This is a genomic window from Arthrobacter sp. LAPM80, assembly GCF_046736435.1.
GTDB lineage: Bacteria > Actinomycetota > Actinomycetes > Actinomycetales > Micrococcaceae > Specibacter.
On record NZ_JBCHVD010000009.1, the window covers coordinates 1 to 111,051 of the forward strand.

116 protein-coding genes, 2 pseudogenes and 1 riboswitch (1 of these 119 only partly in view) are annotated in these 111,051 nt (G+C 63.2%); of the genes and pseudogenes, 54 read left to right on the forward strand and 64 right to left on the reverse strand.

The window, feature by feature from the left end; translation table 11 throughout:
* The first annotated feature begins 1 nt into the window (after position 1).
* On the forward strand, positions 2-625 hold the full coding sequence (locus AAGW05_RS10645; RefSeq protein ID WP_411804496.1) for a methyltransferase domain-containing protein: 624 nt from the start codon (positions 2-4) through the stop codon (positions 623-625).
* 107 nt (positions 626-732) lie between these two features.
* Here the strand turns inward: AAGW05_RS10645 and AAGW05_RS10650 are convergent, their stop codons facing one another.
* The 9 genes from AAGW05_RS10650 to hemE form a co-directional block, all read right to left on the reverse strand.
* Entirely contained in the window at positions 733-942 is a 210-nt protein-coding gene (locus AAGW05_RS10650; RefSeq protein ID WP_411804497.1) for a glycosyltransferase family 2 protein, read from the reverse strand.
* A 373-nt stretch (positions 943-1,315) separates the two neighbouring features.
* Positions 1,316-2,623, reverse strand: coding sequence for a glutamate-1-semialdehyde 2,1-aminomutase (hemL, locus tag AAGW05_RS10655; protein ID WP_411804498.1), 1,308 nt, complete (start codon positions 2,621-2,623; stop codon positions 1,316-1,318).
* A gap of 44 nt (positions 2,624-2,667) precedes the next feature.
* Complete coding sequence (hemB, locus tag AAGW05_RS10660; protein WP_411804499.1) at positions 2,668-3,648, reverse strand: porphobilinogen synthase; 981 nt, start codon at positions 3,646-3,648, stop codon at positions 2,668-2,670.
* 13 nt (positions 3,649-3,661) lie between these two features.
* Positions 3,662-4,525, reverse strand: coding sequence for a uroporphyrinogen-III synthase (locus AAGW05_RS10665; RefSeq protein ID WP_411804500.1), 864 nt, complete (start codon positions 4,523-4,525; stop codon positions 3,662-3,664).
* Positions 4,522-5,508 carry a hydroxymethylbilane synthase gene (gene hemC, locus AAGW05_RS10670; RefSeq protein ID WP_411804501.1) on the reverse strand — a complete coding sequence of 329 codons (987 nt, stop codon included), beginning with the start codon at positions 5,506-5,508 and terminating at the stop codon, positions 4,522-4,524. The genes AAGW05_RS10665 and hemC overlap by 4 nt, the downstream gene beginning before the upstream one ends.
* A gap of 5 nt (positions 5,509-5,513) precedes the next feature.
* Positions 5,514-6,680, reverse strand: coding sequence for a ferrochelatase (locus tag AAGW05_RS10675; protein WP_411804502.1), 1,167 nt, complete (start codon positions 6,678-6,680; stop codon positions 5,514-5,516).
* Positions 6,677-7,375 (reverse strand): hydrogen peroxide-dependent heme synthase, encoded by a 699-nt coding sequence (gene hemQ / locus AAGW05_RS10680; protein WP_411804503.1) that lies wholly within the window; start codon positions 7,373-7,375, stop codon positions 6,677-6,679. The genes AAGW05_RS10675 and hemQ overlap by 4 nt, the downstream gene beginning before the upstream one ends.
* A gap of 74 nt (positions 7,376-7,449) precedes the next feature.
* On the reverse strand, positions 7,450-8,991 hold the full coding sequence (locus AAGW05_RS10685; protein WP_411804504.1) for a protoporphyrinogen/coproporphyrinogen oxidase: 1,542 nt from the start codon (positions 8,989-8,991) through the stop codon (positions 7,450-7,452).
* Positions 8,992-9,035: 44 nt separating this feature from the next.
* Positions 9,036-10,091: a uroporphyrinogen decarboxylase gene (gene hemE, locus AAGW05_RS10690; RefSeq protein WP_411804505.1), complete on the reverse strand. Its 1,056-nt coding sequence runs from the start codon at positions 10,089-10,091 to the stop codon at positions 9,036-9,038.
* Between the two features lie 164 nt (positions 10,092-10,255).
* On the opposite strand from hemE, the gene AAGW05_RS10695 reads away from it, so the two are divergent.
* The gene (locus AAGW05_RS10695; RefSeq protein ID WP_411804669.1) at positions 10,256-11,623 is read left to right on the forward strand and encodes a glutamyl-tRNA reductase; all 1,368 of its coding nucleotides are present in this window, start codon (positions 10,256-10,258) and stop codon (positions 11,621-11,623) included.
* A 74-nt stretch (positions 11,624-11,697) separates the two neighbouring features.
* Here the strand turns inward: AAGW05_RS10695 and AAGW05_RS10700 are convergent, their stop codons facing one another.
* Positions 11,698-12,684 (reverse strand): SDR family NAD(P)-dependent oxidoreductase, encoded by a 987-nt coding sequence (locus tag AAGW05_RS10700; protein WP_411804506.1) that lies wholly within the window; start codon positions 12,682-12,684, stop codon positions 11,698-11,700.
* Between the two features lie 220 nt (positions 12,685-12,904).
* Positions 12,905-14,092 (reverse strand): molybdopterin-synthase adenylyltransferase MoeB, encoded by a 1,188-nt coding sequence (gene moeB, locus AAGW05_RS10705; protein WP_411804507.1) that lies wholly within the window; start codon positions 14,090-14,092, stop codon positions 12,905-12,907.
* Positions 14,093-14,261: 169 nt separating this feature from the next.
* Here moeB and AAGW05_RS10710 point away from each other — a divergent pair, with 169 nt between their 5' ends.
* The 4 genes from AAGW05_RS10710 to AAGW05_RS10725 all read left to right on the forward strand — a co-directional run bounded on the left by AAGW05_RS10710 (position 14,262) and on the right by AAGW05_RS10725 (position 15,947).
* The gene (locus AAGW05_RS10710) at positions 14,262-14,438 is read left to right on the forward strand and encodes an ATP-binding cassette domain-containing protein (RefSeq protein ID WP_411804670.1); all 177 of its coding nucleotides are present in this window, start codon (positions 14,262-14,264) and stop codon (positions 14,436-14,438) included.
* Between the two features lie 243 nt (positions 14,439-14,681).
* On the forward strand, positions 14,682-15,308 hold the full coding sequence (locus AAGW05_RS10715; protein WP_411804508.1) for a TetR/AcrR family transcriptional regulator: 627 nt from the start codon (positions 14,682-14,684) through the stop codon (positions 15,306-15,308).
* A 62-nt stretch (positions 15,309-15,370) separates the two neighbouring features.
* Positions 15,371-15,595 carry a DUF3107 domain-containing protein gene (locus AAGW05_RS10720; RefSeq protein WP_411804509.1) on the forward strand — a complete coding sequence of 75 codons (225 nt, stop codon included), beginning with the start codon at positions 15,371-15,373 and terminating at the stop codon, positions 15,593-15,595.
* Positions 15,596-15,641: 46 nt separating this feature from the next.
* Entirely contained in the window at positions 15,642-15,947 is a 306-nt protein-coding gene (locus tag AAGW05_RS10725; protein ID WP_411804510.1) for a hypothetical protein, read from the forward strand.
* A gap of 206 nt (positions 15,948-16,153) precedes the next feature.
* Here AAGW05_RS10725 and AAGW05_RS10730 read toward each other — a convergent pair whose 3' ends face one another.
* The 4 genes from AAGW05_RS10730 to thiO form a co-directional block, all read right to left on the reverse strand.
* Positions 16,154-16,801, reverse strand: a complete 648-nt coding sequence (locus AAGW05_RS10730; protein ID WP_411804511.1) for a 4a-hydroxytetrahydrobiopterin dehydratase — start codon at positions 16,799-16,801, stop codon at positions 16,154-16,156.
* Positions 16,802-16,821: 20 nt separating this feature from the next.
* Entirely contained in the window at positions 16,822-17,646 is an 825-nt protein-coding gene (locus tag AAGW05_RS10735) for a thiazole synthase (protein ID WP_411804512.1), read from the reverse strand.
* A 59-nt stretch (positions 17,647-17,705) separates the two neighbouring features.
* Entirely contained in the window at positions 17,706-17,945 is a 240-nt protein-coding gene (thiS, locus tag AAGW05_RS10740) for a sulfur carrier protein ThiS (protein WP_411804513.1), read from the reverse strand.
* The gene (gene thiO / locus AAGW05_RS10745; protein WP_411804514.1) at positions 17,942-19,192 is read right to left on the reverse strand and encodes a glycine oxidase ThiO; all 1,251 of its coding nucleotides are present in this window, start codon (positions 19,190-19,192) and stop codon (positions 17,942-17,944) included. The genes thiS and thiO overlap by 4 nt, the downstream gene beginning before the upstream one ends.
* A riboswitch (TPP riboswitch) is annotated at positions 19,187-19,312 on the reverse strand. Its footprint overlaps the gene before it by 6 nt.
* A gap of 14 nt (positions 19,313-19,326) precedes the next feature.
* Here thiO and thiE point away from each other — a divergent pair.
* Positions 19,327-20,004: a thiamine phosphate synthase gene (gene thiE, locus AAGW05_RS10750; RefSeq protein WP_411804515.1), complete on the forward strand. Its 678-nt coding sequence runs from the start codon at positions 19,327-19,329 to the stop codon at positions 20,002-20,004.
* A gap of 595 nt (positions 20,005-20,599) precedes the next feature.
* On the opposite strand, the gene AAGW05_RS10755 is transcribed toward thiE, so the two are convergent.
* The gene (locus AAGW05_RS10755) at positions 20,600-21,106 is read right to left on the reverse strand and encodes a MarR family winged helix-turn-helix transcriptional regulator (RefSeq protein WP_411804516.1); all 507 of its coding nucleotides are present in this window, start codon (positions 21,104-21,106) and stop codon (positions 20,600-20,602) included.
* Between the two features lie 91 nt (positions 21,107-21,197).
* Here AAGW05_RS10755 and AAGW05_RS10760 point away from each other — a divergent pair, with 91 nt between their 5' ends.
* Entirely contained in the window at positions 21,198-22,664 is a 1,467-nt protein-coding gene (locus tag AAGW05_RS10760; RefSeq protein WP_411804517.1) for an FUSC family protein, read from the forward strand.
* Between the two features lie 35 nt (positions 22,665-22,699).
* On the opposite strand, the gene AAGW05_RS10765 is transcribed toward AAGW05_RS10760, so the two are convergent.
* From AAGW05_RS10765 to AAGW05_RS10780, 4 genes are all read right to left on the reverse strand, one after another.
* The gene (locus AAGW05_RS10765) at positions 22,700-23,689 is read right to left on the reverse strand and encodes an LLM class flavin-dependent oxidoreductase (RefSeq protein ID WP_411804518.1); all 990 of its coding nucleotides are present in this window, start codon (positions 23,687-23,689) and stop codon (positions 22,700-22,702) included.
* Between the two features lie 145 nt (positions 23,690-23,834).
* Positions 23,835-24,938: an FAD-dependent oxidoreductase gene (locus AAGW05_RS10770; protein WP_411804519.1), complete on the reverse strand. Its 1,104-nt coding sequence runs from the start codon at positions 24,936-24,938 to the stop codon at positions 23,835-23,837.
* Positions 24,939-24,978: 40 nt separating this feature from the next.
* Positions 24,979-25,452, reverse strand: coding sequence for a DUF2809 domain-containing protein (locus AAGW05_RS10775; RefSeq protein WP_411804520.1), 474 nt, complete (start codon positions 25,450-25,452; stop codon positions 24,979-24,981).
* 9 nt (positions 25,453-25,461) lie between these two features.
* Positions 25,462-26,010 carry a MarR family winged helix-turn-helix transcriptional regulator gene (locus AAGW05_RS10780; protein WP_411804521.1) on the reverse strand — a complete coding sequence of 183 codons (549 nt, stop codon included), beginning with the start codon at positions 26,008-26,010 and terminating at the stop codon, positions 25,462-25,464.
* A gap of 118 nt (positions 26,011-26,128) precedes the next feature.
* On the opposite strand from AAGW05_RS10780, the gene AAGW05_RS10785 reads away from it, so the two are divergent.
* Positions 26,129-28,306 (forward strand): MMPL family transporter, encoded by a 2,178-nt coding sequence (locus tag AAGW05_RS10785; RefSeq protein ID WP_411804522.1) that lies wholly within the window; start codon positions 26,129-26,131, stop codon positions 28,304-28,306.
* The gene (locus AAGW05_RS10790; protein WP_411804523.1) at positions 28,303-29,913 is read left to right on the forward strand and encodes an MFS transporter; all 1,611 of its coding nucleotides are present in this window, start codon (positions 28,303-28,305) and stop codon (positions 29,911-29,913) included. Before AAGW05_RS10785 ends, AAGW05_RS10790 begins: the two co-directional genes overlap by 4 nt.
* Positions 29,914-29,973: 60 nt before the next feature.
* On the opposite strand, the gene AAGW05_RS10795 is transcribed toward AAGW05_RS10790, so the two are convergent.
* Complete coding sequence (locus tag AAGW05_RS10795) at positions 29,974-31,014, reverse strand: DUF4113 domain-containing protein (protein WP_411804524.1); 1,041 nt, start codon at positions 31,012-31,014, stop codon at positions 29,974-29,976.
* 21 nt (positions 31,015-31,035) lie between these two features.
* On the opposite strand from AAGW05_RS10795, the gene AAGW05_RS10800 reads away from it, so the two are divergent.
* Complete coding sequence (locus tag AAGW05_RS10800) at positions 31,036-31,221, forward strand: hypothetical protein (protein WP_411804525.1); 186 nt, start codon at positions 31,036-31,038, stop codon at positions 31,219-31,221.
* Positions 31,222-31,254: 33 nt separating this feature from the next.
* Here the strand turns inward: AAGW05_RS10800 and AAGW05_RS10805 are convergent, their stop codons facing one another.
* Both AAGW05_RS10805 and AAGW05_RS10810 read right to left on the reverse strand, forming a co-directional pair.
* A complete protein-coding gene (locus AAGW05_RS10805) occupies positions 31,255-31,527 on the reverse strand; it encodes a LexA family protein (protein ID WP_411804526.1) in 273 nt (90 codons plus the stop codon).
* A gap of 171 nt (positions 31,528-31,698) precedes the next feature.
* Entirely contained in the window at positions 31,699-32,640 is a 942-nt protein-coding gene (locus AAGW05_RS10810) for a DMT family transporter (RefSeq protein WP_411804527.1), read from the reverse strand.
* Here AAGW05_RS10810 and AAGW05_RS10815 point away from each other — a divergent pair.
* Together AAGW05_RS10815 and AAGW05_RS10820 are read left to right on the forward strand one after the other, a co-directional pair.
* Positions 32,639-34,051, forward strand: a complete 1,413-nt coding sequence (locus tag AAGW05_RS10815) for a PLP-dependent aminotransferase family protein (protein ID WP_411804528.1) — start codon at positions 32,639-32,641, stop codon at positions 34,049-34,051. The genes AAGW05_RS10810 and AAGW05_RS10815 overlap by 2 nt on opposite strands.
* A gap of 102 nt (positions 34,052-34,153) precedes the next feature.
* On the forward strand, positions 34,154-34,582 hold the full coding sequence (locus AAGW05_RS10820; protein WP_411804529.1) for a GNAT family N-acetyltransferase: 429 nt from the start codon (positions 34,154-34,156) through the stop codon (positions 34,580-34,582).
* 72 nt (positions 34,583-34,654) lie between these two features.
* Here the strand turns inward: AAGW05_RS10820 and AAGW05_RS10825 are convergent, their stop codons facing one another.
* Positions 34,655-35,089 carry a GNAT family N-acetyltransferase gene (locus tag AAGW05_RS10825; RefSeq protein ID WP_411804530.1) on the reverse strand — a complete coding sequence of 145 codons (435 nt, stop codon included), beginning with the start codon at positions 35,087-35,089 and terminating at the stop codon, positions 34,655-34,657.
* Between the two features lie 303 nt (positions 35,090-35,392).
* On the opposite strand from AAGW05_RS10825, the gene AAGW05_RS10830 reads away from it, so the two are divergent.
* The 5 genes from AAGW05_RS10830 (at position 35,393) to AAGW05_RS10850 (ending at position 41,304) form a co-directional block, all read left to right on the forward strand.
* Positions 35,393-35,893 carry a site-specific integrase gene (locus AAGW05_RS10830; protein ID WP_411804531.1) on the forward strand — a complete coding sequence of 167 codons (501 nt, stop codon included), beginning with the start codon at positions 35,393-35,395 and terminating at the stop codon, positions 35,891-35,893.
* A gap of 63 nt (positions 35,894-35,956) precedes the next feature.
* Positions 35,957-36,883, forward strand: a complete 927-nt coding sequence (locus AAGW05_RS10835; protein ID WP_411804532.1) for a hypothetical protein — start codon at positions 35,957-35,959, stop codon at positions 36,881-36,883.
* Positions 36,880-38,613, forward strand: a complete 1,734-nt coding sequence (locus AAGW05_RS10840; protein ID WP_411804533.1) for a hypothetical protein — start codon at positions 36,880-36,882, stop codon at positions 38,611-38,613. The genes AAGW05_RS10835 and AAGW05_RS10840 overlap by 4 nt, the downstream gene beginning before the upstream one ends.
* Before the next feature lie 152 nt (positions 38,614-38,765).
* Complete coding sequence (locus AAGW05_RS10845) at positions 38,766-40,796, forward strand: hypothetical protein (RefSeq protein ID WP_411804534.1); 2,031 nt, start codon at positions 38,766-38,768, stop codon at positions 40,794-40,796.
* Entirely contained in the window at positions 40,789-41,304 is a 516-nt protein-coding gene (locus tag AAGW05_RS10850) for a hypothetical protein (protein WP_411804535.1), read from the forward strand. The genes AAGW05_RS10845 and AAGW05_RS10850 overlap by 8 nt, the downstream gene beginning before the upstream one ends.
* 5 nt (positions 41,305-41,309) lie before the next feature.
* On the opposite strand, the gene AAGW05_RS10855 is transcribed toward AAGW05_RS10850, so the two are convergent.
* The gene (locus AAGW05_RS10855; RefSeq protein ID WP_411804536.1) at positions 41,310-41,432 is read right to left on the reverse strand and encodes a hypothetical protein; all 123 of its coding nucleotides are present in this window, start codon (positions 41,430-41,432) and stop codon (positions 41,310-41,312) included.
* Between the two features lie 194 nt (positions 41,433-41,626).
* Between AAGW05_RS10855 and AAGW05_RS10860 the strand changes: the two genes are divergently transcribed.
* Positions 41,627-42,856: an MFS transporter gene (locus AAGW05_RS10860; protein WP_411804537.1), complete on the forward strand. Its 1,230-nt coding sequence runs from the start codon at positions 41,627-41,629 to the stop codon at positions 42,854-42,856.
* A 124-nt stretch (positions 42,857-42,980) separates the two neighbouring features.
* Here AAGW05_RS10860 and AAGW05_RS10865 read toward each other — a convergent pair whose 3' ends face one another.
* The gene (locus AAGW05_RS10865) at positions 42,981-43,145 is read right to left on the reverse strand and encodes a hypothetical protein (protein WP_411804538.1); all 165 of its coding nucleotides are present in this window, start codon (positions 43,143-43,145) and stop codon (positions 42,981-42,983) included.
* Positions 43,146-43,263: 118 nt separating this feature from the next.
* Here AAGW05_RS10865 and AAGW05_RS10870 point away from each other — a divergent pair, with 118 nt between their 5' ends.
* Both AAGW05_RS10870 and AAGW05_RS10875 read left to right on the forward strand, forming a co-directional pair.
* Complete coding sequence (locus AAGW05_RS10870; RefSeq protein ID WP_411804539.1) at positions 43,264-45,279, forward strand: ABC1 kinase family protein; 2,016 nt, start codon at positions 43,264-43,266, stop codon at positions 45,277-45,279.
* Between the two features lie 47 nt (positions 45,280-45,326).
* Positions 45,327-45,821 carry an AAA family ATPase gene (locus tag AAGW05_RS10875; protein WP_411804540.1) on the forward strand — a complete coding sequence of 165 codons (495 nt, stop codon included), beginning with the start codon at positions 45,327-45,329 and terminating at the stop codon, positions 45,819-45,821.
* Position 45,822: 1 nt separating this feature from the next.
* Here the strand turns inward: AAGW05_RS10875 and AAGW05_RS10880 are convergent, their stop codons facing one another.
* A complete protein-coding gene (locus AAGW05_RS10880) occupies positions 45,823-46,452 on the reverse strand; it encodes a maleylpyruvate isomerase family mycothiol-dependent enzyme (RefSeq protein ID WP_411804541.1) in 630 nt (209 codons plus the stop codon).
* Between the two features lie 29 nt (positions 46,453-46,481).
* Positions 46,482-47,186, reverse strand: coding sequence for a ferritin-like fold-containing protein (locus tag AAGW05_RS10885; RefSeq protein WP_411804542.1), 705 nt, complete (start codon positions 47,184-47,186; stop codon positions 46,482-46,484).
* 65 nt (positions 47,187-47,251) lie between these two features.
* Here AAGW05_RS10885 and AAGW05_RS10890 point away from each other — a divergent pair, with 65 nt between their 5' ends.
* Positions 47,252-48,715: an RNB domain-containing ribonuclease gene (locus tag AAGW05_RS10890; RefSeq protein WP_411804543.1), complete on the forward strand. Its 1,464-nt coding sequence runs from the start codon at positions 47,252-47,254 to the stop codon at positions 48,713-48,715.
* Positions 48,716-49,071: 356 nt separating this feature from the next.
* Positions 49,072-50,766, forward strand: coding sequence for a DEAD/DEAH box helicase (locus AAGW05_RS10895; RefSeq protein ID WP_411804671.1), 1,695 nt, complete (start codon positions 49,072-49,074; stop codon positions 50,764-50,766).
* A gap of 85 nt (positions 50,767-50,851) precedes the next feature.
* Here the strand turns inward: AAGW05_RS10895 and AAGW05_RS10900 are convergent, their stop codons facing one another.
* Positions 50,852-51,703 (reverse strand): PHP domain-containing protein, encoded by an 852-nt coding sequence (locus AAGW05_RS10900; RefSeq protein WP_411804544.1) that lies wholly within the window; start codon positions 51,701-51,703, stop codon positions 50,852-50,854.
* 126 nt (positions 51,704-51,829) lie between these two features.
* Between AAGW05_RS10900 and AAGW05_RS10905 the strand changes: the two genes are divergently transcribed.
* Entirely contained in the window at positions 51,830-53,404 is a 1,575-nt protein-coding gene (locus tag AAGW05_RS10905) for an aminopeptidase P family protein (protein WP_411804545.1), read from the forward strand.
* Positions 53,405-53,520: 116 nt separating this feature from the next.
* Here the strand turns inward: AAGW05_RS10905 and AAGW05_RS10910 are convergent, their stop codons facing one another.
* The 3 genes from AAGW05_RS10910 to AAGW05_RS10920 all read right to left on the reverse strand — a co-directional run bounded on the left by AAGW05_RS10910 (position 53,521) and on the right by AAGW05_RS10920 (position 55,275).
* Positions 53,521-53,820: a transcriptional regulator gene (locus tag AAGW05_RS10910; RefSeq protein ID WP_411804546.1), complete on the reverse strand. Its 300-nt coding sequence runs from the start codon at positions 53,818-53,820 to the stop codon at positions 53,521-53,523.
* Positions 53,817-54,272: a hypothetical protein gene (locus AAGW05_RS10915; protein ID WP_411804547.1), complete on the reverse strand. Its 456-nt coding sequence runs from the start codon at positions 54,270-54,272 to the stop codon at positions 53,817-53,819. The genes AAGW05_RS10910 and AAGW05_RS10915 overlap by 4 nt, the downstream gene beginning before the upstream one ends.
* Positions 54,273-54,465: 193 nt before the next feature.
* Positions 54,466-55,275 carry a general stress protein gene (locus tag AAGW05_RS10920; protein ID WP_411804548.1) on the reverse strand — a complete coding sequence of 270 codons (810 nt, stop codon included), beginning with the start codon at positions 55,273-55,275 and terminating at the stop codon, positions 54,466-54,468.
* A gap of 135 nt (positions 55,276-55,410) precedes the next feature.
* Between AAGW05_RS10920 and AAGW05_RS10925 the strand changes: the two genes are divergently transcribed.
* The 3 genes from AAGW05_RS10925 to AAGW05_RS10935 are packed head-to-tail and all read left to right on the forward strand — an operon-like array spanning position 55,411 to position 58,428.
* The gene (locus tag AAGW05_RS10925; protein WP_411804549.1) at positions 55,411-56,694 is read left to right on the forward strand and encodes a magnesium transporter MgtE N-terminal domain-containing protein; all 1,284 of its coding nucleotides are present in this window, start codon (positions 55,411-55,413) and stop codon (positions 56,692-56,694) included.
* 37 nt (positions 56,695-56,731) lie between these two features.
* Complete coding sequence (locus tag AAGW05_RS10930; RefSeq protein ID WP_411804672.1) at positions 56,732-57,289, forward strand: DUF1003 domain-containing protein; 558 nt, start codon at positions 56,732-56,734, stop codon at positions 57,287-57,289.
* An 11-nt stretch (positions 57,290-57,300) separates the two neighbouring features.
* Entirely contained in the window at positions 57,301-58,428 is a 1,128-nt protein-coding gene (locus tag AAGW05_RS10935; protein WP_411804550.1) for an Mrp/NBP35 family ATP-binding protein, read from the forward strand.
* A 22-nt stretch (positions 58,429-58,450) separates the two neighbouring features.
* Here the strand turns inward: AAGW05_RS10935 and AAGW05_RS10940 are convergent, their stop codons facing one another.
* Both AAGW05_RS10940 and sigE read right to left on the reverse strand, forming a co-directional pair.
* Positions 58,451-58,873 (reverse strand): twin-arginine translocase TatA/TatE family subunit, encoded by a 423-nt coding sequence (locus tag AAGW05_RS10940; protein WP_411804551.1) that lies wholly within the window; start codon positions 58,871-58,873, stop codon positions 58,451-58,453.
* 110 nt (positions 58,874-58,983) lie between these two features.
* Positions 58,984-59,631 (reverse strand): RNA polymerase sigma factor SigE, encoded by a 648-nt coding sequence (gene sigE / locus AAGW05_RS10945; RefSeq protein WP_411804552.1) that lies wholly within the window; start codon positions 59,629-59,631, stop codon positions 58,984-58,986.
* Between the two features lie 198 nt (positions 59,632-59,829).
* On the opposite strand from sigE, the gene AAGW05_RS10950 reads away from it, so the two are divergent.
* Entirely contained in the window at positions 59,830-60,462 is a 633-nt protein-coding gene (locus AAGW05_RS10950; RefSeq protein ID WP_411804553.1) for an O-methyltransferase, read from the forward strand.
* Between the two features lie 92 nt (positions 60,463-60,554).
* On the opposite strand, the gene AAGW05_RS10955 is transcribed toward AAGW05_RS10950, so the two are convergent.
* The 5 genes from AAGW05_RS10955 to AAGW05_RS10975 all read right to left on the reverse strand — a co-directional run bounded on the left by AAGW05_RS10955 (position 60,555) and on the right by AAGW05_RS10975 (position 64,030).
* On the reverse strand, positions 60,555-60,722 hold the full coding sequence (locus AAGW05_RS10955; protein ID WP_411804554.1) for a DUF3117 domain-containing protein: 168 nt from the start codon (positions 60,720-60,722) through the stop codon (positions 60,555-60,557).
* A 192-nt stretch (positions 60,723-60,914) separates the two neighbouring features.
* On the reverse strand, positions 60,915-62,231 hold the full coding sequence (locus AAGW05_RS10960) for a hypothetical protein (RefSeq protein ID WP_411804555.1): 1,317 nt from the start codon (positions 62,229-62,231) through the stop codon (positions 60,915-60,917).
* Positions 62,224-62,805, reverse strand: a complete 582-nt coding sequence (locus tag AAGW05_RS10965; protein WP_411804557.1) for a DNA-3-methyladenine glycosylase I — start codon at positions 62,803-62,805, stop codon at positions 62,224-62,226. Before AAGW05_RS10965 ends, AAGW05_RS10960 begins: the two co-directional genes overlap by 8 nt.
* Entirely contained in the window at positions 62,795-63,211 is a 417-nt protein-coding gene (locus AAGW05_RS10970; protein WP_411804558.1) for a DivIVA domain-containing protein, read from the reverse strand. The genes AAGW05_RS10965 and AAGW05_RS10970 overlap by 11 nt, the downstream gene beginning before the upstream one ends.
* A 42-nt stretch (positions 63,212-63,253) precedes the next feature.
* Positions 63,254-64,030 carry a TIGR00730 family Rossman fold protein gene (locus AAGW05_RS10975; RefSeq protein ID WP_411804559.1) on the reverse strand — a complete coding sequence of 259 codons (777 nt, stop codon included), beginning with the start codon at positions 64,028-64,030 and terminating at the stop codon, positions 63,254-63,256.
* A gap of 122 nt (positions 64,031-64,152) precedes the next feature.
* Here AAGW05_RS10975 and AAGW05_RS10980 point away from each other — a divergent pair, with 122 nt between their 5' ends.
* The 4 genes from AAGW05_RS10980 (at position 64,153) to AAGW05_RS10995 (ending at position 67,472) form a co-directional block, all read left to right on the forward strand.
* Entirely contained in the window at positions 64,153-64,911 is a 759-nt protein-coding gene (locus tag AAGW05_RS10980) for an amino acid ABC transporter ATP-binding protein (protein WP_411804560.1), read from the forward strand.
* Between the two features lie 140 nt (positions 64,912-65,051).
* Positions 65,052-65,891, forward strand: coding sequence for a glutamate ABC transporter substrate-binding protein (locus AAGW05_RS10985; RefSeq protein ID WP_411804673.1), 840 nt, complete (start codon positions 65,052-65,054; stop codon positions 65,889-65,891).
* A gap of 91 nt (positions 65,892-65,982) precedes the next feature.
* A complete protein-coding gene (locus AAGW05_RS10990; RefSeq protein WP_411804562.1) occupies positions 65,983-66,633 on the forward strand; it encodes an amino acid ABC transporter permease in 651 nt (216 codons plus the stop codon).
* Positions 66,630-67,472, forward strand: coding sequence for an amino acid ABC transporter permease (locus AAGW05_RS10995; protein ID WP_411804564.1), 843 nt, complete (start codon positions 66,630-66,632; stop codon positions 67,470-67,472). The genes AAGW05_RS10990 and AAGW05_RS10995 overlap by 4 nt, the downstream gene beginning before the upstream one ends.
* A 110-nt stretch (positions 67,473-67,582) precedes the next feature.
* Here the strand turns inward: AAGW05_RS10995 and dapE are convergent, their stop codons facing one another.
* The gene (gene dapE / locus AAGW05_RS11000; RefSeq protein ID WP_411804565.1) at positions 67,583-68,779 is read right to left on the reverse strand and encodes a succinyl-diaminopimelate desuccinylase; all 1,197 of its coding nucleotides are present in this window, start codon (positions 68,777-68,779) and stop codon (positions 67,583-67,585) included.
* Between the two features lie 244 nt (positions 68,780-69,023).
* Here dapE and AAGW05_RS11005 point away from each other — a divergent pair, with 244 nt between their 5' ends.
* The 6 genes from AAGW05_RS11005 to AAGW05_RS11030 all read left to right on the forward strand — a co-directional run bounded on the left by AAGW05_RS11005 (position 69,024) and on the right by AAGW05_RS11030 (position 74,860).
* Complete coding sequence (locus AAGW05_RS11005) at positions 69,024-69,626, forward strand: fasciclin domain-containing protein (protein ID WP_411804674.1); 603 nt, start codon at positions 69,024-69,026, stop codon at positions 69,624-69,626.
* Positions 69,627-69,703: 77 nt separating this feature from the next.
* Positions 69,704-70,285: an ECF RNA polymerase sigma factor SigK gene (sigK, locus tag AAGW05_RS11010; protein WP_411804566.1), complete on the forward strand. Its 582-nt coding sequence runs from the start codon at positions 69,704-69,706 to the stop codon at positions 70,283-70,285.
* Complete coding sequence (locus AAGW05_RS11015) at positions 70,285-71,109, forward strand: anti-sigma factor domain-containing protein (protein WP_411804567.1); 825 nt, start codon at positions 70,285-70,287, stop codon at positions 71,107-71,109. The genes sigK and AAGW05_RS11015 overlap by 1 nt, the downstream gene beginning before the upstream one ends.
* A 121-nt stretch (positions 71,110-71,230) precedes the next feature.
* Positions 71,231-72,883, forward strand: a complete 1,653-nt coding sequence (locus AAGW05_RS11020; protein WP_411804568.1) for a molybdopterin-dependent oxidoreductase — start codon at positions 71,231-71,233, stop codon at positions 72,881-72,883.
* Positions 72,884-72,949: 66 nt separating this feature from the next.
* A complete protein-coding gene (gene dapD, locus AAGW05_RS11025; RefSeq protein WP_411804569.1) occupies positions 72,950-73,939 on the forward strand; it encodes a 2,3,4,5-tetrahydropyridine-2,6-dicarboxylate N-succinyltransferase in 990 nt (329 codons plus the stop codon).
* A 42-nt stretch (positions 73,940-73,981) separates the two neighbouring features.
* Positions 73,982-74,860 (forward strand): hypothetical protein, encoded by an 879-nt coding sequence (locus tag AAGW05_RS11030; RefSeq protein ID WP_411804570.1) that lies wholly within the window; start codon positions 73,982-73,984, stop codon positions 74,858-74,860.
* On the opposite strand, the gene AAGW05_RS11035 is transcribed toward AAGW05_RS11030, so the two are convergent.
* Positions 74,857-75,468 carry a hypothetical protein gene (locus AAGW05_RS11035; RefSeq protein ID WP_411804571.1) on the reverse strand — a complete coding sequence of 204 codons (612 nt, stop codon included), beginning with the start codon at positions 75,466-75,468 and terminating at the stop codon, positions 74,857-74,859. The genes AAGW05_RS11030 and AAGW05_RS11035 overlap by 4 nt on opposite strands.
* 448 nt (positions 75,469-75,916) lie before the next feature.
* Here AAGW05_RS11035 and AAGW05_RS11040 point away from each other — a divergent pair, with 448 nt between their 5' ends.
* Together AAGW05_RS11040 and AAGW05_RS11045 are read left to right on the forward strand one after the other, a co-directional pair.
* A complete protein-coding gene (locus tag AAGW05_RS11040) occupies positions 75,917-76,051 on the forward strand; it encodes a hypothetical protein (RefSeq protein WP_411804572.1) in 135 nt (44 codons plus the stop codon).
* 24 nt (positions 76,052-76,075) lie between these two features.
* Positions 76,076-77,239, forward strand: coding sequence for a hypothetical protein (locus AAGW05_RS11045; RefSeq protein ID WP_411804573.1), 1,164 nt, complete (start codon positions 76,076-76,078; stop codon positions 77,237-77,239).
* Between the two features lie 890 nt (positions 77,240-78,129).
* Here the strand turns inward: AAGW05_RS11045 and AAGW05_RS11050 are convergent.
* The 5 genes from AAGW05_RS11050 to fdxA form a co-directional block, all read right to left on the reverse strand.
* On the reverse strand, positions 78,130-78,753 hold the full coding sequence (locus AAGW05_RS11050) for a TetR/AcrR family transcriptional regulator (protein WP_411804574.1): 624 nt from the start codon (positions 78,751-78,753) through the stop codon (positions 78,130-78,132).
* An 84-nt stretch (positions 78,754-78,837) separates the two neighbouring features.
* Positions 78,838-79,020, reverse strand: a complete 183-nt coding sequence (locus AAGW05_RS11055) for a hypothetical protein (protein ID WP_411804575.1) — start codon at positions 79,018-79,020, stop codon at positions 78,838-78,840.
* Between the two features lie 92 nt (positions 79,021-79,112).
* Positions 79,113-80,396 (reverse strand): citrate synthase, encoded by a 1,284-nt coding sequence (locus tag AAGW05_RS11060; protein WP_411804576.1) that lies wholly within the window; start codon positions 80,394-80,396, stop codon positions 79,113-79,115.
* A gap of 211 nt (positions 80,397-80,607) precedes the next feature.
* Positions 80,608-81,771 carry a succinyldiaminopimelate transaminase gene (dapC, locus tag AAGW05_RS11065; protein ID WP_411804577.1) on the reverse strand — a complete coding sequence of 388 codons (1,164 nt, stop codon included), beginning with the start codon at positions 81,769-81,771 and terminating at the stop codon, positions 80,608-80,610.
* An 8-nt stretch (positions 81,772-81,779) separates the two neighbouring features.
* Positions 81,780-82,103 carry a ferredoxin gene (gene fdxA, locus AAGW05_RS11070; RefSeq protein WP_054012064.1) on the reverse strand — a complete coding sequence of 108 codons (324 nt, stop codon included), beginning with the start codon at positions 82,101-82,103 and terminating at the stop codon, positions 81,780-81,782.
* Positions 82,104-82,213: 110 nt separating this feature from the next.
* On the opposite strand from fdxA, the gene AAGW05_RS11075 reads away from it, so the two are divergent.
* Complete coding sequence (locus tag AAGW05_RS11075) at positions 82,214-82,447, forward strand: hypothetical protein (RefSeq protein ID WP_411804578.1); 234 nt, start codon at positions 82,214-82,216, stop codon at positions 82,445-82,447.
* A 121-nt stretch (positions 82,448-82,568) separates the two neighbouring features.
* Here AAGW05_RS11075 and AAGW05_RS11080 read toward each other — a convergent pair whose 3' ends face one another.
* From AAGW05_RS11080 to AAGW05_RS11130, 11 genes are all read right to left on the reverse strand, one after another.
* Positions 82,569-82,970 carry a hypothetical protein gene (locus tag AAGW05_RS11080; RefSeq protein ID WP_411804579.1) on the reverse strand — a complete coding sequence of 134 codons (402 nt, stop codon included), beginning with the start codon at positions 82,968-82,970 and terminating at the stop codon, positions 82,569-82,571.
* Positions 82,967-83,890 (reverse strand): PIG-L family deacetylase, encoded by a 924-nt coding sequence (locus tag AAGW05_RS11085; RefSeq protein ID WP_411804580.1) that lies wholly within the window; start codon positions 83,888-83,890, stop codon positions 82,967-82,969. Before AAGW05_RS11085 ends, AAGW05_RS11080 begins: the two co-directional genes overlap by 4 nt.
* 119 nt (positions 83,891-84,009) lie before the next feature.
* Positions 84,010-85,779, reverse strand: a complete 1,770-nt coding sequence (locus AAGW05_RS11090; protein ID WP_411804581.1) for an ABC transporter ATP-binding protein — start codon at positions 85,777-85,779, stop codon at positions 84,010-84,012.
* A 5-nt stretch (positions 85,780-85,784) separates the two neighbouring features.
* Positions 85,785-86,789, reverse strand: a complete 1,005-nt coding sequence (locus tag AAGW05_RS11095; protein ID WP_411804582.1) for an ABC transporter permease — start codon at positions 86,787-86,789, stop codon at positions 85,785-85,787.
* Entirely contained in the window at positions 86,782-87,708 is a 927-nt protein-coding gene (locus AAGW05_RS11100; protein ID WP_411804583.1) for an ABC transporter permease, read from the reverse strand. The genes AAGW05_RS11095 and AAGW05_RS11100 overlap by 8 nt, the downstream gene beginning before the upstream one ends.
* Positions 87,709-87,909: 201 nt before the next feature.
* Positions 87,910-89,547 (reverse strand): ABC transporter substrate-binding protein, encoded by a 1,638-nt coding sequence (locus AAGW05_RS11105; protein ID WP_411804584.1) that lies wholly within the window; start codon positions 89,545-89,547, stop codon positions 87,910-87,912.
* A 393-nt stretch (positions 89,548-89,940) separates the two neighbouring features.
* On the reverse strand, positions 89,941-91,857 hold the full coding sequence (gene typA / locus AAGW05_RS11110) for a translational GTPase TypA (protein ID WP_411804585.1): 1,917 nt from the start codon (positions 91,855-91,857) through the stop codon (positions 89,941-89,943).
* Positions 91,858-92,387: 530 nt separating this feature from the next.
* The gene (locus tag AAGW05_RS11115) at positions 92,388-92,645 is read right to left on the reverse strand and encodes a hypothetical protein (protein ID WP_411804586.1); all 258 of its coding nucleotides are present in this window, start codon (positions 92,643-92,645) and stop codon (positions 92,388-92,390) included.
* 42 nt (positions 92,646-92,687) lie between these two features.
* Positions 92,688-93,017, reverse strand: coding sequence for a hypothetical protein (locus AAGW05_RS11120; RefSeq protein ID WP_411804587.1), 330 nt, complete (start codon positions 93,015-93,017; stop codon positions 92,688-92,690).
* Between the two features lie 456 nt (positions 93,018-93,473).
* On the reverse strand, positions 93,474-95,279 hold the full coding sequence (locus AAGW05_RS11125) for an ABC transporter substrate-binding protein (RefSeq protein WP_411804588.1): 1,806 nt from the start codon (positions 95,277-95,279) through the stop codon (positions 93,474-93,476).
* 154 nt (positions 95,280-95,433) lie between these two features.
* Positions 95,434-95,916 (reverse strand): methyltransferase family protein, encoded by a 483-nt coding sequence (locus AAGW05_RS11130; RefSeq protein WP_411804589.1) that lies wholly within the window; start codon positions 95,914-95,916, stop codon positions 95,434-95,436.
* 486 nt (positions 95,917-96,402) lie between these two features.
* Between AAGW05_RS11130 and AAGW05_RS11135 the strand changes: the two genes are divergently transcribed.
* Positions 96,403-97,158 (forward strand): YqjF family protein, encoded by a 756-nt coding sequence (locus tag AAGW05_RS11135; RefSeq protein ID WP_411804590.1) that lies wholly within the window; start codon positions 96,403-96,405, stop codon positions 97,156-97,158.
* Positions 97,159-97,205: 47 nt separating this feature from the next.
* Here AAGW05_RS11135 and AAGW05_RS11140 read toward each other — a convergent pair whose 3' ends face one another.
* The gene (locus AAGW05_RS11140) at positions 97,206-97,520 is read right to left on the reverse strand and encodes a hypothetical protein (RefSeq protein WP_411804591.1); all 315 of its coding nucleotides are present in this window, start codon (positions 97,518-97,520) and stop codon (positions 97,206-97,208) included.
* Between the two features lie 32 nt (positions 97,521-97,552).
* On the opposite strand from AAGW05_RS11140, the gene AAGW05_RS11145 reads away from it, so the two are divergent.
* From AAGW05_RS11145 to AAGW05_RS11155, 3 genes are read left to right on the forward strand one after another with little or no spacing between them, the layout of a single operon-like run.
* A complete protein-coding gene (locus AAGW05_RS11145) occupies positions 97,553-98,245 on the forward strand; it encodes an MSMEG_4193 family putative phosphomutase (protein WP_411804592.1) in 693 nt (230 codons plus the stop codon).
* A 24-nt stretch (positions 98,246-98,269) separates the two neighbouring features.
* Positions 98,270-98,818 carry a DUF3090 domain-containing protein gene (locus tag AAGW05_RS11150; RefSeq protein WP_411804593.1) on the forward strand — a complete coding sequence of 183 codons (549 nt, stop codon included), beginning with the start codon at positions 98,270-98,272 and terminating at the stop codon, positions 98,816-98,818.
* On the forward strand, positions 98,818-99,585 hold the full coding sequence (locus tag AAGW05_RS11155) for an SCO1664 family protein (RefSeq protein ID WP_411804595.1): 768 nt from the start codon (positions 98,818-98,820) through the stop codon (positions 99,583-99,585). The genes AAGW05_RS11150 and AAGW05_RS11155 overlap by 1 nt, the downstream gene beginning before the upstream one ends.
* On the opposite strand, the gene AAGW05_RS11160 is transcribed toward AAGW05_RS11155, so the two are convergent.
* The gene (locus AAGW05_RS11160; RefSeq protein ID WP_411804596.1) at positions 99,582-100,022 is read right to left on the reverse strand and encodes a YtoQ family protein; all 441 of its coding nucleotides are present in this window, start codon (positions 100,020-100,022) and stop codon (positions 99,582-99,584) included. The two genes, AAGW05_RS11155 and AAGW05_RS11160, sit on opposite strands and share 4 nt — an antisense overlap.
* Before the next feature lie 325 nt (positions 100,023-100,347).
* On the opposite strand from AAGW05_RS11160, the gene AAGW05_RS11165 reads away from it, so the two are divergent.
* Together AAGW05_RS11165 and AAGW05_RS11170 are read left to right on the forward strand one after the other, a co-directional pair.
* Positions 100,348-100,758, forward strand: coding sequence for a TA system antitoxin ParD family protein (locus AAGW05_RS11165; protein ID WP_411804597.1), 411 nt, complete (start codon positions 100,348-100,350; stop codon positions 100,756-100,758).
* 18 nt (positions 100,759-100,776) lie between these two features.
* The gene (locus AAGW05_RS11170) at positions 100,777-101,328 is read left to right on the forward strand and encodes an AAA family ATPase (RefSeq protein WP_411804598.1); all 552 of its coding nucleotides are present in this window, start codon (positions 100,777-100,779) and stop codon (positions 101,326-101,328) included.
* A 1,088-nt stretch (positions 101,329-102,416) separates the two neighbouring features.
* Here the strand turns inward: AAGW05_RS11170 and AAGW05_RS11175 are convergent.
* A complete protein-coding gene (locus AAGW05_RS11175; RefSeq protein WP_411804599.1) occupies positions 102,417-103,520 on the reverse strand; it encodes a sodium:calcium antiporter in 1,104 nt (367 codons plus the stop codon).
* Between the two features lie 532 nt (positions 103,521-104,052).
* Here AAGW05_RS11175 and AAGW05_RS11180 point away from each other — a divergent pair.
* The 4 genes and pseudogenes from AAGW05_RS11180 to AAGW05_RS11195 all read left to right on the forward strand — a co-directional run bounded on the left by AAGW05_RS11180 (position 104,053) and on the right by AAGW05_RS11195 (position 105,987).
* Positions 104,053-104,373: a thiamine pyrophosphate-binding protein gene (locus AAGW05_RS11180; RefSeq protein WP_411804600.1), complete on the forward strand. Its 321-nt coding sequence runs from the start codon at positions 104,053-104,055 to the stop codon at positions 104,371-104,373.
* Between the two features lie 62 nt (positions 104,374-104,435).
* The gene (locus AAGW05_RS11185) at positions 104,436-104,651 is read left to right on the forward strand and encodes a hypothetical protein (protein WP_411804601.1); all 216 of its coding nucleotides are present in this window, start codon (positions 104,436-104,438) and stop codon (positions 104,649-104,651) included.
* A pseudogene (locus AAGW05_RS11190) lies at positions 104,648-104,977 on the forward strand (thiamine pyrophosphate-requiring protein); the annotation flags it as partial. The gene AAGW05_RS11185 and the pseudogene AAGW05_RS11190, both read left to right, overlap by 4 nt.
* 209 nt (positions 104,978-105,186) lie before the next feature.
* The gene (locus tag AAGW05_RS11195) at positions 105,187-105,987 is read left to right on the forward strand and encodes a thiamine pyrophosphate-dependent enzyme (RefSeq protein ID WP_411804602.1); all 801 of its coding nucleotides are present in this window, start codon (positions 105,187-105,189) and stop codon (positions 105,985-105,987) included.
* A 411-nt stretch (positions 105,988-106,398) separates the two neighbouring features.
* Here AAGW05_RS11195 and AAGW05_RS11200 read toward each other — a convergent pair whose 3' ends face one another.
* Positions 106,399-107,715, reverse strand: a complete 1,317-nt coding sequence (locus AAGW05_RS11200; protein ID WP_411804603.1) for a molybdopterin-dependent oxidoreductase — start codon at positions 107,713-107,715, stop codon at positions 106,399-106,401.
* Positions 107,716-107,841: 126 nt separating this feature from the next.
* Here AAGW05_RS11200 and AAGW05_RS11205 point away from each other — a divergent pair, with 126 nt between their 5' ends.
* Together AAGW05_RS11205 and AAGW05_RS11210 are read left to right on the forward strand one after the other, a co-directional pair.
* Positions 107,842-108,036 (forward strand): hypothetical protein, encoded by a 195-nt coding sequence (locus tag AAGW05_RS11205; RefSeq protein ID WP_411804604.1) that lies wholly within the window; start codon positions 107,842-107,844, stop codon positions 108,034-108,036.
* Between the two features lie 144 nt (positions 108,037-108,180).
* Entirely contained in the window at positions 108,181-109,098 is a 918-nt protein-coding gene (locus AAGW05_RS11210) for an aldose 1-epimerase family protein (protein WP_411804605.1), read from the forward strand.
* Between the two features lie 89 nt (positions 109,099-109,187).
* Here the strand turns inward: AAGW05_RS11210 and AAGW05_RS11215 are convergent, their stop codons facing one another.
* The 3 genes and pseudogenes from AAGW05_RS11215 to AAGW05_RS11225 form a co-directional block, all read right to left on the reverse strand.
* Complete coding sequence (locus tag AAGW05_RS11215) at positions 109,188-109,478, reverse strand: YrhK family protein (RefSeq protein ID WP_411804606.1); 291 nt, start codon at positions 109,476-109,478, stop codon at positions 109,188-109,190.
* Positions 109,479-109,585: 107 nt separating this feature from the next.
* Positions 109,586-110,301, reverse strand: a pseudogene (locus AAGW05_RS11220) (MFS transporter).
* Entirely contained in the window at positions 110,253-110,429 is a 177-nt protein-coding gene (locus AAGW05_RS11225; protein WP_411804675.1) for an MFS transporter, read from the reverse strand. The pseudogene AAGW05_RS11220 and the gene AAGW05_RS11225 overlap by 49 nt, the downstream one beginning before the upstream one ends.
* 279 nt (positions 110,430-110,708) lie before the next feature.
* Here AAGW05_RS11225 and AAGW05_RS11230 point away from each other — a divergent pair, with 279 nt between their 5' ends.
* Positions 110,709-111,051, forward strand: the beginning of a protein-coding gene (locus AAGW05_RS11230; protein WP_411804607.1) for a glycoside hydrolase family 15 protein. 1,409 nt of this gene lie beyond the right edge of the window; the window shows 343 of its 1,752 coding nt (coding positions 1-343); the start codon lies at positions 110,709-110,711; its stop codon lies beyond the right edge, outside the window.

The following is a 111,051-nucleotide window of genomic DNA, read 5'->3' on the forward strand; positions in this document are numbered from 1 at the left end:
CTTGGGCGATCAGAGCGTCGACGCCATTATTTGCCTCCAAGCCTGGCACTGGGTCGATCCCGAACAGGCAACAAATGAATGCGATCGTGTACTCAAGCACAACGGCATGATGGGTATGGCGTGGAATACCTGGGACCGAACCAGCAATTGGGTGCAGGCACTGGCCGCAATCGTCGAACCGGACGGAACCCCTGCCGATCAAACGCTCAGCGCGCCCGACGAGTTGGCCGGGCGAGGCGCCTTTGAGCGCAACGAATGCCCCCTCAATTACGAGCTGACAGTGGACCACCTGGTTCAACTTGCCAGCTCCTGGGCTTTAGTTGCGCAGAGACCGGACCGAAACGTCGTCTTGGCGAAAATCCGTGGCCTGGGCGAATTTCCGGGCAGATCTTGCCCAGACCCCGCAGCTAGGAAGTCTCCAGATCGTCATGGATTTCGGGGTTGTCACGGGTCATGGACCCACCCACCCGCGCCCAGACGTCGGCCGTCATCGCATTGTTGGAGCCGAAGACGGGCGTGTGGCCGAGCAGGAAGCCCGCTACTTGGAAGTAGCCGCCGAGACACAGGACCCTTCCCGGCCAGCGCACCAGGGGCGTGCCACCGTAAAAATTCCCGGGGCCCGTGACGAGACCAAATTCACCGCTCGCCAGATCCGCCTCAATCCGTTCAAGCCAGTCGGGACAGGACCGCGAATCCGCATCTACCCCCGCCAGAATATCGGCGCCGGCAGCGTCAAGGCCGCGGGCCGACGCGCCCGCGACACTGGGAGAGGCCCTCCGGTTCCGGCACACCCCTGGCTGCGGCGCATACCGGTGCGGTGCCGTCCGTGCTGGCATTGTCGAGAACGAGGATCCTGTCCGCCTGCCGGGTTGGGGCGGCCAGGCAAATGGCCAGCAGTTCCGCATCATTGTGTGAAGCAATGACGACGGCGATGGTCGCCACGCCCAAACGCGCTCCAGGGCAACGTGGGGTTCCACCGGGAGGAGAACTTCAATGCAATCGCCTGCATGCATGGTTCCGCCACGGTGGACTGTGCCCATAATGCCTGCCCGCCTGATAATTTCCCCTGCGTCGTTGTAGCCAACCAGCTCCTTCAACAGGCCCTTGAAGACGTTCTCGATCTGCGCGCAGGGGTTGCGCAGGCCTGTCACCTCCACCACGGCATCCGTGCCGATGTGCAGGTTGGGAGCCGTGGGATCGGTCCTGACCCTGGAAAGGTGCTGGACGGTGGGAACTGTCATGGTGCACGGCGAAAAACGCCTCGAATTCGCGATTTTTCGCCGTTTAGTGCGGGCTGGTTTGAAGAAGAACGAGGCTACGCCGTGGCGCCAGCTGCCGCCTTGGCCGCCGCCGGCAATGCCTCGAAGATGCGGTTCATGGCGACGTCGTCGTGGGCTGCGGAAAGGAACCAGGCCTCGAAGACGCTCGGGGGCAGGTACACACCGGAGTCAAGCATCGAGTGGAAGAACGGAGCGTAGCGGAATGCTTCCTGGGCCTGCGCGTCGGCGTAGTTGTGCACCCCTGAAACCGATGTTCCGAAGGCAACGGAGAACAGGTTCCCTGCGCGCTGGATGGAGTGGTCCACGCCCTCGGCTGACAGGGCGGCGGACAACGCTGTGGACAGTTCAAGCGAGCGGGCGTCCACCGTGGCATACACCGAGGATGTCGCTGCCGTCAGCGTAGCGACACCGGCCGCCATGGCCACCGGGTTGCCCGACAGCGTGCCTGCCTGGTAGACCGGGCCCAAGGGCGCCAGGTGGTTCATGACGTCCGCGCGGCCGCCGAGGGCCGCCGTCGGCAGTCCCCCGCCGATGACCTTGCCGAAGGTGAACAGGTCAGGAGTCCAGCCCTCGGACGCGCCAGTCAGGCCCCAGTAACCGGCGGCACCGACCCGGAATCCCGTCAGGACCTCGTCCAAAATGAGCAACGCGCCGTTGGCCGTGGTGATGCGTGAAAGCCCAGCGTTGAAGCCATCTCCCGGGGCGACAACGCCCATGTTGGCGGGCGCCGCCTCGGTGATGACTGCGGCGATCCGGTCCCCGTAGGAGGCGAAGGCGGCCTCAACGGCGGCAAGGTCGTTGTACGGCAGCACCAAAGTCTCGGCTGCGGTCGCGGCAGTAACGCCGGCGGATCCGGGCAGCGCAAGGGTTGCCAGTCCCGATCCGGCCGCGGCCAGCAGGGAGTCGAGGTGGCCGTGGTAGCAGCCGGCAAACTTGATGATCAGGTCCCGGCCTGTGAAGCCGCGGGCCAGGCGTACGGCGGTCATGGTCGCCTCGGTGCCTGTGGAGACCATGCGCAGGCGTTCGACGCCGGACACGCGCCCCTGCACGAGGGCGGCAAGTTCGCTTTCCGCCGGGGTTGAGGCGCCGAAGCTCAGGCCGTGGTCCACGGCGGCGTGGACGGCGGCGAGCACGTCCGGGTGGGCGTGGCCAAGAAGGGCCGGTCCCCAGGAGCAGACCAGGTCCACGTAGTCCCTGCCCTCGGAATCCGTCAGGTAGGCGCCCTTGGCGTTGACCATGAAGCGGGGGGTGCCGCCCACGGAGCCGAAGGCGCGCACAGGCGAGTTCACGCCGCCGGGCATGAGGGTCTTGGCGCGGTCGAAAAGTTCCTGCGAGCTGGTCATGAAGAAATCCTTGGCTTGGGTAGCGATGTGAAAGAAGAGTGGTTTTAGTTTTCGTGCAGCCAGCCGGCCAGTTCGGCCGCCCAGTACGTCAAGATCATGGTGGCGCCGGCACGCTTGATGCTCAGCACTGATTCCTCGATGGCGCCGCGGCGGTTGATCCAGCCGTTGGCGGCAGCGGCCTCGATCATGGCGTACTCCCCCGAAATTTGGTACGCGGCCACCGGCACGGGGCTCATCGCGGCAACGTCGGCCAGGATGTCGAGGTAGCTCATCGCGGGCTTGACCATGACGATGTCGGCGCCCTCGGCCAGGTCCAGTTCTACCTCGTGGAGGGCCTCGCGGCGGTTGCCCGGGTCCATTTGGTAGGTGCGGCGGTCGCCCTGCAGCTGGGAATCGACGGCCTCCCGGAACGGGCCGTAGAAGGCCGAGGCGTACTTGGCCGCGTATGCCAGCACGGACACGGAGGAATGTCCGGCCGCGTCAAGTGCCTCGCGGATCACTGCAACCTGGCCGTCCATCATGCCCGACGGCGCCACCACGTGTGCGCCCGCAGCGGCCTGCGCCACGGCCATTTGTGCGTAAATCTCCAAGGTGGCGTCGTTGTCCACCTGCCCTGCGGCATCGAGCACCCCGCAGTGACCGTGGTCGGTGAATTCGTCCAGGCAGAGGTCGCTCATGACCACGAGGGCATCGCCCACCGCTGCGCGGACATCCCTGATCGCCTTGTTCAGCACACCGAACGGGTCAATCCCGGCCGACCCAACCGCGTCCCGTTGCGCCGGAATCCCGAACAGCATGATGCCGCCGAGCCCCAGGGCCACGGCCTCGCGCGCCGCCTTCACGAGCGACGCCGTCGTATGCTGCACCACCCCTGGCATGGAGGTGATCGGCTTGGGCTCACTGAGGTCCTCCCGGATGAACACGGGCAGGATCAAATCCGACGGCGCCAGGGAGTATTCGCTGACAAGGCGGCGCATGGCGGTGGTGGTGCGCAGTCGGCGCGGACGGTGCTGGGGGAAACTCATGGTGGCTCCTGAACTACTGGTTGTCTAAAAGTGTGCGGGCCCGTGCCAGCGCGGCGACGATGCCCTCCGGCGTCGGATGTTCGGCAGTTGCGGCAACGCTCATGCCCAGCCGTTCGGCCGCGTCCCGCGTGGGCTGCCCGATCGCAACCACCAGGCACCCCGAAGGCAGCGGCGCCATGGTTGCGGCAACTCTTGCTGCAGCGCTTCCCGAGGCAAGCACGACGGCGTCGATCGCCCCCGCGCGCATCTCCCCTGCCGCCTCGTCCGGGGTCAGCATCTGGAATCTAGATTCCTTCGCGGCGGTCAGCCTGAATGCGGGATCGGCCGGGTAATCCACGGTCTTGTATGCGGTGATGCTTTCCACATCCCAGCCCTTGGCCCGGATGCCGTCAGTGAGCGTGGCCTCGGCTAGGTTCGACTGCGGCAGCAAGACCTTGTTGTTGCCGCCATCAAAACCTGGCCACAGGCCCACGAGCCCTGCAGCGGACTGCACGTCAACCGGCGCCACGTTCGCGTGGATGCCTTCGGCCGCCAGGACGGCGACGGAGGTTGGCCCGATCGTGGCGACTTTCGTCCCGGCCGGAATGAGATCGATCAGCGACGTCCCGGCCGCCTCACACCATTGCTTCAGCGCGCGCACAGTGGTGATAGAGCTGATAACCAGCCACGCATACTCCGCCTCGGCCAGGCGGTGGAGGGCGGCTCCGAGGACGTCATGATCTCCAACCTCAAAGTCGATGACGGGAACCAGCACCGTTTCGGCGCCCGCAGCGGTCAGTGCAAAAAGCAGCCCGCCGGCCCTGTCCAAGCTGCGGGTCACGGCGACGCGAAGCCCGGTAAGCGGACCTGCACCCGGTGCCGGTTCCCTCAATGTCATGAACGCAAATCCGCCAGGTCCGCCGCGCCGCCAGCCAGCAGTTCCTCGGCCAGTTCGATGCCCAGCAGGGTGGCCCCTACTGCGGTGAGCCCGTCGGTGGCCTTCTTCAGGCGCATCGAGCGGGTTCCGTCGAGGGAGAGTACGACTGTTTCGAGGTAGAGCATGGAGCCCTTGCGGTGTGCGTGTGCGCCGACGGGTGCGCTGCAGCCGGCCTCGAGGCGGGCCAGCAAAGCGCGTTCGGCCGTGACGGCCAGGCGGGTGTCGGTGTCATCGACGGCTGCCAGCGACTGGCCCAGCACTCCGGCGAGGTCGGTGTCGGCGGAGCGGCATTCAAGCGCCAGGGCGCCCTGTCCGGGGGCCGGCAACATCACGTCGGTGTCGAGGAACTCGGTGACGGCTTCGAGCCTGCCGATCCGGCTCAGCCCCGCGGCGGCAAGCACCACGGCGTCGAGGTCCCCTGTCTTTCCGGCGACAACCTCAGCCTCGGGGTTTCCGGGCAGGCCAGCAACCCGCGCCAGGCGGGTGTCGACGTTGCCGCGGATGTCGACAATGTCCAGGTCGCTGCGGGCAGCCAAGAGCTGGGCCGCCCGGCGGGGCGATCCGGTTCCAACACGGGCGCCCTGCGGCAATTCCGCAAGTGTCAGCCCGTCGCGGGAACACAAGGCGTCGCGGGCGTCGGCACGGGCCGGCACGGCCGCCAGGGCCAGGCCGGGAACTGCCGCAGTGGGCAGGTCCTTCAGCGAGTGCACTGCCACGTCAACGCGGGAGTCGAGTACGGCTGCGCGCAGTTCAGCGGCAAACACCCCGGTGCCGCCCATTTGGGACAGCGGACCGGTGAGGATGTCACCGTCGGTCTTGATGACATTAATGTGGGCATCAAAACCGCCAACAGCGCTGAGCTGGTCTGTAATTTGCTGGGTCTGGCTTAGGGCCAGCTTGCTTCCTCGGGTGCCAATTTTCACACCTGCCATTATTTCAGCCATGGAGATTAGGAACCGCCTTGCGAGGCGGCCACGAGGCCCACGGTGCTGCCCACCTCGGAGATGGCCGGCTTCTCGCCACGGAAGTTCGCACAGCACCCGGGGTTGCACACGTCATACCAGGGGCCCAGCTTGGTCATGGCCGGACGTTCGGTGATGTGGTTTTGGATGGTTCGCTCACAGATCAGGTCCACGAGGCCCTCGACGAATTTTTGGTGCGTGCTCGGGGTGGGGGAACGGTCGAAGGCCAGCCCCAGCTCGGCGCAGGTCTCTTTCGCCTCGGTGTCCAGGTCCCAGAGGACTTCCATGTGGTCGCTGATGAAGCCCAGCGGGACCACCACTACACCGGCTACGCCGGCTGCCGCCTGCTCCGCCAGTGCGTCGTTGATGTCCGGTTCCAGCCACGGCACGTGAGGTGCACCGGAACGAGACTGGTACACCAGCGACCAGTCCTGGTCAGGATCGACCCGGGCCATGATGGCCTCTGCGTTGGCCAGGTGCTGGGCTACATAGGCCGAATCCTGCTCAAAAACCAACGGCTGCAGTTCCGAACGGCCAGCCGCTTCGGCGTCCCGGGTCGGAATGGAGTGGGTGGCAAACATGACGTGGACGGGCGCGCCGGCCTTTCCGGCTTCGGCGAGTTCCTGGCGGACCTTAGCCAATGACGCAGCCGTCCCTTCAATGAAGGGCTCAACAAAGCCTGGGTGGTCAAAGTACTGGCGGATCTTATCCACGGCCAATTTGCCGTCCAGCCCCGTCTCCGTCAGTGCAATGCCAATATCCTCGCGGTACTGGCGGCAGCTGGAGTAACAGGAGTAGACGCTAGTGGTGAGCATTAGCAGGCGGCGGTGGCCGGCGTCGTAGGCGTCCTGGAGCACGGCGGGGATGTAGGGATCCCAGTTGCGGTTGCCCCACAGGACAGGCAGCTCGATGTTCCGGGCTGCCAGCTCTGCTTCCAGAGCGGCCTTGAGGGCACGGTTCTGCTCGTTGATGGGGCTGATGCCGCCGTTGGCGCGGTAGTGGTGACTGACTTCCTCTAGGCGCTCATCCGGGATGCCGCGGCCGCGGGTGACGTTGCGCAAGAAGGGCAGGACGTCGTCCTGGCCCTCGGGCCCGCCGAAGGAGGCCAGCAGGATCGCGTCGTACTGCGCGGGGGCGGCAGCTCGGTTGTTCACTTGAGAACCTCGGCAATCTCGGCGCCAGCAATGCGGCGGCCCGTGTAGAAGGGAATTTCATCACGCACGTGCAGGCGGGCGTCGGTCCCGCGCAGGGTACGCATCATGTCCACCAAATCGGTCAATTCATCGGCTTCCAGACCCAGGAGCCATTCCCAGTCCCCCAGGGCGAAAGCGGAGACGGTGTTGGCCAGAACCTGCGGGTAGTCCCGGCCGAGCATGCCGTGGTCGCGCAGCATGCGGCTGCGGTCCTCGGCGGGCAGGATGTACCAGTCGTAGGAGCGCACGAACGGGTAGACGCACACCCAATTCTTTGGTTCGTTCGGGCCCATGTAGCTGGGGCCATGGTTCTTGGCGAACTCTGCCTCGCGGTGCACGCCCATGGCCGACCACGAGATTTCAGCGGCCGCAAACAGCTCCAGGCGCCGGATGCTGCGTACTGCCCGCTGCAAGCCTTCGGCGTCGGCGCCGACCAGCCACACCATGATGTCGGCATCGTTGCGCATCGCGGAGACGTCGTAGGCGCCACGCAGCGTGATGCTTTCGGCGGCGAGCTCAGCCACCAACGCCTCAAAACCGGCCACTGCGGCTTCCCCACCGGTGAAGGAGCCGGTCCTTTTGAAAACGGTCCACAGCGTGAACGGCGTCTCCGCAGGAGTTTTAGTGACAGATTGTGTGTAAGTGTCTCTCGTCATGGTTTCAAGTGTGCACCCTCGAGCCGGAGAATCAGAAACCGACATTCTCTACGTGACGTAGAAAGAGGCGAAGCTCACACCCGCAGTGTGGCGTCAACGGCCGCCCGGATTTGTCTCCTGGTGCCGCTGACAACCGCTGCAAGGCCGTTGCCGCTCATCCAGCCACCCGTGAGCACCAGGCCGGGGACCTCATTGGCCAGGGCGTGGATTTGCGCCATTTTTGCCTGGTGGCCGACAGCGGCGAACGGCAAGGCGCCCCGCCAGCGGACAACGTCCGAACCAAGCAGGTCAGCCTCGGTCACCTCGATGCCGAGCAGCGCCGTTGCATCCGCCAGCGCCTGGGGAACCAGGTCTTCCTCCTTCGGCGTCCCGGGGGTCAGCCGCACAGCATCTGCCGCCTTGGCGCCGGCACGGCCGTAGGAGAGCCGCAGGACATGGGTGCCAGGTCCCGTGGAATCGGCCAGCCATTCCCATTTTGCCGTCGCGTGGGTCAGTGCCTTGGCCTTGATGCCGGCGACGCCCGGGGCAACGAGCACTCCAGTGCCGCGCGGTGCCGAATCCAGTTCGGGCACATCCAGCACCAATGTGACAAGTCTGATGTCAGGCCCCGGGGCTGGGGCAAAAGGCAGCAGCTGGGGCAGTTCGACACCTAGCAGCTTCACGGCCGTGGGGCCGTCGGTGGCGACCACCAGCAAATCCGCGGCCTCGAATCCGCGGTCAGTGCCATGCTCCCAGTCAACAATCCAGCGGGAGGGGCCTGCGCCGTCGGGCCCTTCCGTGGGGGCGGGGCCGTCCTGGGGCAGGTCGGTGTCGCCGCGGTAGACGGCCTTGATCCGGTGTCCGGAATGCATGGCGACGCCCGCCTCGCGCAGCTGGGCCACGAGCGCAGTGACGAGCGTGTGCATGCCGCCGGCCAGCCCGCCAATGGCGGATCCGGGCTTGCTGCCGCCTGCCCGCTGCGCGGCAACGGCGGCGGCAAGGGAGCCGTGTTCGCGGATGCCGGCGCGGAGCCCCGGTGCCACCATGTCGACGTCGAGCAATTCCGGATCAGCCGAGTGGACGCCGGCCACCACGGGCGCCACAAGGCGCTCAAGCACCCGCTTGCCCATGCGCGCCCTGACCAGCTCCGCCACGCTTGAAACTGCTTCGGTGGTGCCAATGCTCGAGGGCATCGTGGCATCGAGTGCGGCCCGCAGCACGCCCTTGGCGCCCAGGGCGGCGCGGACCTCGGGAGCCGTGAGGTCCGAGGGGATGCCCAGAATGCCTGTGCGCGGCAGCGGGACGGGCCCGCTTGGCAGCCACACCCAGGCACCTGCCGGGTTGGGTGTTGTGAGCTTGTCCCCGAGCCCCAGCTCCGTCGCAAGATCGGCCACCGCGGTGTTGCGGGTTGCGAAGGATTCCGCCCCGGCATCGAGCACCTCACCGGCCACCTCATGGGCGGCAACACACCCGCCCCAGGAGGCCGCGGCGTCGTAAATGCTGACCTGGAAACCGGCGGCCTGCAGGTCCTTTGCGGCCAGCAGGCCTGAAATTCCACCACCAACAACCACCGCCTGGTTGGGCGCCGGGTGGCTCTGCGGCTTGTGGGCCTTGGCTGCGCGTCTGCGGTTTTCCATGGATTCCCCTCGAGGGTGGTGCGTGGCTCTTCGTTGGTGCGGCCCTAGATTGAATGAACGAGTTCAACCAGACGGGTCAGGACTGCCGGGTCGGTTTCCGGCGGCACCCCATGTCCCAAGTTCACCACATGCGAGGGGGCCGATGCGCCAGCGGCCACGACGGCGCGCACGTGTGCCTCAAGCACCTCCCACGGCGCGCTGAGCAGGGCCGGGTCGATGTTGCCCTGCAGTGGCACGTTTCCACCCAGGCGGCGGTTGGCCTCATCCAGCGGAAGGCGGTAGTCCACGCCCATGACGTCAACTCCGACGCCGTGCATGGCGCCTAGAAGTTCGCTTGTGCCGGTGCCAAAGTGGATGAGCGGGACGCCCAGGTCGCGCACGTGGTCCAAGGCCCTGGACGACGCCGGGGCCACATGCTCGGTGTAGTCGGCAAGTCCCAGCGACCCCGCCCATGAGTCGAAGAGCTGGCCTGCGCTGGCGCCCGCCTCGATCTGGGCACGCAGGAATTTTCCGGAGGCGTCGGCGGCCCAGTTCATCAGTTCCGCCCACAGTTCCGGCTCGGCGTGCATCATGGTGCGCGGACCGAGGTGGTCGCGGGACGGGCGACCCTCAACCATGTAGGCGGCCACGGTGAAGGGGGCGCCGGCAAAGCCGATCAACGGGGTGTTGCCAAGTTCGGCCACCGTCAGTGCAACGGCTTCCCGGATGGGGTCCAGAGCCGCGTCTGTCAGTTCGGGCAGTGCTGCGATGTCAGCGGCCGTGCGGATGGGCTTCTCGAGGACGGGTCCCACTCCGGGAACAATGTCAACGCCCACGCCTGCCAGCTTGAGCGGAATGACAATGTCGGAGAAGAAGATCGCGGCGTCAACGTCGTGGCGGCGGACCGGCTGGAGCGTGATCTCGGCAGCCATAGAGGGCTTGAGACAGGATTCCAGCATGGTGGTGCCGGCCCGCAGTTCCCGGTATTCAGGCAGCGAGCGTCCGGCCTGGCGCATGAACCAGACGGGCCTGCGGCTGGGCGTGCCACCCCGGTAGGCTGTGATCAAAGGGGAATTCGCGGTGCGTCCATCCATAAGCGGATGACTTGGGCTCAGTGTCATGGCACCACCCTACAGAGCGAATCCGTGCGATTTTTGTGCACAAACTGTCACCGTAGAGGGGCACGGCGTCACCCCGCAAGGTAATCAGTGTCACAGATTCTTGGTGACGTTTTTCTTCCCAATGTGCATAAACCATCAGCTTGGGGGTCTACCATATTGAAATTGTGGTTCTCTTTTCGCTCGTTGCCTCGCACTCATCCATTGATCTGGAAACCGTTGCCCGCTTAAGTGCCGGGGCAGCGGCAGTTGGTGCTGAGGTGCTGGGGCACGAGGATAGTGCCGGTCACGGCGCCCACGTCGCCGGGCTGGTCACGCTGGCAACCTGCAACCGCTTTGAGCTTTATGTCCACGCCCGCAGCGCCGAAGACGTTGAGGCCGCCCGCAGTTCACTCGTGGAATCCATCAGCCGGCATTCAGGTCTGGCCGAGCCCCTTGTCTCCCAAGCCTTCTCCACCTTGGAACGTGATGCGGTCCCCCGGCATCTTTTCGCCGTCAGCACCGGCTTGGAATCCGCCGTCGTGGGCGAACGCGAGATTGCCGGCCAGGTGCGACGGGCCCTGAGCACGGCCCAGGACCAGGGCACCACAACCCCCGCCCTTGTCAGGCTTTTTCAGGCCGCAGCCAAAACCGCCAAGGATGTGGGCGCCCAGACCGCGCTTGGCCGCCGCGGCATGTCCATCGTTTCGGTGGCGCTAGATCTTGCCGCCGAACTTCGGGCCGGGACTGACGGCCCGACCGGCAGGTCCCTCGCCGGCGCATCGGCCGTGCTCTTTGGCACCGGGGCGTATGCGGGGGCCGCAATGGCACAGCTTGCCCAGCGGGGATGCACAGATATTTCCGTGTACTCCTCCACCGGACGGGCCGAAACGTTTACGGCCTCCCGTGGCGGTACTGCACTGGATGAGCTTTCCTTGGCGCAGGCCGTGGCCCGAGCGTCGCTGCTCGTTGGCTGCAGCGGCTCGGACCACCAGCTGTCGTCCAGGGATTTGGCGCGCATGCGCCACGACGGATCAGGGCAGCTGACGGCCATCGACCTCGCCCTCACGCACGACTTCGCCCCTGACATTGCAGAGCTTCCCGGCGTTGACCTGCTGACACTTGAAACGGTGCGCCAGGCGGCCCCGGCCGAACAGGAATCAACCCTGGTGGAAGCCTCCTCAATGGTTGCCGATGCCACCCGCAGCTTTGAACAGTCACAAAACTCCCGCGCCCTTGACCACGCCATCGTGGCCCTGCGCCGGCACACCATGGCAGTCCTTGACGATGAGTTGGCCAAAGTCCGCAAACAGCACGGTTGTGGCGCAGCCACCGCCGAGGTTGAGTTGGCCATGCGCCGCATGGTCAAGCAGCTGCTGCACGTGCCCACCGTCAGGGCTAAGGAACTCGCCTCTGCCGGCGACGCGGGGAGCTATCTGGCGGCCCTGGACGCACTGTACGGAATCAAGATTGAACCGGGCGCCATCGGAGCGGCCGCCGAGCAATCGCTCAGCACGCGCCGGCGCGGGCCGGGCACGGAAGCAGCCTCAGCCTGACTCCGTGGGCCATGCGCCGCGCCGGAAGCACCAGCTGCGCATGACCGTTCAACACCCCCTGTGGTGCCGGTGGCCTAACCGAACGCGTTGACCCCTGTCAGATTCGCCGATAATTCCCACAGCCGTATGGCGCTTTCATGATCGATGGCGTGCGCGTCAACGCCCGCGAACCGGGCGAGCTCGGAGTCGGGGTCCGTTGGCTTGGCAATGTCGCAGTCTTCGCAGTACACGCCGCCCTTGCCGTCGAGCAGGGGCGATGTGGCCGACCACACCGACGTTGCGGCCCCCTGCTCGGGGGTCTTGAACCCATCCTTGAGCTTGCCGGTGCTGTCCATCCACCCTGCGGCGACCATTTCTTCCTGGCTGAGATGGCGCTGTAGCCCCGTCATGATGCCGCCGGGGTTGACGGCAAAGGCCCGCACCCCATGCCCGGCGCCCAGGGCGTCAAGGCCGACGGCAAACAGGCTGTTGGCTGTTTTTGCCTGCCCGTAGGCCTCCCACTTGTCGTAGCCGCGGGTGAATTGGGGATCATCGAAGCGGATTCCCGAGCGTTTGTGTCCCGTGGACGACAGCGCAACCACGCGCGCCCCGCCGTCGGACAACACAGGCCACAACAGGTTTACGAACGTGAAATGCCCCAGGTGGTTGGTGGCAAACTGTGCCTCCCAGCCGGGGCCGACGCGGGTTTCCGGGCAGGCCATGATGGCGGCGTTATTGATCACGATGTCCAGCCGCCGCCCGGAATCCAGGTACTCGGCGGCGAATTTTTTCACACTTGCCTGGTCGCCCAAATCCATCTCGAAGACATCCACGCCGCCGAGGTCGGCCGCGGCGAGCACCCCTCGGGCGTGGTCGGGGCGGCGGGCAGGCACGCTGACGCGAACGCCCACCCCGACCAGCGCCCGCACGGTCTCCAGGCCAAGGCCCGAGTAGCCGCCGGTGACAATGGCCTCGCATCCAGCAAGGTCCATGCCCTCAACCACCGAGGCGGCCGTGCTGTCATGCCCAAACCCGGAACCAAGGGGTTGCTGCGGCGTCGGCTGAAGGTTCAATCGGTTCATGATGTGCCTCTTCCGTCAATGCAGGCCCTCCCACTGTGAGGAACCCTTTGTGCGCAATGTACTCCCCCGCGGCTAGTTTGTCGCGGGCGACTTGGGCGCCTCCATCTGCGTGATCCGGCTTGTTCTCCGCAGCGGAACACCGAAATGCCGGGCCTTTCATGTCACTTCCTCCCCCGTGAAACGAGGCCCGATGTGACGCTGGCAACGGAGACCGCCATCCTCAGTGTCCCGCCTTCGCCCAGGCGTCGATTCCGCCATCAAGATGCACGACGTCGTCATAGCCTGCCGCGCCAAGGCTCGCCAGTGCCTGGGCCGAGCGGGTGCCGGCCTTGCAGTGCAGTATCAACGGCACGCCGTGCGGCACCTGGCCAAGGGCCGATCCGTCCCTGATGCCGGCCAGCGGGATCAGCACCGAGCCGGGGATCCTCGCGATCTCAAATTCCACCGGCTCCCGCACGTCAACCAGCACAAACGTTTCCTCGCCCCGCTCCCGCCGGGCCAGTCGGTCGGCAAGTTGATCGGGGGAGATGAGATCGCCGTCGTTCTTCAGGGCGGCGGCAGTGCCAAGGCCACAGAAGATCTCGTAGTCCACCAACCCGGTGATGGGGTCGGCTCCGGGGTCCTTGGCGATGCGGATTTCACGCCACCGGGCGGAGAGGGCGTCGAAAATCAGGAGGCGACCCAGCAGGGATTGGCCGATGCCTGTGATGAGTTTGACGGCTTCGGTGACCATCATGGCGCCGATCGAGGCGCACAGCATGCCGAAGACGCCGCCTTCGGCGCACGACGGAACGGAGCCGGGCGCGGGCGGTTCGGGGTAGAGGTCGCGGTAGTTGGGCCCGAATTTGTCCCAAAAGACGCTGACCTGTCCGTCGAAGCGGAGGATGGAACCCCACACGTATGGCTTGCCGAGCAGCGCGGCGGCGTCGTTGACGAGGTAGCGGGTGGCGAAGTTGTCGGCCCCGTCGAGGATGACGTCGTAGCCGGCGAAGAGGTCCAGTGCGTTGGTGGAATCCAGCCTGACGGGGTGCAGGACCACGTTGACCCCGGGGTTGAGCTCGAGGATGGAATCGCGGGCTGACTCCAGCTTGGTGCGGCCGATGTCGCCCACGCCGTGGATGACCTGGCGTTGGAGGTTGCTCAGTTCAACGGTGTCGTCGTCGACGATGCCAAGCGTACCCACGCCGGCCGCGGCAAGGTAGAGAAGCGCCGGGGAACCCAGGCCGCCGGCACCGATGACAAGGACCCGCGCGTTGCATAACCTTCGCTGTCCCTCCAGACCAATTTCCGGGATAAGCGCATGGCGCGAATAGCGCTCAAGTTCCTCCCCGGACAACGGCGGGCCGGGCTCAACCAGCGGTGGCAGGGCAGGCGCGGCGGCGGTCAGTGGCTGGATCAAGGAAACCATACTCATAAATCTAGGGCGTGCCCGATCAAGTGACCAGCCCGGCGGCAACTGCACGAGGTGGCGCGTGCTTTCCTCGCATCCTGCGGCGAGTGCGGGTCCGCCCCACACGGGGCCCTCGCTGACTGAAACCACTCACGGCATGTGAGCAACATCTCATCGCCGTACGGTCATCGCAGGCGTCCTACGCCAAAGCGGTGCCGGCAAGAGCACCCTGATCGGGACCATCCATTCCTCGGAACGGCCAGACAGCGGCACGGTCACTGTCGGCGGAGAGGACATGAGTGGCTTCAGGGTGCGGGACGCCGCTCCGACGGCTGGCCTGAACTCGGATAGCAGCTCTTGGTAGAGGGGAAAGACAGCCGCTCTTCAAGCTGCTCAGCCAGGCGGACCTGAAGGACCTCGTCGAGACCGAGTTCAAGGGTCTTCTCAGACCCGCATCCCAGCTTTCCACATGTGGCCGCTTGGGTGTCTTGGGGAGATGCTCTCACCGTCCGGCCCTGCCTGCGCACGCTGGCGCAATACCGACCGGTAGACTGACAAAAACCAGCCCATCGCTTAGTACGGGGCACCGGAGAGAAAGGCTGAGATCATGACTTTGGATCCCTCCGCGAAGGAGCGCACGGCTCCGGCCAGGCTGCCCCGCGACGAACGCCGTGCTCAGCTGTTGGCCTCGGCCCTTGAGGTGTTCGTCAACCACGGATATCACGGTGCCGCGATGGATGAGATTGCCGAGACCGCCAAGGTCAGCAAGCCCGTGCTGTACCAACACTTCCCCAGCAAACGCGAACTGTACCTTGCACTGCTGGACAGCCATCTTGAAGCACTGACCAAAATGCTTGTCGGTGCACTGAGTTCAACCACTGACAACAAGCTCCGTGTCCAGGCAACCATGAAGGCCTATTTTCACTTCATGGCCAACGATGACCAGGCACACCGCCTTGTCTTTGAATCAGACCTGGTCAACGACGTCGAGGTGGCTGCGCGGCTGGAGAAATTCAACGCCCACTACGCCGATGCCATTGGTGAGGTCATTGCCGAGGACACGAAGCTGGCCCCCGTTGAGGCGGCGCTTCTTGGCCGTGCGCTGGCCGGAATGGCGCAGGTCAGCGCCCGCTACTGGCTTGAGGCAAACGGTGACCTGGACCTCGATGTGGCCAGTGACCTTGTCTACCGTTTAGCTTGGCGCGGAATTAGCCGCTTCCCCAAGGAATCCTGACCGCCTGCCCCTAGAGTGGTTTATACATACACCTATTTGTAGTCTGCACCGAGGAGACATCTGTGGAAATCAAGATCGGCATCCAAAACGTCAGCCGTGAAATTGTCCTTGAATCCGATCAAACCGCCGACGACGTCGCCGCGTTGGTCTCTGACGCCCTGTCCAAGGGCACTGAGTTGCGTCTTAAAGACGAGAAGGGGCGCCTCGTGATTGTTCCCGGCCATGCCCTGGGATACGTTGAATTGGGTGGGGAAAAGGCTCGCGGCGTAGGATTTGCCGCGCTGTAAAGCCCCCAAAGACTACTGCTTCAGCAAAGAGAGACGGAATTACTTCATGGTTGCATTGGTCATTATTGCTCTTAGTGCCGGTGCCCTGGGCGCCATTGCCTGGGCAGTGGACAAGTACCGGGACACCTTCGGGGCTGTGCTTCCTGCAGGCGCGGCTGTGGCATCCTCGCTGCTTGTTTGGATCATCACCATGGCGGTAGGCCTGAACCACGATCCCGCCACCGCATGGATTCCGTGGATCCTGTCCATCGTCGTGGGCGGCGCCGCCGCGTGGGCCACTGCAGGTTTTGTTGGACGCACCCGCCACCACCAGCTGGTGGAAAGAACAAACGCGATTCTGGCAATGCACTAAGCACAGCACTCTTTGCTTTTTCTTATGCGCAGGACCCGATACGGGGCCTGCGCATAAGTGTTTAAGGGCAGTGAAGGGCGCCCCCCTGTCCTTGTCAGTGACTTGCCCTGCGCAAACTTGCGGACGTTCTGCGCAGGGCCCGTAGTCGGGTCCTGCGCATAACGGTTTATGCGCACAGCCCGAGGCCGAAGGCTGCGCACAACTTCTCAGGCCTCAGCCTCGGTGCAAATGCACATCCGGTTTCCCTGCGCATCCGTGGCCACAACCCAGCGCGGCGCGTAGTCGTCGTCAAGGGAACCGCCCGAGTCCGCCAGCGCCGCAAGATACGTTTCCCTCTCGCTGAAGGGAACGTTCACATCCACATGGAACCGGTTCGGATTGGGAGTCCCGGTTTCCTGGAACCAAATGCCCGGTCCCCGGCCGTGGGGATCACTCAGGTCCCCGTTGGCGTCAGCCACGTACCCGAAGCCACCCTTCCACGTTGTAGAAATGGCGGCCTTGTCCGCGGTGTCGATGACGATGTCAAAGGTCCGGATCAAATCGGGCCTTGCCACGGCCCCCGCCGCCGAAGCGGCCGTGGAAATAGCCCTTGCCAGGCTGATGTCCCGGGCGGTGATTTGGCCTCCTGCGTCATGGGAGCTCGTGGCCACAAACAAGGTGTCATAGCGCCAGTCAAGATCGGGGTGGTGGTCTGCCTTCTGGGCCACCTGCCCGATCGTGGAGAACAGGTCCAGGGCGATGGCCGACGTCGGACACTTCAGTACGGTGCGCAGCTCACCCGTAAGGCGCCACTGCGGCAAAGTCTGAAGCTCTTCGTCAATCTGGGCCCGGGTCAACACATCTTCGGCTGCCATGGCAGGCTCCTTAGTTAGCTCTACAGGTCGGGGCGGCCGTCCATTGCCGACGAAGCCAAGGCATGCGCCCGCTTGGGAATGCGGCCGCCCTGTGCTGCCAGTCTTCCACCGATCACCGCGTGTTTGAAGGCCTCAGCCATAACCACTGGATTCTGCGCCCGGGTGACAGCAGTGGCCAGCAGCACCGCGTCGCAGCCGAGCTCCATGGCAAGGGCGGCGTCCGATGCCGTGCCGATTCCGGCATCGAGCACCACGGGAATGCCGGCACGCGAGACGATCAATTCGATGTTGTGCGGGTTCAGGATGCCCAGCCCGGTGCCGATGGGGGCGCCCAACGGCATGACGGCCGCCGCGCCGAGCCGCTCGAGGCGCAGCGCGAGGACCGGGTCATCGTTCGTGTAGGCGAAGACCTTGAAGCCGCGGTTGACGAGCTGTTCGGTGGCCTCGACAAGTTCGAGCGCGTCGGGCAGCAGGGTGTGCTCGTCCGCGATGACTTCCAGTTTCACCCAGTCGGTTTCAAGGGCTTCGCGGGCCAGCTCGGCCGTCATCACAGCCTCCCGTGCGGTGAAGCAGCCTGCCGTGTTGGGCAGCACGCGGATGTTGTTTTCAAGCAGCAGCCTGAACAGGTTGGTGCCCGATTCGCCCTCACTATCAACCGAATACCGGCGCATGGCCACTGTTGTCAGCTCAGTGCCTGAGGCGATCAGGGCCGCGCCCAAACCCGACAGGCTGGGCGCTCCGCCGGTGCCCATGATGAGCCGCGATCCGAGCGCCACCCCGTCAATGACAAGGGCGTCTTCCTCGATGGCAATCCGTGCGCCGTTGCCGGCAAGTGTTTCAGTCATGGTCGTTCGCTTTCGGTCCGGAGATGTTGGATGTTGGTGTGTTTGGTGCCGTTCATGCCCTAGCCGCCCTGCACGGCCGTGACGATTTCAAGCTCGTCATTGTCCTGCACCTGCGTCGCCGCCCACTGGCTGCGCGGCACAATGTCTGCGTTGCGGGCGACGGCGACACCCAGCCGTCCGCCGTCGGCCGCCTGTCCGCTGGCCAACAGAGCCTTGCCCGTCATGGCCGATACGAGGTCGGCAACGGTGGTTCCTGAGGCGTACGGCTGGGCCGCGCCGTTGATGTTGATGGTGCTCATGAGGGCTCCTGGGTGGTTGGGCCGGCGTTGCGGACCGGCTGGCGTGCGTGCGAAAAGCGGTCGGGCCTGAAGCGTTCCCACGCCAGGTCGGTGATGTTTGTGAGCAATTGCCGCGTGATGCGGGCGGCGATCGGGGTCAGGAGCACGCCGTGCCTGAAGAAGCCGGTGGCGATGATCAGGCCGGTGACGTCCCTGCCGCCAGGTCCGGCAACCCTGCCAAGCAGGGGTGCGTTGTCGGGGGTGCCGGGGCGCGCGCGGGCCGTCGTTTCGATGAGTTCGAGCTCGGCAACGGCCGGCATCAGGACCTGGGCGTCGCGCAGAAGCTGATGCACTCCCCCGGCGCTGACGCCTGCCGATCCGTCCTCGCGGCTGCTGGCACCGATCACCACCGTGCCGTCATCGCGCGGCACGATGTACACCGGCAGTCCGCGCACCATGCCGCGGATGGTTGCGGTGGTCAGCGGGCGCAGGTGCCCGGGAACCCGCAGGCGCAGGATGTCACCGTACACGGGGCGGACGGGCAGTGTGAGGCCTTCGGGCAGGCCGTGGAGTTTCGGCGCGCCCAGGCCGTTGGCCACGATGACCTCCCGGGCGAGGACCCGCCGGCCGTCAGCCAATTGCACACCCGTCACGGCTGATCGGTTGTCCTCGGGGTCCTCGTGCAGCAGTCCCACGGCTTCCTCGGCCACAAACGGATGCCCCTCATGGGGACGGCCGGATGCGGGGGCCGCAGCCACCAGCGCCTCCTGCAATGCCACAGCCATGGCCCGCGGATCAACCTGGTGGTCGGACCCAACCAGGTAGGCGCAGGAAATGTGCGGGCCCACCATGGGCTCCAGGGCACGGGCCTCCCTGATGGAAAGTTGGGCAACCTCCAGGCCATGCAGGGTTTGAACGTCCCGCAGGTCCGACAACGCCTTTCGGTCTGCCGGATCCCCTCCGAGAATCAGGGTCGGGGAGGTGTTGAATCCCGTGTGCAAACCGGCCGGCAGGGACGCCACAAAGTCAGGCCACAGGGCCGCCGAAGCCAGGGTCAGCTCCAGGAGTTCTTCCTCCTGGTAGTGGAGTTCGCTGACGGGTGCCAGCATTCCGGCGGCCGCAAACGTTGCCCCGGCGGCCGGTGTGGGGTCGATGACTGTGACGGTGTGACCCGCCCGCCGGGCTTCCCAGGCGATGCCGAGGCCCACAATTCCGCCGCCAATAACGGCAACCTCGGTGGTCAAAATGTCAGACACAATGGATGCCACAATGCTCTCCTTCCCTACGCCGGCATGATCCGGATCAGGTTCCACGCCCACGTGGGGCGTATTTCGGTCGGCGCAGTCGGCGCCCTCTCAGCCAGCTTCACTGGCTCCCGCGGTACTGCATTAGTCTATGAGACATGAGCTCAAATTCGGCCATCCATGACGCCGCCACCAAACATTCCATTCCCTCAGTCGATACTGCCCGGCTGTATTTGTGCACCGATGCCCGTGCCCGGCAGGGTGATTTCGCCGATTTCCTGCGGGCCGCCTACGCCGGCGGCGTTGACATCATCCAGCTGCGCGACAAGTCGCTTGAGGCGGCCCGGGAACTTGAACTACTGGCCGTCTTGCGGTCTGTGGCGCAGGAATGCGGAAAGCTGTGGGCCGTGAATGACAGGGCCGACATTGCCATGCTTAGCGGCGCCCCTGTCTTCCATGTAGGTCAAAAGGACCTGCCCCTTCCGGCGGCGCGTTCCCTGGTGAAGACTGTTTCGATAGGGCTTTCCACCCATGACCGCGCACAGGTTTCGGCCGCTGCCGCCGATCCAAATGCCGATTATTTCTGCGTGGGGCCTCTGTGGGCCACCCCCACGAAGCCGGGCCGGGCCGCCGTCGGGCTTTCCCTGCTCGAGCACGCCGCGTCCCTGGATACTGCCAAGCCGTGGTTCGCCATTGGTGGGGTTGACCTGGGCAATGTGGACCAGGTGGTTGCCGCCGGTGCGTCCCGCATTGTGGTTGTCAGGGCCATCACCGACGCTGAAGATCCGACGTCGGCCGCACAGGAATTGTTGTCACGGTTGCCCTCGCTGGGCTGATTTTCGCGACGTCGGCACGATGCTCCAATCAAGCACTGTGCCCCACCCGAGGATGCAAACCATGACGCAGCGTGAAATTACCGGCCTCCTTGCTGGTGCGGCAGGTGTCGGATCGCCCCGGATCATCGGGATTCCGGGCTGGGTGGTACGGGATTAGTCTAGGCCGAGAAGCGCGAGGTGGCGGGCGCAGTCCTGAGCCATGTGCCGGCCAGACGGCTCCGGGAAACCGAATCGAGCGGTTCCGTTAACCCCTGTGAATTACGCTCCAGCAGGAGGCCTCGGCACAAGGCCGGGAGCATCCGCGGGGCAAGCCGTCCCGGAGACTGCGGGGCAAGATACTGCCAAGGCCGTGGAGCGCCTGTTGCCGGCGATTGACGCCGAATATGCGGCCCGGGTTGCCCGTGAAAGCCCCGTCCGCCGGGCCGCGCGTGAGCTTGTGCGTGCATTGCATACCGCCGGGTTGAAGCTGGGGGTTGTGACAGGGGCCAGCCTGTTGCAGGTGCTGGAACAGCACGCAGCCACCATAGTCCCGGCACTCACCACCGACCGCCTCGAACTATCGCTGCCCGATGTGGGCGCTGTGCCCGCACCCCGCTTAATCCACAGTCTCGGCCCTGAGCGCGACCTTGCGCAGGAGCGATGCAAGCTGCACCTGTTCCTTGGCACTGAGGCCCTCGAGCACCTGGCTGTCACGCTCCAGGAAGTGGGGGAATTCCCGGTTCACCAGGTCCCGTCCCTGTTCGGTCAATTGCAATAGGACAACCCTTCCATCAAGCTCCCAGGGCAGCCTTTCAACCAGGCAGCGCTGGACAAGCCGCTCGGCATTCTTTGTGGTGGATGCCCCGCTGAGCATGGTGGCGGCCGTGACGTCACTGGCCCGCAGCGGCGAATCGGCCCGGGCCAGCGTGCACAGCACGTCAAACTCGGCGCGGGTGACGGCCACGGGCGCCAGGTCCCGCTCAACGCGCTGGTTGGTCAGGGCGGCAATCCGCGTGATCCGCCCCATGACCTCAACCGTTGCGACATCAAGGTCGGGCCAGTTCCTGGCCCAGCCGTGGCGGACCCTGTCGACGAAGTCTCCCCTTGCCGGTTTTGCATCCATCATGTCAGTCTAGGCGTCCGCCGCATCAAGGAGAGAACTCTCATATCCCTTACATATATTTTACTAGTAAAATACTTGATATCATTGAAGCATGCCCCAGCTCACCCGAATCCACCACACACGCACAGCACTGACCCATCCCGCCGCCCGTGCCACTTGGCGGAACTCCTTTGCCCTACGCCCGGCCGACGCCATTTTCGCACCGGCCATCAAGGTGGGCATCGCGGCGACCCTGGTCCTGGTGGCGGGTGGTCTGTTGGGACAGGAGCAGCTTTCCGGCATCGCTGCCCTCGGCGCCTTGACGAGCGCCTTCGGCCGCTACCAGCCCTATAAGCGGCTTGGGGTGATGCTGGTGATCGTCGCCGCCGCCATGCTTGTGGCGACGGGTGTCGGCGCCCTCATGGGTGCATCGGGTGTGCCCACGGGCCTGGAAATCCTGGCACTCGCACTCATCGCAGGCCTTGCCGCACCCGTGTTTTCCGCCTTCAGGATCATGGGACCTGGCGTGGTGATCCTCGTCTTCGCAGCCTCCGCCGGCGCCGGCTACGCACACACCTTCGACGCCATTCCCCGCGTCCTCGCCGCCCTGGGACTGGGCGTCGTGGTCGGCTGGATGGTGGCCATGGCTCCGGCCCTTATTGCCCCGATGGGCCCGGCCCGCCTCGCCGTGGCCCGTGCCATTGCCGCTGTCACCGGGCTTGGCACAACTAAAGACATGGACGACGCCGGCACCCGCCAGGGCGCGGCCCTCGCCGCAGTGCGCACAGCCAGGGACTCATTGGCGTTGAGTGCGACTCACCCGCAGCGCCGCAGCGCGCGCTCCGTGCAGCTCCGTGCGCAGGCGGCCCAGCTTGGCCTCCTGCTTGATGAGGCCGACGCCGTGCTGGAGCTTCTCAAGGCAGGGAATCATGCCGGCGCCACCTCTGCCTTGGATGGTCTGGCAGTACACGAGGCACAACTGCGCACGGTGTTTGACGCCCGGTCCGTTGCCGCACCGGACGGTGTGTCCGAGGCAGCAGCACAGACCGGTGCTGCAAAGCCGCAGGGAATGTTGTCAGCGGCACGCACGGCACTGCTCTCGCCCTCAAGCGCACATCAGGGCATGCGCATGGCCGCAGCATCGGCACTTGCCGGCTGGGCCGCGGTCGGACTCGGTCTTGACCACCCGTTGTGGGCTTCAATGGGCGCAGTGGCCGCCCTCCAGGGACTGAACTATGGCATGGCCGTCCAGCGTGGCATCCAGCGCGTGGTGGGCAATGTGGCCGGCGCGGTGGTGGCGGTGGTCCTGCTGTCCCTGCCGCTGGGCTTTTGGCCCTCGGTCGCCATGGTCATCGTTTTTCAGGTCCTGGCGGAAATAGTTGTGCTGAAAAACTACATACTGACCACAATCGCCGTGACACCCATGGCGCTGATCATGACAGGCTTGGGCGGGCATCTGGGCCCCGACGCGGCGTTCAGCCGCGTTGCCGACACACTGGTGGGAGTGGTTGTTGGTGTCCTGGTGGCGGCTCTGACCATTTCACTGGCCGACCGCCACCACCTGGGCAGCAACTCCTAGGAAAACCCATCGGGCAAAGTGGCCCGGTGTGAAAGCTACGCCGACGGAGCCAGCTCCATGGCCTGGGCCAGCAGCTCAAAGCTGCGGATCCGTCCGGCGCGTTCGGTGACCTGTGTGGCCACGATGAGCTCATCGGCGCCGGCCTTCACGGCAAATTCATCCAGGTAGGCCCGCACCACAGAAGGAGTGCCGACTGCCGAGTAGCGCATCATGTTCAGGACCTGCTGGCCTGCCGGTGACTCGAGCAGCATGTCGGCCTCGGCGTCGGTGAACGTGCGGCCGCCGCCAACCATCGCGGCCACGCGGCGGCGCTTGGCCGTCAACAGCAGCGCGTCAGCCTCTTCCTGGGTGTCGGCCACAATGGCATTGACGCCTGCGATCACATAGGGCGCGGCAAGTGCCGCGGACGGCTTGAATTCGCGGCGGTAGATGCGCACGGCATCCTCCAGGGCCTGCGGGGCGAAATGCGATGCGAAGGAGTACGGCAGGCCCAGCGCCGCGGCGAGTCGGGCACCAAAGAGCGAGGAGCCCAGGATGTACAGCGGAACGTGTGTGTCCTTGCCCGGGTAGGCATTCACGCCGGAGATCCGGCTCTGGCCCTCAAAGTAGGCCTGCAGTTCCTGGACATCCTGCGGGAAGGTGTCCGCTGCCATGGGGTCCCGGCGCAGCGCACGCATGGTGTTTTGGTCGCTGCCGGGGGCACGGCCCAGTCCCAGGTCAATGCGTCCCGGGTGCAGGGTTTCCAGGGTGCCGAACTGTTCGGCGATCTGCAGCGGCGAGTGGTTGGGCAGCATGATTCCGCCGGCGCCAAGGCGGATCGTCTTGGTGTGTGCGGCAACGTGCGCGATCAACACACTCGTGGCCGATGAGGCGATCGAGGGCATGTTGTGGTGTTCGGCAAACCAAATGCGCTTGTACCCCCATCTTTCGGCCTTTTGCGCCAATTCCACGGAATCGCGGAAACTTGCGGCAATGCCGTCGTCGCCGATATGGGCAAGGTCAAGGATGGAGATGGGAAGCGTCATGGGTGCTGCCTTTCGAAGGGGGTCTCCTTAGCGCCAACCTCCGGATGCCTGTGGATATTTCCAACCGTGGGCGCTGTCACCCCCGCCCCCGCCGACGCCCCTCACGTGCGGGGCTCTGAGCCCGGGGTACCACAGTGGGGCCGGGTCAGGCGTCGACCGAAACGTTGAGCCGCTGCAGTGCCGCCAATGCTGCGGCCCGGCCCGCCCGGCGGGCCCCCAGTGTCGAGGCAGAGGCGCCATAGCCAACCATCAGCAGCCGCGGCTCGCGCGCCACCTTCACGCCGTCCATGACAATGCCGCCGCCTGGTTCGCGCAGTTTCAGTGGCGCCAGGTGGTCCATGGAGGGGCGGAATCCCGTGGCCCACAGGATCGAATCGGCTGCGAAGGCGGTGCCATCGGCAAAGACCACCCCTTCCTTCGTGATTCGCCGCAGCGGTCCGCGCGATACAAGGGTTCCCGCGGAAATCCCATGTTGGTATTGCTGCGTTAACGGCAGTCCCGTCACGCCCACGACGCTCAGCGGCGGCAGCCCCGCGGCCGTGCGTTCGTTGACGCGGCGTTCGACGTCGCGTCCCCAGTCGGGGTCGAACTCGCGGGTGGTGAACTCGGGTTCGCGCCGCGTGGCCCATGCCGTTTCAACGCCGGCGTCGGCGAGCTGGAGCAGAAACTGGACGGCCGATGTGCCGCCGCCCACCACCAACACCCGCTGCCCGGCGAACTCCGCCACTGACGTGAAATCGTGGGTGTGGAGCTGCCGTCCGGCGAAGGTTTCCACGCCGGGATAGTGCGGCCAGTGCGGTTTGTCCCAGGTGCCCGTGGCGTTGATGACAAGGTGGGTTTTGTAATTGCCCTGATCCGTTTTCACCACCAGGGGTGCACCTGACGTGTCGGCGGGGACTTCGCCGTCATCCGCTGTGAAAGACGGGGACGATGGGTGCACGGCAAGCACCTTCACGGGCCTGTGCACGGGCAGGCCAAACGTGGTTTCGTAGGTCCCGTAGTAGCGCCCCACCACGGCAGAGGCCGGCTCGGTGGGATCGGCGGCGGGAAGCTTCATGCCGGGGAGGTCGTGGACTGCGTGCGCGGCGCCCAGGGTCAGCGAGGACCAGCGGTGCAGCCACGCACCGCCGGGGGCCCGGTTCGCGTCAAGGACCACAAAGTCAGTCTCGGGCCGAAGCCCCTGCCGGGCAAGGTAATACGCGGCCGAAAGTCCGGCCTGACCTGCACCAATAACCACCACTTCGAGCATTGTTGCCTCCTACTGTGCTCAAACCTGCGGGAACGGGCGGCTATTCCGGCTGTGTCGCACGCCACCGGGCGCCGCGCCCGGATGCCCGCGCGGACAGGAACCTGTCGGCGAGGTACACGGCGACGGCGCCTACCGCGTAGGCCACCAGGTCGGGGGCGGAGAAGGTGGTGCCCAAGACAAGGCTCGACGGCGGGAAGCTCACCGCGAGCTGCCCGGGGATGCCCGTCAGCTGGGCAAGCTCAATAAGTGCGCTGAGGGCAAAGGCCGACAGCGCCAGCCAGTGCCTGCCCGTCCTGGGCGCAATGATGGCCAGGAGCAGGTAAAGCAGCACCGTGTAGAGGGCGTCGGCCGCTAGGGATGCCAGATCGCCGGAGACAAGGAAGTGCACCGCCAGCCCCAGCATCACAGTTCCGGCTCCAACGGCAGCAAGCAGCATGCGTCTGCGGGCAGTTCCGCCTGCGCACGGACCCGGGTGTGCGGCTTTTTTGAGAGGGAATCCAGGGGGCTCGTCCATACCCCGAGCCTACGGGGTGGAGGTGGTGTCGCTGAGGTCGTTGAGGAAACGAATGACGACTTCCCGCTCCTCCGGCGCCAACCGTGCAGCCACGTCGAATCGGCGGGCATGGCTGCGGCCCACAGTGTTGCGTACCTGCTCGTGCGTTTCAGAGGTAATCGTGACCACCACGGCCCGTCTATCTGTGGGGTGTGGTGAGCGCACTATGTGACCGGCGGCCGCCAGGCGGTCCAAGAGCTTGGTAGTGGCTGCGGTGGAGATCTCCAGGTGCTCCGCCAACAGGCCAGGGGTGGCGATCAAGCCCTGATTTTTGGACATGACCAGAAAACGCAGCGCCTTCATATCAGTCTCATTCAACTTCATGTGGTTGCGTGATTCCACGCTCAGGGCAGCTTCTGCCTCACGCCAGCGCCTGACGCCCACCAGCACACGCACGATCTGGGCAAGATCATCCTCACCCAGGGACGAATGCTCAACCAGCTCATTGTTCGGGTCGATGATCCTGGGGTCAAGCATCGAATCAAGGGTGCTCGGAGGGGTGTTGCGTGACTCGGACATGAGTGTATTATATAGCCAAATACAATGCTTACCTAGCTACTTATTAGATTATCTACCTATCTAGCATTTATTCAGAAACCCCAGGCAACACCGCATCCCGAGAAGGCATGGATCGACAATGACGAATGAATCCCGCCGCGACTGGCGTCCCGCGCGATGGCTGCGCATCCTCCTGCCGGCAGTCCTGCTGATTGTTTGGCTGGGTGCTGCAAGCGTTGGAGGACCCACATTTGGCAAGCTCTCCTCCGTTTCCAGCAATGACCAGGCTGCTTTCCTGCCCGCCAGCGCCGAGTCCACCGAGGTGAACACTTGGCAGCAGAAGTTCACGGATTCAAAGGCCATCCCGGCGATTGTGGTCATTGCCTCCGAGACGGCGTTGACCCCGGAACAGTTGGCGAGCTTCGCTGCATTGACGCCACGGTTCGCAGCAGTTCAGGGCGTGGAGGCCGCGGTTTCCCCGGCCACAAGTTCAATCGCCGGCCCCATCCCCTCAAAGGACGGCAAAGCGATTCAGTTCATCGTGCCCATCAGCGACACGAACAACGTGAACACCGTTGTTGCCGATCTTCGTGCGGTGGCCGGCACGGCGGACTCCTCCTCCGTCACCGCATACGTCACCGGCCCTGCGGGACTCACCGCTGATTTGGTCAACGCTTTCGGCGGTATTGACGGCATCCTGCTCCTGGTGGCCGGTGGGGCGGTCTTCCTGATCCTGCTGCTGGTCTACCGCTCCATTGTGCTTCCCTTCCTGGTGCTGCTCACCTCGATCTTTGCCCTCTCTGCCGCGATCCTGCTTGTATATGCCTTTGCCAGCTGGGGTTGGATCAAGCTCAGCGGACAGAGCCAAGGCATCCTCTCCATTCTTGTCATTGGCGCCGCCACCGACTACTCACTGCTTTTAGTGGCCAGATTCCGGGAGTCCCTGCGACACGTCGAATCAAAATGGGCTGCCATGGGCCGGGCCTGGCGTGCAGCCCTGGAACCCATAGCCGCCTCTGGGGCCACAGTGATCATTGCCCTGTTGTGCCTGCTGTTCTCGGACTTGAACTCAAACAGGAGCCTGGGACCCATCGCGGCCATCGGCATTGTTTTTGCGCTGCTCGCCTCACTGACCTTTCTACCGGCGCTGCTCGTCCTGTTCGGCCGCGCCGCGTTCTGGCCCTTCCGCCCCCGACTTGAGCACGCCCGTGAGCACGCCCACAGTGCAGCCACCCCTGCTGTCCACGGGCTGGAGGGCATCTCCGGGCTGTGGAAGAGGGTGGGGACGGTGGTTTCGCGAAGGCCCAGGCTAACCTGGGTGGTCTCCTTGGTTGTCCTGGTGGCCTGCGGCCTAGGCGTCCTGCAGCTGCAGGCCAACGGTGTCCCGCAGAGCGAAATCATTCTCACCCAGTCTCAGGCCGCGGCCGGGCAGAAAGTCTCCGCTGCACATTTCCCCAGCGGGGCCGGGAGCCCCGTGGTGATCGTGTCCGAGAAGGGAAGGGCCGACGCCGTACTGAAGGCCGTCGAAGCCACCGCAGGAATCAACTCAGCGTCGATTTATGCCGGGAATGTCCGCCCCGGCTCCGAAGCGGCTCCTGTGGTGCGCGAGGGCAACGTGATCATCAATGCCGTGCTCACTTCGGAGCCTGATTCATCGGCGGCAGAACAAGTGGTACGCACCTTGCGCACCACTCTCCCCGCAGCTGATCAGGGAGTGCTGGTGGGCGGCGTGACAGCAATTGCCCTGGACACCAACACGACGGCGCAGAGCGACCTGGTCAAGATCATTCCGATCGTGTTGCTGGTCATCTTGCTAATCCTCATGCTGTTGCTGCGCTCCGTTGTAGCGCCGGTACTGCTGGTGGCCAGCGTTGTCATCTCTTATGTGGCAGCCCTGGGCGTCTCTGCGGTTGTTTTCAACCATGTGTTCCATTTCCCCGGTGCCGATGCAGCGGTTCCGCTGTTTGGCTTCGTGTTCCTGGTGGCTCTGGGTGTTGACTACAACATCTTCCTCATGACCCGGGTGCGGGAAGAGTCGCTGCGGATCGGCACCCGGCCGGGAATCCTGCGGGGGCTGGGTATGACCGGCAGCGTCATCACCTCAGCCGGTGTGGTGCTGGCTGCCACTTTTGCCGCCCTGGCCGTGATTCCGATCCTCTTCCTGGCCCAGATTGCCTTCATCGTCGCTTTCGGCGTGTTGCTGGACACTGTCGTCGTGCGTTCGCTGCTGGTGCCGGCCCTCTCCTATGACATTGGCCGGGCAATTTGGTGGCCTTCCAAGCTCTCGCACCAACCACTGAACGGGGAAAACCGATGACAAGCTTGCGCCGCCGCTGGGCGGGACTGGTCTTCATCAGCATCGCTGTGGCGTTGATCATTGTCGATTCGACGATCGTCAATGTGGCGATTCCCTCCATTGTTCGCGACCTGGACATCTCCTCCACCCAGGTGCAGTGGGTGCAGGAGAGCTACACGCTCGTCTTCGCCGCCTTGCTGCTGGTCTTTGGAACCCTGGCCGACCGCTACGGACGACGGCGAATGCTGGTAACCGGTGTGGTCATCTTCGCCGCAGCTTCGATCTTCGCGGCGCTGGCCCTGTCCGGTGACCTGCTCATTCTCGCCCGAATCATTCAAGGTGTTGGCGGCGCCATGGTGCTGCCCACCACCTTGTCGCTGATCAATGCCACCTTCCAGGGGAGGGAACGTGGCATTGCCTTCGCTGTGTGGGGTTCCACGATCGGTGGCATGGTTGCGGTGGGCCCACTGCTGGGCGGCTGGCTCACCACCTCCTATTCATGGCGTTGGGCGTTCGGGATCAATGTGCCACTGGCCGTGGTCATCATCATCGGCGTATTGCTGTGCGTGGCCGAGTCACAGGATTCTGCAGATCCCCGCCGCATCGACATAGTCGGCGCCGTGCTCTCCGTCATCGCCAGCGCATCCTTGGTTTTTGGCCTGATTGAGGGCCGCAGCTATGGCTGGTGGCTGGTCAATGCCGGGAAAGCTCCCACGTTTGGCACGTGGACGTGGCCCTTTGCCCTCTCCCCCATACCGCTGGCCTTCGCCGTCACCGTGGCCTCCGGCATCGCTTTTGCCTGGTGGGGACGCCATCGCCAGCGAGCCGGCAAGACAACACTGCTGGCCTTCGCCCTGTTCAGCATCCCGTCCTTCCGCAACGGAAACATCGCAGCAATGATCGTTTCTCTGGGCGAATTCGGCATCATCCTCTCACTGCCGTTGTGGCTGCAGAACGTCATCGGCTACAACGCACTGCAGACCGGACTGGTGCTGTTGGCCTTGGCCATAGGATCGTTTGCAGCCAGCGCACTCTCCAGCGTGGTGTTGGATAAAATCTCCCCCGTGGCTATTGTGCGCATCGGCATTGCCGCTGAAATTCTCGGTGTGGCTGGATTAGGCCTTGTTATCTCAGCCAACTCCACATGGCTGACCATCACCCCGTTCCTGTTTATCTACGGCTTCGGCGTGGGCCTGGCCACCGCACAGCTAACCGGCGTGGTGCTCAAGGACGTCCCCGTGGACAAGAGTGGCCAAGGTTCCGGAACTGCCAGCACGGCCCGGCAAATCGGTTCTGCGCTGGGAATTGCCATTCTCGGGACAATTCTTTTCACCTCAGTCGGCACGTCCCTGAACGCCAGGCTGGCCGAAGAAACGCCTTTACTGCCAGAGTCCGCCCGCACTGCGATCGTTGACACGGTGGTGGTCAGTGCCGGTGGCGCAATTCCCGGACTGGCGGCCAAGGATCCGAAGGTGGGCGAGGCGTCACGTGCGGCGTTCAGCGACGGCACGAGGTACTCGGCCTTCGCGGCCTCGGGATTCTTGGTGCTGGGGCTGCTCGCGACCTTCCGCCTGTCCGGACAGGCCCGCACCGAGGAGTTCGAGATGGAAAAGCTGCGGAACGGTTAGTGTAAACCAGGCCCCGGGAAAACTGACTGAAGCCGAAGGCAGCGCGCCTGCCAACTCAGCTCAGGCACGAACCACCGGCAGTTCCGACCATTCGGTGGTGTACCGGGGCGAGGAATGTTCGCGTTTCATGGACCACTGGGGTGCCTCGGCCAACCCTCCGATGCCGATGCCGATGGCCGTGCTGCCAAACTTGCTGCGCACCTCCCCCAGTACACCTCCCACATCGGGCTGGCTGTTTTCGGTGCCAAAAACATCGAGCATGCCTGATGCGGCAGCCGGTTCCAGCCCGTTGAACATGACCCCGGCGCGCAGGTAGGCGGCCCCGGGAACGGTGCTTTGCCGGATGGCGGCCACGGCTGCCCGCACCATCGCTATGGGGTCCTGGGTCGGCGTCGTAAATCGGATCGTGGCAGCGGGGAAGCTGCCCTCGCCTGCGGCAAAGCGGCTGGTGCCGGCCGTGACAGTCATGGACGTGGCCATCAGCCCTTCCTCAGCAAGCCTGGCTGCACCGCGTTGGGCATAGATGGCCATGACTTGTTCCATGCCCTCAACCGTGGTGACCGGCGTGGAGAAGCTGCGCGAGAACATGATCTGTTGCTTGTCGACGCGTTCCTCGGTGTGGGGAATGCACTCTGTGCCGTTCAATTCCAGCACTGTCCGCTGGAGCACCACGGAGAACTTCTTGCGGATCAAGGCGGGGTCGGCGGCCTTGAGATCGGCAATTGATTCAATGCCCATCATCTTCAGCTTGCTTGCCGTCTTGCCGCCAACGCCCCACAGCCCGGAGGCGGGAACGCGCTGTTGGACGCCCTCGATGTGCCCCGCAGGCATGGATGCAAGTGCGCAGACACCGCCCAGCGCAGGGTTCTGCTTGGCGATCCGGTTGGCAAACTTGGCCAGCGTCTTCGTGCCGGCCACGCCAACGCAGACGGGAACTCCGACGTGGCGCATCACGGCCGCACGGATGTCGCGCCCGGCGGCCTGCAACTGGGCGGGGTCACCCACGAGGCCCGCGAACGATTCATCGATCGAGTAGACCTCCTGCCACGTGCCAAAACGGCCAACGACCTCCATGACCCGTGCGCTCAGATCCCCATACAATTAATTCGTAGTTGCTCGAGCGTGCCACCAGCCCCCTTCGCCTGCGACTGGATTTTGAACCAGGGCGCACCTGTCGCGATGCCCAGCTCCTTCGCCTCGGCCGAGCGCGCCACGACGCAGCCGTCGTTGTTGGACAACGACGGGGCGGCCCTCCAGCGACGGGTCAAAGACCCGCTCACAACTGACATAGAAGTTCACGTCAACTAAGGCGATGGCCTGCAAGCGTTCCATGGCTCCTGGCTACATGACGTGGTGCAGACAGCGGGTGACAACACCCCAGACAGACATGTCTGCGTCCAAGGACGTCACCTCGGCAGCCACGGACGGGGCGTTGGGTGGGTGGGCAACAAGGGAGGTCACGCCGTCGTGCATTGAAAGCCGGCGAATTAACAGTTCACCTTCGACGACGGCAACCACCACTGAGCCGTCGCGCGGGGTGAGGGCCCTGTCAACAATGATTTCATCTCCATGAGCGATGCCGGCGCCGACCATGGAGTCCCCGGCCACGCGCATGATGAACGTGCTGGTCCGGTCCCTAATGATTCTCTGTAGAAAGTGCCTGTTCTAGCCGATTTGTTGTTAGATCGCGGAACCGTTCCTCTACTTCGAAAGCCCTTGGGAAGGACGCCAAACGGCAGGGTTGGCAGTGCACCCGTTCCGCGAGGGAAACGTTGAGCGGTACGATCAGGAATTCCTCGGCTGCCGGGACGGGCTGAGCCTGACGCGGACGGCAAAACCGGCACAGACGATGACGGCGAGTCCTCCCGAGATGGTGACCCACGTCAGGGCCTCGCCCAACAGGAGCCATGCCCAGCAAATACTGAGGACGGGTTGGATGAGTTGGATCTGGCTGACGTGGGCCATGGGCCCGATGGCGAGTCCGTGGTACCAGGCGAAGAAGCCCAGAAACATGCTGATGACGCCCAGGTAAGCGAATGCGGCCCATTGAACAGGTGCTGCCGACGGGGGCTGCTGGACCATGGCGAATCCATTCAAGGTGACCATGAGCGGGGAGGCGAGCACCAGGGCCCAAGACACGGTTTGCCAGGCACCGAGTTCACGAGCAAGCAGGCCTCCTTCGGCGTATCCTATGGCCGCAGCTATCACAGCGCCGAATAGCAGGAGGTCACTCCAGCCGATGGCCCCGAGGCTCCCGGACTGGAGGAAGGCGAATCCGATGGCCGCCAGCGCCCCGATGATAGTGGCCGCCCAGAAGGCTTTCGAGGAGTGTTCGCGTCCGCGGAGGACCGCAACAGTTGCGGTTGCGGCGGGAAGCAGCGCGATGACGACGGCGCCATGGCTGGCCGGAGCCGAGGTGAGGGCGAAGGAGGTGAGTAGCGGGAAGCCCACCACGATGCCGCCGGCAATCATGGCCAACCGAAGCCACTGTTTTCCGCGAGGAAGGTGCTGACGGGTGAGGGCCAGAGCCAGTGCGGCAAGAACCGCTGCGACGACCGCGCGGCCTGAACCGACAAATAACGGGGACAGCCCGCCAACGGCCACCCGCGTAAGTGGGACGGTGAACGAGAAAGCCGCTACACCCAGCAGGCCCCACCAGAGGCCGTTAGATGCACGATGCGGTATCGGTGGGCTCAAAGTAAGAGTAGCGCTACCATTGGTATCCATGAACAACGATAGCAGCTCGCGAATTGTGGCGCGACTCAAGGAACGGATCTCTACGTCGTCGCCGGGATCCCGTTTGCCGTCGACCAGGGCGCTGGTTGCTGAGTTTCAGGCTAGCCCCGTCACGGTTCAGAAAGCCTTGCAGACCCTGACCATGGAAGGGTTGATAGAGAGCCAACCGGGTGTGGGGACATTCGTTCGGGCCGTGCGAACGGCACGCCCCTCGGACTACGGGTGGCAGAGCGCTGCCTTGGGATCGCCCCAGGTGATTCTGCCGTCGACTTCGTCCGCGATGCGCAGCGTCTCCAACGAAGCCATTTCCTTCCACTCGGGCTATCCGGACCGGGCGCTGTTGCCCGAGCGCCTCGTACAGTCAGCCCTGACCCGGGCCGCCCGGGGAGATGCGGCCCTGTCCCGCCCGCCCGTGGCCGGTCTACCGGAACTGCAATCATGGTTCGCCCGCGAACTTGGCGCATCCACGCCCGCCGGGATCAACCCGCCGACCCCAAGTGATGTCATCGTGCTGCCGGGAAGCCAGAGCGGACTTAGCTCGATCTTCAGTGCGCTGGTGGGCGTTGGACAGCCTTTGCTCATTGAGTCACCGACCTACTGGGGGGCCATCCTGGCCGCGCGGAACGCCGGCGTCCGGCTCATCCCCGTGCCCAGCGGCCCCGAGGGGCCCGATCCGACCGAACTGTCCAGGGCCTTCGAGGAAAGCGGAGCGCGTATGTTCTACGCGCAACCCAACTATGCCAACCCCACCGGGGCGCAATGGTCCCCGGGGCTGGCAAACAAAATATTGGACGTCGTTCGCGAGCACGGTGCGTTCCTTCTCGAAGACGACTGGGCCCACGACTTCGGCATCAACACCAGCCCCGCACCCGTGGCTGCGCGTGATGATTCCGGCCACGTCATCTACCTTCGATCCCTGACTAAGAGCGTCTCCCCGGCCATTCGCATTGCTGCCGTCATTGCACGTGGCCCGGCCCGCGACCGCATCCTGGCAGACAGAGGCGCCGAAACGATGTATGTCAGCGGGATTCTTCAGGCAGCTGCGCTGGATGTCGTCACGCAGCCCGGTTGGCAAACACACCTGCGCAATCTCCGCCACCAGCTTCAAGCACGTCGCGACCTATTGGTTAGGGGCGTGCACGAGCATGCCCCACAGGCCCATATAGAAAACATCCCCAAGGGCGGGCTGAACCTCTGGTTGCGCCTGCCCGATGAAACCAACCTCGAACAGCTGACCAAGGATTGCGAGAGTGCCGGTGTCATCATCGCCGCCGGCAACGAATGGTTCCCCGCCGAACCCACCGGACCGTTTATCCGCCTAAACTACTCGGGGCCGAACCCGGGCGCCTACCCGAAAGGCATGCGGGTCCTCGGCCAAGCACTCAAACACAACAAACACTAGATACCCGGTCATTTTCATTACCCGCCTGCGCAACAACTCCCAGTCCGTAATGGGAAGGCTGAGCGGGATGGGTGCGCGGGGTAGGGATGTAAGACTGGCGGCATGAACATTTTCGAGAACTTTGAGCTGATTGCAGATCACCCCGAGTTGGAAGATTATCTCGCTCTGCGAATGAAGGCGGGCCTATCGCAGAAGTCACCCGAGCAGGGTGCCGCCGCTTTGACCGGAAGCTGGTTCTTTTGCCATGTTCGGGACAGGGATACCCATCACGCCGTGGCCATGGGCCGCGTGATAGGCGACGGCGGCTGGTGCTTTCACATCGCGGATATGGCGACGCTGCCAAAATTCCAAGGCAGAGGACTGGGGAGGCTGATCCTCGACACGTTAATTGCTCAAATTCGCGAGCAGGCCCCTGAGAACCCGTACATCACCTTGATCGCCGATCCTCCAGGCAGGCGACTGTACGAGCAGACAGGTTTCTCAGAAATATCCCCGTCAAGCGGCATGGAACTGCCTTGGGTACGCTCATGATGGAGAACGGAACCCTGACCGGTCGTTTTTTGACAGCTGTCGTTGCCCAAGCCACATGGGTCTATCAGGATGCTAGGAGAGTCGTTTCTCGAAGCGCATCACGGGATGCCATTTCGACCCTGAACCGAAATCCATGATGCCGCGTTCTTCGAATCCGCGCGCCCGGTAGAACGAGCGAAGTACGACATTCGTGGCCACACAGTCCAATCGGGCAAGGTGCAGACCTCGATCGACAATCTCCTTCTCAGCCCAGCCTAGGGTCTGGGAACCAAGCCCACGGCCCGCAGCCTCGCGGGCAACCATGAGGCCATGAATATAGCCGGCTCTGTCGTCGCTGCGCGGCCAAACCAGGTCATCGGCCTCTGACAAGCGTATGGCCGCCCGTATCGCACCGAAATCCGAATCGACCCACCACTCATCCCGACCCACCTGTTCGAGAACGTCGTTGACTTCAACTTCCCCTGGCGTCCACTGCTGGATACATCGCTCCACTTGCCACCTTGCCAAAGCGTCGCGCAGGTCAACGATCGACTGAGCCGAAGAGCTTGTCGCTCACCGCATCGATAATTTACATTCCATGCGAGGAAGTATCGCACGGCAAACCTGCCTGAGCGTCACAGGCATTGCTTGCCGCGTTCGGGAGAGTCCGGGGCCAAACTAGGACTATTCTCCGACAGAGCTGGCGCATTCAGGCGCAAATTCCGGAATTCACGTGCATGACGGATCAGCACAGATCGACCTATCGATAGGTCACGGGCGTCCGCGCGCGCCGCCGATCGATCTCACCTTTGGGTGTCTAGGATGTGGCTTATGGACGCGGCGGACAGCGTGATGGTCTCATGGGTGATTGCGATTTCTGGCGGGCCCTCACAGGTTCCTCGCGGATTTCATCCGCTGGCCGAAGAGTGGCACAACGTCGCGGACCGTGAAGCTGCGGTGGGCATCGTTCCCGGCCAGCCCATCCTCATGTCGCCTGTGCTCGTGGACTACAGGCTCGGCGACTACTTCAGGGAGGCCTACCCCTCCGACCGTACATCAACGGCGCTGACCTACGCCAAGGAGCTGAAGACGTGGTTCACCTTCCTTGGCACCCAAGATGTCGAATGGTTTGAAGCAAAGCATTCGCACGTTCGTGCTTTCCAGATTTGGCGCGTCTACGATGCCCATAATCCGAAACTGGTCAGCCCGGCAACGTGGAACAAAGGTTGGGCCGCACTGCGGCACTTTTATGAGTGGGCGACAAAAGAAGGCTGGACGGAACACAATCCGGCAGGAACCGCTGACCGGCTCCTGGACCCAGGCGCCGTGTGAGGGCATCGCGAGAAGAACTCGCGGACATCCCGTGACCGGTGGATCACTCCTGGGGAGTATGCGATGTGGAGGGACGTTGGCCTGCGAGGTTACGACGCCCAGCGAGACGGTACAGGGCGGCCTGTGGCGGGCCTGCCAAATGTGGCAGCGAGATCCCGCAACACCGCACGCAATGTTGCCTTTGCTGACTACCTGGTGACGACCGGGCTCAGGCTGGATGAAGCAGCGAAGCTGCTGTTATTTGAGACCACTACGAGCGTTCAGGAGGAGGTCCCGGTCGTCGGCAAGGGTCGCGTGCGACGGCACTACAGGGTGATGAACGACCTTGGCCTGGCCAGCCTGCACCAATACAAGGTCGGGGAACGCGCCGATGCCATCCGGCGAGCACAAACCGCGGGCCGCTACGAAAACGTCAAAGGTAGGCTCGACGTCGTTGAGATACTCCAAAGCCGCTCCGGCCAGCGCGTCCGGTTGACCGATGGCCGTGTCTTACCCGTGGAAACGATACCGGCGCGGGTCCGGGCGAGCCTGTATCTCGCCAAGGACCAGGGCATTGAGCCGGTCTGGCTGTGGCTGAAGGAGGACGGAAGTCCCTTGCAGATAGCCTCGTGGGACAAGGTCTTTGATACGGCCAACGATCGCGTGACGGCGGCCCGCACGATGCTGGGATCTGTTTCGCCAACGGTGAAGGTGACCCCGCACTCCCTAAGGTTCACTTTTGCCCTGTTTGTGCTCCTGGCCGGCATCCGGGCCATTGATGAACATCTCGGATTTGACGACGCGTCACCATTCACGGTCATGAATTACGTCCAAGCTTTCGACGAGGTACGGGACCTGCTTGGCCACTCATCTGTTGAGACAACCAAACGGGTGTATCTGGAACCTGTTAAGGGGTTGCGGCGATCAAGCTTGCTGCGGGGCGCCAGCGTTGAACAGATGTGGGACAGCGTGTCAGCGACGAATCCGCTGATCGGTTTCCACACCTCATGAGCGGACAACGGGCGGCGCAGCCGCCCCCAGGGCTGCAGGCTTCCGGCCCTTCCGGTTCTTCCGTCGATGCAGGCTCAGGCCTGGCCATCACACTGCACCTTGAAGACGCCCCGAACTATCGCATGGACCTGTCAAAAATGGCGGGGGCTGAGACTCTGCGCGGGAATTTCGCACAAGCAGTTCTTGCCTGGAGTGCCAGCGAAAAGGGCGGGCGGAGAACATCCAGTGTTTTGGCGATCAAGCGGGCACTGTCGTCCTTCCTCAGGTACGTGGAGGAGCTCAGCGCCGATCGGCCGGTTTCCCGGTTGGAATTCATCGCCGAGATCACCCCTTTCCATTTACGCGGCTACCACGCCGAACTGCTCCGGTTGCAATCGCGCACCACTGTGGACGATTACTTCAACAGGATGCGCACGCTGTTGCGCTTTGCAGGGACTACGTCCGATGCAACACGCCGGGAGATCAACAAGAGGCAAGGATGGTCGAAGCCAGAAACACAGATTGAAAGGTATTCCAAGCGTGACTTTGTGAGGATCCGCAATGCGGCCCGGAAAGTGGTGGAAGAGGCACATGCCCGCATTCATGCAGCGCATTTGGAAGCGCTTGAACATGATGCAGGCAATGCGCCAGACATTGCCAAGAGCCTTGCCCTACACGAGTTGATGACCCTGGGAATGCCCCAAAGCAAGGCCGGATTCCGGTCGTTGGCCGCCTTGGGCCCGCATGACTACCGTCAACGATTCGCGGTCCGTCGACACCTTTTCCTAGACGGTGACGAGGCCCTGGCCGCCGCGGTCCTGATGGCCTGCCACCGGGGGTTGAACCTCTCTCCCATCGTCATGTCGGGAACGCCCGTCGAGATTGATGCCGACACTGTACAGCTTGGCCTCGACAAACCACGCCGGGGACCCGGGCTACGGTTTTGGCCCGAGATCCTCACGGACAATATCGATCAAAACGACCAGGCAGCCACGGACGTCCGCATGATCGCCGAAGCGACAGAGCCGGCACGTGTGTGGCTGGCCCACAATCACCAGCCCTCCCAGCGGCTGCTCATCCGGTGGCCTTTCACCGCGAACAAGCCCCACTTCGGTATCCCCGCAGCAACACATCAAAAGGGTGTGGGAGCCCGAAGCGGCAACGGAGCATCCTGGATTCCTGAAGGAATACGCATTGATTTCCAACGCCTGCGCCGCAGCGTCCCCGACCAAGGCGTTGCCAAGGAGTCCACCGATCACAATCCGGCCACCTACCTCCACTACGTCCGGACCGACGCTCTCGCCCTGGCAGAACAACAGCTCGAAGCCACCCGCGGCATCCAGGCGGCCATGGATCGGGCACGCCTTGAAGTGCAGAACCGGATGTGTGAAGGGCAGGACTCCGGCGAGTCGAAGGACGCGCTCATTGCCAATTGTCGAGACCCGGAAATCAAACCAACGACAGGGATGCCCTGCACGACTGGCTACTTTTCCTTTCTCGATTGCCTCGACTGCGACAACGCAGCCACAGTCTCGCGCCTGTTGCCCCGCCAGCTGGCTGCCCTGGATGTGTTGGAAGAACTCAGGGACGCCCTGGGCGATGCGTGGGAGAGGAAGTTTGCTCGTCGCTATTACATGCTCCGGGCGATAGTCGAACGCCATTCCCCGGCGGAACGACTGGCGGCCGCTGATCAGATCAAAGCTCATCGGCCAACAATTATTGCAGCCTTGCGGCAGGAAGGACCTCGATGACCCAGTAGCATGGCCAGGCGGAGAGTCTAGTTGGCACCGCATTCCACGACGCACCCCTGCTCGATTATCCGTCCGTCGCCACTCCATGCATTTCCAGGAATCGCATCCACCACGACGCGGTAATTGCACCGTTCGGTGCGGATATGTGGCCGATGAATGCGCTGGCCAGCGATCCCTCACGTCCCTTGCCCCGGCTCCGGTTCGATGGCTGGCCGGTGGCGTTCCGTGACTCTGCGAAACACATCGCCTATGCCCTGATCAACCACGGGAATCCTGAGATCCTTAGGGACGAGGCCCACGGCAACTATGTCAAATGGCCGCAAGTCGGGACGATCGAAAACCTTCTCTTCCAACTGAAAGGCCACGTGAATTGGCTGCTTGGCGAATGGTCCGAACAGCATCCGGCCACGCCAGTCCTCACTCCCGGCGACCTGGATGCGGAGCACCTCAACGACTGCCGGCGCAGGATGGATGCTTCCGACTCGTCCGTGGACACGAAGCGCAAAAGCCTTGAAAGCCTGATTCGTGTCTGGCACCTCAACCCATGGCTGCCCGAAGCTCTGCAATGGCCCGAACCCACCTGGCATCGTGAAGCGTGGAAGCCTCGGACCAGTGTTCGGGAAAATGCGACGAAGCGTTTATCGCAGGCCACCATGGGACCGCTCCTGGAATGGTCAATCGCCTTCGTGACGGAATTCTCCGCCGACATTATTGATGCCCATCAGCACCTGCACGCCCGGCTTGACAACTTGCCGTCCGGTGAGGGCCAGTACCACGCAGCCCGTACTCTCCTGCAGGAATATGTGCGCACCAAGACACCACTGCCCGCCGCGCCGACTTGGTCGGGCACCAAGCGAGCCGAGGAGGTTGGGTGGGGTGTTATTTCCTATCGCCATCGGATCGACACACTTTACTTGAGCAGGGCCCTGGCAAAAATGCATATCCGTCCGGATATATCGAAGGCTGACTCCCTTACCGCCCTTGATTTCAAGGTAGAGGGCATGTTTCACGGCCGGCCGTGGATCCCGTCCATCGGTGTTTACGATGTCAAACCCCGCTCGATCAGCCGCAACACCTTGCCGGGCCCATTGCTGGGCCATTTACGCACAGCGGCCATTATCGTCGCCGGCTACCTGACCGGCGCCCGCCCGGAAGAAATCTGCACGTGGCAACACGGCGCGGCACCAACACCCCTCGAACGCCCCGGTGGATCACGACTGCACCTGATACATGGCCGTGTATGGAAGGGTAGACGGGCCGATGATTCCGGTGCCCTGGGAAGCGGTCAGGAGGCGGCGTGGGCAACAATTTCTGTAGCAGCGAAAGCCATCCACGTGGCGGAACAGCTTGACCAGCTCTTCGGCAGGAACGATGGTCTGCTCTTCTCCGATTCGGGCCGGCAGAGAGCGCCATCGACTGTGACACTCTGGATCAAGGACTTCGTTTCCTTCATCAACGAGCGCCTCGTCCCCCACTGCGTGAACCCTCAGGCTCTTCAGATTCCCGAGGATCCTGACGGAGCGATCACGTTGAGACGATTTCGACGTACCCTTGCGTGGTTTATTCACAATCGTCCCAACGGGGAAACGACCACAGCCATCCAATACCAGCACCTCGGCACTGTCATCGGAGGAGGCTACGCGGGGACCAAGAAGTCCGGGATGAACGATCTCCTGCTCGAAGAAGACTGGTCCCACCGCCGGAGAACCGTGGACCACCTGCGAAGCCTGCTCGATAGCGGAGAAGGTCTCAGCGGGCCCGCCGCCGATCGAGCCTTCGCGGCCACCGAAAAGCTACCCCGAGACCTGACACCCGCTGACGAGCGTCGCCTGCGCAAAGACCGGACACTGCTGATCTATGACAACCCGGCCGCGGTGGCGCTCTGTGTGTACGACGAAAGGCGGGCCTTGTGCCACAAGATCAAGCTCGCGGGAAAGGACGACCAGCCCAGTCTCCTTGAGTGTGTGGACGGCTGCCTGAACTGTGCGCGCACGGACGGCCAACTCCAAGAATTCGAATCCGAAGCCGTGTCCTTGCAGGCCAATGCGGCGCTGTCCCCCTTGCCACTTGCCCAAGCCTTCCTGGCGCGTTCGGAACGCAATCTGCTCATTGTCAGCCAGCACCGATCCACTCGAATCTGCCGCGGCAACATGGCAGCACCGAAAAGCATTAGCGATGAATAAGCCGGCCGCCATCCCCGACAATGTGGAAATTGAGAATGAGGACGAATCGTCCCGTCGGGCAATCCTCGCCGCGATGCAGCGAATCCTCCTCGGCCAGCCCCAGCGGGTGGCCGTAGGCGCTACCAGCATCAGCGACCTTGCCAGGGAAGCCCAAGTCGGCCGCCACGTGCTCTACCGCTCCCCCGACCTCAAGGATCGCTTTGCCTACCTGCGCGACAAGGCACATCAGCCAACAGCAGCTGAAGTGAACCTCCACGAGCAAATTGCAAAGCTCAAGTCGGAGGCAACCAGCCTGCGGGAACTCCAATCGCGCACACATGAACGCGCCGAAAGTTGGAAGGCCCTCTGCACAACACTGGAGCGGGCAATCAACGAACTCCAAGAAGAACTCAGGCAAGAACAAATCAAGACTGGGAGGCTCACCCGCAGGTTAAACGGACTTAAAGCAGAAACTGGACCTGCTCCCATAATTCCATTGCGCCCTCGCCCAAGTCCACAACACCCCTGAACCCTCTAAAGAATGATCAGGTGTCGATTAAGGTCGATACCGCCGTGGAAGTAGTCGCGGGCGGGCGAGGCAAAGCCCGTCGGATCCATGGTGGGCACCTTGGGCGCCGTCGGGTCCATGCCAAACACAACACCACCGCCTAGTACAAAGATTCGAGCACTAAGCGTACCACCGAGCATGCCGGGGAGGGAGGGCCCGGGCTGGCCCGGGGCCGAACCAAGGCCCGGGCTGGCGCATTGGACGCATCCTGACGGGCACCATAGGGTTGACCGTGTGAATGAAGTGAACTCTGCATGAGGTGTCCCGCACAGACACTTCCCCTGTGAGTGTGGCATCGCCATGGGCCGGCCACCGGCACGGCAGCACCGGGTATCGCAGGGTCCTGGCAGCGTTGGCCTGTGCAGGCGTGGCAACATTTGCCCAGCTGTATTCCCTTCAGGGGCTGCTGCCCCTGATCTCGGGCGAACTGAACGTGACTGCAGCCCAGGCATCACTGACAGTCTCAGTGGCCACGATCGCGCTGGCCATCACTGTGCTGCCATGGTCTTTTGCCTCCGACCGGTGGGGGCGGGTGCGCACCATGGGCTTGGCCGTCGTTCTGGCAACAATCTTTGGACTCCTGGTCCCGGCCGCCCCGAACTTTGAAATTTTGCTTGTTCTGCGGGCGCTGGAGGGCGCCGCACTCGGTGGCATCCCCGCGTTGGCCATCGCCTACCTCACGGAGGAAGTCAGCCCTGCGAGCGCCAGTGCCGCGGCGGCTGCCTACGTTGGCGGAACCACCTTGGGTGGGCTCTTCGGCCGGTTGCTGGCAGGGCCTGTGGCAGACCTCGCCGGATGGCGCATGGGCACGCTTACGGTTTCCCTCTCAGCCGCGGCCGCAACTGCCGGATTCCTCCTGCTGGCTCCCAAGCAGCGAGGCTTCATTCCATCGCATGTGCAGGGATTCGGGGCGGCGTTGGGCAAGCTCCTCCCCCAACTGCGCAGCAGGCCGTTGCTGGCCTTGTATGCACAGGCCTTCCTGCTGATGGGCTCGTTTGTCAGTGTCTACAACTACCTGGGCTTCCGGCTGGAGGCACCGCCGTATCTCTTCCCTGCCTCTGCAGTCGCCCTGCTCTTTCTGGCATATCTGGCGGGCACGGCCTCCTCCCGCATGGTGGCCGGGCTCGCGGGCCGCTGGTGCCGGCGCACGGTTCTCCTGGTGTCCTGCGCCGTCATGATTTTGGGCCTGGCCCTGACCCTTGCTAGCCCTGTTGCCATGATCCTTGTGGGCCTGGTGCTGTTCACGGCAGGTTTCTTTGGCGCCCACAGCATCGCTGCCGGCTGGACCGGGGCGATGGCCAGCACGGGACGGGCGCAGGCCTCCTCGCTTTACAACCTCAGCTACTACGCCGGATCCAGCGTTGTGGGCTGGAGCGCCGGGCTGGTGTTCCAACAGTTTGGTTGGAGCGCCATGGCGGGGGTGCTTGCGGTGCTGACAGGGCTTGCCGCAGTGGTGGCCCGGGCACTGCTGCCGGGGCGTGGGACGTCCGGCCGGCAGAAGCAGGGCAGGTAGGTCCCTGCGGCGGCACCTTCCGTACCCTGATGCTAGGCACAACCTTCGCTGCGGTGATGAAGGCGATGATGCCCATCGGGACGTTGATCAAAAAGATCCAGTGCCAGCAGGCCGACAGGAACCATCATGGCTCCGCCCAGGCCCTGCAGGATCCGCGCCCCCACAGAAAGGCAAGGTTGGGGCTGAGCGCACACAGCAGCGAGGCGATCGTGAACACGGCAATGGCAGCCGTAAATATGCGCCGTGCGCCGTAGCGTTCGGCCAGCCATCCGCTGATGGGGATGCCCACGGCCCAAGCGTAGCGCCCGTACCTCGGCCCGGCGCCGCTAGAGTGAAGTCACGAACTGTCGCGCCCTGGGAGCCAAAGTGAACGTTGTCGAAATGAATGCCGGCCGGTGTAAGTCCTGATGCCCATCCTGGATGTTGTGCTGCTTGTCCTGATTGGCCTTGCCGGGCTGCTGTTTTTGGCCCTGCAGTCTTGGCTTGCCGCCACTGTGGTGCGGCGTGTGGTGGGCGTGCCGATCGGCTGGCCGCGGTCCATCGTTGTCGGATTCGTCATGAGCGCCGCCATGGGCCTGACCGTGCAGTACCTGTACCGCGCCGGCACGAACCAGAATCCCGGCGGCCTGGACGTGGCGCCCGGTGTGGCGCTGCTGTTCCTGATCCTGGCCGTCGGCTGGATTTTTGCGCTCGGCGTCGGCGCGCTGGTCTTCATCGAGGCAGCATTCCCCACGGGGACGCTGCCAAGCTTCAGCCAGGTCTTCACCGGGGGGAAGGCTCGACGGCGGCGTACCCGACGCTATGCCGAAGTCATCTCCATCGCCGTGCGCCACGGTCTGGGTTCCCGGCTGCGCGGCTTTGGCCGCAACGACGGTTTAAACCACGATGTAAAAACGGCCAGGGCCCTGCGCGATGCACTCAACGAAGCAGGTGTCGCCTTCATCAAGCTGGGGCAGATGCTCTCCACCAGGCGCGACCTGCTGCCGGAACCCTACATCCGCGAGTTGGAGACACTGCAGACCAAGGCTGCACCAGAAACATGGGAATCCATCGAGACTGCCATCGAGGAACGGCTGGGCCGTCCGCTGGGGGAAGTCTTCAGCCACGTCAACCCGGTGCCGCTGGCCGCAGCCTCCGTGGCGCAGGTCCATGAGGCCACCCTGCTTGATGGAACGGATGTGGTCCTGAAGGTCCAGCGGCCCGGCGCCCTTGACCAGGTCGGCCTCGATACCGACATTATCCTGCGGCTGGCCCGCTGGCTGAACAAGACAACCCCGTGGGGCAAGTCCCTAGGCGCGTACACCCTGGCCCGCGGCTTCGCCGATTCCCTCGAGGAGGAGCTGGACTACAGGATCGAGCTGGACAACATGCGCAGCATCGAGCATTCGCTGGCACAATCGGGCAAGTTCACCGTCGCGGTCCCCCACGCCTATCCAGAACTCTCCGGCGAGCGCCTTCTTGTCATGGACAGGCTGCCGGGACGGCCCGTCAGTTCCGCCGGCTCCATCCTAGAGCGGCTCAGCGCCGAGGAACGCAGTGCCCTGGCCGCCACCTTGCTGGGGGCCACACTTGAACAGATCATCTCCGACGGCGTCTTCCACGCCGACCTGCACGCCGGGAACATTTTCATCACCCCCGAGGGGAAACTGGGGCTCCTGGACTTTGGCGCCGTCGGCCGGCTTGACCCCGCAACACAAACCGCCCTGGGCATGATGCTGTACTCCATCGACAAACATGACAGCGCGGGGGCCACCGACGCACTCATCGAACTGCTCGACCGTCCCGAAGACCTGGACGAGCGGGCCCTTGAGCGTTCACTTGGACAACTGCTCACTCGGTTCCGGACAGGCTTTGGCCCCGGCGGCAGCCAGAAGATGTTCGCTGACCTCTTCTCGCTGGTGATCGCCCACCAGTTCGCCGTCCCGCCGCAGATCGGCGCGGCATTTCGTGCCCTGGCCGCCGTCGAAGGCACCTTGCTTGTCATCGACCCCGCCCTTGACCTTGTGGCCGCCGCCCGCGCCGAAGGGGCCCGGCTCATGAACGGCAAGGTGAAGGTCGGCAACATCAAGGACGAGCTCGAACAACGCGCCCTGCAGCTGCTGCCCCTGCTCAACCGGCTCCCGCGCCGCATCAACAGGATCACCGACGACCTGGAACACGGCCGCTTCTCCATGAACGTGCGGGTGCTGGCCCACGCCTCCGACCGCAACTTCCTGACAGGGCTGTTCCAACAGCTCATCGTTGCCGTCTTGGCCGGGGCGGCCGTCGTGGGGGCCATCATGCTCATCACCAGCGACGCCGGCCCGGAACTGGCCGGCGCGATCAGGCTGTACAGCTTCCTTGGTTTCGTCCTGCTCTTTGGCGGTTTCGTGTTGGGCATGCGGGCCCTGATGCTTGTCTTCAAGCGCAGCGTGGAGGATTAGTCGCCGCAGACCGGGCCGGCCGCCGTCGTCCGTGCTTGGATGGAAGCATGTCCATCCTCATCGTGCTGCGCGGTAATTCAGGTTCCGGCAAGAGCGCCGTGGCCCGTGTCCTGCAAAGGGAACTGGCCGGGGTGTGGATTGAACAGGACAACTTCCGCCGGACCATTCTTGGCGAAACCGGTAACTACTCCCCGCTCACCATCGAACTGATCGAGCAGACGGCGGCCCTGGCGCTGCGGCATGGGCGCACCGTCATCGCTGAGGGAATGTTCAATGCCAAGACCCACAGCGGTTGTTTCAACTCCCTGCGGGCCGGGCATCAGGGGCGCAGCGTGTTTTACGCCTGGGACCTCTCCCTGGACGAGACGCTGCGACGGCACGCCACCCGGCCGCACAAGCAGGCGGACTTTGGTGAGCATGCCATGCGCGGCTGGTACCGCGGATGGGATCCACTGCAAGGCATCGACGAGCAGCGCATCACGGCGAAGGAGTCCCTGGAAGAAACAGTCGAACGAATCCTGCGGGACGTTCGGGAGCCATGAGTCAGGGCGCAGGGCACCGTTCGCGAAGGGTTTCGACGCCGTCGCCGGAAAGTTCATCGCAGTACGCCTCACGCCCCGTCATCGCCATGATCAGTGCCAACGTGCTTCCTGTGACAACAAGGCCGGTGCCTGCGGTGAAGGGCCCGTCGTCGGCCACAAGTTCAAGCCCGCCGATGCGCCCCTTGGCCAGGACCACCTGGTCAGTGCCGCTGTAGTAGCCGGCCACGCGGGTCAGCACATCGATGGGGTGCGCACGCACGAGGCCCAACGGTCGTCTGATGTCTTCGGGGTGGACAACTGATTCGCCCAGCATCGCCAGGACTGGCAGCGGGGCCATGGTGGTGCTGGTTTCAATGCCGCGGAACCGTTCCAGGGTTTCGGCCCCGGTGGCGCCCATTTGCTCGGCCAGCCGCATGGCCACCATTTTGTTGAAGTCGAACCGGCAGCGGATGACCCCCGCCATCCAGCGCACCGGGCCCAGGCTTGCCCCGGCTGTGAGGTGGGCGAGGACTTCCCTGACGTTCAGTCCGGAGCACAGGGACGGCGTCGCCCATTGCTCCTCTCCCAGAAGTGCCAGGTCTGCGGCAAGTGCCGCGCGTTCGGCGTGAACCGCGTCCCACGTTTCGTTCATGTTTGTTCCCAAGGTCTGCCAGCGACGTTCTAGGCTGTGAGGCCCAGCTTGCTCATGCGCCGCGAGTGGTTGCGGGTCAGGGCGCTGAGAATGGCTGAGACCTCGGCGGCCGCCTGTTCCTGCGTTGCGTCGGGGCGCAGGCCAACAAGGAAACTGTGCTTAGCGCCAATGCGCTGCACCTGGGCCAGGGCCTCCCCCACCATCCGCCGCCCCCACAACGCCAGTCGCGAGGACAGCCGGGGGTCCTCGGCCAGCATCTTCTGCAACAGTGCTGTCAGCTCGGCAACCTGCTCGTCGCTGGTGCGCACCTCGGCAATTGCCTCACGGGTGGGCTGGTCCAGGTGCTCGGCGATGGCGGTGTAGAACTCCTCGGTGATCGCCTCGACCACATAGGCCTTCATCAACGACTCATGCCAGTCGGCGGGCCGGGTGCGCTCATGGAACGCGTCAACCATGCGCTGGTAGGGTGCCATGGCCAGTTCCGGATCCATGCCCATGTCATTGAGCCGGGCACACATGGCCTCGTAGTGGCCGAATTCGGACACGGCCATTCTCCCCAGCACAGCCCGGTCACCGAGGGTCGGCGAGTGTTGCGCGTCCGTCGCCAGGCGCTCAAACGCCGAAAGCTCCCCGTACGCGATGCTGCCCAGCAGGTCCACCACAAAGTTGTCGTAGCGGGCGCTCAATTCACCTGCGGAAACGGAACCATCCTCGTTTGAAGCTGAAATACTCATAGGCTCCAGCGTAGTGCGTGCCGCGCCGCCCTTGCCCAAACGGGGGAATCGTTTACGCTGAAACCGTGCCGTACTCCCACATTGGCGTCAGACGCAGCGCCGCGCAACAGTCACTCGCCCATGCACTTGCTGCCCTGGGCGACGAATTCAAGCTTCCGGGCGATTTCACCCCGGAGGTCCTGGCTGAGGTTGACGCCGTCATCGCCGGGCACGAGCTTCCCGCCCCTGACCTGACGGCGCTGCCGTTCATCACGATCGACCCGCCCACGTCGCAGGACCTGGACCAGGCCATGTACCTCGAGCGCAGCGGCGACGGCTACGCTGTCCACTACGCCATTGCCGACGTCCCCTCATTCGTCCCCGCCGGCGGCCCCCTCGATTCGGAAACACGCCGCCGCGGCCAGACCATCTATACCCCCGGCCAGCGCATCCCATTGCACCCGCTGCCCCTGAGCGAGGGCGCCGCCAGCCTCTTTGCCGACGACCCCCGCTCGGCTTACGTCTGGGAAATCCACCTTGCGGCCGACGGCTCCCAAACCTCCGCCTCGGTCCGACGCGCCACGGTGCGGAGCGTCGCGAAGCTCGGTTACGAACAGGCCCAAGACTTGTTCGACGCCGGCACCGCACCGTCGGAGTACGCCGAAACGTTGGCACTTTTGGCTGAGATCGGGACGAAGCGCATCGAATTGGAACGCGCCCGGGGTGGCGCAAGCCTGAACGTGCCGGCCCAGGAAGTTGAGTTTGTGGACGGCCGCTACGTCCTGGACTTCCGCCCCAGCCTGCCCATCGAGGACTGGAACGCACAGATTTCCCTGCTGACGGGGATGGCCGCCGCCCAGGTGATGATCGATGGCAAGGTCGGCATCCTGCGCACCATGCCCGCGCCGGATGAGGTCTCGGTTGCTGCCTACCGCATGCAAACTGTGGCGCTGGGCCAACCGTGGGCCGCTGGCATGGCCTACGGCGAATACCTGCGCACGCTCTCCGCGGAGGACCCCAAGCACCTGGCACTCATGCACGCTGCCTCCACCTTGTTCAGGGGCGCAGGCTACACGCCCTTCAACGGTGAAGTTCCGGAGCAGGTCCTGCAGTCCGCCGTCGCAGCCCCGTACGCCCACACCACCGCTCCGCTTCGCCGGCTTGTCGACAGGTTCGTGCTGGCCATCTGCGCGGCACTGTGCGCCGGCGAGGAAGTTCCGGCCTGGGCCGTCGATGCGCTGGAGGAACTTCCCGACATCATGGCCGCCTCCAACCAGCTCGCCGGAAAGGTCGACAAGGCCGCCATCGACACCGTCGAGGCGGCCCTGTTGAGCCACCAGCTGGGAGGCGAGTTCAACGCCGTCGTGCTTGCCGGGCCGAAGAAGAACGGCCACACCACCAAGGCCGCTGCCGCCCGCAGTTCCATCCAAATCGCCGCCCCCGCGGTCACCGCCTACTGCGAAGGCGACCTCGAACCGGGCACGGTGGTGCGGGTCAGGCTCGCCGCCGTCGACATCGCCAAGCGCAGCGTTACGTTCGTACCGGCCTGAGCCGGCGGCCGCCCCCTTCGCCGAACGTACAGTTGATGGCAATGTTTGGGCACAACACTGTCATCTGCTGTACGTTCGCGGAGGGATTTGGTGCCGACCCGCTAGACTGATGGTGTAGACATGGATGCCCGGTCGTTGATTAAAGTTTTTGATTCAACAAACCCGCCCCTGCGCGCGTCTTATCAGCTCCTCCCGCACCCGTCATTCTGACGGCGGGAGGGCACGAAATTGCAAGCCCGCGATCGGCTTCCCTAAGATTGTGCCGCCATCTCGCGGTTCCGTGAGGCCTCAAGCGCCCGCGTTGAGCCCGGCCGGCGGCACCTTGTATAGACGAATTGAACGGTAAGCATTTGAGCATTGAAACAGATTCCCTGCTGCAGGCAGAAGACGGCAACGAAAACGTCGAAATTGACGGCACCCTGAGCAGCGACGAGCCCGCCCGCCAGGAAGAGAAGGAAACGTTCGCCAGCTTCGGCGTGCACCACGAGATCATTTCCTCCCTGTCAGAAGCCGGCATCACCCACCCCTTCCCCATCCAGGCCATGACGCTGCCGATCGCCCTGACCGGCCACGACATCATCGGCCAGGCCAAGACGGGAACGGGCAAGACGCTCGGCTTCGGCATCCCGGCCCTGAACCGCATCGTGGCCCCCAAGGATGAGGGCTTCCAGCAGCTGGCCGTACCCGGTGCACCGCAGGCCCTGGTCATCGTGCCCACCCGCGAATTGGCCGTCCAGGTTGCCAGCGACCTGACGGTTGCCTCAAAGCACCGCGGCATCCGCGTCGCCACGATCTACGGCGGACGCGCCTACGAGCCTCAGGTAGAGGCGCTGCAGAAGGGTGTCGAGCTCATTGTCGGCACACCCGGCCGCCTGATCGACCTGCTCAAGCAGCGCCACCTGAACCTGAAGAATGTCCGCATGGTCATCCTCGACGAGGCCGATGAAATGCTGGACCTCGGCTTCCTGCCCGACGTCGAAACCTTGATCGCAGGCACCCCGGCCGTCCGCCAGACCCTGTTGTTCTCGGCCACCATGCCCGGACCGGTTGTTGCCATGGCCCGGCGCTACATGACCCAGCCCACCCACATCCGTGCCGCTGATCCGGATGACGAGGGCCTGACCAAGCGCGACATCCGCCAGCTGATCTACCGCGCCCACAACCTTGACAAGATCGAGGTCCTGGCACGGATCCTGCAGGCCACCGGCCGCGGCCGCTCCATCATCTTCACAAAGACCAAGCGCACCGCAGCCAAGGTTGCCGAGGAATTGGTTGACCGTGGCTTCGCCGCAGCAGCCATCCACGGCGACCTGGGCCAGGGTGCCCGCGAGCAGGCGCTGCGCGCCTTCCGCAACAATAAGGTCGACGTCCTCGTGGCCACCGACGTTGCAGCCCGCGGCATCGACGTCGACGATGTCACGCACGTGGTCAACTACCAGTGCGTCGAGGACGAAAAGATTTACCTGCACCGCGTTGGCCGCACCGGCCGTGCGGGCAACAAGGGCACGGCCGTCACGTTCGTCGACTGGGACGACATGCCGCGCTGGGCCCTGATCAACAAGGCGCTGGGCCTGAGCGTTCCCGAACCCATCGAGACGTACTCGTCCTCCCCGCACCTGTTCACGGACCTTGACATCCCCGAAGGCACCAAGGGCCGTCTGCCGCGCAACAAGCGCACGCACGCAGGCATTGACGCCGAGGTCCTTGAGGATCTGGGCGAGACAGGCAAGCGCAACTCCCCCAAGACCGACGCCCCGCGCGGCGGCGGCAGGGACGGCAACCGGGGTGGTGCCCGATCGGACACCCGCCAAGGTGACAAGCGCCGTGAGGAGAACACCACAGGTGAGCGTCGCCGTGATGAGGGCCCCGCCGGTGAGAAGCGCGACGGCGGCCGCAGCCGACGTCGTCCCTCCGCCGACAGGGCTCCTGCCGAAAGCGCCGCTCCCGTTGCGGCCGCCCCCGCCTCCGAGGCAGGCGCACCGCGCGCACGCCGCACCCGCACCCGCCGCCGCAACGGCGAGGTCGTTGGCGCACAGGATTCCGGCGAGTAATCTCCGCCCACCGGCTGGCCCGCAGAAACGGCGAAAATTCACGATTTTTACGTGGTTTTCGCCGTTTCCTGCGGGCCGGTTTGGGTTAAAGGGGAAGGTAGGCGGCGGTCCCAGTGCCGGCTTCGACGATGCGTTCAAGCGCCTGAGGGGTCGTAAGGTTTTCGCCGAGAAGGTTCGGCTTGCCCGTCCCGTGGTAGTCGGAGGAGCCTGTCACGATCAGTCCCCTGCGCTTGGCCAGGCGCCGCAGCCAATCGCGTCCCTCCGGCGGATTGTCCCGGTGGTCGACCTCCACACCGAGCAGTCCGGCGTCGATCATGTCATTGAAAACTTCGGGCGGGGCCACCCTTCCCCGGGCCGACGCGACGGGGTGGGCGAACACGGGAACGCCGCCTGCAGCACGGACAAGCTCAACCGCCAAGACCGGATCCGGGGCGTAGTGGCTGACGAAGTAGCGTGAATGCGAGGTGAGGATGCTGGCGAAGGCCTCGTTCCTGTCCGCGACGATGCCTGCGGCAACCATGGCGTCGGCTATGTGCGGGCGGCCGATCGTCGCGCCGGGGGCAACGTGGGCGCTGACGTCGTCCCAGTTCAGCGGGTAGTCCTCGGCCAGCCTCACCACCATGCGTTCGGCGCGGGTCAGGCGGGCGTCCTTGGCCTTGGTAATCTCATCGAGCAGTTCCTCGTTGTCCGGGTCGTGGAGGTAGCAGAGCAGGTGAACGCTCACACCCCGGGACGTCGTGCAGGAGATTTCCATGCCCGGAACCAGTCCCACGCCGTGGTGGCGGGCAGCGGCAAGCGCCTCCGGCCAACCGCCGGTGGAGTCGTGGTCGGTCAGCGCCATGACGTCAAGGCGCGCCAGCGCGGCGGCCGCGACAAGGTCGGCCGGGCTCTGGGTGCCGTCGGAAACATTTGAATGCGCGTGCAGATCGATCCTCACACTCCTAGGGTACGTCCGTTGATGCCGTAACGGGCGGCACGGCGCACACACCACCGCGTCGGTCCCCGGTGTTCGGCGCACGCTCGATTCTTTGTCCCACGGCGCAAGCGGTGGGAGACTTAAGGGGTGAACCAGACTGAGCAAACCTCCGCGCACCCCGACCATTCAAGCGAGCAGCCCCTCGAGGACCGCGTGAACAACCGTTCCCAGCGCCCCGACTCTGATGCCTTCCGTTCGTTCATGGCAGCCAACTGGGCGCCCTCCACGGCCGAACTCCCCGCCCGGGCCGGCGTGGCAGAGCATGCCGCCCGCCGCCGTCGTGCGGTGTCCGAGCTGTTCAAGACCGAACGCCTCGTCATCCCCGCCGGGCCGCTGAAGGTTCGCTCCAACGACTGCGACTACCGTTTCCGCCCGCACTCGGCCTTCGCCCACCTGACAGGCCTGGGCGTTGACCACGAGCCCGATGCCGTGCTGGTGTTGGACCCGGTTGCCGAGGGAGCAGGGGACGACGGCGGCCATCACCGCGCCACCCTTTACTTCCGTCCCATGGCCGGCAGGGACACGAAGGCGTTCTACGCCGATTCGCGAAGCGGCGAGTTCTGGATCGGCCGCCGCCCCACCCTGGCAGAGTTCCAGGCCCAGCTCGGCCTGCCCACGGCCGACGTCACAGAGCTCGAGGTCGCCATCACCAAAAATGTTGGCGAACCCAGCATTGGCGGCGTGTCCATCCGCCTGGTGCGCAAGGTCGACGAGAACATCGACGCACTTGTTGACACCGCCCGCTACAACACGGCCGCCAACCCGGACGCCCTGGACTTCGGTGCCCTTGACGATCTCGACGGCAAGCTGGCCGAGGCACTCTCGGAACTGCGCCTGCTCAAGGACGACTGGGAAATCGAGCAGATGAAGATCGCCGTCGCCGCCACAGTCAACGGCTTCGAGGACATCGTGAAGGCCCTGCCGCGCGCGGTGGCCCACAAGCGCGGTGAGCGCGTCGTTGAGGGCGCGTTCTTTGCCCGCGCCCGTGAAGAGGGCAACGAACTCGGCTACGACACCATCGCCGCCGGCGGCAATAACGCGACAGTGCTCCACTGGAACCGCAACACAGGAACCGTCAACGAGGGCGAATTGATCCTTGTCGACGCCGGCGTCGAGGCCGACACCCTGTACACGGCCGACATCACCCGCACGCTGCCCATCAACGGCACGTTCTCCGAGGTCCAGCGCAAGATCTACCAGGCAGTCCTGGATGCCGCCGACGCTGCCTTCGCCGTGGCCGTTCCGGGCCGCAAGTTCCGTGACGTGCACACCGCAGCCATGGAGGTCCTCGCCGACCGCCTGGCCGCATGGGGTCTGCTGCCCGTCACCCCCGAGGTGGCCCTGTCTGCGGCCGGACAGCAGCACCGCCGCTGGATGCCGCACGGCACAAGCCACCACCTGGGCCTTGACGTGCACGACTGCGCCCAGGCACGCGCCGAAATGTACCTCGACGGCATCATCACCGAGGGCATGGTCTTCACGATCGAGCCCGGCCTGTACTTCAAGGAAGAGGACCTCGCCATCCCGGCCGAGTACCGCGGCATAGGCGTGCGCATCGAGGACGACATCCTGATCACCACCGACGGCCCCGTCAACCTCAGCGCGGCATTGCCCCGCGAGCCTGACGCCGTGGAAGCATGGATGGCCAGCCTCGCTTCCTAGCCACTGAGTCTATGACGCACTAACTGCACTTGAATCAATCATTTCTGGTTGATCTACGGGCAGTTAGTGCGTCATAAATTTTTAAGCACGACGGCGGAGCCTGGCTCACGCAGAATTCATCCCCCGGCGATCAGTGCCTTGAGCGCGGCGACATGCGCCTCGTATGCCTGCCGTCCTGCTGACGTGAGCCCCGCCCAGGTCTTGACGCGGCCCTTCCCCGTCGGCTTGCTGAGCTTGACGTAGCCTACCTCCTCAAGGACCTTCAGCTGCTTGCTCGTGACGGAGTCGGCCACACCGAGCATGTCGCGGATGACGCTGAATTCGGCCCTGTCGACCGTGCTCAGGAACGCGCAGATGCGGAGCCGGTTGGGGGCGTGGATGACTTCGTTGAGCTCTGGCTGGGTCTGGGCTGTCATGCAACGTCACGCAACTGCGCCCGCACTGCTGTGTCAAAGCGGCGGCCGAGGATGTTGACTCCGGCAAACAGCACGACTGCGGCCAGCCAGGCAACCCAGTCCACCGCAGCCACCCGTGCGGCCGCAACGCCGCCCAGCAAACAGACCACGAACATGCCCACCAGGCACCAGGCCCAGCGGCTGGCTTTTCCTGCCGACAGCCCGCCGATCCACACCCCTGTCTTTTTCACATAGGACCCGACGAGTACACCCAGGCCTGCAAAGTAGAGGACCACTCCGGCAACCATGACCACAGGGTTGCCCAGTGCATAGATCAGCACGAAGCCCGCCGCCAGCAGGCCAAGGGCCGGGTGGTACCACCAAGGCGTGACAAGCCGATCCGCCGCCGCCCGGCGGGAATCGCCGATCGCGAAGAGCGCTTCGCGCGCTGTTTCACTCGATTGATTTTCCATAATGGAAAGTCAATCACTTTCCATCTAGGAAAGTCAATAGTTGATGCCGGAGTCATCCGTAGGCGTTGCAAACACAGGACCCGTTGGCGCCTTAAACAAAACCGACCCGCGGCCCGCGGGAAAAACCACGTGGAGAACGCGGCCTTCCCCGCAGGATGCGGGTCGGATATTGCGGAAGGGTTCTTACAAAAGCTCAGTTGCCCTGCGTGCCTTCGTGGCCGCCTTCGTGGCCGCCGGCCGGCGCGTTGGGGTCTAGGGGCGCCGGTGTGGGCTCCACGCGGATGCCGTACTGCGGGCGGCCGTCGGGAAGGTCATTGAACTGGCCGCGGGGTGTGCTTCCTGCCTTCTCCTCGATGGATCCCTGCCCCGAAGCGGCGGGATCTGCCGGGGAGTAGGGGTCGTGCCAGCCGTCGGGACGGGTCGGCGTGTGGCCGCTCGATGCCGGCGGCTGGGCCGGCGGTCGGTAACCCTGGCCCGGCACGGGGCGCGGCGCCGTCGAGTTCATGGGCAGCTGGGCCAGCAGACGCCGGGCCTCACCGGCAACATCAGCGGTGACGATGACGTCGTAGCTGGAGGCCAGCACCTGGTTCGTGGAGGTGAAGTCGCGCTTGCCTCGCTGGGCTGCGTAGCCAATGATCGCAAAAAGCAGCCATAAGGCAGCACCCAGGAGCACAGCTGTGAACACGTTGACATACGGCGCACCGGCGTTGCTGCTGGCCGAATCGAAGAAGGAGAGCATGACGCCGATGAACAAACCAAACCAGGCACCTGTCATGGCGCCGGTCAATGCCACGCGGGGGTAGCTGAGCTTGCCTGTCACGCGCTCGACCATTTTCAGGTCGTTGCCCACAATGGAAACGTGCCGGACGGGGAATTTCTCATCCGCCAGGTAGTCAACTGCCTTTTGCGCATCCAAGTAGGAGGTGTAGGACCCGATTCTTTCCCCAGTGGGGACCGTGCGGGACTCATCCAGTGGTCTGGTGCGTCCAAAGAGGTTTGCCATACCCCTATTGTTCACCATAATCCTGCATGTTTGCTGGAGTATCGCTGGCAGTGAAACGAAAACCCCATGAATGCCCGCAGGGTCGCCATCGGCATTGTTTGGGTCATTGCCGGAGTGGGGAAGTAGCCTGTAGGTGTGAGCACTCAACCTACGCGCATTTTTGTCGCCCGGCTTCTGGGCCTTGACGTCTTTGACCCGATCGGGGACAGGCTCGGCAAGCTGCGCGACGTCGTCGTGCTGGGCCGCGGACAAAACACGGCCCCGCACGCCGTCGGCATCGTGGTTGAAGTCCCCGGCAAGAAGCGCGTCTTCGTGCCAATGACCCGCCTGACGTCCATGGACCAGTCGCAAATCATCTGCACAGGACTGGTCAACCTGCGCCGTTTCGAACAGCGCGGCGCCGAACAATTGGTGGTCGGCGGCATCTTTGACCGCAAGGTCACCCTTGTCGATGGCAGCGGCGCAGCCGTCATTGAAGACATCGCCATGGACCAGCAGCGCAACGGCGACTGGCTCGTCACTAAGCTGTTCGTCCGCCGCGGGTCCTCCACGTCGCGGCTGCGCGGACTGCGCCGCGGCCACACCATGCTGATCGACTGGGCCGAGGCCAGGACCGACGACGTTGCCGAGCCGCAAAGTGCCACGGTCTTCGTCGCCACCCACGAGGACCTCAAGCCAGCCGACTTTGCCGATGCCCTGCAGGAAATGAGCGACAAGCGCCGCGTCGAGGTTGCCAGCGAACTTCAGGACGAGCGCCTGGCCGACATCATGTCCGAGCTCCCCGAGGATGACCAGGTCACGCTGCTCTCCGCACTGGACAACGAGCGCGCCGCCGACGTCCTTGAGGAGATGGACCCCGACGACGCCGCCGACCTCCTCGCGGACCTGCCCAAGGCCAAGGCCGAGGAGCTCCTGCTGTTAATGGAGCCGGAGGAAGCCGAGGACGTCCGCCGCCTGCTCCAGTACGACGAAGGCACCGCCGGCGCGCTCATGACCCCCGTGCCGGTGATCCTGCCCCCTGAGGCCACCGTGGCAGAGGCCCTGGCGCATGTCCGCAGCGAGGATCTCTCCCCCGCACTGGCCTCGGCCATCTTCATCTGCCGTCCCCCGCTGGAAACGCCCACCGGCCGCTTTCTTGGCGTGGTCCACATCCAGCAACTGCTGCGCAGCGCTCCCCCGGAGCTGTTGGGCACCCTCGTGGACAAGAACCTGGAGCCCGTCTCCGACCAGGACGACATCAGCACCGTCAGCCACATAATGGCGTCCTACAACCTGAACTCACTTCCCGTTGTCAGCAAGGAAGGCCGCCTCGTGGGCGCCGTGACGGTTGATGACCTGTTGGACCATCTACTGCCTGACGACTGGCGCACCCATGAGGACGGCGCACCGTTCAGGAAATTAGGAGGACGCATTGGCTGAGCGGCACCACGCAAAGGGTGGCGGACTCGACACGCCCATGGAGCTGAAGTCCCGGCTCCTACCCAACCTGGCAGGCGACCCGGACCTCTTCGGCCGTTTTGCCGAGCGCTTCGCCAGGTACATGGGAACGGCGAACTTCCTGCTCTACATGACAGTATTTGTCGTGATCTGGATAGCCCTGAACGTCATTGGTCTGTTCGGGCTCAAGTGGGATCCGTACCCGTTTATCCTGCTCAACCTCTTCTTCTCAACCCAAGCCTCCTACGCCGCTCCCCTGATTTTGCTGGCCCAGAACCGTCAGGACGACAGGGACAGGGTTCAGATCGAGCAGGACCGCTCCCGCAACGAGCGCAACCTTGCGGACACCGAGTACCTGACCCGTGAGGTCGCCGCCCTGCGCATCACGCTGCGCGAGGTGGCCACCCGCGACTTCGTCCGCTCCGAACTGCGCACGCTCCTCGAGGACCTCATCGCCATGCAGGACGGCGAGCAGCAGGACGAGGGCGGCGCGCCGAAGGAATCCCGGGACAGCCAGCGCAACCCATCGACGAGCTCCATCAAGACCACCGCCACCAGGCGTCCCACGAACCTCTAAGGCAGCACCCCATGAATGCCCCGTCCCAACCCGCACTGCTCGCCGCCCTCGCCACTGTGATCGATCCCGAGCTGCGCCGCCCCATCACGGATTTGGGCATGGTTGAGTCGGTTTCAATGGACGACGCCGGCCAGGTCACCGCCGTCATCCGCCTCACCGTCGCGGGGTGCCCGTTGCGCGAAACCATCACCCGTGACGCCACGGCAGCCCTGGTGACTGTGGACGGCGTCGCCTCCGTCAACGTGGAGCTGACAGTCATGACAACCAAGCAGCGGGCGGAGCTGAAGGAACGACTCACGGGCAGCGCCACCGAACGTGGCATCCCGTTCAACGCCGAGGATTCCCTGACCCGTGTTTATGCCGTGGCCAGCGGCAAGGGCGGGGTCGGAAAGTCTAGTGTCACGGTGAACCTTGCTTGCGCGCTTGCCGCCAAGGGGCTGCGGGTCGGCATTGTGGATGCCGACATTTACGGCTTCTCGGTTCCTGGGCTCATGGGCATCACGCAGACGCCCACGCGCGTGGACGAGATGATCCTGCCCCCCGTGGGCCACGACGTCAAGGTCATCTCCATTGGCATGTTCGTTGCCGGAAACCAGCCCGTTGCCTGGCGCGGGCCCATGCTGCACAGGGCGTTGGAGCAGTTCCTTGGCGACGTGTATTTTGGCGACCTGGACATCCTGCTGCTGGATCTGCCACCAGGAACCGGCGACGTGGCTATTTCCGTGGCCCAGCTGCTTCCCAAGGCCGAGATCCTTGTGGTGACAACGCCTCAGGCCGCTGCCGCCGACGTGGCCGAACGTGCAGGTGCCATTGCCGTGCAGACAGGGCAGAAGGTTGCCGGCGTCATTGAGAACATGTCATTTTTGACCCTCCCGGACGGCAGCACCATGGAACTGTTCGGCTCAGGCGGCGGGGACATCCTTGCCAAGCGCCTGAGCCAGACGGTCAATGCGCCGGTTGAACTGCTGGGACAGATACCGCTGGATGTCGCATTGCGTGAGGGCGGGGATGCCGGGATGCCGATCGTGCTGTCGGACCCCGAGTCGCCTGCGGCACAGGCGCTGCTGGATATCGCGGGGAAGCTCGCCGTCCGCCCCCGCGGCCTGGCGGGGATGAACCTGGGCGTCACCCCCCGCTGATGCCTCGTTGAGGTTGGGAAAGTTACGTGGCTTCCATGTCGAAAGGGGCGCGCTGGCCTTCGGCGAGGCGCACAATCTCAGACGCGGCGGGGGCACCGACCGCGGCAGGCACCTTGTCCTCGTCCTTGCCCATCATGGAGGCAATGGCGGCACCCGGGGCCATCTTCAGCGCGTTGAGCTTCTCAAGGTCCTCGTCGTCAAGGAGCGCTTCGCGGATGATGCGGCGGGGATCGTACTGGCGGGGGTCAAGCTTCTTCCAATCGATGTCATCGATGTCAACCCCGGCTTCTTCCCTAATGGTTTCGCGCGCGCCAGAAGCCATCTTGCGCACCTCACGGATGAGGTTCTTCAGCTTCTCCACATATTCGGGAAGCCGGGAGGGGCCGATCACCAGGACTGCCACAATGACAATCACGACCAGCTCGGGGGTATTGATACCAAACACGTTAGGAAGATTACCCTCTCAACACTAAAAGCAACGATTCCCCACAGTAATGCACAGGAATTTTGGGCTTGTAACTTGCAATTGGACGGCCGGCGGGTGACGAAAAAAGTCTAGCGGACCCCCGCAATTCGGGGCATCGACAGCAACGGCTTACGCGCAGCTCGCACATCCGAGGTGCGGCCCGGGGCCCTGTCGGCCAGGGATTCACGCAGCATGGCCCGGCCCCGGTGAATACGGGAACGCACCGTGCCAAGCTTGATGTTCAGCGCGTGCGCCACCTCGTCGTAGGAGAGACCCTCCATGTCACACAGCACGACGGCGGCACGGAAGTCCGGCGGCAGCGCCTCCAATGCCGCGGCAACATCGGCGTCGAGATTGTTGAATTCAAAGCTGCGCTCGGGCCCGGGCTCGGTGCCGGGGAGCCTCGAGGCGGCATCCTCGGACAGGGCATCAAAACGGATCCGCTGCTTGCGCCTGGCCTGGTCAAGGAACAAATTGGTGGTGATGCGGTGCAGCCAACCGTCAAGGGTGCCGGGCTTGAAGTTGGCCAGCGATTTGAACACGCGGACAAAAACCTCCTGGGTGAGGTCCTCGGCGTCGTACCTGTTGCCCGTCAGGCGGTAGGCTAGCCGGAAAACCTTGGCCGAGTGGTTGGTGACAACCTCATCCCACGACGGCGTGGTCCACTCGGCTGAAACATCTGCATGGTCCTGGGCTGCTTCTGCTGGGCGCAACACGGGGGTGCTCGTTGGGCTCATCGCTGCACCTCACTTCAGTGGCGTTTATACCCCACGGAGGGGCATCCGGTCAGGCAATCACTCGGTTGAATCCTACGGCCAAGTTCCAACAGTTTGCCAAACAAAGCTGACGTTTTGCTGAACGATTGCAGCGAATGTGCCGCGTGTGCAGGCAGTAGGCTAGAGCTAGTCACCGCTACAGTTTAGGAAACACAACCCATGAGCGCCGATAAATCCACCAGCTGGTCCTACGCAGAGGGCCTCCCCGTGGAAGATATTGTCCTGCGACGCGCCCGCGAACGGTCGCACGAGCTGGGGTTGTTCCCCGTAAGCCCCGGCGTCGCAGCCGCCCTGACGGTCCTTGCAGCCACCTCCAAGGCCCAAACGGCCGTGGAAGTCGGCACCGGTGCCGGCGTCTCCGGCGTGGCACTGTTGCGCGGCCTGGGCCCGCGAGCCGTCCTGACCACCATTGACCCCGACATCGACCACCTGAAGGCGGCACGCGAGTCCTTCACGGAGTCGGGCTCCCCAGCAAACCGCACCCGCACCATTTCAGGCCGCGGCCAGGACGTCCTGCCGCGCCTGACCGACGCCGCGTACGACCTTGTATTCATTGACGCCGACAAGCCAAGCTTCCCCGATTACGTGGAACAGGCCGTCAGGCTCCTGAAATCAGGTGGACTGCTCATCATCAATGACGCCCTGGACAAGGACCGTGTTTCCGACCCCGCCATCCGTGAAAACAGCACGGTGGTGCTGCGCCGCGTCGGCAAGATGATCCGCGAGAACGATTCGATGGTCAGCGCCATGCTGCCCACCGGCGACGGCCTGCTCCTGGCGGTCAAGCGCTAACTCACCCGCCACAGGGCAGAACGCGTTAAGCAGAAAACCGGCGGGACAGCATTTGCTGTCCCGCCGGTTTTCTGCGGTTCTGTGTGGCGGACCTACTCGGTCGCTCCCACCAGGCACTCCTTCAGGCTTGCTGCCTCGTCGGCGTTCATCTCAACAACGAGACGTCCTCCGCCTTCAAGTGGCAGCCGCAGGATCAGGCTCCGACCTTCTTTAGTCACTTCCATTGGACCGTCGCCGGTTCGTGGTTTCATGGCCGCCATCAGGAGTTCCCCTTTTCTTAGTGCATACACGCCCAGCCTGAGTTTTCCTCAGCAAGGCGTTTCTGTTGTATTGCTCACAAACCATTATTCCGCATCCGGGTGCCCGGGCGCTAATCGAGACGTTACCCGAGGGGTCCCCAACCAAGCCCGCAGCACCCCCGCCTGCCCCTCCGGCAAGCTGTCCACGCATCGTCAGGGTGGCCACGCCTGCCCGGTGCTGATGGCGGAGAACTGCCACAGCCACACAATCCAGACGACTTGCAGCACAGTGAACATGACGATCAGGCTCCAGCGGTACGCCTTCGAGTGGGAGATGAACGCGGCCGCCAGCGCCAGCGGGAACAACGGCAGCAGCATCCTGAACGTGCTCGACTGCGGATGCAGCACGGCCATCAGGTACAGCAGGTACATCCCGCACCAGACGCGCAGGTCAAGGCCGATCCGCCGCACGGCCTTTGAGTTCAGGTACAGCGCAACGAGTGCCACGAAAAGCACGGGAAGCACAGGCCCCCACAGCGGCCCCACCAGCTCAACGCCGGCGTCAAACCAGGGCTTGAACAGCACAAGGCGTGTCCCGCGCCACGCCGTTTCGGTGTCGGTGTACGCGGTCCAGTCCCCCGTCACCCACCCGGCAATAAACATCCACGCGAACGCCATGACCCCGCTGACCACAAGCAGCACGGCTCCGGCCACCATGTCCGGCGCGGGGAACGGTTCGCGCTTCCTGTTCCACCAGCGCAGCCCAAGATGGACAAGCACGACGGCGGCAAACGGCGCGCCTGCCGGGCGCGAAAGGCACAGCAGCACCACCATGGGCAACGCCGCCCAATAGTTGCCTTTGATGAGCAGGTGCAGGGCTGCGGCAAGGAAGAACATGCCCAGCGATTCCGCATACGGCACCTGCAGCACGGGCGATAAGGGGAAGGTGGCAAAGAAAGCCACTCCCCACAGCGCGGTTCCTGAGGATGCGAAGTTCTTGAAAAGGACGTAGATCATCAGGGCCGCCGCTAGCCCTGCGACCGTGGCCACGATGGCGCCGGCCGCCGGCCAGCCAAGCCCCGTCACTGCCCCGAGCCCGCGGGCCAGCAGGGGGAAAATCGGGTAAAAGGCCCATTGGTTCGGTTGCGCCGTGCCGTCGGGGTTGCGAGGAATGGTGGTGGGGTATCCGCCGTCGAAAATTCTCTCGTACCAGCCCGCGTCCCAGCGGTTGATGAAGGTCAGGTAGTCGGGCTGTGCCCCTCCCCACGGCGATTCCGCGGCGTGCCAGGCAGCCCCGAGAAAGATGCCGTAGGAAACCAGCCGTGCGGCCAGATACAGCAGCGTGACCTTCAGCCACCATGGCGCGCGCCGCAGCGGTGCCAGCGCGCGGCGCAACAGTGCGTACATCTCGTCGTTGATGGTGGCGCCAGCGTGCTGCGCCGCTTTCCCGGCAGAATTTATACCTGCAGGGTTCGGCTCCGCCGCGTTCGCGCCGCCCCGGTTCACACCGCTCGTGGCCATGTCAGTCATGGCCGGGCTGGCCCTGACCAGCGGCCAGCCAGCAGCCCGGCATGTGGTCGTTGACCACGCCGATGGCCTGCATCATGGCGTAGGCCGTGGTGGGGCCCACGAACGCAAAGCCGAGCTTCTTCAGCGCTTTTGCCAGCTGCGCCGACTCGAGGGTCTTGGCCGGAATGGGCGCATCGGGCGGGCGTTTCACGGCGGGCGCGTGGTCGGCGATCAACGATCCAAGGGTGACGCCGTCCGGCAGTGCCAGCAATGCCCGAGCATTGCGGATCGTGGCATTGATCTTCAGCCTGTTGCGCACGATGCCGGCGTCAGCCATGAGCCTGTCAAAGTCGTCCTGGCCGAATCCGGCCACGACCGCCGGGTCAAAGTGGGCGAACGCTGCCCTGAACGCCTCACGCTTGCGCAGGATCGTGATCCAGCTCAGCCCTGATTGGAAGGCTTCAAGGCTCAGCCGTTCAAAAAGTTCCTGCTCACCGTAAACCGGAAAGCCCCATTCGGCGTCGTGGTAGCGCTGGTACAGCTCGTCGGCGTCAATGCCCGTCCAGGCGCACCGCACCTTGCCGTCACTGCTCACCGGACTCCGGGTCCGTCCCCGTTGGCTGCTCACCGGTTGAGCCCGCTGCGCTGTCGGCCGTCGCCGGGATGGCCTTGGCCGGGGCGTCCACAGGTGCCGGAGCAAGCCCCGCTTCAAGGGCGGCGATGCGCGCGTCCTTGGCGGCCAGTTCGTCCCTGAGCTTGTCAAGGATCTCGTCGACCTGGTCCATGCGGTAGCCGCGCAGACCCAGGGAAAAGCGGAGCGAGTCAACGTCTGAGGCAGCGGGCGTCGACGGCAGCAGCACAGGTGGAAGGTTCGCCACGGGAGCCGCCAGACCGTCGTCATACAGGGCCGCGCCATCGGTTTGGGGCTTGTTCAGCCCGACCACGTAGAGCGCCACACCGGCAGCCACAATGACGGCAAGGAAGATCAGGAAATAAGTCACAAGACCATGGTGCCAGATGTGCGGCCGGGATGAGGGTGTGTGTCAGCCCTCGCGGGAGGCGGCCGTGCCCCCGGCCTTGCCCGCCATGACACGTTCAACGGCTTCCTCTGCGGTGTCCACAACCGAAATGATGTCAAGGTCCCCGGGTGAGACGAGGCCCTGGGCGATCATGGTGTCCTTGATCCAGTCCAGCAGCGGTCCCCAGAAGGTCTTGTCGATAAGGACGATCGGGAAGTGGCTGACCTTGCTGGTTTGGACCAGGACCATGGCCTCGAACAGTTCATCGAGCGTGCCCAGGCCACCTGGCAGTACAACGAAGCCCTGCGCGTATTTCACGAACATGGTCTTGCGGGCGAAGAAGTAGCGGAAGTCGACGCCAAGGCCGACCCACTCATTCATGCCCTGTTCGAAGGGAAGCTCAATCCCTAACCCGATTGACAGCCCGCCGGCCTCGGCAGCACCGCGGTTCGCCGCCTCCATGGAACCGGGGCCACCGCCTGTAATGACGGCGACGCCTGCCTCCACCAGCCGCCGCCCAACGTCAACGCCTGTCGCGTAGTACGGGGAATCCACCTTGGTCCGGGCCGAACCGAACACGCTGATGGCGGGACCGATTTCGGCCAGCGCGTCAAAGCCCTGCACGAATTCGCTTTGGATGCGCATGACCCGCCACGGGTCGGTGTGCGTGAAGTCGCTGCTGGGCGGCGTTTCCAAGAGCCTGGCGTCGGCAGTTTCGAGGCTGCCGCCGTTCTTGCGCCAAATGCCGAACCGGCGAAGTTGCTGGTGGTCGGCCCTGCTGGATCCTGTGGGTGCACTCATGCCACCTAGGCTACGCGAAAAGGAGATGTGGCTTGAGCCATAATGTCTCGTTACCGTTACGATCCGGTCCCGCAGGGCCGAATCCGGTCCCAGTCCCACAGAATGTCGATAGATTCAGGGGCATGACAAATCCCGCATATGCTCCTGCGCTCGTGGAACTCAAGGATGTAAACAAGCATTACGGCACCCTCCACGTGTTGCAGAATATCAATCTGCAAGTAGCCAAGGGTGAGGTTCTCGTTGTTCTGGGACCTTCAGGATCAGGCAAGTCCACGCTTTGCCGCACCATCAATCGGCTCGAAACCATCGACGATGGTTCCATCACCATTGATGGCAAGGAACTACCCAAGGAAGGTAAGTCCCTGGCTAACCTTCGTGCCGATGTGGGCATGGTGTTCCAGTCATTCAACCTCTTTGCCCACAAAACCATTCTGGAGAATGTGACGCTGGGCCCCATCAAGGTCAAGGGCATGTCCAAGGCCGACGCCGAGAAGCTCGCCTTGAGCCTGTTGGAGCGCGTGGGTGTGGGGCATCAAGCAGCGAAGCTGCCCGCCCAGCTCTCCGGTGGGCAGCAGCAGCGCGTTGCGATCGCACGAGCCCTGGCGATGAAGCCAAAGGTCATGCTCTTCGATGAGCCCACCAGTGCCCTGGATCCAGAGATGATCAATGAAGTTCTGGACGTCATGGTTGAACTGGCTAAAGAGGGCATGACCATGGTGGTTGTCACCCATGAGATGGGTTTTGCCCGCAAGGCTGCGGACAGGGTCATCTTCATGGCTGACGGGCTAATTGTTGAAGAAGGTACCCCTGAGGAATTCTTCACCAACCCGCAGACCTCAAGGGCCAAAGACTTCTTGTCCAAGATCCTCACCAACGGGTAATAAGCCCTCCCTATTTTTGGCTCCACGAGCCAGTTTGTTCCCGGCCTTGACGGCCGACTTAGAAAGGAAAACCCTTGAAAAAGTTTCTCTCCCGAAAGAGCCTCAGCGTAGCGGCCCTCCTGACCGCAGCAGCCCTGGCCATGACAGGCTGTGGCGGCGGTACCGCTGGTGGCGGCGAAACAGCCGGTGGCGACGCCGCTGGCTTGAGCTTTGACGTAGCCAAGGACGTTGCCCTGACCGGCAGCCCCACGTTCGATAAAATCAAGTCCGCAGGTGCCATCCGTATCGGCGTGAAGGAAGACCAGCCTGGCCTGGGCTTCCTCGACGCCGCCACGGGTGAGCGCAGCGGTTTCGATATTGAGATTGCGCGCTGGATGGCTGCCTCACTGGGCGTCGCGGCTAACAAGATAGAATTCAAGGCCATCCCGTCGGCCAACCGTGAATCGGCTCTGGCCAACGGTGACGTTGACCTTTATGTGGGTACCTATTCCATCACCGACAAGCGCAAGAAGCTTGTTGACTTCGCCGGCCCGTACTTCATTACCGGCCAGGGCTTGTTGGTGGCCAAGGACAACACGACCATCAAGAGCGAGAAGGATCTGGATGGCAAGAAAGTTTGCTCCGCCACCGGATCGACTCCCTTCCAAAACATCAAGGAAAACTTCCCGAAGGCAAACGCCATCAGCTTCGACATTTACTCCAAGTGCGTTGACGCGCTCACGGCGGGAACTGTTGACGCCGTCACCACCGACCAGGCCATCCTGCTGGGCTACGCTTCCCAGAACCCGGACAAGCTGAAGGTTGTCGGTGAGCCCTTCACCGTTGAGAAGTACGGCATCGGCCTGCCCCTGGGCGACACCGCCCTGCAGACCTTCTTGAACACCACGCTCACCGACGGTGGCGCCACGTGGACCAAGATCTTCGACGCCACGCTGGGCAAGTCCGGCACCAAGGTCACACAGCCGGCGGTTGAAAAGTAGAACCCATCCGTGAGTGGTGGTGTTGCAGCGTTTTAGCCGCTGCAACACCACCACTTCGTCCTCTCGAATTCACTGAAAGCGACGCTGCCCTGTGAATGTACTTCTTGACAACAGTCAACTGTTCATCGACGGATTCAAGACCACTGGAATCTTGTTTGTCTTCTCCGCCTTTTTTGCCCTGATCCTTGGCACCATCGTTGCCGGCATGCGAGTCTCTCCCGCGCCCGCGATGCGCGCTGCAGGAACCCTTTATGTCAACGCGGTACGCAACACGCCGTTGACACTTATTCTGGCTTTCTTTGCTTTGGGGTATCCCCGGCTGGGACTGCCTGAAATCAACTATGTGGTCGCCGCTATCATCGGCCTCTCGCTCTATACGGCAACCTATGTATCCGAGGCCATCCGCTCCGGCATCAACACAGTTTCCGTGGGTCAGTCCGAGGCGGCCCGTGCCATTGGACTGCCCTTCATGCAGACACTGAGATTAATTGTGCTGCCCCAGGCCTTCCGTTCCGTGGTGCCGCCGCTGTTCAGCGTGTTCATAGCATTGTTAAAGAACACCACGGTTGCTGCCGGTTTCGGTGTCTTGGAAGCAGGAGCCATCCGAGCCACCCTCAGCGACCTCGGCGAACCTCTGCTGCCAGGCTTGCTGTGGGTCGCCCTGATCTTTGTACTGCTGGTGCTGGGCATCCTGACACCGCTGCAACGCTACCTTGAGAAGAAATGGAAGGTGGCGCGATGAGCTCGGTGCTTTTTGACGTTCCCGGCCCCAAAGCCCGCACACGCAACGTCTACCTGAACATTGTCACCATCATCGTGGTGGTTGGCATCATTGCCTTCATTCTGTTCAGGTTCTACCAATCAGGCCAGTTCACGGCCCAAAAGTGGGAAATTTTCACGTTCCCCCGTGTCCAGCAAATGTTCCTCACGGTCATCGGCGCCACCCTAAAAGCCTTCGCCGTGGCCGCTGTCGGTTCGCTACTGCTGGGCATCATCTTGGCCTTCGGTCGGCTTGCAGATCGCAAGTGGCTGAGCCTGCCATGCTATTGGTTCACGGAAGTGTTCCGGGCCATTCCGCTGCTCATCCTGATGATGATCATGTACTACGGCCTCCCCTCAGCCGGGGTCAAGGGCATCACGCCCTTCATTGCCGTCGTGGTGGGCTTGATCCTGTACAACGGTTCGGTTTTGGCCGAAGTGTTCCGTGCCGGCATCGAATCGCTGCCCAAGGGACAGGGCGAGGCCGGGCTAGCCATTGGGTTGTCCAATGGCCAGGTGCTGCGGACCATCCTGCTGCCGCAGGCCGTCCGAGCCATGCTGCCTGTCATCATCGCCCAGCTGGTTGTCATCATGAAGGACACCGCGCTCGGCTTCCTCATCACCTACAACGAGATTCTGTACTACGCGAACTTCCTCGGCTCCCAGGGCCAGTACGGTTCCCCCGTGGTGCCGGCGCTCATGGTCGCCGCGGTCATCTACGTGGGCTTGTGCCTGATCCTCTCCGGTCTGGCCAAATACACGGAGTACAAGATGTCCTCCCGCGTGAAGGTCATCAAGGCCAAGGTCGGGCTGGCGGGCTAAACCGCCCCGGTCGATCTCCATCTCGTCGAGTCAGCGGGTCCGATTCGAGACCGCGGCTAAGAACGCGCAATCTCGAATCGGACCCGCTGACTCGGTGCAGGAGGAGCCACCTACGTCAGCCAGCGGGTCAGCGCGGCAAGGCACTCGCGGATGTCCTCGGCATTGACGTGTTCGTCGTCGCTGTGGGCCAGCAGCGCATTGCCTGGTCCGAAGTTGACAGCGGGAATGCCCATTTCGCTCAGGCGGGCAACATCCGTCCAGCCGTATTTGGGCAGCGGCTCGCGCCCCACGGCTGCAACGAAGGTGGCCGCGGCCGGGGCAGTAAGCCCCGGACGGGCGCCTGCTGACGAGTCGGTGCAGACTAGGTCAAAGCCGTCGAGCAGTTCGCGGACATGCGCCTCTGCCTGTGTGGGCGTCTTGTCCGGGGCGAAGCGGTAATTGATTTCCACGACGCATTGATCCGGGATGACGTTGCCTGCGGTGCCTCCGTGGATCTTCACTGCATTCATGGATTCGCGGTAATCAAGCCCTTCAACGCTGACGGTTGCCGGTTTGTAGGCGGCAAGGCGGGCAAGGATGGGGGCCGCTGCATGGATCGCATTCTCACCCATCCAGGCCCTGGCCGAATGGGCGGCGAGCCCCCGCGTGGTTGCCTCAAAACGAATGGTCCCGTTGCAGCCGCCCTCCACCGTTCCGTTGGTCGGCTCAAGGAGGATGCCGAAGTCCGCATCCAGCAGTTCACAGTTTTCACGCACGAGCCGGCCCAGGCCGCTTTTGGCCGCGGCAACTTCCTCGTTGTCGTAAAAAATGAACGTCATGTCCTTGGTGGGTTCACGCAGGGTGGCCGCCAACGCCAGCTGCACAGCCACGCCGCCCTTCATGTCGGTGGCGCCCCGCCCGTAGAGGACCTCGCCGTCCCAGGAACTCGGCACAGTCCCGCGCGCCCCGGGAACAGTTGGCAGCGGCACCGTGTCAAGATGTCCAGCCAGGATCACGCGCTCGGCACGGCCCAGCGACGTCCTTGCCACCAGCGAATCCCCGTTGCGTGTCACCGTCAGGTGCGGCAGCGCCGCGAGCGCCCGCTCCACGGCGTCTGCGAGCGCGGTCTCGTTGCCTGACACGCTGTCAATGTCCATGATTGCCGCGGTCAGCAGCGCAACATCGCCGTACAGGTCAAGTTCGACGGCGGCCACCCCGCCTTGGGCGCCCGGCGCTGGCGCCCCTGTGCATTCGGCCCCGGCTGGGCATTCCGGGTCCCGGGAGTCTGTTGCAGAGGGGATGGGGGTCTGGCTGCGGTGTGTGGTCATTGGCACAGTTTACCGTCGCCGGGGAGGCCGGAAATATTTCTTCAAAACAATCCAATCCGGCGCCACCGCGGTTCCGAATTACTCCCTGACAGCCCATCACGACCGCAACATGCGGACACCGGCATGGGAAGCAAAATGGAATCAATCCGTTTTCACACTATGGAGAGTCATCATGAACAGCACCGTGAAGTTTGGAACCCGCAAGAACCTCAGCCTCGGCCTTGGTCTCCTGGCAGTTGTCGCCATGGGCATCACCTCCTGCAGCGGCGGAACCACGGGGGCCGCTTCGGAAAGCCCCTCGAAGGCGCCGATGACGTCTGCGGCCCCTGCCACCACCGCGGCCATGGCAGGGGACCTGGTGGGATCCGGATGCGCAGCCTACGCGGCGGCAGTTCCCAGCGGCGCCGGTTCGGTTGCCGGCATGGCCGCTGACCCGGTTGCCACAGCAGCATCCAACAACCCCCTGTTGAAGACCCTGACGGCTGCAGTTTCCGGCAAACTGAACAAGGACGTGAACCTGGTTGACACGCTGAACTCCGGCCAGTTCACGGTCTTCGCACCGGTTGACGATGCCTTCGCCAAGATCCCGGCAGCTACCATCGACGGGTTGAAGACCGACTCCGCAACGCTGACCTCAATCCTGACCTACCATGTGGTCCCCGGCCAGCTGTCCCCGGACAAGATCGACGGTGTCCACGCCACGGCTGAGGGCGGCACCCTGGAAGTCACCGGAAGCGGCGACAACATCAAGGTCAACGGTGCCAACGTGATCTGTGGTGGCGTGAAGACCGCCAACGCCACTGTCTACCTGATCGACACAGTCCTGATGCCCCCGGCAAAGAAGTAGGCGCACCGCGCCACTAATTTGCAACACACATCGAAGGGAACAGGCACATGGGCATGGAGCGTGACAAGGTAGACACCATGCGTTTATCTTGGCTGCGTCCGGTGGAGCCCCTGGCACCGCCAACCCATGAGGACTTGATCCGCCTCGTCGCCCTGGGCGACGAGGCGGCCTTCGAGGAACTGTACGACGCCGTTTCACCCCGGGTCTTCGGACTCGTGCGACGCGTGGTGCGTGACCCGGCACAGAGCCAGGAAGTGACCCAAGAAGTCTTCCTGGACATCTGGGAGCAGGCCTCACGCTTTGACGTCGACAGGGGCAAGGCAATGTCGTGGATCCTTGTCATTGCCCATCGAAAGGCCGTTGACAAGGTCCGGGCCAGCCAGGCCAGCACCAACAGGGACCTTCGCCAGGGCATCAAGGAATTCCAGGAGAGTTACGACGACGTCGCAGACACCGTTGAAACCCAAATGGAGGCCGAACGCGTCAACCAGGCCTTGGAATCACTGACGCAGGCACAACAAGAAGCCATCCGGCTGGCCTACTACGGTGGCTACACCCACCAGGAGGTCGCCGACCTCCTGAAGGTCCCGGTGGGTACTGTAAAGACAAGAATCCGTGACGGAATGATCAGGCTCAGGGACAGGATGGGAGTGGCGTGATGGAAAAGCAATTGCACCTGCTGACCGGGTCCTATGCCCTGAACGCCCTGGACGAGGCCGAACGCGGCGAGTTTGAACGCTACGCCCTCTCGGATCCCCAGACACTCGAGGAAGTCCGCAGCCTGAGCGAAACTTCGGCCCTGCTGGCCCTCGGCACACCCGAGGAGACGCCCCCGCCGGAGTTGAAAGCCAACATCATGGCCGCCATCCGCAACACCCGCCAGCTGCCCTCCACCTCTGTGGTGCGCGACATTTCCACGGCACCCTCCAGACACGGCAGGTCCAACCGCCGTTCCGGCGGCTCCGGCACGGAAACTAACGGGCGTAGCCGCTGGGTTCCGCTCATCAGTGCTGCAGCGGCCCTGGTGGTCGTAGCGGGCGCTGGCGGTTGGGCGGCAGGACAGAACGCTACCCAAAACTCCATGGAAGAAAAACTCTCGGCCCTCGAGGCGCAGCAGCGGTCAGCACAGGATCAGCAAAATACCGTGCTGGCGATCGTCGGCTCTCCCGATGCCAAGATAGCCACCACTGAGTTGTCCCAGGGCACTACCGTAACGGTTGCTTCCTCGGGCAAGGCCAACAAGGCTGCAGTCATGGTCAACGACATGCCCGTCCTACCCGCCGGCAAAACCTACGAGCTGTGGTTCATCTCCGCGGCGGGCGCCGTTCCGGCCGGTCTCATGAGCGTTGAGAAGCCCGTGGGCCCAGGCCTGCAAGTTCTCAACGGCCCCCTGGACGGGGCCACACATGTTGGCATCACAGTCGAACCCGCCGGGGGCTCACCTGCCCCCACAACAACTCCCCTAGTGGTACAGGCGCTCTAACGGTTTTGCTCTTTGCACGGCAGAATGTGTCCGCCGATCCAATCCGGCGGGCATGTGGTTCCGAATTATAGGAAAGAACTTCCAACAACGGACGCCAAGTAAGCGTTGCAAGGAGCCTGACATGGTCAAGCAAAACAAGGCAACACATCACATCGCGTGGCGCAGTACGGGTGCAGCAGCCCTCACGGGTCTCATTGCAGCCGGGCTTTTGTTTGCCGTGGCGGAAGTGTTCTCGATATTTTTCGGGCCAGCAGCGTCACCATTCACATCGGTCGGTTCCACTTTTATCGACTTCACCCCGGCATGGATGAAGAATTTCGCCATCGCCACCTTTGGCACCAAGGACAAGTTGGCCCTGGTGATATCCATGGGTGTTGCCGTTGCTATCCTTGCCGCCGCATCAGGGGTGGTCGCACGCAAGAACCTGAAGGCGGGGGCTGCCATGGTTGTGGCCTTCGCCGTTGTCATGGCGCTGTCTATCATCACCCGCGCCGGTGCCGGTTTCACTGATCTGATCCCCCTGGCCATCGGCACTGCTGCCGGACTGTGGGCCCTGAGATTTCTTACCCCGGCCGCACCAACTGCGGTGGACCAAGCCAGGGACAAGGGTCTGGCAGCCGCACGCCTGCCGAATGCATCCCAAGCGCCGGCTGTACTGGATCAACCGGCCGAACCCAAGTATGCTCCGGTCCCTGCGCCCGAACCCAGCCGCCGCACCTTCCTGCTGCGCGCGGCAGCGGTCGCGGGCATTGCAGTCATCGTTGGAGTGGGCGGCACGATGCTCGCGGGCTCCCGTAACGCCGTCAGTGCCGTACGCGAGGCCTTGAAACTCCCGGCGGCGAAGGCCAAGGCACCCGCGCTGCCCGCCGGAGTGCAGTCGCCCGTTGCGGGTGTGACCCCCTTCGTCACTCCAAACAGTGACTTCTACCGCATCGACACGGCCCTGATCGTACCCGAGATTGACCCGTCGAGCTGGAAGTTGCGGGTGCACGGCATGGTGGAGGAGGAGTTCACCATGACCTTTGATGAGCTTCTGGCGGAAGACCTCATCGAGTCCTATGTGACGCTGACGTGCGTTTCAAACGTCGTGGGCGGAACCCTTGCCGGCAACGCCAAATGGCTTGGCTACCCGCTGCGCAACGTCATAGCCCGGGCCAAGCCAACAGCCGGCGCCGACATGGTCCTGTCCACCAGCATTGATGGATTCAGCGCCTCCACGCCCCTGCCCGTATTGCAGGACGGACGGGACGCCATCCTCGCCGTCGGCATGAATGGCCAGCCGCTGCCGATTGAACATGGTTTTCCCGTGCGCATGGTCGTTCCGGGACTGTACGGATTTGTCTCGGCCACTAAATGGGTCATCGACCTGGAAGTGACAACCTTTGCCCAGAGTGCCGGGTATTGGACGTCGAGGGGATGGTCCTCCCACGGGCCCATCAAGACTGCCTCAAGGGTCGAGGTGCCCCGCGCACTGGCCAGGATCCCCGCGGGTACCGTGGCCATAGGCGGCAGCGCCTGGGCCCAGACTAGGGGAGTTTCCAAGGTGGAGGTCCGGCTCGATGGCGGCGGGTGGCAGATCGCCACGCTTGCGGCTGAGGCGTCCTTGGACACTTGGCGCCAGTGGTCCTACATGTGGGAAGGCGCAACAGCCGGCACCCATACCGTGGTGGTGCGTGCCTACGACGGAACCGGAGCACTCCAGATCGGGGATCAAGCACCGCCGGAGCCCGACGGTTCCACTGGCTGGCATTCAATCACCTTCACCGTGGTCTAGGACAAACTTCTCCAGCACAAACTGATCCAGCACAAAGCAGTCGCGCCGTGCCGATAAACTTGGCACATGACCCACACAGCTGCATTAACGGAACGTTCCGCCCACGGCTTCGGCCTTGCCACCATCACCAGTGACGGCTCCGTCCTGGACGTGTGGTTCCCCTCCCCCACGCTGGGCACCGCCACCGATGCGCTGGGCGAGGCTCCCGACGCCGACCCGGAGCTCACGGCCCTGGCCGAAGCCGGCACCGACACGGACCGCGGGGTGCACCAAAGCGTGGTATTTGTCCAAATCGACCTCGACGCCGCCCCGGCCGACGCCGTCGACTCCTACCTTCGCCTGCACCTGCTTTCACACCGCCTGGCTGCCCCGAACAGCATCAACCTTGATGGCATCTTCGGAACGCTGAACAACGTGGTCTGGACTAACTTCGGCCCGGCCGCCGTTGAAGGCTTCGAACTCACCCGGGCCAGGCTGCGCCGCCGCGGCCAGGTCACCGTCTTTTCCGTCGACAAGTTCCCGCGCATGGTTGACTACGTGGTCCCCAGCGGTGTGCGTGTTGGCGATGCCGACCGTGTCAGGCTCGGCGCGCACCTGGCCGAAGGCACCACCGTGATGCACGAAGGCTTCGTTAACTTCAACGCGGGCACCCTGGGCACCTCAATGGTCGAGGGCCGCATCTCCGCGGGCGTAGTGGTTGGCAACGGCACCGACGTCGGTGGCGGGGCCTCCATCATGGGCACGCTCTCAGGCGGCGGCACGCAGCGTGTGGCCTTGGGCGAACGCGTGCTGCTGGGCGCCAACTCCGGTGTTGGCATCAGCATTGGCGACGACTCGGTGGTCGAGGCCGGCCTCTATGTCACGGCAGGCACCCGGGTGCGGGTCCTTGGCCCCAAGAACGACGACGGGGAGGACACCACCGAGATCGTCAAGGCCAGCAAACTCTCCGGCGTGCCCAACCTGCTCTTCCGCCGCAATTCCACCTCGGGCGGGGTCGAAGTGCTGCCGCGCCTTGGCACAACCGTGGCGCTCAATGAAAGCCTGCATGCGAACTGACTCCCCCACGGCGGCGGCATTGCCGCCAGACGGCGGTGAGGGGTGAGGAGCCGCGCCGCGATTGGCTGGCTGCTTGTCCTGGCCGTCACCGCCACCTTGTTGATCGGTGGCGGTGTGTGGCTGAGCAACACGTTCAAGAGCGCTTTCGCCCCCGGGCTGTCTTTTGGCTGCACTGCCACGGTCGGTGACAACAGCTACAGCCTGGCACTGGACCAAAGCGAGAACACAGCACTCATTTCGGCCATCGCCGTCCAGCGGGGCATGCCGGCGCGGGCAGCTTCAATAGCCCTGGCAACGGCCCTGCAGGAATCCAAGCTGCGCAACATCAGTTACGGGGATCTGGACTCTGTGGGGCTGTTCCAGCAGCGCCCCTCGCAGGGCTGGGGAACCGTGGCGGAAATCATGGACCCCGTGTACTCAACCAATGCGTTCTTCGACGCCCTGGCGAAGGTGCCCAACTATGTTGACCTGTCCATCAACGACGCCGCACAAATTGTCCAGCGTTCGGCTTTCCCGCACGCCTATGCCCAGCATGAGCCGGTGTCCAGGTCTTTCGCATCGGCCCTGACGGGGCAGACACCGCACGGCTTGAACTGCACCCTGCCGCCGGCCTCCGGCGCAAGCACCGCCGACACGGTGCTCGCCGCAGCCCAACTGGCAGCCGGCCCTCTGGACGCAACGACGTCGACGGCCGACGCCGGCACCACCTTGCACCTTGTGGTTTCCGACGCCAAGGGCTGGATGATGGCGCATTGGGCGCTGGCCAATGCGCAGCAATTCGGCATCGTGCAGCTCAGCTATGACGGATGGCAATGGGACAGGAATGCGAACTCCGGCGTGCACAATGTCGGCTGGCAGGCTGTCCAGGGAACAGTCCCCGGCCAGGTGACACTGCTGCTGGCACCTGCCCCCGTCGGCTAAACCAGCAACTCCACCACGGGCTGGACATAACTGCGGAAAACCTCCTGGTCATCGATCAGGTGCGAACTCATGATCAGGCGGTCGGGTTCAAGGAACCAAGCGCGCTGCTCAGCCAGGGGAACTTCGACAATTGTCAGAGTGAAATCACGCGCGCTGCGGCCAAGTTCCATCTCACGATTTTGCACCAGGTCGGCAAGGATCTTGTGCCCGCCCATGGTTTCCCGTTGTGCAGCCATCAACGAATACAGCTGCGACTGTTCCCGCGACCAGTTCATCGCGGCACCGAAATGTGCATGAGCCACCAACTGCAGGGCCGGCATTCCGGCCATTTCCGGGAAATCTGGAGGGGTCAGTTTTTGCTGGTTGCCCGGCACATTTTGCAGCAACCTGCTCCACCAGACCTCCCATTGGTCGCGCAGGGCGTCATTGCCCCCCACGTCAGCAGTCAGCATTGAATGGTCCGCAGCTGTTACCGAAGGGGCCACGTGGGACAGTGCCGGGGTGCCTGCACCCACCAGCCCGGCCACGTCCCGAAGATACAAGGCCACAAGCATGGGTGCACACGTATCCATCGTGATTCGCCACCCGGGGCCACCGGTGTGATGCATTGATCTCGCCTCCAGCCAGCTGCAGTGATGGTGCAGCAATCCCACCTTCCAGATTACTCGTTTAGCCGCCTTGTGGGCGGGGGAATTGTAAAGTGGGCGCAGCGCGAACTCCGCCGGCATCCAATGGACTTAACGAGAGGACCGGGCCCGGCGCTACCGGCATGGCTGCATCTTTGTCAAAATCCGTGTAAAGGATGTGCGTGACGCAGAGCTCGAAAAATCCTAAGCAGCCCAAACACACCGAGGGCTGCGCTCGGTCCGCTCCCATGCCCCCACCGCGCGGGTCGACAGACAGTCAATTTCGGGAGGGCATCTAGGCGTAGACTTCCAGCAAGTATGGGCTTGCATACCATCGGAGCACTTCACGTGAGTAGATCACCAGCTGAATCCATCTGCCAGTGAGAGAAGGCGATATGACCAGTGAATCCGGTAGCCAGGTTTGGTGGAGGTGGACGATCATCGAAAAGGCGACGAGGTCATGGTCATGCGCATCAAGGCTCAGCCCCTCGCCCGGCCCACTGACCAGGCCCACGGCTACCGGACCGACCACCAGCGGTCGGGGCCGGTGCCGGGGCATCGATGAGATCTCACTACCGACTGACGGACAATGCCTGAGCTTGGGACGCCACTGAGCAGGTGGGCCACGGTCCGCGGCGTTACCGCCGCCACCGTGACCCCGTTGGCGTCGATCCTCGGATCGGGGCTTCTGATCATCGTGCCCATTCTCGAGCGGGCACTTGGCGTCTTTGCAGTCTTCGGTGGGATCGGGATCTGCGCGTTCGCTTGGCTTGTGGGCACCGTTATTCGCCACAACGTCACCGTAATAGGGCAGCAAAAGACGGACGGCACTCTGGACGCGATGACCGGGCGACTGGGTCGGCTGGGGGATGCGGTGATCGTCATCGCGTACGTTATCTCCGTCGCCCTGTACCTGCGAATCATGGCCCAATACATGGTGGGCTTCTTCATTCCTGCTGGTTCGGCGATCCTGGAACCGGTCATCGCCTGCGTTTCAGTCGCGTTGATCATGGCAATCGGCATTTTCCGGGGATTCAAGGGACTTGACCGGATCGATAGGATCTCATTGGCTGCGGTGCTCCTGCTCACCACCGTCCTAGGAGGTGTCCTACTCCTTCACGACGGCGTCCTACTCAGCTCCTCGGGTCTCAGGCTTCCACCTCCACCACCGGCCGGGCCGCTGGAAGCCCTCTTGATTCTGGGAGGCCTGGTGATCACCGTCCAGGGATTCGAAACCGTGCGCTACCTCGGCCACCGATATGATGCCGTCACCCGGGTGCGGGCCTCACGGGCGGCGCAACTGGTGTCCGCATCGATTTACATCGGGTTCGTCGCCGTCGCCACCCCCGTCATGGGACTCGGAACGGCTGCGGGCCCGGACACCACACTGCTGAACATCACCGGCCGCATCGCACCGTGGCTGGCACTGCCCCTGGTCCTCTCAGCGGTTCTAAGCCAATTCAGTGCAGCGATCGCCGACACCGAAGCGACAAAAGGCAACCTCACCGCCCTGAGCAGATGGTTGAGTGGCCCGCGGCCCTACCTGATCAGCGGAGCAGCGGCGATCGCGATCGCTGCCATGGTTCCCACCCTCACCCTGGTCACGATCGCCTCCCGCGCTTTTGCCGCGTACTACGCCGTTGAGGCCACCATCGCGTTCCGGACCACCTCGGGATACTACCGGAAATGCGGCGTCGCCTTACTCGCCCTCCTCCTCCTCGCAATCACACTCTTCGCGCAACCCGCCAGCTAGAAACGAACCCACCTTCGAGAAATATCCTCCCGCAAAGGGGCCGGCGTCGGGTCTCGGCGCAGTAAGGGCCCTTGCGGCTGAGGATCATGCATAGGGTCCGTCGCCTTCCCCTCTTTCGGTACCGTTTCATAGCTGGCCGCCCACTGAACCTTGTCGTGGTAGGCCGATCATCTGCTGTTTCAATGAGGATTCCCGCGACGGCAGAGCCCGCCGCCGACCCGATGTTCTGGGACGTGTTGACCCCGAGCTCCCGTATACGATCGCCTTCATCGTTGCGATCGGCGGCTTTGAGCTGGCGGTCTCGCAAAATCTCTCGCTTATGAAGCGGGAAGTAACTTTCACCGGGTCACCAATGCGTTGGGTCAATTTCATGACTAATTGTTTCCTCTTCACGGAAACAACACTGATGGCATCATCATGCACGCCACTATCACTGCAAACATTGGCACCCCCGCTAAGATCTTCGGGCGTCTCGCCTCTAGCGCTTTCGGAGTAAGCGCACTCTTGTAGAGGACCGCGGTGAAGTGGCGACGCGATTCACACTTTGGATACGAGTAAGTGCTCTGGTGCCGTCTGATTGGATACGCCCGTCCCAGTCAACGTTCCCCTGAGGACAACACCATCCATCTCGCATCGCTGTCTCTTGAGGCGCTCCAAGATAACGGATCCGGATCGGCCTATGGCACGTCGAGGCATGTCATCGGGCACGTTTCTCAGGCTCGTTTCGCCGCCACCGATGAGGGCCACATGCCCCAGGCCGTGGAACACATGGACCGGGCCTGGCTCACAGTGGCGTAGGCATCACGGGAAATCGCCGGGGTGTGGGGACTCCCTGAAAGGCGGACGACGGCGTCACTTGCCTGCCCTTCTTTTGACAGGTGGGGCGGGGCTCAAGCCGTGAGGAGCGAGTTGAGGTGGCGGCGCAGGGTTCCCCGGCCCTGCGCAGGGGCCGCCCAGGCCGGCTGTAGCACCATGCGCAGGCTCAGCCCATCCAACAGGCCGATCAGCCGTTCGGCCTCGTCTATGGGCACCAGGGACCCTGCCGCGAGGGGGCTTTCCATCAGCTGAAGCAGGACGCGGCCAACAACCGCACCGGTAGCCCTGTAATCATCCTGGGCCGCTTCACCGAGGTCGGCGTTGGTGCGGGCGTCGAGCATGAATTCCATGTGCACCACGGCGTCCGCGCGGCGCGACTCGTCAAGGGGCAGGAGCTCCTCGAGGACCAGGGCGCATTTTTCCAGGAGTTCGCCGCGATCAGCGGGAAGCTGCTCCCCCTCAAGGGCTTCCAGCTTCTCCAGGGCACGCAGGTGGATCCGCTCGGAATTGACCCTGAAGGCAAATTCCATGAGCTCGGCCTGGTTGTCGAAGTAGTGGCGCACCGAGCCGAGGGCCAGACCGGCCGCCTTGGCCACGTTACGTAGCGAGGCTTGTGTCATTCCACGGTCTGAAATTACTTGGAATACGGCATCTGCGACCAGCTCGCGGCGGTCGTCGGCGTCAACAATTTTAGGCACACATCTTTTTTAGCACAGATGTTTCATCAATGCCCATTGGGGTCACCCGTTGAGCCCGTTGGGCATGCCTTGTGCGCACCGCTACTACTTGGCGGCGGCATCCTTTTTCTTATCCAGGAAAAGCAGGACCAACAGCGCAAGCATGATGACGAGCGAACCGATGAACCACGGAAGGAAGACAGTCTTGCCAACCAGCAACAGGACACCCAAGACGACAACAACAATCGGGAATGCCATGGAAAACGTATGCAGCAACAACTTCAACATTTTTGTCCTCTTTACTTTCAACAAGGGTTGTACATAAGACAAACGGCGGGAGGCTTCCCAAGGGAAGCCTCCCGCCGCCGAAATCGTCGGGATCAGCGCGAGGGGTACATGCGCTCTGGTTCGCCTGTGTACAGCTGGCGCGGGCGGCCGATCTTTGTCTGCGGGTCCTTCATCATTTCGCGCCACTGGGCAATCCAGCCCGGTAGGCGGCCAATGGCGAACAGGACAGTGAACATCTTCTCGGGGAAGCCCATGGCCTTGTAGATCAGGCCTGTGTAGAAGTCCACGTTGGGGTAGAGCTTGCGGGAGATGAAGTATTCATCCGTCAGCGCGACCTCTTCCAGGCGCATGGCGATATCCAGGAGTTCGTCGTTGCCGCCGAGCTTTTCCAGGATTTCGTGTGCCGTGGCCTTGACGATCGTGGCGCGGGGATCGTAGTTCTTGTAGACGCGGTGTCCAAAGCCCATGAGCTTCACACCGTCTTCCTTGTTCTTTACTCGCTCGACGAACTTCTCGACGGGCTCACCGCTGGCCTGGATGTCGCGGAGCATGTTCAGCACAGCCTCGTTGGCACCGCCGTGCAGCGGGCCGAAGAGTGCGTTGATGCCGGCAGAAACGGAGGCGAACATGTTGGCGTTGGCCGAACCGACCAGGCGCACGGTGGAGGTGGAGCAGTTCTGCTCGTGGTCTGCGTGCAGGATCAGCAGCAGGTCCAGGGCCTTGACCACTACTGGGTCCAGCTCGTACGGCTCAGCGGGCAGGCCGAAGCTCAGGCGCAGGTAGTTCTCGACCAGGTTCATGGAGTTGTCGGGGTACAGCATGGGCTGGCCGATGGACTTCTTGTACGCGTAGGCGGCGATGACGGGCATCTTGGCCATGAGGCGGATGGTTGCCATTTCGACCTGCTCGTCATCGAACGGATCCAACGAGTCCTGGTAGAACGTGGACAGCGCCGAAACGGCCGAGGACAGCACAGGCATGGGGTGCGCGTCGCGCGGGAACCCGCCGAAGAAGCCTTTGAGGTCTTCGTGCAGCATGGTGTGGCGGCGGATGCGCTGGTCGAAGGCGTCAAGTTCTGCCGGTGTGGGCAGGTTCCCGTAAATGAGCAGGAACGAGACTTCGAGGAAGCTTGAGTGCTCAGCCAGCTCTTCGATAGGGTATCCGCGGTAGCGCAGAATACCCTTGTCGCCGTCGATGTAGGTGATGGCCGAGGAGGTGGCTGCAGTGTTGACAAAGCCGGGGTCGTACGTGACATTCCCGGTGGTCTTCAGGAGCTGGGAAACGTCATACCCGGCGTTGCCTTCTACCGCTTCAAGGAGCGGAAGTTCAAGTTCTCCGCCGTCGTAGCGCAGTGATGCGCTCGTGGAATCAGTCATGGAGTCCCCTTCATGAGGTGGCCTTCAAAAGGCTCTGGTTGGTTCAATGCTAGTTTTCCGTCCGCGTGACACCCGCGTCCGGTGGGAAATCCCCACAAAAACTCAGCAAATTAAGCGTCCGACAGCCTAGACGGCTACCTATGAAACTACCGCGTCAAGGGCCCTCAACACTAATCCGGGGGCGTTTTTGTGAGCAATTTGTACAAAAATGCTATGAATTTGCGCCGAGCCGCTGCACTGCGGAGGCAATACGCTCATCGGTTCCGGTCAGGGCGACGCGGACGAATCCGTTGCCTGCTGCACCGTACAAAGTGCCGGGACCGGCCACAATGCCCAGATCGGCAAGCCGTCCGATCGTGATCCAGGTGTCTTCGCCGGCCGTGCACCACAGGTAGAGCCCTGCTTCCGAGTGGTGGATGGTGAGCCCAAACGCCTCAAGGGCGTCCACCAGGACTGTGCGGCGTGCCCTGTACAGGGCCTTCTGGGCGCTGACATGTGCGTCATCACCCAGGGCCACCCGCATGGCTTCCTGCACGGGGTGCGGCACGATCATGCCTGCGTGCTTGCGGCTGTTGATCAGGTTCGCCATGATGGCACCGTCACCGGCGACGAACGCTGCACGGTAACCCGCCACGTTTGACTGCTTGCTCAGTGAATAGATGGCCAGCAGCCCGTCATGTGAGCCACCGCTGACGCGCGGGTCAAGCACACTTGGCACAGCCTCGCCACCGTTTTCGGGATCCCATGCGCCCCAGCCAAGCTCGCCGTAGCATTCGTCGGAAGCCACGACGGCGCCAATCTCCCGCGCCGCTGCCACCAAAGCGGAAAGCTCGTCCACGCCGCGCACAATGCCCGTGGGGTTGCCAGGGGAGTTAACCCAGACTAGGCGCACTTTAGCGAGGCTTGCGGCATCGAGTTCGTCCAGGGAATCCGCCGCAACCGAGGTTGCCCCCGCAAAGACGGCGCCCATGTCATAGGTGGGGTAGGCCACCTTGGGCCGCACAACAACATCTCCGGCGCCGAGCCCCAACAGCAGCGGCAGCCACGCCACCAGTTCCTTGGAGCCAACCGTCGGCATGACATCGGCCGGGTCAAGTCCTGGCACGTTGCGGCGCCGGGCAAACCAGTCAACAACTGCCTGGCGCAACGCCAGGGAGCCGTGGGTCGTGGGGTAGCCGGGGGCGTCGGCGGCAGCCTTCAAGGCTTCCTGGATCAGCGCCGGTGTGGGGTCAACGGGGGTGCCGATCGACAGGTTCACCACGCCGTCGGGGTGCTTTGCGGCTGTTGCCTGGTAGGGCGCCATCGCATCCCACGGATAGTCGGGAAGCTGCAGGCCCACGGGCTTGGCCGAGGCGTTGTGTGAAGCCGTTGTCATGGGGCCGATCAGTCCTGGTTCTGCGGCGGCAGGGCCGCAACGAACGGGTGGTCGGTGTGCGTGTTGCCGATCTTGGCGGCGCCACCCGGGGAACCGAGCACGTCAAAGAATTCGACGTTTGCCTTGTAGTATTCGGCCCACTCGTCAGGGGTGTCGTCCTCGTAGTAAATGGCCTCCACGGGGCACACTGGTTCGCAGGCACCACAGTCAACACATTCGTCGGGGTGGATGTAGAGCGAGCGCTCACCTTCGTAGATACAGTCAACAGGGCATTCCTCTACACATGCCTTGTCCTTGACATCCACGCATGGCTGCGCAATTACGTACGTCACGGCCCCAACCTTCCTCAACAGTTCAATGACAGGCACAAAAGACGCGCCGGTTCCTTCATTATCCCCCACCGCCGCCGCAGCTGCACTTCAACGAGACTTAGTATGAAGAGGTGAACAGTGCACTTGACCGACTCGCGCAACTTCCCTTGGGCACCCGCATGGTTGTCCGGTACAGGATTGAGGGCGGGTTGACCGACGCCGTTGGCGAGCTGACGGGCCGCGACGGCCTTGGCTGCACCATCGCCACACGCACAGGTTCCGTCAGCATAAAGTTCGACGACGTCCAGCTCGCCAAGCCCGTCCCACCGCCTCCCGCTCGGCGCGAACCTCGCCTGCAGCCGTAGCAGTCAAGGCAGCGGGAGGCGCTGGCGCCACTGTCACGTTGACTGGGCCAACCCGCGAAACTCCCCCACAAGATACGTCGTTCTGGACGGTTGGCCCCGCTTTCGGCGCATGGCCAGCGCGTTATTTGCGGCGGGCGCGGCGCGGGCGCAGGACGACCCAGGTGAGCCATGCCATCAGCGGTGTGGTGAACGCGATGCCATAGAGCCAGACGCGGCCCGGGATGTTGTCGAAAATCATACCGGCGGATCCGATCTGCAGTGATAGCAGCCCGGCCGTGAGGTAGGCGGCAGCGCCACACCAGACCGCGATCCAGGAACTTCTGCTCCACAGCCCCACAAACATGCTCACGGCAGCCAGCAAAAGCAGCGCAAGCCCCGCACCATAGGGAATGGCACTGCCGACGCCGTTGGGATACCAGGCGTGGCCGTGCAGGGACGTGCCCAACAGCCCGGCGCCGACACCTGCACCCACCGCGGCGGCAAACGCGGCCCAGCGCCGCGGCGGCGTGGAGGTGCCGGTCATGGCGCACCGTAAATTGTTGCCGGATCGACGACCGTGAATTCCTCCACGGCAGATATGTCCTTCCAGACGCCGTCGGAGAGCGCGTAGCGCTGCCCGTCAACTGAAATTTGGGTGCGGTGTGCGCGCATGGCTGCCGTCTTGGCGGCAAGGCTGCCGGCAACGTTCAGGCGCGGCACGCCTGCCTCGTGGGGGCGTTCGGGCCTGTCACTGACGATCGCATAGATGGCAGGCACCGCCCAGCCCGGCGTCTCGGGGGAATCCGGCCCGCCGACGCCGCCTGGCCTGGCGGCCAGCCGCAGCGCCTCCATTGTCACCTGATGGGTACGCACGTGGTCGGGGTGGCCGTAGCCGCCGTCGGCCGCGTAGGTGACGACGCCTGACGGGCGCAGGGTACGGATGGCCGACGCCAGCAATGGGGCGGTTTGCTCCAGCGGCGCCCGGGAGAATGACCCGGGCAGGATGGTGGATGCGGCTGTGGCGCGCCCGTCGGGGCCCCACTGCATTCCCGAGTCGCGGAACACCACGGGGCCACCGGCGGGGGCGGTCAGCCCCTGGCCCAGCCAGATGTGGTCGCTGACGCCAAGCGCAGCCAGTGCGGCAGCCAGCTCGCGTTCGCGTTCCGCGGCCAGTCCGGCGCCGGGTGACCCCTCGTCGCCGAGGCGGTGTCCGGCGTCGTGCGTTGCTGTGGAGAGACCGTCCGTGGTGAGGCTGTCCTGGTCCACCTCAAGGTGGGCCAGCTCGGGCGGGATGACCTCGCCCAGCTCGCCGCGGGTGCAGGTCACCAGGACCACCCTGGCGCCCGCAGCAACAGCAGCGGCCATGGTCGCGCCGGTGACGATTGTTTCGTCGTCGGGGTGGGCGTGCACGAACAGCATGGTGGTGCCGGGTCCGGATCCGGGCAGCAGAGGTGGTGGTTCCATGGTCTCCAATCTACCCGCAGCCGCCCGCCCTGCCCCAACGGTGCAACAGCAAAGGCATGCACATCCGGGAATCAAATTCCGGCTGTGCAGGCCTTTGCTGTTCGCTGCGGGGGCACTTCCTAAACCAGGAGAGTTGCCCCCGGAATGGCGTTAAGCAGCTCCTGCGTGTAGACCTGCTTCGGGTTGTTGAAGACCTCATCCGTGGAGGAGGCCTCAACGACACGGCCCTTTTGCATGACGGTGACGTGATCGGCGATCTGGCGGACCACGGCAAGGTCGTGCGTGATGAACAGGTAAGTCAGGCCAAGCTCTTCCTGCAGCTCATTGAGCAGGTTGAGCACCTGCGCCTGGACCAGCACGTCCAGCGCGGACACCGCCTCGTCACAGATGATCACGTCAGGATTCAAGGCCAGTGCACGCGCGACGGCGATACGCTGGCGCTGTCCGCCGGAGAGTTCATTCGGGAAGCGGTGCATGGTGGCCGCAGGCATGGAAACCTGGTCCAACAGTTCGCGAACCTTCTTCTCGCGTGACTTTCTGTCGCCGATCTTGTGGATCTTCAGCGGCTCCTCAATGGTCCGATAGATGTTGAACATCGGGTCGAGTGAGCCATAGGGGTCCTGGAAGATCGGCTGCACCCGGCGGCGGAAGTCGAAGAGCCCCTTGCCCTTCAACGTTGTGACATCGGTGCCGTCGAAGGAAATGCTGCCCTCCGTGGGCGCGAGCAGGCTCAAGGCCATCTGCGCCACGGTGGACTTGCCCGAGCCGGACTCCCCCACAATTGCCATGGTGGTGCCGCGACGGACATTGATGGAGACGTCGTCGACAGCCTTGAAGTCAGTGGACTTGCCCAGGGCGCCGCGAAGCTTGAACACCTTGGTCAGGTTCTTGATCTCCAGGATCGTCTCGCCCTGGCCGGCAGGCTTGCGTGCCGCCCCAGCCGCGGGGACCGGTGCGGGTGGCACCTCACGGATGGACGACGGCGCAATGGCACCTTGCGCTGTTGCGGCGTCTTCTGCGTCCTTCGCCTTCTGCGACTGCAGGCGACGGGAGGCCAGAGACGGCGCCGAGTTCACCAGGCGCTGGGTGTACGGATGCCTCGGATTGCGCAGGATTTCCAGTGCGGGACCCGACTCAACCACCTGCCCCTTGTACATGACAACCACTTTCTCGGCGCGTTCCGCGGCCAGGCCGAGATCGTGCGTAATCAGCAGCACGGCAGTGCCAAGCTCGGTGGTCATCCGGTCCAGGTGGTCAAGGATCTGACGCTGCACCGTCACGTCCAGGGCGGACGTCGGCTCATCGGCGATGAGCAGGCGCGGACGGCAGGCCAGGCCAATGGCGATCAGTGCGCGCTGACGCATGCCGCCGGAGAACTCGTGCGGATACTGCTTCGCACGGGCAGCCGCATCCGGCAGGCCGGCTTCGGCTAGCACCTCCGCCACCCGGGCCTTGGAGTTTGTTCCCGCGAGGCCGTTGGCCTTGAGGGTCTCCTCGACCTGGAAACCGATCTTCCAGACAGGGTTCAGATTCGACATGGGGTCCTGGGGAACCATGCCGATCGAGTTTCCACGCAGCTCAATGATGCGCTTTTCGCTAACGTTGGTGATGTCCTCGCCGTCGAAAATGATCTGGCCGCCGCTGACCCGCCCGTTGGAGGGCAGCAGCCCGATCGCGGCAAGTGCCGTGGTGGACTTGCCCGAACCGGACTCGCCCACAATGGCAACCGTTTCGCCCGGCATGATGGTCAGGTGCGCGTTGCGCACCGCATTGACCGGGCCGTTCTGGGTGTCGAAGGTGATGGCCAGGTCGCGAATTTCCAGCAGCGGGGCATCGTCGGAGCGCTTCGTTCCGGGACTTGCGGACTGTGCACTGTTGTTGTTGCTCATGGTCGTCACCGCTTCCTTGCTTTGGGATCGAGCGCATCACGCAGGGCGTCGCCAAGCATGATGAAGCTCAAAACGGTGATGGAGAGTGCAACAGCAGGCCACAGCAGCACTCCGGGGTTGTTGCGCACCTGCGGCTGGGCGGCGGCAATGTCATTGCCCCAGGACATGATGGTGTCCGGCAGGCCAACGCCCAGGAACGACAGCGTTGCCTCAGCCACAATGAACGTACCGAGCGAGATGCTGGCCACCACGATGATGGGCGCCAGCGAGTTCGGAATAACGTGGCGGACTAGCGCACTGAATCGGGACAGCCCCAACGCCTTGGCCGCTGTGACAAAGTCCGCATTGCGGTTTTCAAGCACGGCGCCGCGGGTGATGCGGGCAATTTGCGGCCAGCCGAACGCCACAAGCACCAGGACGACTGTCCACACGCTGCGGTTGTCGCGGAAGGCGGGCAGCTGCATCAGGACAATGGCACCGAGGATCAACGGCAAGGCAAAGAAGATGTCGCCCAGACGGGCCAGGATGGCATCCACCCACCCTCCGTAGTAACCGGCGAGTGCGCCCATGATGCCGCCGATGATCAGGACACCCAGGGTGGTGAAGACACCCACCATGAGCGAGGCACGGGTGCCGTAGATCATGCGGGCGTAAACGTCACAGCCCTGCAGCGTAAAGCCGAGAGGGTGCCCCCCACGGGGACCTTCCGCTGAGTTGTCAAGTGTGCAACTGGTGGGGTCAACGTTCGCGAACAACTGCGGGAAGACCACTACCACCAGCACCAGCAGGATGAGCAACGCGGAAATGATGAACAGGGGCTGCTTGCGCAGGTTCTTCCAGGCGTCGGCCCAGAGGCTTAGTGGGGCTGTTGTTTCATCAACTTTGTCGACGGCCGCCAGCGGGGTCTCCTCCAGCGGGGCCACATAGTGTTCAATGACGCGGCTGGAGCGCTTTCCCTGCCGGGCTGCCGGGATCGGCAGGTCATTTTCAGGTGTCAGGTTCTCAGACATAGCGAATCCTTGGGTCGAGCCAGGCGTACAACAGGTCCACAACGAGGTTGGCAATCACGAAGACAATGACAAGGATGCCCACCACTGCAACAACCGTGGGGGTTTCACCGTTCAGGATTGCCTTGTAGAGCAGGTTTCCGATGCCGGGGACATTGAAAATTCCCTCGGTGACGATGGCGCCGCCCATGAGGGCTCCCAGATCCGCACCGAGGAAGGTGACAACGGGGATGAGGGAGTTGCGCAGGATGTGCACCACCACGACGCGTCGGCGGCTTAGGCCCTTGGCCGTTGCCGTGCGCACATAGTCGGCGTTCATGTTCTCGCTGATGGAGGCTCGGGTCAGCCGGATGACGTAGGCGAGGGACACCAGACCCAGCACGAGGGCAGGGAGGATGAGTTCGTTCCAGGGAGCCGAACCGCTGACTGTCGGCTTGGCCCAGCCGAGCTGGACACCAACCACAAGCTGCAGGACAAAGCCCAGGACGAAGGTCGGAACAGCAATCACAATCAGCGAGGCAACGAGAACGGTGCTGTCAAACAGCTTGCCCTTGCGCAGGCCGGCAATGACGCCAAAGAAGACGCCAAAGATGGCTTCGAACGCCAGCGCCATAACGGCGAGGCGGGCTGTGACGGGGTAGGCGCGTGCAATGACGGCCGACACTTCCTGGCCCGAGAACGTCTGGCCGAGGTTGAAGGTCAGCAGGTTCTTGAGGTAAAGCCCGTATTGGATCCAGAACGGCTGGTCCAGATTGTATTGGGCCCGGAGGGCAGCCTCAACGGCTGGCGCCATCGGCTTGCCGCCGGACAAGGCGGCAATGGGATCGCCAGGTGTGGCAAAGACGAGGAAGTAAACAAGCAGCGTGGCCCCGAAAAAGACGGGAATCAGCTGCAGGAACCGACGGAGCGTAAACATGACCATTACGGTGTCACCACTCCCCGGGTCCCAAGTTGGAATTCATTCATGAATTTACCTGTTCAAGTAGTTGTCAATACAAGGTGCCCGCGGGATCTTGCCGCAGCACGTTGTACGGAAAATAACACATAAGTGTGTGGATAGCACACAAGGGGAACCCGGCCCCAGGCCGGGTCCCCCTTAAGGTTGCAATGTCAGTTAATCAAATTACTTGGCTGTGATGTCGTAGTACAGCGGCACGCCGTTCCAGCCGAACTGGACTGTGTTGACCTTGTTGCTCCAAACACCCTGGACTGCCTGGTACCACAGGGGTACGACGGGCAGGTCCTTGAGCAGGAGTTCCTGAGCCTGGTTGAAGATCTTGTTTCCGTCCTCAACACTGGTTGCCGAGAGGCCCTTGGTCAACAGAGCATCGAAGGCCGGGTTGGAGTAGTTGCCGTCGTTGGAACCTGCACCGGTGCCGTACAGCGGGCCGAGGAAGTTGTACAGCGACGGGTAGTCGGCCTGCCAGCCGGCACGCGAGGCGCCGGTCAGCTTCTTGGTGTTGACCAGGTTGCGCATTTCCTTGAACGTAGCAATCGGATTCAGCTGGGCCGTGATCCCCAGGTTCGTGGAGATCTGGTTGGCCATGGCCGTGATGTATTCCTTGTTGCCGGCACCATCGACGTTGGACGTGATGGTGAAGACCTTGCCAGCGGGCCAGGGGCTGATCTTGTCCGCAGCAGCCCAGAGTTCCTTGGCCTTGGTCGGGTTGAACTTCAGGACGTCACTGCCCGGCAAGCTGCCGTTATAGCCGTCAAGGACGGGCGAGGTGAAGTCCGTGGCGATCTTCTTGTTACCGTAGTAGATCTTGTCGATGATCTGCTGGCGGTCGATTGCCATGGAGATGGCCTGGCGGCGCATCTGGCCGGCGTCACCTGAGAACTCGGGCAGGTAGCTCGGGATCGTCATTGTGGCATTACCGGCGTAGGGCTGGTTGACGAAACGGCCAGCGAAGTCGGTCTTGTAGTTCTGCAGCCCGCTCGGCGGGACCTGGTCCAGAACGTCCAAGTTGTCCGACTGCACGTCCGTGTAGGCGGCATCCGTGCTGTTGTACAGCGTGAAAGTCACGCCGCCGTTCTTCGGCTTGCGCGGTCCGGTGTACTTATCGTTCGGAACGAGCTTGATGGACTGGTTGTGTGCCCAGCCATTCGGGGCCAGCTTGTACGGGCCGTTGCCGACGGGGTTCTGGCCGAAGGCGGCCGGATCCTTGTAGGCGGACTCGGGGAGCGGGTAGAAGGCCGTGTAGCCCAGGCGCAGGGGGAAGTCAGATCCCGGGGCGGCCAACTCGACGGTGAAGGTGTTGTCATCAACGACCTTCAGGCCCTCCATGGTGTCAACCGTGGACTTCGCGGCGCTGACCTTATCGTAGCCCTTGATGGTCTCGAAGAAGTATGAGTTCAGCTGGGTGTTTTTGGCGGCTGCACCAAAGTTCCAGGCGTCAACGAAGTTCTTGGCCGTAATGGGCGAACCATCACTGAAAGTCTCCCCGGACTTGATCTTGATCGTGTAGTTCTGGGAGTCCTTGGTTTCAATGGACTGCGCCAGTTCGTTCTGGGTGGCGCCCTTGGCGTCGTAGCTCACGAGCCCCGTGAAGATCAGGTCCATGACCCGGCCGCCACCAACTTCGTTGGTGTTCGCGGGCAACAGGCCCTGGGCCGGCTCGGTGCCATTTGCGGTGATGACCTTGGTCGTGTCACCAGCGGCATTGCTGCTGCTATTGTCAGCGTTGCCGCCGCACGCGGTGAGTGCCAGGGCCAATACGGCGGCAACACCCAACGCTTTGTACGATCGTGTGAATCGCATTCCATCTCCTTGATTTGAGGTTGAAGCCAGTCAACATCACAGCATCGCTGTGTTGTGAAATTCTCCATTGAACTCACGTATGTACTGGCTCACACATCATCAAGGTTAGCCGCAAATATTACCTGCGAGTAACCGCTATCACATTCTGGGTAGATCGTAATAGAGATGAGACATTATCACGGACGAAAGGCCCGCCCCAGCAGAAGCTGGAACGGGCCTTTCGCGAGTCACGCTGTTGGGCTCAAGTTCACTCAACCGAGTGCGTCTGGGCCCACGCTTGCCAGGTTCCGGAAAAATCGCGTCAGCGATTTATCCGACCAGAAGCGTCTGGGCCCACGCTTGCCAGGTTCCGGAAAAATCGCGTCAGCGATTTATCCGGCCGGCAAGTGGGGACTAGGCCTTCGCGCGGGCGCGGTAAGCCTTGGCACGCTCGCTGGCGTCCAGGATGAGCTTGCGGATGCGGATCGCTTCCGGGGTAACCTCAACGCACTCGTCTTCGCGAGCGAATTCGAGGGACTCTTCAAGGGTCAGGTTGCGCGGCGGGGTCATGTTCTCGAAGGTGTCCGAGGAAGCCGCACGCATGTTGGTGAGCTGCTTTTCCTTCGTGATGTTCACGTCCATGTCATCTGAGCGGGAGTTCTCGCCGACGATCATGCCTTCGTAGACCTCGGAGGTGGGCTGCACGAAGAAGCTCATGCGTTCCTGAAGCTTGATCATCGCGAACGGGGTGACGACGCCGGTGCGGTCAGCCACGATCGAACCGTTGTTGCGGTATTCGATCGGACCGTGCCACGGCTCGTAGCCCTCGGCCAGCGAGGAGGCGATGCCTGCACCGCGGGTGTCCGTCAGGAAGCGGGTACGGAAACCGATCAGGCCACGGGCCGGAACGATGAATTCCATGCGGCACCAGCCGGTGCCGTGGTTGGCCATGTTGACCATGCGGCCCTTGCGGGAAGCCATGAGCTGGGTGACGCCGCCCAAGTATTCCTCGGGTACGTCGATGGTCATGTGGTCCATCGGCTCGTGGGTCTTGCCGTCGACCTGGATGGTCACAACCTGCGGCTTGCCGACTGTCAGTTCGAAGCCTTCGCGACGCATCTGCTCAACGAGGATGGCCAGAGCCAATTCGCCACGGCCCTGAACTTCCCAGGCGTCCGGACGAGCGGTCGGGAGAACCTTCAAGGAGACGTTACCGATGAGCTCCTTGTCCAGACGATCCTTCACCTGGCGTGCGGTGACCTTGGCGCCCTTGACGCGGCCGGCCAGAGGGGAGGTGTTGATACCGATGGTCATGGAGATGGCCGGAGGGTCAACCGTGATCAACGGCAGCGGCTGCGGGTTTTCAATATCGGTCAGGGTCTCACCAATGGTGATGTCCTCGATACCGGCAACGGCAACGATTTCACCGGGGCCCGCTGATTCGGCAGGAACACGGGTCAGTGCCTTGGTTGCCAGCAGTTCGGTGATCTTTACGGGCTTGATGGTGCCGTCGTGACGGGCCCAGGCAACGGTCTGGCCCTTGCGCAGGGTGCCGTTGAAGATACGCAGCAGAGCCAAACGGCCCAGGAATGGGGAGGCATCCAGGTTGGTGACGTGCGCCTGCAGGACACCTTCCGGGTTGTAGGTCGGGGCCGGGATGTGATCGATGATCGTCTTGAACAACGGCTCAAGGTCCTCGTTGTCCGGGGCGGCACCGTTTTCGGGCTGCGTCAAGGATGCGCGACCCAACTTGCCGGATGCGTAAACAACGGGAACGTTCAGGACGGCGTCGAGGTCCAGGTCGGGGACTTCGTCAACCATGTCCGAGGCCAGGCCCAGAAGCAGGTCCATGGACTCGGCAACAACCTCATCGATGCGAGCATCGGGACGGTCGGTCTTGTTCACCAACAAGATGACGGGGAGCTTTGCGGCCAGGGCTTTACGCAGTACGAAGCGAGTCTGGGGCAGCGGGCCCTCGGAAGCGTCAACGAGCAGAACAACACCGTCAACCATGGACAGGCCGCGCTCCACCTCGCCACCGAAGTCGGCGTGGCCCGGGGTGTCAATGACGTTAATGGTCATGGCCAGACCATTGGCGGAGGGACCGTTGTAGGCAACGGTCGTGTTCTTGGCCAAGATGGTGATGCCCTTTTCGCGCTCCAGGTCACCGGAGTCCATGACGCGCTCAGCGACGTCACCGTGAGCGGCGAATGCGTGCGTCTGCTGGAGCATGGCGTCGACCAGAGTCGTCTTTCCATGGTCAACGTGCGCCACAATGGCGACGTTGCGCAGGTCATTGCGCGAGGCAGTATTGAGGGAAAGATCGCTCATGCGTTAAGACTCGTTTCAGTTGGGCCCGGCTGCAGGCCCGGAAGGGCTAAAGCAGAAAGTCACATTGATGTTTGGCCGTGAAGAATCGGCAGATAACACCATTCTAGTCGTATCGACAAATACGGCCTAGTCACTTTATCCCATGAAGTGCGTATTTTTTGCCACCAACGCGCCAACCTCCCACCCAACGGTGTGCCCTGTGGCGTCTTTTCGGCTTTAAAGTACGACGCCGGCAGGCGCGCTCCGTGATGAAACTCACCTGCCGCATGCGTACGTGGGAGGCGCCAAGGGCCTGTTTCAGCCAACGAACGGCTGTACGGCGCCGTGCGGCGGCACATGATGGAGCGCATGTACATCACGCCGGCATCTGGTTCCCGCCCGCGAGGGGAAAACAGCCACGGCGCAAGGCACGCGGCCCACACAATTCCGGACACGATCCACATGCCAATGACATTGATGCGAAGGTTGAACTCCGCATCCTTGGCGTCGGGCATCGACTTGGGCGCTTCCCGTAGCCGAGGGCACGTTGGTCAAAGCTTGCGGCTTCGTGCGGCCCGGGCTGCATTGAACTCTCCATCAGTTGTTGCGGTAGACAGCGGCAACGCCATCCGCAACGACGCCGTCCACAACCTGTTCAACAAACTCAAGCCCGTCCACATCCCAGCACTCGCGATCACCTCGGCGTCTCCCGGCAGGGCCACTTCCTCGCCGTGCCGCAGGATGGAATCCCTGACGTTCAGGGTTCCCATGCCCGCCCGGACCAGGTCGCTGTCTTCCGGCCAGGCCAAGCACCTTGCGGCTCTGGCCGATCTCGGGTCCGGATTTGCAGGTCAGGAGCGCCAAAATTTCGTGGCTGGTGATGCGTAGGTAGGGGCAGGGAAGCTGTTGCGGTGGGCCGGGATTATCCGAAACCGAGCCCACCGCCCAGCCAGCCGGAAGGGGTCCTTGTTTTCGATGCCTGACGAATTGTCCAGGCCACCCATGATCACACCGAGGGCGCCGAGGACCCGGCCGCCAATTTTCACTGTCTCGTTAAATCCGGACGAGGCGAACTCGGAGTCTGCCAGACTCAGATCCCAGCCGAACTTCTCGGCGACGAACTTCAGCCCGTCGAGAATCCCGGAAGTCTGGCCCCCATCGGCGCCAAAGAACTTTTCCATGACGAATTCAATGCCGCCGGGAGTGTTGTTGTTTCCGCCGGGCTCGGTTCTGCCCCACCTCAGGTATCTGCGCTGGCCGCTTCGTGGTCGGAGGTCTGGGCCAGCAGGAGTTTGGCGGCATCCTCACGGCCGGCTCCGGCCGAACGGCAGGTGGGCGCAGGCGCGATGCTCATTGTTGGCTAAAGAGCTCACTGTCGGGCCCCTGCCAGTGTGAGCGGACAACGGCTGCCTGCACGGACGCGGTCACCTTGTCCAGCTGTTGCCCGGACAGCCGCATGGTCTTGGCCAGTTTCCTTATCGGAGCCGAGCATTCCCTCACTCACTGTGGTTTCCGCTATCAGGCGCACTGCTTGAAAAGGCGCGAACGCCCGTAACGGTGCATCGTGTTTGATAGAGATTTCCGGTTGTGCGGCCCTGCAGCGATGGGAACAGGTGCCCAAACGCCGGCTGTGGCTGCTATTTGACGAAGGACCACTGGGCGATGCTTTGCCACGGGCCGATGTCCAGCGGGGAATACTGCACGCCCTCGACGTGCTTCCCGCTGGCGCTCAGGGTTGCACGCTGGAACAGCGGCAGACCGTAGCCAGCTTCAACGACAAGCTGGTCGATCTGCATCTTCAAGGCATTTTGCTTGGCGTCGTCGGGGTTGACGGCCAGTTGTTCCGTCAACTGATCGACGACGGTGTTGGAAAAATGGTTGAAGTTTGAAACTGCGCCTGTCCTGAATACCTGCGGCACCTGGACGGAGCCGGCGGGGTTGCCGGTCCAGCCGTACAGCGCCACATCAAAGGAACCCGATTTCAAGGCGCCGAGCCATTCGCCCGCGCTTTTGCCGCCGTCGGTGACAGTGAAGCCGGCGTCCGTGGCAGATTTGGCAATCAGTGCGTATTCCAGGACCCGGTCAGGATCGTCCTTGTTATAGAGGACGCGCACGGTGGGCCGGGCACCGCCGAGCAGGTCCTTGGCCTTGGCGACACCTGACGTGTCAGGCGACGCCGCGGTAAAGTCCGCCGTGCCGTTGCTGCTTGAGGATTCCTTGTAGGGCACCTGGGCCGGGCGGAAGACAAAGGAATTCAGCACCGCGGCGTTGGGATCAAGGGGTCTGGCCACCCGCGCGAGAATGTCTTGGCGCGGGACGGTGTACAGAAAAGCCGTGCGCAGCTCGGGCGCGGCAAGGACTCCGGTGAAGTTGAGCACCACCTGGTCAAAGCCAAGCCCCAGGCCCTGCTGGACCTGCACGCCGTTGGGCTTGAGTTCGGTGAGGGCCGTGAGACGCTCGGGGGTGACAGCGGGTGAAATCACGTCCGCGGTTTGATCCTTCAGGGCGGCAACCTGCTTGTCCGGATCACTGTCATAATGCACGGTCAGGGTGTCCAATTTGGGCGCTGTTCCCCACACGTAGTCGGGGTTGCGGGCCAGGACGAGTTCCTTCCCTGCCGTGATGCCGTTGACGAGGTAGGGGCCGTTGGACAGTGCAAGGGAGGGATCGGGCATGCTCTTGCTGTCAAAACCGGTGTTCCAAAAATCGGCAACCTTGCGAAGGGTGGGGTTGGCCGGAACGGGATGCGCCGGATCGCCCTTGCGCCCGCTTTGCAGGAGGGTTGTCAGTGCGGTGGCGTCCACGAGCCCGGACCTGACGGCAACAATGTGCGCCGGAACGCTGACAGTGCTGCCCAGGGCGGTTTCCCAATCGGAGAACGGCGTGGTGTAGGTCAGCGTCAGGGACATCCCGTTGTCACCAATGACAGGCATCTCGGTCTGGCTGATACCTGTTTTGTCGCCGGCTCCGTGGAAGTATGCCGTGCCGGAGGTGACGGCGAAGTCCCTATTCAGGGTTGCATCATCGAAATAGCCCGACGCCGCCGCCCACTGAAGGAGCAGGTCATCGGCCGTCACGGGGGCGCCGTCGGACCATTGAACACCGCCGTTGATGGTGTATTTAATGGTCAGCGGCTGATCCTTGACCTTTTCATACTTGCCAAACTTCACGTTCTTGACGATCTTCAAATCACTGCCCACGGAGTTGAAGCCCGAGTGCGTGGCGGAGTCGATGCGACGGTTCGTCAGTGTGTTGCCTGTGACGCTTGAGGCGTTGAACGAGGTGAAGGGCGCAGCCTCGAGGACTGTGGCATTGCCGCCATCGACCGCTGTGGGGGAGGCACTTGATTCGTGCGGTGCCGGGGGCGTGGGGGTGCATGCTGCAAGGGACAACGCCACTGCCGCGGCTGCGGCCAATACTTTGGAAATGCATCCGGGCCGCATTCCACCTCCAGGTTCTTCGCTTCAACATGGTCCTCCGGAATGACTGCGGCGGTGTGCCGGTCCCGGGAATAATCCTGCTTGCTAGAGTACCGCAGCGTGCTGGAGGCAGCCGGTTTGCGTGGCGTGGTCCACGGTGGTTCAGTGTCCCTTGATGTCAACGCCCCTCAATGACGTCCAGCGAGCGACCGTCGAGCCAGCGCGGAGTGCGTTCGCAGTAATGGAGGTATTCCTCGCCGAAAACGCTGCGCAGCGCCTGCTCTTCGCGGGCAATTTGAAAGCGGTCCATCACCACGACAAAGGCACCCACAGGCAGCCACGCCTGCCAGGAGCCCCTCTGGAGTGCATGGGCGGCCAACAATCCAGCGACGCCCACATACATGGGGTTGCGGGAGATTGCGTTGGTTCCGGAGGTGACAAGTGTTGAGGCATTTGATGGCGCGGTGGGATCCAGGGTTGTGCCACGTCGGGCGAAGGCGCCAACGGTGGCCAGCAATACGGCGCCCGAAACGGCGACAACGACCACCGCGGACACCTTGCGCATACGCGGCAGCTTCGCGCCCCTCGGTGTAAAACGTTGCGCAATTCCGGCTGCTGCCGCGGCCGCCGGTGGAAGGGGAAGGCCCTGGTGCTTGCTCATGGTGCTCCTGCCGTTCATGCCGCTCGTGCCATGACCCTTTGGTCCTGTGCTCAGGCTAACCCCGCACTGGCCGCTGGTCGAGAAGTCTGCCGGGGGCCTGCAAGTTTTTTCAAGTACATCCAGCTGGTCTTGCTCGGTTGGGCGAATTACTCGGGAGCCCTTTTGTACTCGGATTGCTGGGCCGCCACACGGCTCCAGGGGTGTTACCCACCCTCGATCCGTACAACCCGCGCAATATTGAACCCTTCGACGTCGAACAGCTACCCGAAAGCTGCGGCGGGCCGCATAATCATGGGAGGGCATGAAGAATTCGATATCCGTTGGGAATCGTTGGATTGCGAACGCAGGTTTTTTGATGTGGGAGTGGTGGATGCAGACAGTGAACTATTGCTCAGGGATCTATGGCCAAGAACCGTCCCCAAATTTTTGTCGGGTGCAACTACAGTTGCACTCCCTTGTGGTCAGCGGATGCCAGGTCCGGCCCGTATGACATCCGATGCCATGGACCTTCATGCCCCACCGCTGGGAGGGTCCGCCATTTTGCGCCAGCGCTGGAGTGAGGTGACTTTTCTGCATTGGAGGGTCGATCCTGGTGTGGTTGAGCCCTACATGCCCGCAGGCTGCTCTGCCGACGTCATTGATGGAAGCGCTTGGATTGGGCTCATTGGTTTTCAAATGTCCAAGAGTTCATTCTTTGGCAGCCCGAGCATTCCATGGTTGGGTAATTTTCCCGAAGTCAACGTCCGGCTTTACTCAAAGGGCCCGGACGGGCAGCGGGGAGTAGTTTTCCTGAGTTTGGAAGCTTCCCATGTGATCCCTGTGCTCATTGCACGGGCAACCTTCGGTCTGAAGTACCAGTGGGCATCAATGAAGCTGGAAAAGCGCGACGGCAAAGTTGCCTACCTGACAAGGCGCCACGGCCAACCCGATGCCTCATCGCACATGATCGTTCGGCCAAGCCGTGACCCAGCGGCAAATGCTGCCGTTGCGAATGATCCGATGTCAGCTTTTTTGACGGCACGCTGGGGTTTTCATGAAAGCCATCTTGGCCGCACCATTTACTGCCGCAACCATCATGAACCGTGGCCACTCCAGCATGCTGAACTGCTGTACTTGAACGACGGATTGCTGGCCGCAGCTGGCATGGCAGGTGTGGCCGGCAGGGCACCCGATTCGGTCCTTTATTCCGCCGGCGTCACAACTGTCTTCACAACACCGCAACTGCTCACCCGCCGCAGGTAGCCGGCCTGCCTGGAATACCGTGGCCCAGAACGCAGGGGTCCTGAAGCTCAAGGCTTCAGGAGCCCGGCAATCATCCTGCCCGCGTTGTCACCGGCGGTGAGCGCCCCCCTGGATGCTTCCCAGTCCCGGGTGGAAACTTGGTAGAGGCGCTCAAGGTCACGGGGGACGTCGACTGCCCCGGCGAGGCCGTCAAGACGGTCCAGCAACGTCGTTGCCTGGATGAGGTGCCCGCCGAAGGGGGCATACGACGGTGCGGCTTCTGAGACCACTGCGGTGTTCCAGATGGGCCCGGCTGGCCCGCCACCGGGTCCGGAGGCGTCCAGGGTGAGGAAGGGGTCGCCCCGCGAGCCGGTACGGTTCACACTGCCATCGATCGGGTGGTTAGGCTGGGTGGATGGCGACAGTTATTCTCGTGCGGCACGGCCGCACCACAGCCAATGCCACTGGTGTGCTGGCCGGTCGGGCCGTCGGCGTCGGTCTGGACGAAATTGGACGCAGCCAGGCGGCTCTGACCGGCGACCGGCTCGCAGCTGTGCCCGTGGTCGCGGTGGTGTCGAGCCCTCTTGAACGTTGTCAGCAGACCACCGCGCTCATCCTCGATCGCCAGGCTGGCACTCCGTACACGCCGGTTGATCGCGATCTCACAGAGTGCGATTACGGCCAGTGGCAGGGCCGCAAGCTCAGTGATCTTGCGAAGGAGGATTTATGGTCGGTTGTGCAGTCGCAACCATCCGCCGTCATTTTTCCCGGCGGTGAATCCATGGTCGCAATGCAGACTCGCTCAGTGGCAGCTATTCGACGCCACGATGCATCCTTCGAGGCTGAGTACGGGCCAGGGGCCGTCTGGGTGGCTGTAAGTCACGGTGACATTATCAAGTCAATCCTTGCCGACGCACTCGGGATGCACCTCGATCTGTTCCAGCGCATTAACGTTGGCCCCGCCTCCGTATCGATCGTGCACTACGGCGTTAGTGGACCGAGCGTCTATGCGATCAACACCGACGCCGGGGATTTGTCGTGGCTGTCCAAGGGCATCCACGCCGGCGATGCGCCGGTGGGCGGCGGGGCAGGGCAAAAAGCGCCGTAAACCTGATGCGCCTAGACTACTAATATGTCTTCACCAGTTCACGAGTTCTCTTGGCCTGATCGCGTCGTCGTTGGCACCCTTGGCCTGCCGGGGGCGCGCACGTTCTACCTGCAGGTGCGTGCAGGGACTCAGATCGTCAGTATTGCCCTGGAGAAACAACAGTCGGCCCTGCTCGCCGAGAAGATCGACGAAATTCTCGATCAGCTCATCACCATCGACGGCAACCCGTTCAGCGTTCCCACGAGCACTCCGATTGAACTTGTCGACAATGACCAGCTCGAGGCTGTTCAGGAACAGTTTCGGACCGGCGCCATAAGCTTAGGTTGGGACCCCACGACGGCGCAGGTCGTGGTGGAGGCCTACCCTCTCACCGATGTTGATGCTGATGACGAATCCCTTACTGAGGACGGCGCCATCGAGACAGAGATGCTGCTGGTGCGAATGCCGGTCGGCGCAGCCCGGGCCTTCGCCAAGCGCACCCGTGAGGTGGTCGGCGCCGGGCGTCCGATCTGCTCGCTCTGCGGTTACCCCATAGACGCCGACGGGCACATCTGCACCCTTCCCGAGGTCTGATGCCAGCGCCGGATCTGGTGACCGCCGAGCTGAAGCTGACCGGGCGCATCACGACTGCTTCAAACGCTACATTCTTGGGCAGCATCGGCGACTCGGTAGTCGTCTATAAACCGATGGCGGGCGAACAGCCGCTATGGGATTTTCCCCACGGCACCCTTGCTCACCGCGAGGCGGCCGCCTACCTGGTCTCGCAGGTCTTGGGCTGGGATGTGGTGCCGCACACCTGGCTGCGCGATGGTCCGCTGGGTGAAGGGATGGTACAGCTCTGGCAGGAGCAAGACCCAGCCCAAAACGCAGTGAACCTGCTCCCAGCGGACCTCGTGCCGGAGACAGGCTGGAAACAGGTTCTCGAGGGGCGCGATGAAACCGGAGCGATGGTCGCGCTAGTTCATGAAGACTCACCTGCCCTCAGGCACATGGCGGTGTTCGACGTCGTCGTCAACAACGCCGACCGCAAAGGCGATCACATACTGGCGATGGCTGACGGACACCGGTATGGCGTGGACCATGGGCTCACCTTTCACCATGACCACAAGCTGCGCACGGTGCTGTGGGGATGGCTCGGAGAGGATCTCACCGCCGAGGAACTGGACGGCGTTGATCGTGTCAGCGCAGGACTTGACGGTGAGCTGGGCCGAGACCTGGCGGCCTTGCTCAGCGCCGAAGAAATCGTTTCGCTCGCCTCGCGCTGCGCCCAGTTGCGCTTGGCAGGGCAGTTTCCGGCTCCCAGGGGTGAGATGTCGGCAGTGCCCTGGCCGCTGTTCTAAGCCTTGAGCACATACCGCAGTGTCTGCACCACCTGCTCGGTGGTCGTGCACCATGCCTGAGCCTGTGCGTCGACCTCTTTGAGCGGATGGACAATATCTTCATCGTGCAAAGTCATGTAGGGCTTACCCAGCGCGGCGCAGTAGCCGGCATCGAAGGCGGCGTTCCACTGTTTGTACTTGTCCCCGAAGCGCACTACCACCAAATCACTCTGTTCAATCAGGGTGCGCGTGCGAATGGCGTTGATCTTGGCGGACTGGTGATCGCGCCAGAACTGGTTAGAGGTCGCGCCGAGATGGTCGCCCGCGGCGTCGCTTGCGGGGTGGTCGGTCACCGGTGAGGTAAATTCCACGTCCAGCCCGGCGGCCTGGGCACCGCGCTGAATCTCGTCACGCCAGTCGGTGTGAATCTCACCGGAAAGATAGACAATAAAACTCATGGTTGAGCGCTCCTTCATACGTGCTGGACGGATCTGAGATTGGTCTCCTAGTTCACCATCTAATAGTTCATCGGAAAGATCCAATCCAGCGTTCTAGAGAGCATGAGGCGCACCGGATGCTCTGCCGCTATGGTGCGGGCTCGGACCGCTGTATGTCAGGCGTTGAAGTGGAACTCGACCACAGCACCACGCAGAACAACCTGTCGCTGTGCGATGTATACAAAGAATTCGCGGCAAGCATGAATGCGCTAAGCCAACTGGTTGCGCAACGCGGACAGCTCTTTAGGCGCTGGTCGGCTTAGTAGCAAATTGCTACAATGGATGTATGAGTAACACGATGCCAATGAGAGTGGATGGCAATCTCTTTGACGCAGCAAAGGCGCAGGGTGCTATTGCAAGCCGCAGCGCAGCGCAGCAGTTGAGCCACTGGGCGCGAATCGGGCGTGAGCTTGAAGCCGCCCCCAACACGAGCCTGCACGACATAGAGCACGTGCTCGCCGGAGAAAAATCATACGATGACCTCGGTGAGCGCGACCAGGCCATAATACGTGCGAGCTGGGACGAGCAGGTCACGGAACGCCTGGCCGGCTTGGATCTTGCTGCTGAATTCACTCAGGAAGGGCGTTCCTGGACAGAGGCGGACGAGCAGGGTCACACAGTCGTGCGCGGTGGCGACGGGCATGACGACAACCGTCCATGGTCCGCTGGCGCAGTGGCTGCCAATAAGAGCGCCTGAGCGGTGCCGGTTCTGCACTTGATCGCCGGGCCGAACGGGTCCGGTAAGTCCACCTATGTCGAGCGAATCCTGCAGCCGGTGACCCATCTGCCCTGTGTGAATGCAGACCTGATTGCCGCCAAGCGCTGGCCTGGGAACGAGATCGAGCACGCCTACGATGCTTCCCGCGCCGCTACTGAGGAGCGAATACAGTTGCTGGCGACCGGCCGTTCGTTCATCACTGAGACGGTGTTCAGCCATCCGAGCAAGCTCGACCTGGTTCAAGAAGCACACCGCAGTGGTTATCTCGTTCACCTGCACGTCCTGCTCCTTCCCGTTGACGCGACCGTGAATCGCGTTGCCGAACGCGTCCAGCGCGGTGGCCACGCCGTACCCGAGCAGAAGATCCGCGGTCGCCACGCACGACTGTGGGACCTCATCGCGGCTGCGCGCATGATTGCCGACCGCACTGAGTTTTTCGACAACAGCACCGCCAAAAACGCTTTCCTGCGCGTTGCCGAATACGAACGCGGACGGCTTGTCGGCGAGCCCAAGTGGCCATCCTGGGCGCCGGCTGCGCTTACCGCCTAACGTGCTGGCGGACACCCTCTAAGAAGGGCCCCCGTCACTTCCCCGTGATCACGCGGTGGGGAACTGCGCTGTTCCGACGCCCGAACACGAGGCGCTTTTCATGACGAGCTATAAAACTAACGAGTAGAAGGGCTGCGGAAAGAAGCGTTACCACTGGAACGAGTACAGGCTTGAAGGCGACAGCGTCGTCACGTACAAGTGCCACAGGCAGAAGTTCTTTGACGGCGATACAAACCCTTGGGACGAAGACGCCAGGGATGTTTGATGCATCCCTGGCGTCTGACAACCAGTACAGCGGTTCTACACGTTAAACCGGAACTCGACCACGTTAAGTCACGGAATAACCTTTCATCCAACTGGAGAGCGGCGGGGAGCCAGTGGGCCGCTGAGCTTGCTGCCTTAGCCGACTTCCCCTCCGCGGGGGTTCGCCCGCAGGGTGGTCGGGCGCCGGTTGGATGGCCGGGCGCAAGCTTTTCCGCCCGAAGCTCGCGGCGGCCCGCGAGGCGGTTCCGGACTTCTTGAGTGGGAGCGGGTACGGCGGAGTCTGCTGCGACCGCAGTGAGGAAATCAATTAGGTAGGACTCACCTTAGAACGCTGAACAGGCGACGGACTCCAGCCAAGTGGCTGGCGGTTCCGCAACGTCGCGGGCGGCGAAAGCGGACCGCAGCCTCTCCAGGATCTCGGCGAGGCTTTTGCCTTCGGAGTCCTTGCTGGCCTCGAAAATGGCAAGTTGGAGTTGCAGCTTCGCCTAGGCAGCAGGGTCCTTAGCGGTGGGGTCCTGCCCGGTAGGGTCCCCTTTGAGTGGCTCAGCATTGACGGCGCCGGACTTGCTTGGGTCAGTGTTCATGGGCTTCCTTTCATTGTGGTTCCCCGCGTCCCGCACGCAGGGCGTGGCAAGGGCCTGGCTGCTAACGCCACACGCTACCCCCGTCGCGTTTGTCTCGCCGTTGGGGCCGAAAGGCAGGCCGTTCATGTGACGGCCGCGGTGGCGCATCTGACCACCACGATGTCCTCACCGGCACCGGGGCAGGTGGCTTGCCCTTGGCGCCAACGGGGCCTCGTAGCCGGTGCAACAGCACTACCAGCCTCATCCTCCTGCGACGACGAAGAGCCCGGCGACGCCGAGCGCATAGAGCACCAGGACAACGAGGGAGTCGGCCCCCATCCTCGCTATGCGTCGTTGAGGCCGGAAGAGGAGACCCAGCAGGTACACGACGGTGAGCAGGATCGCCAGTGCCGTGAGATAGATGTCGGTTGCCTGGGCCTGTGGCAGGACCGCCTTGCCGGAGATGAGAACGGCCAGAAGGAAAAGAACTGGAAGGAAGGCGTTTCCGCCAAAAATGTCGCTGACGGCCAGCTTGTAATCGCCCTGGCTTACCGAGGCGAGGCCGGTGGAAATTTCCGGCAGGGACGTTGCCAGGGCCAGCACAGTCGCCCCGAAGAGCACACCGGAGAGACCGAGCTGGTCCGCTGCTGCACTGCCACTTTGTTCAAGCACGACGCCGGCGATCAGGGTGGCGACGGCGGCGACAGCAAAAACAGCAACAGAAGCGCCGGTGCCCTTTGTTTTCGTAGAATCGTCCTGACTTTTTGCCTTGCTGTGGCCCCTGGGTTCGGACTGGCTTTCCGGGGCCTCGCCCTCCTCCTGCCAGGGAAGGTGTTTCTGCGCGCGCTGGACAAGTAACAAACCCACAACCCATACGACTGCGATCAGGACCGCACCCGGCGTCAGGCGCGCGAACACCACGCCTGACGGCATCTGGCTTCCGGCGATGACCACGGCGAGCACAGCGACGACAGTCACGGCCTCGATGACGAGCGTCAGGGACGCAGCCTTATAGGTCAGGGGATGCTTTCCCTTAACGCCGAAGACGTCCAGTACCACCAAAACGACTGTCTGCAGGGCAATGCCGCCGAGGATATTGCCCACAGCCACTTCCAGGTCCCCGGAGATGGCGGCGCTGACGGTAATGGCAAGTTCGGGAAGATTCGTCGCTATGGCCAGGAGGATCAATCCGCCCAAAGCTGAGCCGAGATGGAAGCGTTTGTCCAGAATGTTAGTCTTCCTGGAGAGCTGGATGCCTGCGAACCAGATCACGACCGAGGCGCTGACGAAAATAAAGATCAGAAGCCACAGAGGCAAAGACCCCATCACTACCACGATCCAATCCGGGCCCGCTGGCCCACTCACGGAGCATTCATTTGCGCGGACGCAATGGTATCCCCGGCCCAGCTTCGGAGCGGCGTCGCACAGCAGACGTCCCCCGAGTGCCACGGCAAGGGGGCGACGTGAATTTATTTCTATTGCGCTTACGCAATAATAGCGTAAACACAAGGAAATTCTCCTGCAGCAGCGTGCCGCATATGCCCCTTTGGAAAGGAAGGCCACGGAACAAGGTTTAACGGCCGTCATCCAGTGGCTGTGCTGGACAATCGCCGTCGCCAGCGCGGTACCGCCTTGATTCGGGCCAGTGTCGCGGCCACGGCGGGACCCCGCGTCGTACGGCAGAAAAGCGGCGTCGTCGGCCTGCTCTGGATATTGTGCGCCGCGTCTGCTCTCACCGGCTTTATCGTCGCCGCTGCGGCAGTCCGGGCTGGCAGCTTAACAATTGCCACGGTGCGCCGGCGGTCCTCAGGTAGGCCGCCAACTGCTCACGATGACCATGACGGCCAGCGCCCTAGGCCGCCGATCGACCCCAACACATAGAAAAGGAGGAAGAACCATGGCAACTGTTAGCGATTTTGTGGTCCAACGCGTCAGTGAATGGGGAGTCGGCCGGATCTTCGCTTTTCCCGGCGACGGGATCGGCGAATGCCCTGGTGCCCTGGAGAATGCCCAGCGCGATGAAGCCGACCTGAAGTATGCGCGCCCACCTCATGAGAAAATCTGCTCGCTGATGGCAACCGCCCACGCCAAGTTCACCGGTGAAGTTGGCGTCTGCGCAGTAACCTCCAGCCCGGGCTCCTTCCACATGGTCAACGACCTCTATGACGCCCAGATGGAAACCAGCCGTGTGCCGCGAACGTGGGCCAGCAGGGGCTGAACTCGCTGGGCGCGTTTACGCAGCAGGAGAGCAACCTCAAACGCACCCTGTCGGATGTCGCCGTGTACGTCCAGACGATACTCTCACCCGAGCAGGCCAAGGCGGTCGTTGACGCCGCCTTCCCCACCGCTCGGGTGCGGCTGGGACCGTCCGTGATCGTCATCCCCCACGACGTGCAGGGAATGAAGATGCCCGAACTCACTCCGCAGAACTGGGTATCACGCTCCAGTTCTGCCGCCCCGTCCATCGCAATCGTCCCCGTGAAAGCGCGATCGTGAAGGCCGCCGGCATCCTCAATGCTGGCAGTAAGGTCACGTTCATTGTCGGCCATGGCGCAAACGGGGCCACCGAGAAGGTCCTCAGGGCCGCCGAACTCTGCGGTGCCGGCCTGATCACGGCCTTGCGCGCCAAACTAGTGATCCCCTCCGAGGTGCCGCACCACTCGCAGCACCTCGGTCTCCTCGGCTCCCTGCCCAGTGCCCACCAAATGAGCGGATGCGACACCCTCGTATTCCTTGGCACCAACTACCCTTACAGCCAATTCCTGTCTGAGAGCGGACAGGCACGCGCGATCCACGTCGACCTCAAGCCCGAGCAAATGGGATTGTGCTACCCCACCGAACTCAACCTGTGGGGTGACGTGAGGGCAACCCTCACTGCGCTCATCCCGCACCTGGAGGCGAAAACCGACCTTTCCTGGCAGAACACCGTCGCTGAGGAAATGGTGGAGCGGGAAAACGAGATGGAAGCCCAGGCGATGCTGACCTACAAGGACGGCGTCAACCCGCGACGCGTCTACCACGAATTGAACAGGTGCCTGCCCCGCAGGCCATCGTCACCGCCGACGCCGGATCCTCGGCAGACTGGTACGGCCAGCACATCCGGCTCCTCCGCGGCATGCTCGGTGATCTTTCCGGACGCCTTGCCAGCATGCTCGCCGCGATGCCCTACGCCACCGCGGCGACGTTCGCCTATCCGGAACGCTCTGTGATCTGCACCATTGGCGACGGCGCCTTCCAGATGCTCGGCATGAACGAACTGATCACGATGAAGAAATATATACACGACTGGGAGAAACCGCAGCTGATCATCCTGGTACTGCACAACAACGATTTGACACTGGTGTCATGGGAGATGCGGACCGAGGACGCCAATCCCGTGTGGTCCACCTCCCAGGACGTCCAGTCGGTTGCCTATGCCGGGTGGGCCGAACTGCTCGGCTTCACCGGCCTTCGGGTCAAACCCGACAGTGAGGTCGCCCGTGCCTGGGACGCGGCCTTCGCACACCAGGGTGTCACCATCATCGACGCGTACACAACCAAGAACGTCCCGCCCCTTCCTCCGCACATCACCATGGAGTTCCTCAAGCACACAGCAGAAGCGCTTTTCAAGAAGGACCCCGACGCGTTAGAGGTCATGCGCGGCTCCGCCAAGGGGTTCGCCTCCGAAGGAAATGAACGCGCCAAAGGAAAACTTCACATTGTCCAGGATCACGACGAGACAGAACCCCCAAGGACGGCGCCGGACGTGGACTGTACTCTCACTTGGGATCAAAAAAGACAATGGCGCAACGAACTCATCCATAACATAGGGGGATGTCTCCGCGGGCCGTAACGTGAGCGGGCAACAGGTGACCGCGGCTCTGCTAATGGGATACGATCCAAGCGGCCCGCAGCAGACGCGTTGCCGGCCGCCGCCACCCCAGAGGAGTGCCGGTGCCGCTGGCCGCTTTCCAGCAGTCGAAGCCTGCACAGCTGTGTGCTTTCCTGCCGCCTGGGCGGGAGACGTTAGCCTCTGCAGCAGCCGTTGTCGCAAGTCTTTACCGATCCCAGCGAATACCGACGATTCCCCTGCCCGTTTTACCGGGGCGCGCCTGAAATCGGGCCGGTAAAGGCGTTCGGGCCAGAGAATGGGGAAGTGTTTCGTTGCTGGTCTTGTCAGCATCAAAATCGAGCATTTGGCGCGGTTTGGCTCTGGTCCCTCTCAGATTCCAGCGCCGCTCGAGTAGAACTGCTGGTCTTCACGCTAACCGCCCATGCCCATCCCTTGGTCCTCGTCGTCGGTCACGAATTCGATGCCCTGGATCCATTTGACCCTTTTGGAACCGAGCTGGGTTTCGAGCCGGAGCCTAATCGGGGCGCCATGTTCGATGGGCAGCGGCGCGCCATTCATCTCCAGTGCCAGAAGGGTCTGTCGGTGTCCCGCCACATGGATCGGGATGGAACCGTAGAAGAAGCCGTCACGGCTTTCGCCCTCAGTCAGGCCTTTGTCGTCCATACCGTAGAAAACCACGTGTTTGGTATCCGGGTGGGGTTTGACCCGTTGCATCACGTCGGCCAGTGGAATCCCTGCCCATTTGGCGATCGCGGTCCAGCCTTGGATGCTGTGTTTGGTGATCTGCCGTTGCTCGCCCAGTTCCCGCAGTTCCGTCAGCGAGAACCTCATGGGTTCTGAGACCAGGCCGCCGACGGTGAGCTGGTAGCTACGGAAATCATCTGCTGCCATCTGCCGGTGTGCCTCGCTGGGGGGCGGGTAACCGTTGAAACGGAAGTAAGGAGAAATGTCCTTGCGGGTGAAACTCTGGCGGGAAATTAATATGCGGGAGATAGCCCGTTCGAACGGGTCCACCATCCGGCCCGGAAGACGCTGGGTGCGGCGGCGGTAACGCAGCGAGAACCAGGTGATTACCACGTGGACCATGAGAAACTCGGCGAAGGCGCACATGATCAAGAAGTGCAGGCTGCGTGCTCCCTGCTTGCCGCCGAACAGCTTTCCGTAGCGGGTGAAGCGGCCAAGGACGGATGGGGACATGGCCGCACCGGTCAGAATCTGTAGCGGTGCCAGCAGGAAAATTACCACGAAGTAGGCAAGTTTTTGGGCGGGTTCGAATGGTTGGCCGGGGATCTTGGCCGGAAACTGGAACTGCAGATCGGTTCCGATCGCGTTGGTTGAGTCGAGGATAATCGACCAGTGGGTGGGCACGATGTACTGCAAGTAGCCGGTGGCGAACATCGTGACGATATACACGGCGCCGGTGAGGATCCAGAACTGGATGGTCATAAAATGCCAATGCCGTCCTAGGCCCAGATTCTTCCTGCCCGGCAGGGCAATTACCGGCGACCAGGACTCCTCCTCATCCAGAGAAGACCACGGTATTCGCGAGTCGGCACCGAAATTCTTCTTCGAGAACCGCACCCACTGACGGCCCGGAGGGCAGTCATCGTGCCAGTACAGCTTTGGGAAGGCTGCCAGTACTTCGATGCCGGACCGGAAAAGCATCAGCATCAAGTCAAGGTTCAGGAAGTGGGTCGTCACTACCCAAAACGGAAAGAAATCAGGCATCCGCTCTCCTCGAATACTCGGACGATCCCGATTGAGCAACCCGGCTGCCACGGCTCAGTCTGTGGATCCGTCCGTCCACTACGCGCTCTGCTGGTGAAAAGACAAAGCACGGCGCAGACTGTGGCTATGGTCGATCAGGGGGCGGACGCAGCCCAACAGGAACTCGCACGCCTGCGCATCGCCCTCATGAGCGGCTGGGACGTGCCGTGGGTATTGCGGCCACCACTTGCAGGGCTCTACTGGTGGGCACGCTGCTTCGCAAAGTACGCGGCCGTGGGCGATCCGCACCCGGCAGCTGATTGGGCTCCCCCTGTGTTGTGACGGCCGGCGCCGTAGGCACCCGCAGCGCGACGCTTTCGGCCCTCGGCATGGTTCGAACGCCTTCATCCCGGTGAGCATCCCAGGCCCATTCCCACCACGTGGTTCGGGTTGCAGTTCTGAGGTATCCCGGTGCACACTGACCCCATGACCATTCCGCCTTCCGGTGACCAATTCGAGATCAACTACAAGCGGCAGAGCGCAACGATTGTTGAGGTTGGAGGTGGCATCCGTTCGTACACAGACGCGGGCAGGGACGTCCTCCAACCGTACGACCGGGATGCCATGTGCGACGGGGCCCATGGGGCGCCCCTTATCCCGTGGCCGAACCGTCTGGCTGACGGGCGATACGGCTTCGACGGAACCGATTACCAAGTCGCCCTTACCGAGCCTGCCAAACATAATGCGATCCACGGGTTCCTACACTGGCGCCCGTGGCAGATGGTCGACCACGAATCGGACCGGGTCGTGATGGGCGTAAGACTGTTCCCGCTGATGGGTTACCCGTTTCGGCTGGACGTGCAGGTGGAATACGCGCTCGGTGCCGGTGGCCTCCGCGTAACCACCACGGCGACAAATTCCGGTGAGCACGCGTTGCCGTACGGTTGCGGCCAGCATCCTTACCTTGCGCCCGGGGGGCATGGCACGGTCGACGGTTGCACGCTGCGGCTTGATGCTGCAAGCCGGATAACCACCGATGAGGAACGTCAGTTGCCCACGGGCAGCGAAGCTGTGGCCGGTACGGTGTTCGACTTTCGGGAACCGCGAAAGGTCGGCGACCTGAAAATTGACTACGCATTTACCGATCTGCTCCGCGACGGCGACGGCCTGGCCTGGGTGCACCTGACAGGGCGCGACGGGCGGACGTCCCAATTGTGGGTGGACGGCGGGTACACGTTGATCGAGTTGTACACGGCCGACACGCTCGCGGGGCCGCGGCGCCGGAAAGGACTCGGAACCGAACCTATGACCTGCCCGCCGAACGCATTCGCGACCGGCCGAGGAGTCATCCGGCTCGAACCGGGCCAGTCCACGGCTGCGTCATGGGGCGCCCGGCTGGTCTGAGAACCGCCTCCCGGGCCGTAGTTTTGCCCGTCGACCAGTACGAGCGGATCAACGAAAAGGGGTGGTCGACCACAGATGCGCGAATCCGGTCATCCGTGGCGTTCGGCCCGGGTCGGTGCGTCGATCTTGTCAAGCTTGAGGTAGCGACAATGCCGGATGAGCCGCAGCGTCGGTTTAAAGGCGAAACAGACGGATCCGATCAGGAAGCACCACAGCGCCGGCGTCATGGCCGATGGGGTGAGGAACAGGATGTTGCCGGCAATGAAGAGGCTGGCGGCAGCGAAATCTACAACGGTGCAGATGAGTTCAATGGTGGCATGCAACTTTGCGAGGGCGGGGGTATTTCTGGCTGCATGAAGGGTCGAACAAGCGCATTCCATTCTCCAATGCTGTTAGTGGTTCCGACTTTGGTTGTTGGTCGTTCAGGGCTGGTCCGGTCCTTGAACGGAGCGAAGCCAGAGAAGGCAGCCGGCACCGGGGCCAGGCGCTAACCCGTCGAGGAATCTTTCGAAATCCGGTCCGACGGGATGGCCTCCTGCGAACGGTCCTTCGTTTCAGGCACCTTCTTCAGGAAAAACAGGAACGCCAGGACACCGAGCGCGGCATACAGGTAAAACGTTCCCTGCCCGGTGATCAGCAGGACCAGACTCCGGAACGTCGCGGCGATCAGGAAGTTGGCGTCCAGTTTACCGCCGTAGCCGCGGACATGGCCTTGCTGCAGATGCCGGTGGGGTGGATTTCGGAGACCATCCGCCAGAACTCGGGACCCAGCCCAATGTCAAGAGAACCAATGTAGAGCAGCAGACCCACCAGCGCGAGGTAGCTGGCGTGCTGTTGGAGCGTACCGAAGGTGAAGTCAACGGCCAGCAGTACCAGGCTCAGCGTCAGCCCGACGCACAAGGTCTGCCTGATGGAGGCACTCTTGGTCGGACCGGGGTCAGAGAGGATGGTCGGGGCATAGGAGATAACTGTGTTGATGCCGGCTAACTGCTTGAAGACGGCCAATACCCTGCCGGGAACGACGCCGAAGCCGAACACCCAGCGCCAGGTGTTGAAGCCCTGGAACAGGAGGTTCACCATGTTGGCGAGCAGGTTTCCAGCGATGACCTCCAACTGATTGAAGGAAACCAAGTGGCCTCGGACGCTGAGCGGGTTTATTTTGAAATGGACAGCGGCGCCACAAAAGTGGCCGTTCCCATGGATACGCCCAGCAGGAACCTGAAGCCGATCAGCATGGGCACGCTGATCGGTAGGGCGCAGCCCAGTGCCCGGAGGACATAGACCGACCGGGAAATGACTTTGGTCCGCTTCCGGCTGACCTTGTCGGCCAGCTACATCCGGTTCCTCCCTTCCGACTGGCTGCGCATGACCGCCTGGCCCACGGGACTTGATTGCTCACAAGATTGCATTGCGTACACGCAATGGAAAGGCTTTCCGCGTTGTCAGGGCCTGGTTGCGGACCAAACAGCAGCGAGCCGGTCTCGCAGAGCGAGCAAGGACCAGCACTTCGACCGACGCCGGCTCCCGTCGCAGTCCAAGCACCGCCGGCACTTGGCCATTCTCAGGGATTCCATTGCGAACTCGCAACTGTTGCACCTACACTACGTAGCATGGACAGTAGTTCCCGCCTGGATTTCCCCCCTCACGTTTTACGTGAGTACGCGATGGTGGCCGACGGCGCCCGCGCGGCTCTTATCGGCCCCGGCGGGGACGTGGTGTGGATGTGTGCACCGCAGTGGCACGACGATGCGGTGTTCTCGGCACTGTTAGGTGGTCCCGGAACGTATGCGGTGACGCCTACCGACCCGCACAACGTCTGGGGCGGACAGTACGATGACGGAACGCTGATCTGGGTGAGCCGGTGGGTAACCGGCTCAGGAATTATTGAATGCCGGGAAGCGCTGGCTTACCCCGGAGATCCTACGCGTGCCGTGCTGCTGCGCCGGATCCGTG

What these genes read in the sequence shown, in the direction of transcription:
- hemL (WP_411804498.1), bottom strand. Translation starts at nt 2,623, where the DNA reads ATGACCAGCTCGCAGGAACTTTTCGACCGCGCCAAGACCCTCATGCCC.
- hemB (WP_411804499.1), bottom strand. Translation starts at nt 3,648, where the DNA reads ATGAGTTTCCCCCAGCACCGTCCGCGCCGACTGCGCACCACCACCGCC.
- AAGW05_RS10665 (WP_411804500.1), bottom strand. Translation starts at nt 4,525, where the DNA reads ATGACATTGAGGGAACCGGCACCGGGTGCAGGTCCGCTTACCGGGCTT.
- hemC (WP_411804501.1), bottom strand. Translation starts at nt 5,508, where the DNA reads ATGGCTGAAATAATGGCAGGTGTGAAAATTGGCACCCGAGGAAGCAAG.
- hemQ (WP_411804503.1), bottom strand. Translation starts at nt 7,375, where the DNA reads ATGACGAGAGACACTTACACACAATCTGTCACTAAAACTCCTGCGGAG.
- AAGW05_RS10685 (WP_411804504.1), bottom strand. Translation starts at nt 8,991, where the DNA reads ATGGAAAACCGCAGACGCGCAGCCAAGGCCCACAAGCCGCAGAGCCAC.
- hemE (WP_411804505.1), bottom strand. Translation starts at nt 10,091, where the DNA reads ATGACACTGAGCCCAAGTCATCCGCTTATGGATGGACGCACCGCGAAT.
- AAGW05_RS10700 (WP_411804506.1), bottom strand. Translation starts at nt 12,684, where the DNA reads ATGAACCGATTGAACCTTCAGCCGACGCCGCAGCAACCCCTTGGTTCC.
- moeB (WP_411804507.1), bottom strand. Translation starts at nt 14,092, where the DNA reads ATGGTTTCCTTGATCCAGCCACTGACCGCCGCCGCGCCTGCCCTGCCA.
- AAGW05_RS10715 (WP_411804508.1), top strand. Translation starts at nt 14,682, where the DNA reads ATGACTTTGGATCCCTCCGCGAAGGAGCGCACGGCTCCGGCCAGGCTG.
- AAGW05_RS10725 (WP_411804510.1), top strand. Translation starts at nt 15,642, where the DNA reads ATGGTTGCATTGGTCATTATTGCTCTTAGTGCCGGTGCCCTGGGCGCC.
- AAGW05_RS10730 (WP_411804511.1), bottom strand. Translation starts at nt 16,801, where the DNA reads ATGGCAGCCGAAGATGTGTTGACCCGGGCCCAGATTGACGAAGAGCTT.
- AAGW05_RS10735 (WP_411804512.1), bottom strand. Translation starts at nt 17,646, where the DNA reads ATGACTGAAACACTTGCCGGCAACGGCGCACGGATTGCCATCGAGGAA.
- thiS (WP_411804513.1), bottom strand. Translation starts at nt 17,945, where the DNA reads ATGAGCACCATCAACATCAACGGCGCGGCCCAGCCGTACGCCTCAGGA.
- thiE (WP_411804515.1), top strand. Translation starts at nt 19,327, where the DNA reads ATGAGCTCAAATTCGGCCATCCATGACGCCGCCACCAAACATTCCATT.
- AAGW05_RS10755 (WP_411804516.1), bottom strand. Translation starts at nt 21,106, where the DNA reads ATGGATGCAAAACCGGCAAGGGGAGACTTCGTCGACAGGGTCCGCCAC.
- AAGW05_RS10760 (WP_411804517.1), top strand. Translation starts at nt 21,198, where the DNA reads ATGCCCCAGCTCACCCGAATCCACCACACACGCACAGCACTGACCCAT.
- AAGW05_RS10765 (WP_411804518.1), bottom strand. Translation starts at nt 23,689, where the DNA reads ATGACGCTTCCCATCTCCATCCTTGACCTTGCCCATATCGGCGACGAC.
- AAGW05_RS10770 (WP_411804519.1), bottom strand. Translation starts at nt 24,938, where the DNA reads ATGCTCGAAGTGGTGGTTATTGGTGCAGGTCAGGCCGGACTTTCGGCC.
- AAGW05_RS10775 (WP_411804520.1), bottom strand. Translation starts at nt 25,452, where the DNA reads ATGGACGAGCCCCCTGGATTCCCTCTCAAAAAAGCCGCACACCCGGGT.
- AAGW05_RS10780 (WP_411804521.1), bottom strand. Translation starts at nt 26,010, where the DNA reads ATGTCCGAGTCACGCAACACCCCTCCGAGCACCCTTGATTCGATGCTT.
- AAGW05_RS10785 (WP_411804522.1), top strand. Translation starts at nt 26,129, where the DNA reads ATGACGAATGAATCCCGCCGCGACTGGCGTCCCGCGCGATGGCTGCGC.
- AAGW05_RS10790 (WP_411804523.1), top strand. Translation starts at nt 28,303, where the DNA reads ATGACAAGCTTGCGCCGCCGCTGGGCGGGACTGGTCTTCATCAGCATC.
- AAGW05_RS10805 (WP_411804526.1), bottom strand. Translation starts at nt 31,527, where the DNA reads ATGCGCGTGGCCGGGGACTCCATGGTCGGCGCCGGCATCGCTCATGGA.
- AAGW05_RS10815 (WP_411804528.1), top strand. Translation starts at nt 32,639, where the DNA reads ATGAACAACGATAGCAGCTCGCGAATTGTGGCGCGACTCAAGGAACGG.
- AAGW05_RS10810 (WP_411804527.1), bottom strand. Translation starts at nt 32,640, where the DNA reads ATGGATACCAATGGTAGCGCTACTCTTACTTTGAGCCCACCGATACCG.
- AAGW05_RS10820 (WP_411804529.1), top strand. Translation starts at nt 34,154, where the DNA reads ATGAACATTTTCGAGAACTTTGAGCTGATTGCAGATCACCCCGAGTTG.
- AAGW05_RS10830 (WP_411804531.1), top strand. Translation starts at nt 35,393, where the DNA reads ATGGACGCGGCGGACAGCGTGATGGTCTCATGGGTGATTGCGATTTCT.
- AAGW05_RS10835 (WP_411804532.1), top strand. Translation starts at nt 35,957, where the DNA reads ATGTGGAGGGACGTTGGCCTGCGAGGTTACGACGCCCAGCGAGACGGT.
- AAGW05_RS10840 (WP_411804533.1), top strand. Translation starts at nt 36,880, where the DNA reads ATGAGCGGACAACGGGCGGCGCAGCCGCCCCCAGGGCTGCAGGCTTCC.
- AAGW05_RS10845 (WP_411804534.1), top strand. Translation starts at nt 38,766, where the DNA reads ATGAATGCGCTGGCCAGCGATCCCTCACGTCCCTTGCCCCGGCTCCGG.
- AAGW05_RS10850 (WP_411804535.1), top strand. Translation starts at nt 40,789, where the DNA reads ATGAATAAGCCGGCCGCCATCCCCGACAATGTGGAAATTGAGAATGAG.
- AAGW05_RS10870 (WP_411804539.1), top strand. Translation starts at nt 43,264, where the DNA reads ATGCCCATCCTGGATGTTGTGCTGCTTGTCCTGATTGGCCTTGCCGGG.
- AAGW05_RS10875 (WP_411804540.1), top strand. Translation starts at nt 45,327, where the DNA reads ATGTCCATCCTCATCGTGCTGCGCGGTAATTCAGGTTCCGGCAAGAGC.
- AAGW05_RS10880 (WP_411804541.1), bottom strand. Translation starts at nt 46,452, where the DNA reads ATGAACGAAACGTGGGACGCGGTTCACGCCGAACGCGCGGCACTTGCC.
- AAGW05_RS10885 (WP_411804542.1), bottom strand. Translation starts at nt 47,186, where the DNA reads ATGAGTATTTCAGCTTCAAACGAGGATGGTTCCGTTTCCGCAGGTGAA.
- AAGW05_RS10910 (WP_411804546.1), bottom strand. Translation starts at nt 53,820, where the DNA reads ATGACAGCCCAGACCCAGCCAGAGCTCAACGAAGTCATCCACGCCCCC.
- AAGW05_RS10915 (WP_411804547.1), bottom strand. Translation starts at nt 54,272, where the DNA reads ATGGAAAATCAATCGAGTGAAACAGCGCGCGAAGCGCTCTTCGCGATC.
- AAGW05_RS10920 (WP_411804548.1), bottom strand. Translation starts at nt 55,275, where the DNA reads ATGGCAAACCTCTTTGGACGCACCAGACCACTGGATGAGTCCCGCACG.
- AAGW05_RS10930 (WP_411804672.1), top strand. Translation starts at nt 56,732, where the DNA reads ATGGAGCTGAAGTCCCGGCTCCTACCCAACCTGGCAGGCGACCCGGAC.
- AAGW05_RS10935 (WP_411804550.1), top strand. Translation starts at nt 57,301, where the DNA reads ATGAATGCCCCGTCCCAACCCGCACTGCTCGCCGCCCTCGCCACTGTG.
- sigE (WP_411804552.1), bottom strand. Translation starts at nt 59,631, where the DNA reads ATGAGCCCAACGAGCACCCCCGTGTTGCGCCCAGCAGAAGCAGCCCAG.
- AAGW05_RS10950 (WP_411804553.1), top strand. Translation starts at nt 59,830, where the DNA reads ATGAGCGCCGATAAATCCACCAGCTGGTCCTACGCAGAGGGCCTCCCC.
- AAGW05_RS10955 (WP_411804554.1), bottom strand. Translation starts at nt 60,722, where the DNA reads ATGGCGGCCATGAAACCACGAACCGGCGACGGTCCAATGGAAGTGACT.
- AAGW05_RS10960 (WP_411804555.1), bottom strand. Translation starts at nt 62,231, where the DNA reads ATGACTGACATGGCCACGAGCGGTGTGAACCGGGGCGGCGCGAACGCG.
- AAGW05_RS10975 (WP_411804559.1), bottom strand. Translation starts at nt 64,030, where the DNA reads ATGAGTGCACCCACAGGATCCAGCAGGGCCGACCACCAGCAACTTCGC.
- AAGW05_RS10980 (WP_411804560.1), top strand. Translation starts at nt 64,153, where the DNA reads ATGACAAATCCCGCATATGCTCCTGCGCTCGTGGAACTCAAGGATGTA.
- AAGW05_RS10985 (WP_411804673.1), top strand. Translation starts at nt 65,052, where the DNA reads ATGACAGGCTGTGGCGGCGGTACCGCTGGTGGCGGCGAAACAGCCGGT.
- AAGW05_RS10995 (WP_411804564.1), top strand. Translation starts at nt 66,630, where the DNA reads ATGAGCTCGGTGCTTTTTGACGTTCCCGGCCCCAAAGCCCGCACACGC.
- dapE (WP_411804565.1), bottom strand. Translation starts at nt 68,779, where the DNA reads ATGACCACACACCGCAGCCAGACCCCCATCCCCTCTGCAACAGACTCC.
- AAGW05_RS11005 (WP_411804674.1), top strand. Translation starts at nt 69,024, where the DNA reads ATGGGCATCACCTCCTGCAGCGGCGGAACCACGGGGGCCGCTTCGGAA.
- sigK (WP_411804566.1), top strand. Translation starts at nt 69,704, where the DNA reads ATGCGTTTATCTTGGCTGCGTCCGGTGGAGCCCCTGGCACCGCCAACC.
- AAGW05_RS11015 (WP_411804567.1), top strand. Translation starts at nt 70,285, where the DNA reads ATGGAAAAGCAATTGCACCTGCTGACCGGGTCCTATGCCCTGAACGCC.
- AAGW05_RS11020 (WP_411804568.1), top strand. Translation starts at nt 71,231, where the DNA reads ATGGTCAAGCAAAACAAGGCAACACATCACATCGCGTGGCGCAGTACG.
- dapD (WP_411804569.1), top strand. Translation starts at nt 72,950, where the DNA reads ATGACCCACACAGCTGCATTAACGGAACGTTCCGCCCACGGCTTCGGC.
- AAGW05_RS11035 (WP_411804571.1), bottom strand. Translation starts at nt 75,468, where the DNA reads ATGCATCACACCGGTGGCCCCGGGTGGCGAATCACGATGGATACGTGT.
- AAGW05_RS11045 (WP_411804573.1), top strand. Translation starts at nt 76,076, where the DNA reads ATGCCTGAGCTTGGGACGCCACTGAGCAGGTGGGCCACGGTCCGCGGC.
- AAGW05_RS11055 (WP_411804575.1), bottom strand. Translation starts at nt 79,020, where the DNA reads ATGTTGAAGTTGTTGCTGCATACGTTTTCCATGGCATTCCCGATTGTT.
- AAGW05_RS11060 (WP_411804576.1), bottom strand. Translation starts at nt 80,396, where the DNA reads ATGACTGATTCCACGAGCGCATCACTGCGCTACGACGGCGGAGAACTT.
- dapC (WP_411804577.1), bottom strand. Translation starts at nt 81,771, where the DNA reads ATGACAACGGCTTCACACAACGCCTCGGCCAAGCCCGTGGGCCTGCAG.
- AAGW05_RS11080 (WP_411804579.1), bottom strand. Translation starts at nt 82,970, where the DNA reads ATGACCGGCACCTCCACGCCGCCGCGGCGCTGGGCCGCGTTTGCCGCC.
- AAGW05_RS11085 (WP_411804580.1), bottom strand. Translation starts at nt 83,890, where the DNA reads ATGGAACCACCACCTCTGCTGCCCGGATCCGGACCCGGCACCACCATG.
- AAGW05_RS11090 (WP_411804581.1), bottom strand. Translation starts at nt 85,779, where the DNA reads ATGAGCAACAACAACAGTGCACAGTCCGCAAGTCCCGGAACGAAGCGC.
- AAGW05_RS11095 (WP_411804582.1), bottom strand. Translation starts at nt 86,789, where the DNA reads ATGTCTGAGAACCTGACACCTGAAAATGACCTGCCGATCCCGGCAGCC.
- AAGW05_RS11100 (WP_411804583.1), bottom strand. Translation starts at nt 87,708, where the DNA reads ATGGTCATGTTTACGCTCCGTCGGTTCCTGCAGCTGATTCCCGTCTTT.
- AAGW05_RS11105 (WP_411804584.1), bottom strand. Translation starts at nt 89,547, where the DNA reads ATGCGATTCACACGATCGTACAAAGCGTTGGGTGTTGCCGCCGTATTG.
- typA (WP_411804585.1), bottom strand. Translation starts at nt 91,857, where the DNA reads ATGAGCGATCTTTCCCTCAATACTGCCTCGCGCAATGACCTGCGCAAC.
- AAGW05_RS11120 (WP_411804587.1), bottom strand. Translation starts at nt 93,017, where the DNA reads ATGGAAAAGTTCTTTGGCGCCGATGGGGGCCAGACTTCCGGGATTCTC.
- AAGW05_RS11125 (WP_411804588.1), bottom strand. Translation starts at nt 95,279, where the DNA reads ATGCGGCCCGGATGCATTTCCAAAGTATTGGCCGCAGCCGCGGCAGTG.
- AAGW05_RS11130 (WP_411804589.1), bottom strand. Translation starts at nt 95,916, where the DNA reads ATGAGCAAGCACCAGGGCCTTCCCCTTCCACCGGCGGCCGCGGCAGCA.
- AAGW05_RS11135 (WP_411804590.1), top strand. Translation starts at nt 96,403, where the DNA reads ATGACATCCGATGCCATGGACCTTCATGCCCCACCGCTGGGAGGGTCC.
- AAGW05_RS11145 (WP_411804592.1), top strand. Translation starts at nt 97,553, where the DNA reads ATGGCGACAGTTATTCTCGTGCGGCACGGCCGCACCACAGCCAATGCC.
- AAGW05_RS11150 (WP_411804593.1), top strand. Translation starts at nt 98,270, where the DNA reads ATGTCTTCACCAGTTCACGAGTTCTCTTGGCCTGATCGCGTCGTCGTT.
- AAGW05_RS11155 (WP_411804595.1), top strand. Translation starts at nt 98,818, where the DNA reads ATGCCAGCGCCGGATCTGGTGACCGCCGAGCTGAAGCTGACCGGGCGC.
- AAGW05_RS11160 (WP_411804596.1), bottom strand. Translation starts at nt 100,022, where the DNA reads ATGAGTTTTATTGTCTATCTTTCCGGTGAGATTCACACCGACTGGCGT.
- AAGW05_RS11165 (WP_411804597.1), top strand. Translation starts at nt 100,348, where the DNA reads ATGAGTAACACGATGCCAATGAGAGTGGATGGCAATCTCTTTGACGCA.
- AAGW05_RS11180 (WP_411804600.1), top strand. Translation starts at nt 104,053, where the DNA reads ATGGCAACTGTTAGCGATTTTGTGGTCCAACGCGTCAGTGAATGGGGA.
- AAGW05_RS11200 (WP_411804603.1), bottom strand. Translation starts at nt 107,715, where the DNA reads ATGCCTGATTTCTTTCCGTTTTGGGTAGTGACGACCCACTTCCTGAAC.
- AAGW05_RS11205 (WP_411804604.1), top strand. Translation starts at nt 107,842, where the DNA reads ATGGTCGATCAGGGGGCGGACGCAGCCCAACAGGAACTCGCACGCCTG.
- AAGW05_RS11210 (WP_411804605.1), top strand. Translation starts at nt 108,181, where the DNA reads ATGACCATTCCGCCTTCCGGTGACCAATTCGAGATCAACTACAAGCGG.
- AAGW05_RS11215 (WP_411804606.1), bottom strand. Translation starts at nt 109,478, where the DNA reads ATGGAATGCGCTTGTTCGACCCTTCATGCAGCCAGAAATACCCCCGCC.